Below are 115,343 nucleotides of genomic sequence, written 5' to 3'. Positions count from 1 at the left end.
TACTCCAATTAAAATTTTTAATTAAATTCATTAAATATATTTAATTTACTAAATTGTATAACAATAATAAACTCAAGGCTAGATAGTTCATTTTAAAACAAAGGGGAGAATCAGAATGTTAGCTATGATAAGCAAGCAGTTCCGCACGTTTGCAAAAAATGAATGTAAAAACTCAAGCCCACTTTATGAACATTTAGCCTATCAAATTGCTGATGATGAAGAATTATTGCTGATTGCAAAGGATGGTGCTAACGGACAGCCTGTACCTAATTTATTGTTTGCTGCTGTACACTATTTGCTATTGACATATATGGATGACGACTTAGCGGATTTTTATCCTTCGCTCACAACTACACCGAAGCCGCTAGACAGTGTTTATCCGTTTTTCAAAAAGTTTGTTTTGTTCCATGCACATGAAGTAAAGACAATTCTTCAAGAAAGACTCGTACAAACAAACGAAATTCGACGTTGTGCTTATCTTTACCCGATGATGACTGAAATTTATCAAAACCATAGGATGCCATTAGCTTTTATTGAAATTGGAACAAGTGCAGGACTACAACTTGCAATGGATCAATATAATTACTGCTATAACCAAACGTTGTCAGTTTACAATTCCGCTACTAAACTCGTTTTAACATCGGAAAATATAGGGGATGCTCTTCCCCCTTCTCTTAGCCAACCGTTGATAGTGTCACAGCGGATTGGTATTGATTTAAATCCAATGGATGTTACGAATGAACAGGATGTTGCATGGCTTCAAGCGTTAATTTGGCCTGAACACCATGAACGACGTACACTTTTAAATACAGCCATTCCGATTTTACAACAAGTCAAAATAGCACTCGTTAGAGGGGATGCAATCGAAGGTTTAAAAGATATTAGTAGCCAAATCGATCCACAGTCGATGTTAGTAGTTTATCATACGCATGTTGCCAATCAGATTCCTCTTACATTACGGCATGCATTAATCGACCGTCTAAAAGACATTAGTTTGGAGAGGCCACTATATCATTGTTATAATAATTTATTTGATTTGAAGTTACATCAGGATTTTCTGCATGAAGGAGAAATAAAATCCATTCGGACAATCGATCAACCAGACGGTCATGCAAGATGGTTTAAGTGGGTGAATGAATAGGGTGGACTACTGCCGTTGATTTCCGCTAGGGCAGCGGAGGGTGCATGGCACTTAAATAATTTACCAGGATAGTCATATCTTGACTCACGGAGGAAAAATCCACGAAGACTCCTGGCAATGTACGACGCAACAAACACGCGACTGCGAGGATTGCAGCTTGTGTGTATGCCTGTTGAAAGCGTAGTGGATTTTGACGATATTAGGTGGCGTTATATTATGCGAGGTGTCCATGAAAAAGTGCCAGGCACTCAAACAATTAGAACACGATACTAGTTGATTGGAGTGGAGGGCGGCGACTCCTGCGGGAACAACACAGCATGTAAGACGCAACAATCCGCACGTTAGCGAGGGTTGCGGCTTACACTGTGCCCGCGGAAAGCGCCGGCCGCAGCGGAAATCATCGGCATTACCCTTCCTTATTTATAAAAGAAACACTGCATACATACTATGCAGTGTTTCCTATTATCATCTTAAATTAGCAGCTTTTTACTTGTTTGCGCTAAAAATCATACTCCGCATCTTTTTTAGCAAGGATTTCAGCGAAGGCATCTGCTACCATAACTGTATCTTCTGCTAAACGCTCTAAGCGGAAAAGAACATCGTCATTAACAATTTCTTTGCGTAAGAAATCCTTTTCTTCTATAAAAACGTAGGTCGGTACAATATGAGCTTTCATATAAGCAAGAATTGGCTTTAATTGTTGCTCTACCATTAAGTAATGTTTAGATGACCCCGCTGTTACTATTACGCTGACCGTTTTATCACGAAAAGCATTAACAGGAAGTAAATCGAAAATATTTTTTAATGTTGCCGGAATCGAAGCTTGAAATGTTGGTGTCCCAATCACTAATGCATCAGCCGCCATGATTGTTTCTGCCACATACTTCGTATCACCCTCGTAATCTACGTAATGACGGCCATCACTAAATGCAAGATTGTACTGAGCTAGGTCAAGTACTGTTACCTCATGCTCTGGGTATTTTGCATGTAGGATATCCACAATTTTATGAATGGCTATTTTTGTTTTAGAGCCGACGATTGAACCTGCTAGTGCGACGATTTTCATGCTGCTCGCTCCTTATTTCGCTGTATATTTTTTAATTGCTGGTAAGATGTCATTGCCAATAATTTCGATATTCTTCATCAATTTATCGAAAGGCACCCCACCAAAATCAATTTGTGCCATAAAACGTTGCATGCCATAAAGTTCATATTGATACAGTAACTTTTCAATAATTTGTTCTTTACTTCCGACCATTAAAGCATCACGTGTATCAACTGCTTGGGCAAATTGTTGTTTTGGATAACCGCCACCACGAATTGCTTGGAAGCCCCCATTTAGATGAGGATACATATTTTGCAAAGCTTCTTTTGATGTATCTGCCACATAAAATAAACTTGTTGTGGCAATTGGTAACTGCTCTGCATCAAAACCACTTCTTTCAGCAGCCTCACGATATGCATCGACTGAAGGTTTAAAGTTTATGGCTGGACCACCTAATGTTGTTAACATCATCGGAATGCCCATATACCCTGCTTTTATGGCACTTGCAGGCGGCCCACCAACAGCGCGCCAAATTGGCAGCGAAACATTTTTAGGCTGTGGCAAAATTTGTGCATTGTGAAGTGGTGCTCTATACTGCCCTTCCCATGTCACAAGCTGTTCTTCATTAATTTTTTTTAACAGCTCTAATTTTTCCTCAAAAATTTCTTCGTAATCTTGTAAATTAACGCCAAGTAAATGATATGCTCCCACTCGTGAACCTCGACCGGCTACAATTTCAGCACGCCCATCAGAAATTAAATCAATAGTCGCAAAATCCTCATATACTCTTACTGGATCTGAAACACTTAAAACAGTGGCAGAACTTGTTATTTTAATTTTTTTCGTAGCTTGTGCAATGGCGCCTAAAACGACTGTATGAGCCTGTGTTGTAAAATACGATTGATGACTTTCTCCTACGCCAAATACATCTATGCCTGCTTGCTCCGCTAATTGGCTCATTTCTATGAGCTCCTGTATACGTTGCTGGGCAGATATCCGCTCACCTGTTAATGGATTTGGAATATGATCTCCCAATGAATATAGTCCAAATTCTAAGCCTGCTGATTGATCAATACGATATTTTTCCATTGTGCTCTCTCCTTTAATCAAGTGGTTCTAAAATAGCTTCAATTTCTGCGCGTTTTGCTTCTAAAAATGGTGGCAGATCAAGATCATTTCCCAAATCCTCTATAGCGGAATCTACTGTAAATCCAGGTCCATCTGTCGCCATCTCAAAGAGAATGCCGTTACGATCTCTAAAATAGAGGCTTTGGAAGTAGTAGCGATCCACAACGCCTGAGCTGTCTAAACCACGCGCTTTAATCAATTCATCCCATTTTTGAAGTTCTTCCACTGTTGCAACACGCAAAGCAAGGTGATGAATACTGCCTCGCCCCGGCTTTTCACTCGGTCCCTCTAATTCCTTTACGATGATTTCACCAAATGTTTCTCCAGCAATCGATTGAAGTCGAACTTCTTTGTCATCTTCAGTGACAATTGTATAGGCAAAAAGTTCTTGTAATAAATTCACTGTACGCTGTAAATATCGGACAGTAATTTCAACCGTGCCCATACCTAAAATAAGATGCTCTGGTGCGATTTCGGTTTCATCCCACGCTTGCCACCCAGCTGGCGTCGACTGTCCATCATGATTTATCAGCACCATACGCAAGCCTTCATGGTCCTCAAAAAATAGTGCATCTTTGCCCGCATATGTTGTGATGTCACTATGTTCTACTTGTAAAAGTTCAAAACGCTTTTTCCAAAATAATAGACTGTCATAACTTGGAACTAATAATCCTATGCGTGTAATAGCATTCGTTCCACGTACTGTTCGTCCAGCTACAGGCATTTCAAAAAATGTTAATTCTGTTCCAGCTGCACCTGTACGATCACCATAAAATAAATGGTACATGGACGGTGAATCTTGGTTGACTGTTTTTTTCACCCGACGTAAACCAAGGATTTTCGTGTAAAATTCGTTATTACGTTTACCATTTTTCGTTAACATGGAAATATGATGATGTCCGCTTAATTTGTTCATTTTGAGTCCTCCTGAATTTCACTTGACTAAGCAAGTGATGGTGTAAAAAAAATCACGCCTAAGGTAATTTTTTTTCTCGGCTATGTTTTTCTAGTTTTGACATAAGTGTATATAATAATTTCATTTCTTCTTCTGATAGCACTTCTTCAAAAAACGAGGATTGAAAGTGAAGCTGACTTGGCGTCGCTGTATCTATCAAATGGTCCCCTTTTACGGTTAGTGAGATTGTTTTTGTTTTCCAGTTTTGTTTGCGCTCAATTAGACCTTCTTTTTCAAGACGTGCAAGCATCCGAGACATACCACCTTGCGTTACTGTCACTTTTTCTGCTAGCTGTGATTGCGTTAACGGTTCGTATGTTTTAATTTGAATGAGAACATCAAACTGTGCAGTTGTTAAATTAAAACGCTTTAAAAATTCATTCGATAGCTGATTACTTTGATTGGTAAAGCGCATCATTCGCAGCCATGTTAGTGAGCCTAGTGTATGTTTTTCCATCACTTTGCCCTCCCTTCCTCGAACTGTATCATCACTTTACCACGCAAGTGATGAAGTTGCAAGGAAAATATCTCGAATTTGAGATATTATATATAGAGTCTATTTTTCACTCTATAATGCCCTGTGAAGTAATGGGATGTAAGCTTCCATTAAAAGCAAAAGAAATTCTCCCTGTTTCTTCTGATATAACCATAATTAATGCATCACTGAGCTCACTTAAGCCTATCGCAGCTCGATGTCTCGTTCCAAGTTTTTTATCACCTGTATAGATGTCTGACAGAGGTAGAACATTTGCCGCTGAGATTATTCGATTACTCTTAACCAAAACAGCTCCATCATGGAGTGGATTGCCTGGGTAAAAAATCGATTCTAACAGGGAGTGTGTTAATTCTGCGCCAATATGAATACCTGGCTTTATGAGATGTTCAATGGAATTCTCTCTTTCAAATACAATTAGCCCACCATGGCGTCTTTTCGACATATTTTGAACGCAAATGGACAGCTCTGGGTATTTTTCAGTAAAGGGCGACAAATAGCAATTTAAATAAAATGTAGCTGCTTGCATTTCAATCGTTAAAAATTTTTCTTTTATTTTTTCCAAATCTGCAAGTAGACAATCTTCTAAAGAATCCATTGCTGTTAAACTTTGCTGTAAAGACAAAATAACTTGACTAAGTTCTTCTTTAATTGTTTGTTTTAATGGAGCGGAATCACAATTTGGTTGATCCATGAACGGCACCTCAGTTCTTTATAATAACGATTTACACTTTGTATTTTTAGTTTTCCTATATGAAATTTTTTTATTCTCTTTCCATGCAATTCAACAATTTTCCGTACTAAGTTTTACTTTTTTTCTATTAAAAAACACGTTGCATCTTCTAAAAGATGTAACGTGTTCCTTTGTACGCTATGATGTCTGTTACATATGACCAGCGCGAATTTTTTTTACAATACTAAAGGTTGTAAAGGCTGCTGCTGGTGCAAGGACCGCAATGAAAATTAGCCATACCTTCAAGCTTTCTGTTGACTTTAACAATTCATAATTTGAAGTAACATAAATAATAAGTCCGCCTAATAGTAAATAGCTTAACACGTTTGGAAAGATAACGAGTAAACGTAAAACAGCTGGTGGCATCTTTTGTTGCTCCATACAACCACTCCCCTTTTACTTAATTATACGGAAATCATCTACTAAGCGCACTATATTTCTACAAATACCCTAGGTTTTAACAGATTAGTGACTATACTTTATACTTGCCAGCAGTTTGCTGTAGCTTTTTTGCTGTCCCATTTAGCAAATCAACAATGGACGTCATTTCATGCATACTTGTTGCTTGATTTTTTGCTTTTTGTGCAACAGCGTCTACATTTGTTGATGTCTGCTTTGCTAATAATGAAACATCCTCCATTGTAGCAGTCACTTCTTCTGTACTGGCTGCAATTTCTTCTGACGAACTTGACACTAAATCTATTTGCTCAGCTAAAATTTGCACATCATTTTGAATACCTTCAAAGGATTGCCCTGCTTTACTTGCAATTGAACGACCTATATTTAAAACTTCTGCTGTGGAATTAATCGCAGAAACAATTTTCGTTGTTTCACCTTCGACAGTTGAGACGAGGTGTGATATTCGCACAGCCGCAACTTTTGATTCTTCAGCTAATTTACGTACTTCCTCTGCAACAACCGCAAAGCCTTTACCTGCTTCACCTGCCCGTGCTGCCTCTAAAGATGCGTTAAGTGCAAGCAAATTCGTTTGCTCTGAAATGTCGGTAATAACACTTGTAAACTCACCAATCATCACTGATAGTTTTTCTAATTCTTGCATACTTGCAACGGAATGATTCGTTTTTTTATGAACTTCAACTAATTGATTTTGTAGACTCTTCATAATGTGCAGACCACTATTGGCATTTTCCTCTGTGTTCCGAGAAATCGTTGAAATTTCATTTATGGATTCTGAAATAGATTGAATACTACGAGCTAACTCTTCCATAGATTGTGCACTATCTTCCGTATTTTTCAACTGTGCAAACGATGCTTTTGCAACTTGATGAGATTCTTCTTGAATATTTTGCGCAGATTCTAATGTATTGTGCGCATTTCCATGAATAACATTTGTTGCAGCCTTTAATTGAGTAGCATCTTGTTGTAAATCACACATAATTTGCTGAAAATTATCCATCATTCCATTAAAAGAACTGACCAATTGCCCAATCTCATCTTTTGCCTTAACATCTATACGTTTCGTTAAATCTGCCTCACCTTTACTAATTTCTTCTAAGGAATTACGTACATGTAAAATACGAGAAACTTGTCTAGTAATCGTGACTCCTGTTATAAGAAAAATGACACATACCACTATAATTGATGCAATAATAGTTCCCATCAGTATATTAGATAGCACGTCATTTGACACGATTATAGCTAAAGAAGTGCCATTTGATAACGGCTTTACATATTGTGTTACGCGCTTTCCGTCATAGTGCCCAGAGATTTCAATATTTTTTCCTGAAGTAAATAGTTCTTTTGAAAAACCTATTTCTGCTAAATTTTTTTCTGTTGTCGCAACAATGGATTCTCCTTGTCCATTTACAACGGCTGCATATAACACCGTATTAGATAAATATTTGTTTAGTTCACTTATGTAATAGTCACTGCCGATACTTTTTTCTAAATCTAATAGCTGTTGACCATGTCTTGCTACTTGAACAATTTGTGGCGTAGCAGGATTCCAACTACTAACACCTACAAATTTATAAAACTCACTATCCACATCACGAATTTGTGCTTTCTGAACAATTTCTGTAGCCCGTCCATCTAATAATTGCATATATTCAGCCGCTTGTCCGTGTGGATCTGAGCCAAAATTAAAATTTATTGATGGGGCCACCGATGTGACGGTCGTGTTTCCCTTTTCATCGGTACTCCAAATTTCATCTATCCCACCTCTTTCAGCGATTGCTTTTAAATCCGCATATGTTGCACCTTTGTCAATAATATATGAAGCCATGACAGATTCAGCAATCATTTCCTTTTCCATAATTTCTTCTGCTTTTGCCCTTGATTGAATAGCCCCTTCCATGCCCATTACTATTGAGCTTGCAAGTGCATCACCATTATTCTTGACGGTTTTATATGTCGCCTGAAAAATATAAAAAGAAAATGCACTAATGATTAATACTACAATCACCATAATTTCCAGCATCATTTTCCACTTCATTGATTTTCCCATTGACTATCCCCCCGAAAATAGTTTTTTTTCCATTCAATAATACAATATCATCCCTTTATATTTAATTGATTTAGGATAATAAATTTTCACATACCATTAAAATGTCATTAAATTGTAATAAAAAAAACTCCACGTTGAAAATTAACAGTAAATTACTATTAATACATTATTTTATCTAGTTTCATTGATTAAAAAGTATATTTTTATGAAATATTTTTCTTACATAGTTCTTTTTACAGCATTATAAGCCAAAGAAAAAAGCACCTTTTTAATGAACAGTCATAAAAAAGGTGTTTTTTTATTGGCTTTATACAACATAATTTTATACTAGAATAATTTATCGTTACCCCAATCATATACCGATTGGTCGGCTGTGAGGCTCGTTTGCGGAAAGATTGCTTGTGCCTCTGCTAAAAATACAGGTAAATCATGTGGTAAAAAACGTGCACTTAAATGATTTAGGAGTAAATACTTTGCTCCAGCTCTCCTTGCTACCATTGCTGCTTCCACATTTGTTGAGTGACCATAGCTAGCAGCTAAGTCGGTTGTACTACCATCAAATGTTGCCTCATGGACTACGACATCGGCTTTTTCAGCCAACGCAATGGCTTCTTCACAATATTTTGTGTCACCTAAAATAGCAAGTGTAAAGCCTTTTTTGGGAGGAGCAACTACATCTGCTGCTTTAACGACAGTGCCATTTTCAAGTTCAATATCTTGTCCTCGTTTTAACTGGCCAAGTAATGGTCCTTTGGGTACGCCGAAAGTTTGTACTTTCTCCATCAGTAACTCGCCAGGTAAATCCTTTTGCTCTATACGGTAGCCAAAACATGGGACAACATGACGTAATTCACTAGCATGCACTGTAAACTTATCATCTTCGTAAATAATCCCTTCGCATACTTCTACAAATTGTAATGGATACGTTAAATGTGTTTTTGATAGTGCAAAGGTTTGCTCTACCCATTGCTGTAAACCTGCTGGACCAAAAATTGTCAGCGGCTCATCGCCACCTTGAAATGAACGCGAGCTCAAAAATCCTGGTAAACCAAAAATATGATCGCCATGTAAATGCGTGATAAATATTTTCGACACTTTACGTGGCTTTAATGATGTATGCAAAATTTGGTGTTGTGTCGCCTCTCCACAATCAAATAGCCACATTTCACCGTTTTCATCCAATAGCTTTACCATTAATGCGCTCGTATTGCGTTCTTTTGAAGGCATGCCTGCGCCTGTTCCTAAAAAATGTAGTTGCACAACTGCCACCTCGATTCTTTTTCTGTCGTTCTATTGTACCTTATTGCTAAACAGAAGAAAAACCTTTGGTGAAAGCAATCTCCAAAGGTTTTTTCATTATTTTGGTTCCCATGAGATGAGTGCTGCATGGAAGTCATGACGATAGTAATAACGACCATTCTTTTCCTCAATATACGGTGCAAGCGATTCCTCAACATGTGATCGATTATAATCAGCACTCAATATTTTTTTGCTTTGTGTTGTTACAAGCTGATCATACGATTCATATTCATATGTTCGCTTTAATGGAATAATGTCACACGCTGCATAGATATCCATTTCATAAAGTAAATTCAAAAATTCAATATAATCTCTTCGTGGATATTTTATATCATAACCGTATTTTTCATGTAATACTTCGTAATGTGGCTGAATCGGACCTGTTGTCATGCCGATAATCGCACGTTTTTTAGCAAGCCGATTCATGTGAGCAAGGGCAGCTTTAATTTCGTACATACGATAAAAACAATTGACGCCAATTACAATATCATGTGCTTTTAACTCATTTTCATCAAGTTTCTCCCACTTCGCATGGACATAAGATACATTGCTCTTTTCTTGCAAACAATGTTGTAAATAAGAGAGCATGCTGTCAGAGCTATCTACACACGTTAGTTCACGCACATAGTCCGCAAACGGAAACGTATAATTACCCCATCCTGGACCAATTTCAACTACAGAATGATGTGGTTGTATATGTTTTTTTATTTCTTGAAAAATACGAGCTGCATAAGGATCGGTTTGGCCAATTTTTTTGCGCGCTATCGATTTAGACCAAAACTGTTCCTCTAATTGATCATTGACCATGCGCTCTGGCATTTGACCTTGCCAATCCTTCATTCCTTCTTGCCATAATGCTTCATAGTTAATAGCTAACGGTCCTTTTCTTGTCATCCATGTACCTCAATTTTTAGCATCTCATATATTTTTTCCATATTTAAATTAGCACGCACATGGGATGCCAGCATATTGTAGGCATCTTCCCTACGCTCAGCATCGCTTTTAACATCTGTCGGCAATGTTGCCAGCCCTTTTGATATGCGAATATCATTGACAAGCTGACGTGTAAAGTTACGATTATGGAATAAACCATGGAAGTATGTACCAATTACTTGTTCGTCAGTACTTACTGCTCCATCTACACGACCATCTGTTAAATGTAAAAATGGTGATACTTCATCTCGTAAAATTTTTGTACGACCAAGATGAATTTCATAGCCTGTCAATGTATCATTTCCGCGCGTCCCGGACATTTGTACGGTTTTTTTATCTCCTACAAATACGGTTTCCATCGGTAATAAGCCGAGACCCTGTGCCGAGTCGCCATTTCCTTCAACTGCATCTGGATCGAGTAACACTTCACCGAGCATTTGAAAACCGCCACATATGCCAATGATTTTAGTGCCATGTGCACGTAAGTTTGAAATCGCCTGAGCAAAGCCTTGTGCCTTAAGCCATGCTAAATCATCCATTGTGCTTTTAGTGCCCGGTAGTATGAGCAAATCCGGTGTGCCAAGCTCTGCCACATTGCCGATTAAACGTACACCGACCTCTGGCTCATCAAAAAATGGATCGATATCTGTGAAATTCGAAATGCGAGGTAAACGAACCATCGCCACATCAACAGAAAACTCACCAGGCTTTGGTTTTTTAAATCGCAGTGCAGACAGCGCTAATGAATCTTCCGCTTCAATATTCACATCTACATATGGCACAACGCCTAAAACAGGGATGCCTGTCTCACGCTCTACCCATTCAATTCCATCGTCTAAAAGCTCGCGCATACCGCGGAATTTATTAATAATGAGTCCCTTTACACGTGCACGCTCTGTATCATCAAGCAAAGCTAGCGTCCCAATAATGGATGCAAACACACCACCTCGGTCAATATCTGCTACTAACACAACTGCAGCATCTGCTAAATGTGCCATGCGCATATTGGCGATATCGCGATCCTTTAAATTAATTTCAGCCGGGCTTCCCGCACCCTCAAGCACAATAACATCATATGTATTTTGTAAAGTACGTACAGACTTCTCAACAATCGGCATTGCTTGTTGTACAAATTGATTGCGATAGCTCTTAGCATCCATATTTAAAAAATGCTTGCCATGTACAATAACCTCAGATACCATATCCTGCTTTGGCTTTAATAAAATCGGATTCATATCTGTTGTCGCTACAACACGGGCTGCTTCAGCCTGTACCCCTTGCGCACGGCCAATTTCCCCGCCATCCTCGGTTACGAATGAATTAAGCGCCATATTTTGCGACTTAAAAGGTACCACTTTTAGTCCATCGTCTGAAAAAATGCGACATAATGCCGTACATATCATGCTTTTACCAACGTCAGAGGCTGTTCCTTGAATCATAATTGACTTTGCTGACATTCTGATTTCCCTCCCTGATAGTTAGGAGGGTAGCTTATATTCAGTGACTTTAAATCATTCCTGAATATCCCCCCATTGAATGTAAAATCGAAAATTGGACAGATGGATTTAGAATTCAAGTCCTTTGACAGCAGGAATTCCCTCTTCGTAATAATGTTTCGTTGCATCAATTGTTGAAACTAAATCTGCCATGGCAACAAGGGCTGGATTGGCACTACGTCCTGTTACGACAAGATGCATTGTAGAAGGACGTTGCGCAATGGCTTCGAGCACTTCAGCCAATGGGAGAACGTCATCGATTGGGAATTTTGTAATTGCCAATGCATTGTTAAGCTCATCTAAAACGAGTAAATCAATGCTGTCATCTTGTAAGGCTTCCTTTGTTTTTTGCCAAGCTTTTGCTAATGCAACACGATGCTCCTCTGGTGTTTTTGTCCATGTAAACCCTATGCCCATTTGCTCCATTTCTACCCCAAGTTTCGATAGGGCAATTTTTTCACCGTACGTTCGCTCGGGTGATTTTATAAACTGCATATAACGCACATTTAAACCACGTCCTACTGCACGCAATGTCACGCCAAGGGAAGCAGTCGTTTTCCCTTTGCCATCACCTGTGTATACTAAAAACAAGCCTTTTCTAGCCATTTTTCCCTGCCTCCTTAAAGCCAAGTTGTTTTCTCTTCAAATGAAGTTCGTTTTTTGTCTTTAAGCTCTTGCTCTTCTGGGTAACCAATGAAAATAGTACCGACAACCTTTTGATTTTCACTTGCACCGATAAATGTATGCATGCGTGCATCATGGACAAGTCCAACGCCTCGCGTACGCCATACAAATCCAAGCCCTAGCTCATCTGCAGCTAGCCACATGGACATAATCGCACTGCATACAGCAAAAATATTATCTTCAGTTGCATCTTCATCATCTTCCACAATATCCGCTGTCACAACAATTGCAACAGGTGTTGTTTGAACAACCTTTAATGAACTTTCAACTAAATTTGGCTTCGTTGGAAAACGTTCTTGCAAATATGTACTAGCCATTGCTTCATAACGTTTCATCGCATCACCTTGGATTACATAAAAATGCCAAGGCTCACGCATCCGATCGTTTGGTGCATACGTTGCGGCTTGCAAAATTTGCTCTATTTTTTCCTTTTCAATAGGCTGGGTTGTATAGTTGCGAATTGCGCGACGATTTTTTAATGCTTCAATTACTGTCATGAAGTTATCCTCCTTTAAGTACATCTCTTTTGTCATTTGCCCATCTATCTATTTATATAAGAGAATAGCAAGGTGCCATAGCAACATTAGCTAAAAGCGAGCCCTTGCTCTTCAAACCATTGAATTTTTTCACGTACATTGACAACATCCCCTACGACTATCATTGAAGGATTATGATAACCCTCACGTTCAATAATACTAGCAATGTCGTTTAGTGGCCCTGTTATCGTACGCTGTTGCTCAGTTGTACCCCATTCAATTACCGCAACGGGCGTAGTCGCGGGACGACCATTGTCAATGAGCTTTTTTGCGATATATGCAATATTGCCTACACTCATGTAAAATGCGACAGTATCGATACCAGTTGCAAGTGCTGGCCAATTCAAAAAATCTTGTCCTTTTTCCTCGCGACCGTGACCAGTAACTAGTGCAAAACTTGTGGCAAAATCTCTATGTGTAACAGGAATACCTGCATAGGCAGGAGCTGCAATTCCGGCTGTTATACCTGGTATCACTTCATAGAGTATGCCGTGATTTTTTAATATTTCTGCCTCTTCAGCACCACGACCAAAAACAAAAGGATCACCACCCTTTAAACGTGTTACAACTTTGCCTTCTTGCGCTCTCTCGACAAGCAATGCATTAATTTCGTCTTGAATAAGATGATGCTTACCTGGCAATTTACCACAGTACACAAGCTCTGCATCTTTCTTTGCAAAATCTAATAATTTCGGATTCACTAGACGATCGTATGCAATGACATCGGCCTTTTGAATACATTCTAGCCCATACACTGTAATGAGCTTTGGATCTCCCGGGCCAGCCCCTACTAAATATACAATTCCCTCTTTCATCGCGTTTCTCCCGTCAATAGTTGTTGTAAATAGGCCTCACGTCGGTCAATCTCTCCACTGCGTGTCCATGCTAATAAGTTTGGCTCAAGTAGTGCTTGTAACGCGGCACGTCTTTGATCACCCTTATCAAATTTAGCAGTAACCATTAGACGTGCTTGCTGTAAAAAGCATACGTAATCTTCATATACAGCATCAAATTGCTCAGCTAAATCTTCTTTTAGTTTGCGTGCAAGTGCTGGGCTTGCACCAGATGTGGAAACCGTCAACACTAAAGGACCGCGACGAACTGTTGCAGGTGTTATAAAGTCGCTCTCACCTTGTGCATCTGCTCGATTTAAGAGCTGCCAATGTTGCGCTGCTTCTTGTACCGCATTGTTGACGTTTGTATCATTCGTCGCTGCAATAATAAGTGTTGCATCATCTAAATCTCGTGGCTCAAATTCTTTTTCACGCCATGTTATTTGCCCTGATTCTGCAAGTGGCGCTAATGTGTCGTGTAACGTTGGGCTAACTACTACAATGTTTGCTTTAGCCGGTAGCAATGACGTAACTTTTTGCGTCGCTACATGACCTCCGCCAACAATAACAACAGTTTTATATTCGATATTTAAATGGATAGGAAAGTAATTAGTCATTTGTTTTCACCTTCTTACATGCTGTTAACCAGTTATCAACAAGCTTAGGATTAGAAACAAAATGAAAATGCGTATAGCCAGCTACCAAATTCCCTGTTTGGTAACCTTCTTCTTTATTGCCAAAACGCCCTTTTGTTTCGTAAGCAGGAGCGTCATGGGTACCACTATATGATGAATAATGGAATTCATGGCCCTTTGCTTGTTCGTCCTTACCGATTAAAAAGTTAGACGCTGTCCCAAAGATTTCACGATAGCCAAGTGCGGCAAGCTTTGTTTGCATCGCTACTTCACCAGGAATAACACCCAGCATTTCATGGCGCTCACCTTGACTATTCGTAATCGCCTCAGTCAAATACATAAAGCCTCCACACTCAGCTAATGTTGGTAAACCTTTCGCGATTGCTTCACGAATGGATGTTTTCACGACAGTATTTTTTGCTAGCGTATCGGCAAATTCCTCCGGGAAGCCTCCACCGATATATAAACCATCTGCTTCTGCTGGAACAGGTTCATTTGCAAGTGGTGAGAAAAATTGCAATGTTGCTCCTTTTGCTCGTAAAAGTGCTAAATTTTCCTCGTAATAAAAGTTGAATGCAGCATCTTTTGCTACCGCAATACAAATATTTTTTGCAGGTTGCTCAGCAAATAGTTGACCTGTCTCCTGAAGAACTGGCGCCTTTGTTAATGACAGTAATAAATCCAAATCAATCGTCTCTGCCATTAAAGCACCTAGCTTGTCAAAAAATGAATCAAGCTCACCTCGTTCAATAGCAGGAATAAGCCCTAAATGGCGACTTGGAATATCAATGCCTGTTTCACGCTTTAGATAACCTATAACCGGAATATCACATTCCTGCTCAATCGCAGCTTTAGCAATTTCATAATGCCCTACACTACCAACTTGGTTCGCAATAACGCCGACAATGTTTGGCTGATCAGATAGTAGCTGAAAGCCCTTTACAACTGCCGCTACGCTGCGAGCCATACTTGCACAATTGACGATTAAAATAACCGGACTTTCTGTAACAACACTAATGTCAGCTGCCGAGCCTTCATCAGATAACGGACTTTTGCCATCATAAAAGCCCATAACGCCTTCGATAATCGAAATATCTGCATCCATGCTCGCACGTGCGACAATATCACGTACCGCATCATGCGAAAACATCCAGCTATCAATATTGCGCGACACACGTCCTGTTACCGCAGTATGGTAGCTAGGGTCAATATAATCAGGACCACATTTAAAGCCTTGCACGACTTTACCTTTTTCCTGCAATGCTTTCATAAGGCCAATTGTGAATGTTGTCTTGCCAACACCACTTCCTGTCCCTGCAAGTACAAAGCGATTTGTTTGCATAGGCTCCCTCCTTAAAATACTAATCTTGCTACAGAAATCGTAGCATTGCCTGACTTTTTCTTTGGTAATACGAGTGAATCTACCTGTGCATAGCGCATTGCAGCTGGTTCACTTACCCCATATGCCCCTGTATATTTAAAAACGGTTTCAGATGGTGATGGGAAATTGATTTCATTTAACTGTTCTGGGGTATACGTTACAAACTCCCAATCATATCTTTTTGTTATTTCAATAAAACAAGGTTCGTCTTTTTTCAAATCAATTGTACAAAGTGCTTTTACGCTTTTTTTCGAAAGCTTCAGCTCAGCTAACGTTTCATCAATGACTTGTTCAATTTCTTCAACAGCCGTCCCGCGATTACACCCCATGCCAAGGACAACTGATTTTGGTCGATAAATAACACCATTCTCCAGCAACACTTCTTCCTCAGGTTCAATTATACGGTCTGTGATAAACAGCGTAGCATGAGGTTTTGCTTCAATCGCGTCGTGTACCGATGGGTAAATTTTTATTTGCTCAGGCATTGGTGTATCACGCATCCACCAATCACGTTCCCCAGCTTCCTGTACAATCGCAACGTGTTCCTCATTGACCACAGAGGCACTAACAGGTGTTAGCTTATCTGCACTGTCCCAAACCCAGCCAAAACGTGCACCAAATAAATCAACAGGAATTGTTTTTTGAACGTCAGAAGCTGTTGTAATAATAGGGTTAGCTCCTAGTGCCGCTGCAACCTCATGTGTTAGCTCATTCGCTCCGCCTAAATGGCCTGAAAGCACACTTATCACATTTTCACCACGGTCATCAATAACAACCACACCGGGATCAGTCTTCTTATCCTTTAAAATTGGTGCAATCATGCGAACAACCGCACCAAGTGAAATAATTAAGATTAATCCTTTATACTGCTTAAAAAGCGTTGGTAGTAATAAGCGCACCGTACCTGTAAAAAGTTGAATATGCTTTTCATCTTCGTCGCCATGTTCAAATTTACTCATATAATATAAATCACTTGCTGCAAATGTTTGCTGAAGTTTGCGTCCTATTTGAACACCATGCTTCGTAATGGCTACAACTGCATAAGGATTACGCTGATTAACTTCAGGAAGTACACCTTCTTGTAATTCAATCACTTGTCTTCACACCTTTTCGGAAGCCATGTGTAAAGGTCGCATCATATAATTTTGAACGGTACTCATCTTTATCATGAATATTCGGGTCTAATGCCCAACCAGCTAAAATCATTGCATGCTTACGTATACCATTGACACGCATCGCCTCATCAAGCTCTACTAATGTCGTACGAACAATTTTTTGATCGGGCCAAGTTGCACGCTGGATTACTGCAATTGGCGTATCATCAGACCATCCCGCACTTTGCAATTCTTTGACGATCTTCTTTGTTAATGTTGCACTCAAGAACAGCGCAATCGTACAATGATGGCTAGCAAGATCACGTAGCTTTTCAAACTCAGGCACAGGTGTACGCCCTTCTGCACGAGTTAAAATAAGCGTTTGTGTTAAATCGGGAATTGTTAACTCCGCACCGATTGCTGCCGCTGAAGCAAAAACCGAGCTAACGCCAGGAATGACCTCGTAGCCAATCCCTTCCTTCTTCAATAAAGCAATTTGTTCCATGATTGCACCATACATCGCAGGGTCGCCTGTATGCATACGTGCCACTACTTTACCCTCATTGACACGCTCTACCATAACCGCAACCATTTCTTCTAAATGCATGCCAGCCGTACGAATTACTTCCGCGTCTGGCTTTGCCTTTGCAATAAGATCTTCATTGACTAACGAATCTGTATACATGACAACATCCGCTGTTTGTAGCATATGTAAACCTTTGACAGTAATTAAATCTGGGTCTCCTGGGCCTGCACCAACAATATAAATTTTCTTCATTATTTTCGCACCACCATTAACGTTAAATATTCTAAATCTACACCGTCTAGTTCACGCACATCCCATATAATTTCCTCATCAGATGTAACCTTTGTTACAACGGAAGCTTTATCAAGTAAGTCTAAATCACGCAGAACTTCTAGCATTAAATCAATAACCTTTGCTACTTTTATAAATACGACTGCATCATGACTTTCAATTGCCTCACGCATTGCATCGTAATTATCATGTGCTGGAATAATTGCGACACGATCATCTCCATCAGCAAGGGCAATACCTAGACGTGATGCAGAACCATTGAACGAAGAAATGCCAGGTACTGTACGAATTTCTACGTCTGGGTGCATGTCCTGCATTAGCTTCATCATATGGATAAAAGTACTGTATAAAAGAGGATCACCTTCTGTCACAAATGCAACATCCTTGCCTTCTTTCAATTTACCATAAACAAGTTCAACAGATTTCGTCCATTCACGTTCTAAAACTGCTTCATCCTTCGTCATTGGGAAAACAAGACCAAGCATATCTTTTTCCTCTGGATTAATGTAAACGTCTACGATGCGATGTGCATAGCTTTTGCTACCCTTTAATTTTTTAGGGTAGGCAATAACTGGTGACTCCTGGATAACACGGAATGCTTTTACTGTAATTAATTCTGGATCGCCAGGGCCTACGCCTAAGCCATATAAAATACCAAGATTACTCATGATTTTCTTCCTTTCGATATGCCGAAATAATATATATCGGGTTTAATGGGACAAAGCGAGTCATATCTAATATTGGTTTACTACGTGCAAGTTGTGCTTGTAGAATTTCCACTGCAAAGTCACAAGCTTTAAACGCCTCAACTGCCTTATATAAATTTTCTATTGTAGCAGCATTTAAGACAATGCGACCATTGGGCTTTAATCGCGCACAGCACAGCTGTAATAACTCCACCATTTCCCCACCTGTTCCGCCGATAAAAATCGCATCTGGGTCTGGAAAATGCTCTAGTCCTGCAGGCGCTTTACAATGAATAGCTGTAACATCGACACGGAATTTCTGCTGATTTTGTAGACAATTTTCTAAATCAGGTGCATTTTTTTCCACAGCATACACTTGACCTTCAGGGGCAAGTTTCCCAGCTTCAATTGCCATCGATCCTGTGCATGTGCCAACATCCCAAATCGTGCTATCCTTTTGAAGCTGCATTGCTTGCAAACTTAACACACGAATTTCCTTTTTCGTAATCAGTCCTTTGTCTGGCTTACGTTGCGAAAACTCTTCATCATCTATACCAAGTGCATAGCGCTTCGGTACTGATGTTTGCTGTAGAATGACGACATTTAAAGATGAAAATTCTGCCACTTCCATTTCATCAAGAGAATACCAGCCATATTTTTCTTCACTACCTTGTAAATTTTCTGCAACAAAAGAACGGTATTCCGTCATACCAAAATGCTTTAAATAACGTGCCAGCGCATTTGGATTATTGTCCGCATCTGTAAGTAATGCTACTTTCTTTTTGCCATCAATACGTTGCGCTAAGCCTTTCATTGGTCGCCCGTGAATACTAGTTACATAGGCATCCTGCCAGCTTTCGCCCATTTTTGAAAACGCGAGTTGTACCGAGCTTATATACGGATATACTTCGATATTTAGCTTCTTTGCTAAATAGCCCCCGATGCCATAAAATAGTGGATCACCAGATGCTAAAATAACTGTTCTACGCGTTTCTTCGACTAGTTTTTCAACAAGCGTCGAAAGCCCACCTTTAATCACTATTTTTTCTCCTGTAAAGCTTGGGAAAAAATCAAGGACACGCTCACCACCTACGAGCACCTCGCAGTCTTCAATCCACTGTCTATACTGTGGTAGTAAACTTTCCTGTCCGTTATCCCCGATCCCAATCAATTTCATCGATCGATGCAATGTCATCAGCCCTTCCTAATAATTGTCCCTGCATCGAATAAATCGATGTGGAGAGCGTCAAGCCCCCTCTAACATGGTGTAAAGATGAATAACAGCACGCCTCGCATAGGTGATGAAAGAAAGCATCATAGCCTTTTTCAGCCATTATTTCACCAACTTGTGATGCGGTATTTGCTTCTCTTACTTGCGCTACCGTTTCTTTATCTGCCCCAATATCAATGGCTAACTGCGCTAAAAAATTAAAATCAATGGCTGCGCTTTTGGAGTGCACCATCATTACTCCTTGAGCCACCTTTGAAAATTTCCCCATCATCCCAACGAGCGATACTTGCTTAATGCCAAGTCGTTTACAATGCTTTAATGTAAAGCCGACAAAATCACCCATTTCAATAAACGCTTCCTCAGGTAATGTAGGATATTGGGCCATCCCAAACTTTTCACTACGCCCACCTGTTGTTACAACTACATGTTCACAGCCAGCTGCCCTTGCGACACTAATAGCTTGAACAATACTTGCCATATAAGCAGAACTCGAAAAAGGCACGACGGTTCCCCTTGTGCCTAAAATGGAAATACCGCCAATAATGCCAAGCCGTCCATTTAATGTTTTTTTTGCAATTTCCTCGCCCTCTGGTACAGAAATAACAACATTAACGCCGCGATTAATTTGAAACTCTTCTAGCACATCTTGCACGGTACTATGTATCATTTTACGTGGTACAGGGTTAATCGCTGCTTCTCCAACAGCAACAGGTAAGCCGGGCTTTGTTACTCGCCCGACGCCGATACCACCATCTAAATGTATCCCCGGGGTATCAGCCCAACTTACCGTGCCAATAATAAGGGCTTTGTGTGTCGCATCTGGATCATCACCAGCATCCTTAATCGTCTCACAACTTACTACGTTGCTTCCAAACGTACATTTTTCAATCGTAAATGTTGCATCTCGCCCAATTGGCAAATGAATTGTACTTGTTTCTTGTTCTTCATTTGTTATGAGTGCTAGTAATGCCGCTTTCGTAACTGCAGTTGCACAGGCTCCTGTTGTATAACCGTGACGCATGTCTTTAGGATCCTTTTTTGGCTTCCGCTCCATTATTTTTTCGCCTGTTCGTCCGCTAATAATGAAACCGCATTTAAAGCAGCAACCGTCACTGTACTACCGCCTTTACGCCCAACATTTGTAATATAAGGAATCCCCTCTAGCTTTAAAAGCTCTTCTTTCGACTCTGCTGCTGACACAAATCCTACTGGCATACCAATAATTAAGTCTGGTTTTGCTAAACCTTCTTTAATTAAACGTATTAACTCTAGTAAGGCTGTCGGTGCATTTCCGATAGCATAAATGCCACCTTCGTGTAATTTTGATGCCTTTTGCATCGAAATAATGGCACGCGTTGTATTTTGTTTTTTCGCTTCAATAGAAACGTCTTCATCTGCGATATAGCAGTGTAAATCCCCACCATGCTTTTGGAAACGTTTTTTCCCTGAACCACTTTCAATCATTTGTACATCAGCAATGACATGACGACCTGCAAGGATCGACTTAATGCCTGCTTCAATTGCTCCTGGTGTAATAATGACGCTACGTCCTAATTCGAAGTCAGCAGAAGCATGAATAATACGACGTACAATTTTCCACTCATCTTCTGTAAAATCATGTTCGCCCATTTCCTCTGCAATTATCGAGAAACTATAATCATAAATTTTGTCTGGGTCTACTGTTAATGGTTTAAAATCTGTTTTGAAATCCATATGGATTGCCTCCTAAAGTATGTGTTGTACAGCTTGTAGTACTTCCTCAAATGAGGAGTATTGTTGGCCATATTGAATATTTGGTCGTGCAATTAAAATCGTTTCAATGCCACAAGCAAGTGCTGCGTCTAGTTTTTCATCGACAGAGCCGACCTTGCCACTTTCTTTTGTAATCATCAATGTGACATTGTACTGTCGAAATAATGCTTCATTTAATTCTTGTGAAAAGGGACCTTGGATGGCAACGATATCTCGTTGCGCCACACCAAGCGCTTCACATTTTTCCATATTATCAAGACGAGGAAGCATACGTGCGATAACACGTGTATTTTCTAAGCCATGTAATACTTTGGTAAACGTTGCAAGTGTTTTACTGCCAGTTGTTAGCATAATGATGCCTCGTTTTACTGCGGCTAACTGTGCTGCTTCCTCATAGTCTTTTACAACTGTAATAAGTGGATGTTCGTAATGCTCATTTGCGCGTTCATAACGAACATATGGAACATCTGCACTCTTAGCTGCTGCCATCGCATTTTTAGAAGCTTCCTCCGCAAATGGATGCGAGGCATCAACAACTATACGGTAACCACGTTCTTTAATAATCGCTGCCATTTCCTCAGCTGTTAGACGCCCTACTAAATGTGGCAGACCTACCTCGGCAAGACTTGAAGCGGCTGAATCTGTAACGACGGTTGCCGTAACAGCATAGCCTACTGACTGTAATTCAAGTGCAAGATTCCTTGCATCGCTCGTACCAGCTAACATGAAAATCATTTTACTAGCTCCTCGTCATGGTGATGATCATGATGATGGTCGTGATGGTGATGGTCATGCCCGTGATCGTCATCGTGATGGTGATGATGGTGCGCATGTCCATGTACCGCCGCGTAAGCACGATAGTTTTCTAAATCCTGCATCCCTGTTGATGTACCATTTACAGCTTGCTCAATACGGTTTAATAACACATTTTGCAAACGCTCATGGTAGCCAAAATAGTTGGCAATTTGAATATCACAGTCAGGATATTGCTCATTGAATTGCTTGCACATGCCATTCATACGTTCCATTAAAATACCAGTGAACAAAAAGTACGGCAGCATAATAATTTTTTTAGCACCTAGTTTGACACAGCGTTCAATGCCTTCTTCAACACGTGGATCAGTCACACCCATAAATGCGCTTTCCACATACTGAACGTTTAATTTTTCCCATAACAAACGTGTAATTTTATAAAAATCCCCATTAGCTGCTGGGTCACTGCCACCTCGTGCAATTAATAAAATAGCAGTATCCTTTTGCACTTCCTCAGTATTAAAGCCGATTTCTGCTAAGCGGTCTTCTAAAATCGCAAAAATTTCATCATGAATACCGATTGTTTGCCCATACGTGAATGTAACATTTGGATAATGCTCACGTGCATGTTCGATTTCTGCTGGAATGTGCAGTTTTGAATGTCCAGCATGAAGTAAAATAATTGGGATTACATGGACCTCAGTAGCACCCTTCTTCACACAGTTCGTTATACCATCTTCAATGTTTGGAGAGGCAAACTCTAAAAAACATGTTTCTACTAAAAAGCTTTCATCGATACGTGGTGTCATTTGCTCTATAAACGTTCGTACCTCGCCATTTCCTGCTGCTAAACGGCTACCATGGCCAACAAATAAAATTGCTTTCATCTTTTATCTCCTCACTAGTCGCCGCACGGAGCTGGCTCTACTTTTATTTTTGACGACATATCTTGATACGTAAAATGCAATATTTTTTTCACCCGTTTGAAGTACTTAAATAAGCGTTCATTTGGATGTGCATTTGCCTTATATTCCTCAATAATGTCTGTAATAAGCGGAATAAGCTGTTCTGGCTCTAGTCCCTCTACGACCGGCTGTGCCGCATGTGCTGTACGACCTACTGGTTTCGCACCGATAAAAACATCAAATTTACTTTTCCGGTAGACGATGCCGATATCGTCAAATACTGCACGATAACACGCCATGCCACAGCCATTAAAGCCAATATTCAGTGTTTTTGGCAACGACAACCCACCTAGCTTTGCTTGAATTTCCTCTGCATATGGAATTGAATCTGCCTTCTCCCCATAACAGAAATCACAAGCCTTTAATGACAGCACATCTCCAATCGGTGCAAGTAAAAAGCCTACTGCACTCAATTTTTCTGTAATTGTATCTGGGTCTGTAGTTGGGATTTTCAAATGAATTTGATGGTCAGGTGTATATTCCATCGTACCTTCTTCTCCTACAACTTCAGCTAGCGTCATCATTTGCTGAGGAGTGAAAAATTTATTTGCTACCCCAGGACTAACAGCTAGTTCAAAAATCGACTCCATTTTTTGCTGAACTATCTTTGTTCTTGCCTTTGTGACAGTTGTTCCTTTAACCATGGCTAGTGCAGTTGCTGCCATTTCTAAAGATGATTTTTCTGGTACCAATACAGGCGCAGGTGCTATCGCTATACTACTTTTCAGACGTCCTGCGTTTGGATCTGCAGCAAAGTCATGGCGTGCAGTACCTGTTTCTTGGTTCATTGCCCACGGTTCATTTTCTTCTCTTAAACGCTGATGTGGACGTAAAGGCTGTTTTTCTTCTCCAAGTGTATATTTGCGCTGATAGCCACGCGGTGTAATCATTTTATTGTCATAGAAAAATGTCGATGAATTTCCAATTATAACTGTAGTTAACATGCCGATATCATGCTCGAGCATCTCTGCTAAAGTTGTCATCGTTATCTCCTGACGATCTCGGTAGGCACTTTTCACTAGTCCTACAGGTGTATCCGGTGATCGATATTCTAGTAAAATCCGTTGTGCTTCTACAATCTGACGTGTACGGCGACCACTTTTTGGGTTATATAAAGCAATTACAAAATCAGCCATCGCCGCAGCTTCAACACGCTTTGCTATTAAATTCCAAGGTGTTAAATGATCACTTAAACTAATCGTGCAAGAATCATGCATAATCGGTGCGCCTAGCAAACTTGCACACGAATTAATAGCAGAGATCCCTGGTACAATTTCGACTTCAACCCCAGTCGCTTCCGTCCAACCAAGCTCAATTAGTACTTCATATACAAGTCCAGCCATCCCGTATACGCCTGAGTCACCACTCGAAATAACAGAAACGATATTTCCGGCCTCCGCTTGACGTACCGCTTCTTGTGCTCGTGACACTTCTTCAGTCATACCAGTACTAACAATCGACTTCGCACTTACTAAATCTTGAATGAGCTCCACATACGTTTTATAACCGATAATAAATTCACTTTGTTGCAATGCCTCTACAGCACGTGTCGTAATATGTTTGAAATCCCCAGGTCCAAAGCCTACAACAAAAATCTTTCCTTTTTGCGCCATTTTTTACCCCTCTTTCACCTTGTCGATGCCTTTAATGGCTGTTGTTTGCGGGGTACGTTGCAACGTACCTTCTGTCAGTGTAAAAACATGCTCACTATGTAAAGAATCATGGTTTAAATCTTGTACAAGTGTTCTACCATGCTCAACTGTTGGTACACGATACCAATTTCCCTGTGGATACGCGATCACAACACAAGCATCTTTACATCTGCCATTACAACGCGTTCTTGTCGTATGTATTTCCTTATCGAGTGCTAATTTCTCTATTTCGTCTCGAATTGCGAGCGTAATTTCCTCAGCCTCTTTTTTCATGCAACTACTACCATTACAAATAAAAAGATGGGTTTTCATGCCCTCTAAATTCCAAGTTGTCATTGTTTTTCTCCCCTCATTCTTCTTTTAGGAAAAAGAAAAAACCTTTACTCGATATCGAAGAGTAAAGGTTTTATAGAAGCCAAAATAAAAACGAATATATACGTATCCGCTCTCGCTTCACTTCTCCCTCCGAAAAGTTTGCATGTCATCAACTAAGCAGGTTTCCTGACTTAAGCTTCTTCTTACTTTCGCGCCTTCCCAAGTCTTCAGTGGCATTGCGATTTCATCAGCTATTACAGTAGCGGGGGCTGTACCGGGTTTACACCGATTTCCCTATTATCTCGAAGTATTTCGAGCACTTAATGATGGATTTATATTTAAATTTTGAAATGAAATGTTAATAAAACGAATATAAAACTGTTTCTATCATAGCCTATTATTTTTATACTTTTCAACATTTCTTTTTTATTTATTAGATTTTTAATAAAATTTCAACAAATATTTCATTGAAATTGATCGATTTTTCCTTACATTTATCTGAATTTTCTAGATTGTTATTCTTTTTAAAAAAACTTTTTACAAAAAAAGGATAGCTTCTGATTGGAAAAACATGTTACACTTCTTCGTGAAAACTCACAACTTCATCTTTTTTCGGTGCGAAGTGTATACATTTCGCTTAAAAGGGAAGCCGGTTCAAGTCCGGCGCGGTCCCGCCACTGTACTAGGGAATTTTATAGAAAATGTCACTGTCCATAGGACGGGAAGGCCTATAAAATGTTGAACTAAAGCCAGGAGACCTGCCGAGAAAATCGTGATCGTTTCAACCTACGAGGATAGGTGTGCGGCTTGGCAAATGACAATTCTATTTGCTTTTTCAGCTATGCACTTTTTCCGAAACGGAGAAGTGCTTTTTTATTGCGCACGCTACATTCGAAATTTACTGTTGAGGAGGAAAGGTATTGAAATTTTCTTTTTGGAAACTTAGTTATTTCTTAGTGGCTTTTTTACTAGTACCAAAACGAGCGTTTGCTATGCATATCATGGAAGGATTTTTGCCGATTGAATGGGCAATTTTTTGGTGGGTCATTTCGATTCCATTTATTATTTTAGGATTACGTTCTATTCGGAAAACAATTGATGAAAATCCTGAAACGAAAATGATATTAGGCTTATCGGGTGCATTTGCATTTGTCCTATCGGCACTGAAAATTCCATCAGTAACAGGAAGTTGCTCACATCCTACTGGCGTTGGTCTTGGTACAGTTCTTTTCGGACCATTAGCCATGAGTGTGATTGGAACAATCGTTTTATTATTCCAATCATTACTTTTAGCGCATGGTGGTATTACCACTTTAGGTGCGAATGCTTTCTCTATGGCAATTGTAGGACCAATTATTGCGTATTTTGTTTTTAAAGGTTCTCAAAAAATCGGTCTATCATTCTCTATTGCTGTCTTTTTTGCAGCGATGCTTGGGGACTTAGGTACATATGTTGTCACTTCAGTTCAATTAGCACTGGCTTTCCCTTCTGAAGTAGGAGGCTTTATGGCTTCATTCACAAAATTTGCAGGTATTTTTGCTTTAACGCAAATCCCTCTAGCAATTAGTGAAGGGATTTTAACAGTTATCGTTATGAATTTCTTAAAAAAATACAATGTGAGCGAATTAAAGGCACTACGTGTTTTCTCAGCAAAGGAGGCACATTAGGATGAAAAAGAATTTACTGCTACTAGCTGTCGTTGTACTTCTAGCAATCATCCCTCTTTTCGTACAAAAAGGTGCAGAATTCGGTGGTGCAGACGGAGAAGCTGAAGCTGCAATCGGTGAAATTAATGCAGAATATGAACCATGGTTTGAAAGCTTATGGGAGCCACCAAGTGGTGAAATCGAAAGCTTATTATTCGTATTACAAGCCGCGATTGGTGCTGGCTTTATTGGCTATTTCGTAGGTTATATGCGAGGCAAGCATAAGGAAGGTTAAGCGATGTTACTCATTGATAAGTATGCTTATATGAATAAACTAGCGTCCGTTCATCCGTTAGAAAAAATGACGTTTTCCTTGGGGTTACTGCTATTGTCGCTTATCGTGAGAGATGAACTTATTTCACTCATTACATTTATTGTAATGAGTGCTTTTATCATTTTAGGCGCTAAAATCCCTTTCCAATATTATGCGAAATTACTGCTGTTACCAGGATTTTTTCTGCTATCCAGTTTGCTATCTATTTTGATTTCAATTGCGCCAAATTCAAGTAACCTCCCAGCACATTTCTGGGCATTTTCTCTTAGTAATTGGACAGTTTTCATCGGAAATGAAAGCGTAATTACAGCACAGCAGCTATTGTTCTCTGTATTAGGCAGTATTAGCTGTTTATACTTTTTAATTTTAACGACTTCGGTCCAATCTATTTGTCACGTCTTACGTCAATGGCATCTGCCTGCTTTATTTGTAGAATTAGTAGAGTTAACGTATCGATTTATTTTCATCTTTTTAAATAGCATGCATAAAATTCATCTTGCTCAACAATCACGTCTTGGCTATCAATCACCTATACAATGGCTACGGTCGATTTCCATGCTTATTGCAGCATTGTTTGCAGAAATGTTTCAACGTAGTCGTGAACTAAATAATGCGATGCAGGCACGTGGTGGCGAATCTGTCTATTGGCAAGACAGTGTATGCTATAGCAAGAAAAACTGGTTTGGAATTGTTCTTATTTTTTTATTCCTCGTATTATATGGAGGTTTTTTCTCATGACAGAGCTTTATTTTGATCTTAAACATTTATCATATGCCTATGCAGACGGTACCGAGGCCCTTACAGATATTTCATTGCAAATACCTAAGGGAAAAAAAATCGCCCTACTAGGTCATAATGGTGCTGGGAAATCAACACTATTTCAGCATCTAAATGGAATTTTAAAACCGACCGATGGCAGCATTACGTTTTGCAACGAAGCGCTTAGCTATTCTAGAAAAGCATTATCAGCATTACGTCAGCAGGTCGGCATCGTATTTCAAGATGCTGACAATCAACTTTTTTCAGGCACAGTAAAGCAAGATATCGCTTTCGGGCCATTAAATCTTGGCTGGACTCAAGAAAAAATCGAGGAAAAAATCGCCTGGGCTGTAGCACAAACAGAGGTTGAGTCATTACTTGATAAGCCCATACATTTTTTAAGTGTCGGACAGAAAAAACGTGTTGCCATGGCAGGTGTGCTGGCAATGGAACCTTCTGTATTACTATTAGATGAACCGACTGCTGGACTAGACAATTATTATGCTACACAACTTTTACATTACTTAGCTAAATTAGAAAATGGTCACCGAACTTTTTTATTGGCGACCCATGATATCGCTTTGGCTTATGAATGGGCGGATCAAATAATTGTAATGGAGGCTGGGAAAGTCATTTACGATGGAGATCCGGTCGAATTGTTCTATCAAGAGAAGTTACTGGAACTAGCCCACCTTGAACGTCCTTGGGTTTTTGAAATAACACTCGCCTTACAAAACAAAAAGCTATTTGACGATGGCATGCCGATGCCTCGTTCAAAGAAAGACTTACAAAGACTTATCGAACAGCTCTAAATTGTTTAGGTGCCTGTTCGGGTGCCAGGCACTCAAACAATTTTCAAACAATCTTAAAAAAATTTATTGTAGTATGAAACCTTTCCATTCTCCATCCGTTATAAATAGTGAAATACCATTATTTACTCAAGGAGGAAAAACAATTGAAAAACTGGGTGATGAAATCAATCGCTGTCGTAGCATGTTCTGCACTAATGGTTCCTGCTGCTTCTGCCTTTGCTGAAGCACCACAGAACCCAGAATTGGTGACAAGTATGCTCGCTAGCAACAAAAAGCAAGCATTAAAGCAGTTCAACTATCAAACAGGAGGAAACGAATGGATTAGTGCTGATACTATTATCGTCAAACATTCGGGTCTTGCTAAGACCGTACATAGTAAAATTGGTTCAAAAGTAATTCGATCGATTCCTTCATTAGGTTACGAAGTAGTCCAACTAAAAAAAGGCGTAACATTAACAGAGGCTGTTTCTTATTATGCCAAGCAAACTGGAGTCAAAAGTGTATCTCCAAGCTACAAGTACCAATCCTTTAGTAATGTAGTAGATCCAAAGAAAAAGGATATGTATCATTTAAACCTACTGCAAATTGATAGGGCTTTATCATTAGCAGGAAATCATGAGGTCAAAGTAGCAGTTATCGATTCTGGTGTCGATTATAAACATCCAGAATTGAAGTCTCAAGTGCTTCCACCATATAATGCAGCAACACCTGCCAATACATCCTTTTCTGATCCACATGGGACGCATGTAGCAGGCATTATTGCAGCTACTAAAGATAATGGGCTTGGTGGACATGGTATTTTTCCAACAGCAAAAATTCTTCCAATAGATGTCTTTAACGGCAAACAAACCGCAAATGATTTTGTTATTGCACAAGGTATACTTTATGCTATTGAACAAAACGCTGACGTTATTAATATGAGTCTCGGTGGCTATGGAGAATCTCCACTAATACAGGAAGCCGTTAAAAAAGCAATCGATAAAGGCATTACGATTGTAGCTGCCGCAGGCAATGAATCAACAGATCAATACTCCTTCCCCGCTTCTTTCGAAGGTGTCATTAGCGTTGGTTCTACAAATGAACGCAATAAGCTATCAAGTTATTCTAACTATGGACCATCAGTGGACTTAGTTGCGCCAGGAGAAGATATTTATAGTACCGTTTATGATCAAAAAAAGGGATCCTCCTTCACAGCATTTAGTGGGACTTCAATGGCATCTCCTGTAGTTGCGGGTGTAGCAGCCCTACTAAAATCAAAATATCCCACTTTAAAGCCTCATGAAATAGAGGCTATACTCGAAATGACCGCAAAGGATTTAGGTGAAAGAGGCTACGATCTAACCTATGGCCATGGCCTCGTCGACCCATTAAAAGCAATGCGCTTCGATTTAAACAACCTACCAAAGCGCTATTCTGAAACAAAAGAAGAGCGCCTAAATAATGCCACAGTGCTTAATAAAAATAGTATGAATACCGAAAAAGGTGAATTCAAGCTACCTGATGAAAAGAAATGGTATAAAATTGAATTGGATGCAGGTGAATATGCTCAACTGTCATTAAAAGGAGCTAGCAACTATGACTATGCATTTGACTTATACTTCTACCCTACAGGTCAAAAAGATGAGTCTGAAACGATAAATGTCAATGATGTCCGCGCAGGTAAACAAGAAGGCTACCTTTATAAAGCAGAGCAAGCAGGAACGCTTCTTATTGGCGTCAAAGATCATAATGGTGGCTATAGCTTAAAAGGTGCTTCAAACTATATTTTCACAGCGCAAACGACAAATGAAATACCAATCGATTCATTAGCAATGGATAGCGCACATAAAATTCAACAGTTCCCATTTAGTACAGCAGGGGAAAATTATACGTTACTGTCAGATGATCAACAAAGTGATCAAGATTACTTTACATTTTCAGTAACGCAACCATCTACACTGAAATTTGATTTATCTGGTATACCAGGTGTTACAGCATCCATGGAAATCTACTTAAAAAGCGATTTGGATAACATCTCAACAGAACAAGTAGATGAAGAAGATTGGAATGAAAATGCACCCTACCCAATACAAGCATCTTCAGGCTCAGCAAAAGGTGAAAGTGTAAGTATCGTTTTCGATGCAATCCCTGATGAAGAATATGTACTAAGTGTATCCAATGACAACAGTGGCGCATTGACGTTCGATATGCTCTTTAATGGCGGTATTGATAATGAGGAAAAAGCGAACATAAATGAATCGATTATTCCTTACACGTTAAAAGGAGAAGTTGTTCATCTTCCTGAAGATGAAGACGGACTTCCTTTGAATGAGCCAATGCTTGAAGAAGATGTTCAAAATAACAATGACGTACCAGCTCAAAATAAAGCAAAAAAACGTGAACGAGTAAATAATATTTTAAATCTTCTTTCAGGTTCCGATTTTGAGGAAAATGGTTTAGATGCGGATCTCATTATGCCGAATGCAATTCCTTTTGATATCGGTGAAGATCAAAAAGCATACTTCCAAACTGAATATGATGAAGATTATTTCGTATTTGCCGTTCCAGAAGATGCGATTTATGGTTTCCATATTAAAAAAGGATATAATCAAGGACCAACTGGCACTATATTTGAATATGATGAGGAAACGAATGAATTGCTACCACTTTCTTCATTAACGAATGATTCGGGGCTAATTGGTCTACTTTACGGAGTAACAATTGGTGAAAACGATCCAAAAACAATTGCTCTGAAAAAAGATAAAGCTTATGTTATGAAAATTGTCAATGTTGGTGGACGTTCCATCGAACCATATTTACTTACATCAAGGAAACTGGCAGCTGTACCTGAAGACAAAAACAATGAAATTAATACAGACATCAATGCTCAAATGATTGAACCTGGTATCGATTATCAAAATCATCTCATCTATAATGATGATAAAGATTACTACTACTATAAACATCGGGGCGAGGATACAGTCTTGAGTCTTCTGTTATCCTCCGTTCCATATACAAATGTACAACTCAATCAAATACCAAAGGAACTACAATTTGACTTGAAATTTTCTGGTTCAATTATTGAGGATACAAACGGCAATATGCAAATCGATGACGATGAACTAGCGACAGAAATACCGTTGGGACAAGGTGAAAACATATTTGAAATCCTTCTTGGTCTCTCAGGTACTTCAGAGGTCAACACATCTTTCCTAGCGAAAAGAAATCACGGTTATTTTATTACTCTTAACGGCTCGGACATTGGGCTCGTATCGCTTCAACCATACACATTATCTTTATTTAATCATAAAAATGTGGATGAAGATGCGGATTCCACTTTAGTGCATGGTTTGCCAACAAAACCAACTAAGCTAACGAAAAATGGCGATAAATATGTGGCTAATCAATATTTAAATGCTAGTGTGCCATTTGGCGATAAAGACTATTTCGAATTCTACAATGACCGCAAACGCGATGTGTTCTTCTCCTTACAAACTGAAAAAGGTTTAGATGGTGTAATTCGTATTATTGATGCAAATGGAAAAACGGTTGAAACATTAGATCTTTACGGTGCCAAAGATACTGAAGTAGGTTCCGTTGAACTAGATAAAGGAACGTATTATATAGAAGTTAGTGAAGCAAACGGCAAAGCTAGTACACAACCATATACGCTCGAAGTACAGTAACTAGCGACTGCTAAAGTAAAAAAAGGACGAAAGGCATCGAGTTGAACTTCTCGATGCCTTTTGTCTTTATGCCCAATAACTTTATTCAAAAATAGCTTTCATCTCAATCAAATAATGTTTCCTTCTCTGGAGTCCGCAAAAATTCAAAGAGAAGATCAATTTGTGACGTAGTATTTCTATTAGTAGAAAGTGGAGGTAAAAGGTGTTGCGAAAAAAATTGAACATTATTCGTCTCAATACCTATAGTAGCTTCCCCACCAATAATCTCACACAAAATAAATATCTTATAGTAATGATATGGTTCAGGAGGGTGCGGGTGTTTATTTTTGTCCAATAACGCAAGTAACCTGACTGGCATGACATTATAACCAGACTCCTCTTTAATTTCCTTTACTACATTCTCTGAAGGAGATAATCCAATATCACAAAACCCTCCGGGTAATGCCCATTTATTATCAATATTCTCTTTTACCATTAATATTTGACTATTTTTAAAAACAACACCACGAACATCAACTTTCGGCGTTTGGTAACCCGTTTCATTCGTAAATAAATCTTTAATTTTGGTCATTTCAAGTTCAGTGTGTTGTGACATAATCTCTGCACTAATGTGACGTAATTCCTCATAACGCTCGATATCATAAATATCCTTAGAAAAAGTTAAGCCCGCCTGAGATAATGCTTGTATTTTTTTTTGCCCATTCCAGCCATTGGTAACTCATAAAATTCCAACTTTTAAGAAACGCTTAAATTCTGTGATACTTTTTATGATTGAATTTGGTTGTGCATTAAATTCCTCTGTTTGGTATTCGGGTAACCATTGTACGCCAATCGTATAGACATTTGCCTGCAAACCTGCAACGATATCAGCATCACTATCTCCAATATAAATCGCCTCATAATTTTCTACGCCTAAAAGAGATAATGCTTTTAATAACCCCTCTGGATCTGGTTTAGGTTTTAATACATCATCACCAGTTATGATGACATCAAATAATTCTTCCATATCTAATGCTTTTAGAGAGAGATTCAAGCTTCTTTTTGCCTTTCCCGTGAAAATTCCTATTTTTATATTTGCCTCTTTCAAAGTTTTCAATAATCCATGAATTTCAGGATTTACTTCTACCAAACTTCTATGTAATTCGGAATATTGAGCATAGTAATATTCGATAGCTTCTTCCTTATTAGGATTAGAGAGATTATTTCTAATAATACCTGTTTCAGAAGGACCAAACATTTCCTTAATTTCATTTGCAGTAAGATCCTTATTATCATAATCTTTAAATACTTTTTGAAAAGCATAGTAACAAATTGGTAAAGTATTCGCCAATGTTCCATCAAAATCAAATACGATAGCTTTCATTATTTGCTCCTTTAGTTTTATATAAGTTAGTAACTACCACGCACATTGTATAAATTGTTTGATTCCTCTAGTTCTTATTATGATTGTCTGCCCTCCTTTAAAGTATTAATATATATATATTTTACAAATGTTTCTAAAACCCTTTTAATTATAATTGCAAACTACCACGCAATTGTAAATAAAACACAAAAAAGCATCTTCATCCAAAATGGACGAGATGCTTATTCTTAATTAAAGTACTTAACATAATTACAATATTGATCTTGTTTCATATTAAGATTTTCATATAACTTTCGTGCATGAACATTATCTGTAGCGGTTTGAAGCGTAACATACCGTGCATATTGTTGCTCACAATATTGAAACACCTTCTCCATCAATGCTTTGCCTACCCCTTGGCCTCTAGCATCGTCCGTAACATATATATCATTTAATATATATGCACGTTGTAAAGCGATAGATGAAAAAGTTGGATATAATTGTGCGAAGCCAATCGTTTTCCTATTTACTACAGCAATAAAAATAATGGATTCTTTTAAAGCCATTCGTAATTGGATAAATGCTTTAGCACTACTTCTATCTGATTCAAGTCCATAAAACTGGCGATATTCATCAAATAGCACTGTTACTTCTTCTAATTCATCCATAGTCGCGTGAAGTATTTCCATTAATTCTCTCCCCTTATGTCTACCCATGATTGTTAAAAATATGTAGCTAGTGTTAATTATAAAGGAAATGCTGTTATAAAGATATTATGAATAGTACTTCAGAAATGAACTTCGCAGCTTCGTATGGAATTTAAAAGGCGCCGCTCTGAAGCCCCTTTAGACTTCAAAAACAGCACCCTTTGCCATATTTAGTGGAAATAATGATCTACACGCTGTATTACTTCATCAGCAGAAAGCCCAGCCGCATCGATAACTGGTCCTGCCATTATAGGGTCGCTAATTCCCATAACATCTCTGTCTTGCCCTGTAATTACACATGCATCGCATTTTTTTGCATCCTCTTCATTACGAAGCTGTATCACTTCATAACCTTTTGCTTTTAAAGCATCTTCAACATTTGATAATGATTGTTCGACACCGATAATTTTAGACATTTTTCTTCCACCTCCTATATGTTAATGTGCCATATAGGATTGCTAATTATTCACTTATTTTATTTTTTGTTATGAACAAAAAAGTGAATTGTTCTAACATTCATTTTCAAGTGAAACACAAAATTTAATTACCTAAAATATACAAAATAACCATTATACGTGTTACACTACTTTTTCATAGCATTAAATAATTGGAAGAATAGGAGGAATAACATGATTTATAGTAAAACCGAAAAAACACTAGAAACAGATCGTCTACTGCTACGTCTTTTTAAAGAAACGGATGCTCCAGAAGTGAGTATATATTGTAACAATTACAATATATACAAAAGTACGTTGAATTTACCTTATCCATACTCATTAGATAGTGCTCTTACATGGATTGCAAATCATGAAAAGCATTATGACTTAGATAAAATGTATGAATTTGCGATTACAGATAAACAAAGTGGTCAGTTATATGGGGCTATCGGTATTTCAAATCATCAACAATATAAAAATGGCGAAATCGCTTATTGGATTGGTGAAGAGCATTGGGGCAAAGGTTATGCAACGGAAGCAGCCAAGGCACTAATTGACTTTGTCTTTACAGAGAAAAACTATCATCGTGTTTACGCTCGCTATTTTAAATCAAATCCCGCTTCTGGTAAGATTATGGAAAAGTGCGGTATGCAATATGAAGGTACTTTAAAAGACCACGTTTATAAAAATGACTCATTTGAAGATATAGTTTTTTATGGAATTATTAATCCGATGAGATAAAAGACGCAGGTGGGGCTTACGTTGAACGCAACGCCCCTTTTGGTCTTAGGCCAACTCCTATTCGTGATCGTCTAAAAAATCTTTGCTAAAGCTTGTTTGTGATTGATAAGATGATCGTTTACCTATATCAACACCTCGTTTAATGATACCTTTCCCAAAGCGCCCTTCAATCTCATCCACTACCTTTAAAATAGGCTCGTCTTTTACATGCTCTTCAAAATTAAAAATAGACAGCTGTTGGCTATAATCTTTTCGATCAACTACATTCGAAACAGTTACACCGAGCAACCGAACAGGCGACTCATCCCAATGTTTATCAAAGAGCGCACAAGCAATATCAAAAATATCTTCAAAGCGATAAATTACATTAGTCATCGATTTTGAGCGAGTATGGTTGTGCCAATCTGCATCACGAATTTGTATACTGACTGTGGAACCTGCGAGACGTTTCGCATCGAGTCGTTCTGCTACTTTTTTGCACAGCCCATCAATTGTTTTATGAAGGAGCCGAATATCTGTTACATCTTGCGGTAATGTCGTCGAATTGCCGACACTTTTTGTATCATAAATGGCATTGGGGTCTACTTCTCTTATATCGATTCCATTTGCTCTTGCACGAAGTCTAACCCCATTCTTACCTAAAATATGCTTGATTTTATGTTCCTCAACCATAGCCAAATTGCCGATTGTAAAAATACCCTGGTCATTTAACTTTTTGGCTGTACTTTCCCCAATACCATGCATTTTGACTACTTCAAGTGGCCAAAGCACTTGTTCAATATCTCTTAGTCTTAACACTGTGATACCCATCGGTTTTTTCATATCTGATGCTGTTTTGGCTAAAAACTTGTTAGGGGCAACACCAATCGAGCATGGTAAATCCAACTCTGTTAATAATCGAGTTTGTATTTCCTGGGCAATTTGAAGCGCATGGCGCTCCTTACTTAACAGCGTAACATCCATATAGCCTTCATCAATTGATACTGGCTCCACCAGTTCCGTATAGCTTCGTAAGATAGCAAACATTGCTTTGGAAGCCTCACGATATTTTTGAAAATCTGGTGGTAGCAACAACAGATCCGGACATTTTCGTTTAGCTTCATGTACCGTCATTGTCGTATAAACGCCAAGCGCCCTCGCCTCATATGAACATGTCACTAATATTCCCCGACGCTCCTTTGGGTTGCCTGCAATTGCGATCGGTTTTCCTTTTAAACTAGGGTCATGCGCCTGCTCAACAGATGCATAAAAACTATTCATATCAACATGAAAAATAATCCGTCCTTTATGTTCCATCATTTCACCACACATACCATTATTATGTACTTTCTATTTTAATCTATAAAAGTATAGTCACCATCACTTTCGAGCAATTCCTTTAACACCGCTAAGGCTCGCTCTAGCTGCATGCTATTTTCAGGTGCAGTAATCGCCAATCGTACTGCATTTACAGGTTTTGCATTGCCCACCGCAAAATGCTCTGCAGCATACACTTGTACGCCCGCTTTCGATGCAAGTAATTCAAACTGCACACCAGTAAATTTTTCAGGCAATATAAGCCATCTAAAAATGCATTCATCATTGCCTAAAATGTTGTATTCACCTAAATATTGATTAACTAGGGCATTTTGCTGTTTAGCATATAATCGGTGTTTCTCTAAAATCGTTTGTGCAACACCATCATGAATCAATCTTGCAGTAAGCTCCACCATGACTGGTGATACAGATATATTAATATTATATAATGTTTCAATAATTTTCTTTCTTAAAGCACTAGGCGTCACAACAAAAGATAGCCTTAACCCAGGTGAGATCGTTTTGGACACGCTTGCAATATAAACTACCTTTTCGGGTGCATAAAATGCAATGGGCTTAAGTGGCTGTTCTTGTAAAAAACTATAAATCGCATCCTCAATCACGATTAAATCTTTTTGTCTTGCCACTTCTGCAATCATTTTCCTAGTCTCAATTGACATTGTATGGGTAGTTGGATTATGAAAATCAGGAATAACATAAAGTCCTTTGATATGTTCATTTTTGCAAGCATATAAGAGCCCTTCTTTTGTCATCTCTCCATCTTTTTGCTGAATAGCCACTAGCTGTATACCAAGCATATTAGCCGCCGTTTTTATCCCAGCATAAGTAATCGGGTCTGTTCCGATACGATCTCCTGCATGAAATAATGCTGCTAGTGTACCGACAATTGCATTTTGTCCCCCCGTCCCAAGCAATATCGGCTGATCTGTTTGAAAGCCGACTTTCTCCAAAAGCTTTGCTGCAGCTTCTGTTTGCCAGGCATTCGCCTCGGGTCGCCCATATTGAAATAACTTACTAAAATTAGAATCATTCAGCATTTTTTTCATGTAGCGCGTTATTTCCTCATTGGCATAGGTAGCAGGCAATACTGAGCCCAACTCAATCATATGAGCAGAATGACTTGTAGGTAATAAAATTTTATTCGTGGCGGCATCAGAAGAAACAAATGTACCGCTCCCTATTGAAGCATAAATTAGACCCTGCTGTCCGCAAAGCTTAAACGCACGAGTAATGGTGCTTAAATTAACATCTAAAAAATCAGCAAGCTCTCGTTGTGGAGGCAATTTTGTACCTGGCAATAAAATGCCTTCTTTAATATCCTGTTCAAGCTGCTCAGCAATTGCAATATATATTGGCCCTGAAATATTGCGGATATTTGGCTTCCAGCTCATTGGGTATTCCTCAAATGAATTGAATGGCATTTTTCAAGCCCTCTTTCCTTCGTATTTGCATACAATATTTTAATTGTCTTGCATACAATCATAATATTGTATGCAAATGATTACAATGATATAATTTTTAAAAAATCAGAAAAAGGGACCGATAAAATTATGCAATATTCTGAAAGAATCTTAAACACACCTTCTTCATTCATCCGTAATATTTTGAAAGTAACGGATGCAGAGGATGTCATTTCCTTTGCAGGCGGGCTACCAAACCCAATCTCATTCCCAATCGATGCATTAAAAGCATCTGTAGATCATGCCATTAACGAAAATGGCAGTCGATTATTCCAATATTCATCTACACAAGGATATGCGCCTCTACGTGAATACATCGCTGCAAAATACCGTCGTGTTCATGGGCTAGATATCCATGCGGATGATATATTGATAACAACAGGCTCACAGCAAGCACTTGAACTGATTGGGAAAGTACTTATTAATAAAGGTGATGGCATTGTGATTGAGGAGCCAGGCTATTTAGGTGCTATTCAAGCCTTCACATTAAGTGAACCTACTTTTTATGGTGTAACGCTTGAAAACGATGGTCTTAATTTAGAAGAGTTAGAGAAAGCTTTACAGCAACCTAACGTTAAATTCATTTATACTGTTCCTAACTTCCAAAATCCAACGGGACTAACGTATTCAAAGGAAAAACGTCAACAAATTTATGACATCATTTCTAAATATGACGTAGCACTAATTGAAGATGATCCTTACGGAGAATTACGCTTCCAAGGTGAGCCATTGCCTTATATCGGTGCCGGAAAACTCGAAAATAGTATTTTACTAGGTTCTTTCTCTAAAACAGTTACACCAGGTATGCGCCTTGGCTTTGTCATTACAAAAAACAAAGCGTTAATGAAACATATTGAAACAGCAAAGCAAGCAACTGATTTACACACAAACATTTTCTCTCAATATGTCATTTATGATTATTTAGCGAATAATGACTATACAGAGCACGTGAAAAAAATTGTTTCATTATATAAAAATCAATCAGATGCAATGCTAGACGCAATGCAAGAATTCTTCCCTGCACATGTTGAATACACAAGACCAGATGGTGGGATGTTCATCTGGGCTACGATGAATAACGGAGCTTCCGCATTGGACGTTTTCAATAAAGCAATGGAACAAAAAGTCGCTTTCGTTCCTGGTGACCCATTCTATACATCAAAAACAGGCGTAAACACAATGCGTCTAAACTATACAAATGCAACACCTGAAATTATCCGTGAAGGAATTAAACGATTAGGCAGCATTTTATAAAAACAAAAAGAACCGTATAAGCGCTCTCGATAAGCGCTTATACGGCTTTTTATTTTTCATAAGGATAATAGATGGTCATCCCTAACTTTGTTAATATATCACCGTTATTACTATAGAAGTGAGGTCGGTCAGCTCTAAATCGGATAGAATCGCCATTTTTTAATATATACTCGTTGTCATTAACCCTAATCAATAATTCACCTTCAAAAACGGTAATAAACTCTTCTGTCCCTTCTTTATGAGCCTCAGCGCTTAATTTCCCATCTTTATCAATTTCAATCGTATAAATTTCAAATCGACTATCTTCTTGAAATGGAAAATTCGGATATACTCTATATTTGCCATCATCCTCTGACAATACTTGAATATCCTTTTTTAAAATGACTTCAGTATCCGTCTGTGGTTGATGGATTAGTGAAGTAAAAGATACTTTGAGCCCGTTTGCGATTTTCCATATAGTTGTAAGCGTCGGGCTGGATTCTCCTCTTTCGATTTGTCCAATCATTGTTTTACTTACGCCGCATAGCTGAGAAACTTTTTCTAAGCTTAATTTTTCTTTTTCTCGAATCGCTTTTAAATTTTTTGCAAAAATAAGATGAATTTCCTCCATTACAATCACCTCTTACAATATGTACAATATAACGTACGTTATGTATAATAAAAAGAACGACGTTATATTGTTTATTTCAGACATTATAACATACAAAATATAAGGAGGACTAAAATGCCTTACATATCTTTTTTAGTATTCGTAGTTATTACAAGTTTTACACCAGGTCCGAACAACATTATGGCAATGGCATTTGCCAATCAATACGGTCTGGGAAAAACCATTCAATTTTGTCTAGGTGTTGGAATTGGATTTTGCACAATAACTGCATTAAGTTGTTTTTTTAATATTGCCCTCATCAGCGTCATGCCCATAATTACCCTCCCATTAACCATTTTGGGGGTGGGCTATATGTTATATTTAGCTATTAAAATATTAACCTCTAAAGAGCATGTTGAAAATAGTCACCATTCTGAGGAAAATAGACGGAGCTTTTTGATACTCGGAGCCTTCCTGCAATTTGTAAATCCAAAAGGTATTCTATTTGGTATTACAGTCGTTGCAACCTATATTCTTCCATATTACGCATCGTTACCAAGCTACATTTTTTTCGCCCTATTTTTAGGATTCGTTGGCATTACAAGTACATTTTGCTGGGCACTATTCGGTTCAGCTTTTCGCAAAGTACTTAATAAATATCGTCAACCATTTAATATTTTAATGGCACTTTTATTAGTTTATAGTGCCTATTCAATACTCATACACTAATAAAAACAAAGAAACCACATTGTACGTTATTGCGTACAATGTGGTTTCTTTAAACTAATTAAAGTATTATTTTGTATATGTTAAAACGGCATTTTTCTTATATTTCGCTAAAGCTGCTGTTGCCTCATTTTTGTTTGTATATTCGAAAATACGAATATTTTTATTCTCAAATACTGTTACAACCCACATCCTAACCGCTCCTTTCAATTTCATTTTTGTAATATAACAATCATCAAATATGTGATACAAAGAACTAACTGTCTTATAACAACTTCTTGCTGATTCTTATTTTACGCTCTTTTTTTAAAAAATAAAGCTTTATGTGAAGCCCTTCACAAACTGTTCAATTTCAAAACGCTTTCATTGAACAATTTGTGAAAATCTTCATTTTTTAGGTATAAATGACGAACTGTTTACTTGCCTACGATAACTTTAGTCCACGCATAACTGGCTACTAGAAAAACCGTCTGTACGCTTTTCCACGACATACAAACGGTCTTCCAATTTCAATCATCATTTAGTAGTAGTAGATTTTATTTTATAAGGATGATGAATTTAACAAAACACTTCTTCTTGCTTTTGTGTAAGTTCAATTTCAAATCCTAAATCTTCGAGCATGCGAAAATCGCTATTCACTTCCTGCCCTGCAGTCGTTAAGTAATCCCCGACAAAGATACTATTTGCTGCATACATTCCGAATGGCTGGAGAGAACCTAAATTCACTTCGCGTCCACCAGAAATACGAATTTCCTTCGTTGGATTTATATAACGGAATAACGCTAAAACTTTTAAACAATAGCGAGGATTTAACTCATGTGTTCCTTCTAGCTTCGTCCCATCGATCGCATGTAGGAAGTTAACCGGAATCGAATCTGCATCTAATTGGTGCAGAGCACGTGCAATCTCCACGACATCCTCTTTTGTTTCCTTCATCCCAATAATGGCCCCTGAGCATGGAGAAATACCATGTTTTTTCACAACTTCAACCGTATTCACACGATCTTCATATGTGTGTGTAGTCGTAATATAGGAATGATGACGCGCAGATGTATTTAAATTATGATTGTAGCGATCGACACCCGCTTCTTTTAATTGTTGTGCCTGCTCTTCTTTCAGTAAACCAAGACAAGCACAAACTTTTAAACCATATTGTGCTTTAATTTCTTCAACTGCTTCACTCACTACATTGACATCTTTTCGAGTCGGCCCACGTCCGCTTGCTACGATGCAATAGGTACCTATTTTATTTTCAAACGCTCGTTTTGCCCCTGCTAATATTTCTTCTTTCGTTATAAATGGATATTTTTCAATAGGCGCTGTCGACTTAAATGACTGTGAACAATAACCACAATCCTCTGGACAATAGCCACTCTTAGCATTGATGATCATATTTAACTTTACTTTTTTGCCGTAATAATGCTTACGAATGGCAAAGGCACCGTCCATTAGCTTTAAAATATCATCGTCATCACTGTTTAAAATGGCAAGCGCCTCGTCATTACTAATAATCTTGCCTGCTATCACTTCATCTGCTAACTGTAACCAATTCACTGAACATTCTCCTTTTCAACTCGCACAAGTTTTAAAGCTCTAGCGGAACGAAATACTTTATATAATCGTTCAGCTAAAAGGGCACAGGCAATTGCTAGGCAAAAGTCTGCAACAATACTATTAAGAAAACCTACTAAGAAAACATGAGACCAGCTTGATTTCATATTTAACCATACATTCAATGCCACATATAAATACGGCACAGCTACTGCATAAATAATGATAAGCCCTACAAGATTTGCACCAATGAAGTGTTTTTTCGTCGGTGCCTCTACTCGATTAATTAGAAAACCAATCACTAATGCTGCAAGTGCGAAGCCTATTAAGTAACCAAAAGTCGGTTGCAATACATATGTAATGCCTCCTCCTTGTGTAAAAACTGGCATGCCTGCTAAACCAATTCCTATGTAAACGAGCTGACTTAGAAAGCCATTGCGACCACCAAGTAAGCAACCTGCCAAAAAAACAAAAACAATTTGTAATGTAAACGGCACTACAGGAAGTGGTATTTTAATAAATGCACCCACAGCTGTTAAAGCAGCAAACATCGCTATCATTACAAGTGAGAGCGTTGATTGTCGTTGAAACATGCATTATTCCCCCCGTTCTTCAAAAAATTGAACAATTGTTTCTTTTGTTGTTTGAATCATAAATTGCATTTCCTCGTCCGTTATTATATAGGGTGGCATAAAGTACAAAATATTCCCTAGTGGACGAATAAGTAATCCCTTTTTTAATGCTCTTTTATATATTTGATAGCCAATACGCTCTTCACTCGGTAATGGCTCTTTCCTATCGCGATTCGCCACAAGCTCTATTGCCCCGACAAAGCCAACTTGCCGGTATTCGCCAACAAAAGGCAATTCACTGAAAGCCTGTACTGCTAACTTACGCATGCGTTCACCTTTGTCTTGCACAATGTCTATGTAATGCTCTTCTTCAAATATCGACAATACTTCTAGGGCAACACGGCAAGCAAGTGTATTTCCCGTATAACTATGCGAATGTAAAAATGCCTTCATCGTCGCATAATCATCATAAAATGCTTGATATACTTCATTAGTTGTTAACACGACAGAAAGCGGTAAATAACCACCTGTTAAGCCCTTGGACAAGCACATAAAATCTGGCGAAATTTCAGCTTGTTCGCAGGCAAAGAGAGTACCTGTTCGACCGAAGCCAACCGCGATTTCGTCTGCTATTAGATGGACATCGTATGTTGTACATAGTTCCCGTAAACGCCGTAAGTAAATAACTGGATACATTTTCATGCCTGCCGCTGCTTGAATAAGTGGCTCAATTATGACCGCTGTAATTTCCTTATGATGCATAATCAGCTCTTCTTCAACAAATTGAATACATTGAGCATCACAACTTTGCGGGTTTTTATTGAAAGGGCAACGAAAACAATCTGGCCCCTGTGCTCGCACTGTATCCAATAAAAGTGGTTGATACACCTCATTATAAAGATCAACACCACCGACTGATAAAGCACCAAGTGTTTCGCCGTGGTATGCATCCGTTAATGCTAGAAATCGCTTTTTCGTCGTTTTTCCTATTTGCATGTGATACTGAAAACTCATTTTTAATGCGATTTCTATAGCGGATGAGCCATTATCTGCAAAAAATACTTTTTGCAAACTATGTGGACTTAAAGCTACTAATTTTTGTGCGAGCTTAATAGCTGGGACATGTGAGAAATTTGCAAAGATTACATGCTCCAACGTAAATGCTTGCTCACTTAAAGCTTGACTAATACGTGGATTGGCATGTCCAAATAAATTCACCCACCAGGAGGATACAGCATCTAAATAGCGATGATTCTTTTCATCGTATAACCATACCCCTTGTCCTTTTTTAATAACAATTGGCGGGAAGTCCTCATAGTCCTTCATTTGTGAGCATGGATGCCATACATGTTGCAAATCGGTTTCTTGTAACTCAGTTAATACTTGTTTCATGTTTTGACAGCCTTTCAAACAATGATGAGTCCGTAATAGTAAAGTCAATAATGTGTGATATATCTTTCAGCTTCGGTATAGTCGCAAACGGTAATGCGTGATGCCGTAAAATCGTTTTAATATTGTCTTGCTCCATCCCACTACCCGTGTCACCGTTAAATACAATGCCAAGAACTTCAATTTTACGTTTACTTAATGCTTCTAACGTTAAAAGCGTGTGGTTAATCGTACCGAGCGTTGTGCGAGTAACAACGACAACTGGTAGTTTACTTTGAACAATAACATCTAAAAGTGTCGTTTCGCCATATGAATCTAATGGTACAAAAAGCCCTCCTACCCCTTCACAAATAACAACATCCCATTTTTGCTGTAATTGCTGCATTTGGCTTAACAATCTCTGTGTATTGATTTGTTGCCCCTCCAGCTGAGCTGCAAAATGTGGTGATGCCGCTTCTTTCAACGAATAGCCATTTAAATTTTCTCGGTCGAGCAATTGTAAAGAATATTTTTCATACATAGCCGTATCGTAGTAATAAGATTGCTTACCATCATGTACTTCACCAGTTTGTACCGGCTTATAAGGCGTCACGTGTAAGTCCTGTTTTTGCAAATCTCGCATTAATAATGTGGTAACAAATGTTTTACCAACATCCGTATCTGTGCCAACAACCCAAAAATGTTGCATCTTAACCTCCCTTTCTTTTGTGTTAACCAATTACAAATATTAAGTTAACACAAATATTTTCATTTTGTAAATGCTCTTTTTTGTTTTTTTATGAAAAATCATGCCTTGTTTATTAGTTAAGGAGTGTTCTACTAGCGATTTGATTGGGTTTATCAGCGATTCGTCAATTACTCAAAAATTTAAAAGGATTTTAATACTATTCTGTAGTATTAAACAAGACAGGGGGTGGCATAATGTTTGGCTTATTTAAAGAATCTGAGAAAAGCATTGAACCATATGAACAAGTGAGCAGTATTTTAAATTCATTACTTACTTATGAAATAAGGGATTTACCGTTGCGTTATGAATTTTGGTACCGCTTGGCCATACGTCAGGAAGAATATCGCACATTACAAGCTGAGCATCGTGCAAGAATCTCGATGCAAACAGCAGTAGGTCGTTTTCATCAAATCCAATATGAGGCAACAAAACAAAAGTGTGCTAAGCTCGAACGACTAGCGGATATCTATAAGATTTTTTGTATCGAAGAAGAACGACAAGCATTAAATCATCGCCTACATTTTCACAAGGAAACAATTGCTGAGATTTATGGACACGTACAAAATAAAGAGCTATATACATATAATGATTTAGTACAGCAACAATTTTGGGAGGCTGTTAGCGAGGACATACTAAAAGCAATTGCTCATCTAGATTAATACTAGATGGGCAATTTACATGTGTATTATATTGAAACATATGGTAAATTTAATTAAATACAATTGTATCAAATAAGGAGAATATTTTATGATTGCTTGGATTATTACTGCAGAAATAGCCTTTTGGATTGTCATCTTAATAGGTCTGATTTGTAGATACCGTTTTAAAAAGCCTAAACTTAGCATAATCTTTTTTGCTCTTACACCTGTTATTGACCTACTTTTAGTATTGCTAACTGCCATGGATTTGCGAGCAGGGACACCAGCATCCATTTCTCACGGTATCGCCGCTGTTTATATAGGTGTCTCAATAGCATATGGTAAAACGATGATTACTTGGGCAGACGAAAAGTTTCAACAGTGGTTTTTAAAACTGCCAGTTGAAAAGAAACAATTAACAGGACTAGCAAAAGGTATTCATGAAATAAAAATGCTTGGTCTACATGTCATTGCCTACGTAATTAGTGCTAGTTTATTATATGCAATGATCGTATTTATCGGTCAACTTACTGATACATCTTCCCTTTTACAAGTAATGAAAGTTTGGGGCATCATTTTAATAATTGATGCTATTATTAGCTTTTCGTATATAATTTTCCCGAAGAAAAAGTAATAGCATAATTAACATTTATGAAACTTTTCATGCTCCTTCGTATGCATAGCAAAGGAGCTGACCAGATGGCAATTGATATTACAATACATAAAGGTGGCTATCTAGAAAACGATCAATTTTTCAGACATACAATTTCCCATAAGCGTATTCAAATAAAAAAGCCTCGCACAAGTGTGTGCGAGGCGCTTGCTTGTCAACATCATCCTTCATTATTTTCCATTCCCTGCTGTAGTATTTCCTTTAATTGATGTACTTGATCGGCTTTAATCGCCACGTTGTTATAACTTTTTTTAAAGCCTAACATAAACGTTACTTCAATTGGTTCTTTCATTTTCAGCATGATTTGTGGATATGCTTCTCCAAAATCACGTGCGATAAATTCAATAGTATCCTTCGATAATTTTTCTTTTAACCGTTCTGGGTCTTCTTCGATTTTTTCGATATTAGCAAAGCGAATAGTCGCTCGCTTCATTAAACCTAAAGATAAATAAAGTGAATCATTTGTTGCATAGATAGGATTAAGACGAACTGCCTGCATATCGGCAATGAAAAATAGGACCGAGTATACATTAAGTATTAACAATAGGATAGATAATATCATTGATTTGTCATGAAGCCACCAATGTATCCCAATTGTTTCTATGACTATTGCATGAATCATCATCATTTGAAAGGCGATATAGCTGGAGCTTTTATGCAAAGTTAATCCGGCGGGTTCTCTCCTCTTCCAACTTGCAAACCCGTAATAAAGAACGAGTAAATCTGTACAGAGCAATTGAATAATAGGATACTTAGGTGCATGTTTTTCAACAGCTTGCGGAAAAGAGAAAATATCTGGCAGTGCACTTGCCCGTACATCTCTTAAAATTTTAGGCATATAGTAGACAAGCGTTGTAACAAATAAAACCTCAATAACGATGAGTGCCCCTTCAACCGCAAATCCAGCCCATGTTACTGCAACAAATGGCTGCAAATGATCTATTGGAATAATAAACCGTGCAGCAATACAGCCTGAAGCGGCTAAAACAATCGCTTGCTTAACAGAAAACTTTCGTTTATAAAGCATAAATAACACCGGTATAACGATAATAAAATCGATTAATGAACCGAGTACAACGCCTGCTGTTTCGGTTGGTAAAATCGACAAACCCAGTCCGGTGTGATAAAGCGAGTAGTTGCTAATTAACACAACCAATAAAAACACAAGCCAAATGTTTTGCTTCTTTTTTAAGGCTATCATGTCGTATCTCTCCTTTTAGATTACCAACGCTTCTAATTCTACTTTTAACTATATAAATAACTTTAAAATATTTGGTATTATTTGCAAACCCTTTCACTAATCAAACTGCATATAATTTTCAAACTTGTCATTGATTGTTCACTGATTTGTCCTGTTATTCCATATTACGTTGTTGTGCTAGAAATTTTTTACGATACACATGCGGTGAATAGCCCGTATACTCCTTAAACCGTTCAATATAGTAGCTAACTGTACTAAAGCCTGTTAGCGAAGCAATAAAAGTGATGGAATGCTCACTATCTCGCAACAGTTCTATACTTTTTCGTAAACGATAATGTAAAAGATACGTAAAAGGTGTAATGCCAACAATTTTTTTAAAGAAACGACTACATTCTTCCCTGCTTATAAAAACATGTGCAGCTAACATTTCAAGCGTTATTTTTTCTTGATAATGGCAATGGATAAAATCGAGCATTTCTTTTGCACGCTCGTGTTGAACAATTATAGATGACTGCATCGTTTCCACTGTTAGCTTTGATTGCACTAATATCGATTCCCATATCAATAATAATGTTCTCCACACCTGAATTTCAAAATAAGCTTTTCGTTCTTTTAATAGTTGAGCCGTTCTTTCAACAGCTTGCGCTAGCTCTCCAGAAAGCTTTACAAATGGCAGTCTATTATTTTCTACATATGGACTCACATATTTAGCTGTCAATATACTCCCTTCATGTCCTCCCAATAATTTAGGGTCCACATTAATACAAAATAGCTTCGACTGTTCAACGTTATATGGTTTCGCTTCATGCAAACATGCTGCGTTGACAAATAAGCCATCGCCCTCCTCAAGTACTAATACATCAGCACCTACACGATAGTTGACAGGTCCACTTACCACAAAAACAAATTGAATTTCCTTATGCCAATGTAATGGTAAAAAATCACGCCGATCTAACCGCAAATACGTTTCATATAATGCGACTGGAAATGCATTCGAGCCATGTAACGTTAATTCCTGTAAATCCTTTGCTACTTTAATGTGCGTTAGTGCCATTGTAACCACCTCAATATATTGATATTTTTAACCATATAATTCGATATTTCGCCTTGTATTAAGTGTTTATAATAACTTTATATTGATAGTTTAGGAGATGCTATAGTGATGAATCAACAAAATAAAAAACATATCTTTGGTTTTATACTTGTCATTCTAGGTGCAAGCTTCTGGGGAATTGGTGGAACAGTCGCGCAAAAACTATTCCAACAAGAACAAATTGAGGTTGGTTGGCTCGTTTCGAGTAGACTTCTGTTAGCAGGTATCCTGTTAATTGCCATCTACAAGATTACACACCGCCAACAATCCATCTTTGTCATGTGGCGAACAAAGAAAGATGCTTTTAGACAAATTCTGTTTAGTATACTCGGCATGCTAGCTGTACAATACACATACATGATGTCGATTGCTATTGGCAATTCTGCTGTAGCCACTTTACTGCAATATTTAGCCCCTCTTTTCATCATCGCTTTTTATATCATCCAAAGACATAGCAAAATAACGAAACAGGATGGAATTGCAGTAATACTTACACTTACAGGTACTACTTTATTGCTGACGAATGGCTCTTTTTCCACACTTTCCGTTCCAATGATGAGCGTAATTTGGGGTGTGTTATCGGGGCTTTCGGTCGCTTTTTATACATTGTATGCTGTGCCACTTTTACAGCAATTTCATTCTTTACTTGTGGTCGGTTGGGCAATGTTAATTGGGGGTTCAGTGATGAGCATTTTTTATCAGCCTTGGCATATTGATTTATCTACATGGACCATTGCAACGAGCGCTTACTTTTTCTTTATCATTATATTTGGGACAATGCTTGCATTCTGGTTCTATATTGCAAGTTTGCATTATTTATCACCAAAAGAAACAAGCTTACTTGGTAGCCTGGAACCATTAACCGCTGTTTTAACAAGTGTACTTTGGCTACAAATTCCCTTTGGGGGCTTCCAAATGCTTGGTACTTTACTTATTCTATGCATGATTTTATATCTTACTGTATTTCAGAAAAAACAGCTTAAGTTGGAATAAAAACCTAACTAATGAGTGGATTGCTTTAAAATTAGATAATTCCAAAAATTATTAGTTATAAACTACTAGAATGAAAATTCCAACTATGAATTTATATATAAAATTTACATATTTCATATATCTTTTCTCCTTGTTTGTCCAGTATACTAAAAAATATCATGAAAATAAGGAGGTAAGTATATGAATAGAAAAGTAATTTTCTTCGAAGTACATGGAGGCACTGATAAGGGAACCGATGGCTTCAGACAGGATACGATGCCGATGGTAAATGCACTTAAACAACGTGGACATGATGCGGAAGTAGTGTTCTTTGATATCACAAAGAAAGACGAAATTTTTGAATACGTCAAAGAACATGGTATTGCCTATGTATCTCGCATTAACCCTGGTAATCTAGAACACGAGGAAGAATATTTTGAGATGCTTCGTGATTTATGTGCAACTGGTGTCATTGGCATGCCACATCCTGATGCAATGATTGGCTACGGTTCGAAAGATGTATTATCGAAATTAGTCTCTACAAATTTAGTACCTGATGATACATTTGCTTATTACACAATTGACGCATTTAAAGCACAATTCCCTACCTCCCTTGCGATTACTGAGCGTGTATTAAAGCAAAACAGAGGCTCTACTGGCGAAGGTATATGGCGAGTAAAGTTAGTTGAACCGCTTGCTGATGGTACTACTGAAGTACCTCTTGATGCCGAGATTAAATGTACTGAGGCAAAAGATAATCATGTAGAGTATTGGAAGCTTGGCGAGTTCATGACATTTTGCGAGCAGTACATCACTGGCACAAACGGTATGCTAATTGATATGCGTTTCCTTCCACGTATTACTGAAGGCGAAATCCGCTTATTTATGTTGCGTGACAAACCAGTTCACGTGGTACATAAAAAACCAGCCGATAGTGAAGATGCCTTTAGTGCAACACTTTTCTCTGGTGCTCAATATCGCTACGACAAACCAGAGGATTGGGAAGAACTTGTACAAAACTTTTTAACACAGCTACCTCTGGTAACTAACTTATTAGGCAATTACGACCTACCACTTATTTGGACAGCTGATTTCATGCTTGATACAAATGAAACAGGCGAAGATTGTTACATTTTAGGGGAAATGAACTGTTCGTGTGTAGGGTTTACTTCTGAACTAACTTTGGCTCATCAAGTGGCAGAAGAAATTTTAGCCTGTATTCATGAACATCATGAAATTACTGCATAACCATTGCATATGACAGTTTCAAAGACTATAGACGAATCGTTTATAGTCTTTTTTAAGCTTAAGATAGTGTTTTGTTGCAACATAAAAGGCATTGAGAAGCCCCCTTCTCAATGCCTTTTGTCGATGCTTATCTTTTATCTATACATTTTAATTCCTTGAATAAACTCATAAATGAAATAACCTGCGAAACCAATTAATAAGACTCCTGATATCATTGTAAGTGTTTTAATCATCTTACGACTCATCGCCTTACGTGTAACCGAAACAATTGTCATTAAACCTATGTCGTGCAGTAAAATACCACTCAGTATTCCAGCAGCGATTACTAGGAAGCTTGCCGATTCACCTTGATCATACGATTTTGCTAGAACTACACCAAATACATTTACCCAAAAAACGAGGTTTCCTGGCGAAATGGCCACTAGCAGCCCATTTCGATACGATGCGAAAAATGATTTTGTCACCTTTTCACCCGCAAGCGTAATATCCTTGTCGGCGTTTTTAATAGAATCTAGCCCAAGTAAAAATAAAAAACCGGCTCCAATAATCCACATTGGTAGTTGAATTATCGGCATGGCTAATATAGTAGCTAATCCCATATAAAGGGCAAAAACTAATACTACATCAACCGTCATACCACCAAGCCCTACTGCCCATCCATGTATAAAGCCATTTTTTAAACCCTGCTTTGTCATTTCAACAGTAATGGCTCCTACAGGCATTGCAATAGCAAGTCCAACTAATACATACGCAACATATAAACTCAAACAAACACTTCTTTCATGCTATAAAATAAGCTTCTTACGTCCGTTTATATAAATATTCTAGCATAAAAATACAGAAATAGTTTATTTTTTTATATTTATTCATTACTAAGTGCCAGTCACCCAAACAATTTATAAATATGCATAGAAATTGAGGTGTCGCTTATGATATAGAATTATTTCCTACTTACAACATCTGTTTCTTCCATTGAGTTAGTAGATCCTCAGACTTAGCAATTTCCACCTTTAACTCAACTTGCTTAGCAGAGCAACGTTTTTTCGCCTTTTGCCAAGCTTCCTCCAATGCAGGTATGTAACTTAAATTTTTTGTAGATGCCACTAGCTGGAAGAAGATATTCCCTTGTATATAGTACCAACGAGGATTCATACTATCTAGCTGAATCGCCTCTTCAATGAGACGAAGTGCCAAATATGGGCTCGCTTCTAGACGGTTAATAAATTGTGCAAATGCTCCCCAGTAAAGTGCTAGATTAGGCTGTAGTTTAATAGCCTCCGCATATTGCACCATTGCTTTATCAGGATCTTCTGCGAGTACATAAAATTCAGCCATTGTATAGTATGCATTCGCCTGTGCTTCAATAGACCCGGCTAATAGTTCATCAACTACTTTGCCAAATTGCTCATCGTCCTGACTTCCTATATATGCGGCGAGTACATCACGCTCAGGATACGATCCATCTACGCGTTCGACACTTTGCTTCACTTTATCAGCATTTGGGATTGGCATATTGGCATATCCGTTTGCCTCTAAAAGTGCCACATGCTGTTGAATAGTTGGAAACGAAGCATCTGCTTCAAATGATTCATCCACTAATAATGCTTTAGCCAAATTATAGCTTTCTTTTACTTGACCACTTACAAATAATTCATTTACTTGTTGTAACTGTTCATTAAATTGTTTTATCACTATATAATCCTCACCTTCACCAAAAGAAAAGTCTTATAGGTAGTTTACCATCTTTAGAGAGAAAAACAGTAATTATCATGAAAACCCATGCATGAATAACTCATTTTTTTAATATACATAATGTCACCCTATTGTTACTTCTCGAAAACATTCAGTTTACGACAGTCTAATGATTGAAGCAAAAATTTAGAAAATTGGCTAGTTTGGGAGTAAATACGATAGTCTTAATTTTAATTTCTAGTTTTTCATCATAATAATAGTTATTATTTGGATATTTTTCTGAATTATGAGATAATTGAAGTAAAATTTCTTCATCTTTGGGGCTAGTAAATTTCATTTTAGGAGGGCTTGCTATGAATCGACGTTTTCATCTGTTATTACTAATAATGGGCAATTTACTTATACTAGGAGCTATTTTCATTTATGCATTGCAAAGTCAAGTACAAGTGGCCTTCAGCACCTATGGCCTCGTGATGGGATTATTAAGTACGCTACTGATTATTATTTTTTATTTATGGGGGGACGTAGAGCGTCAAGTTTAAGTGCCAGTCACTCACACAATTCTCAAACAATTTATAAATATCCAAGTAATAATCCACTAAGACCTTGCGAGAACCCACATAACGTAAGATGTATCAAGCCATGCGTAGTGAGCGTTTTGGCTTAAAACTTTCTTGGGGAAAGCGCTGTGAACTTCAGTGCCAGTCACTCACACAATTTTAGGTATTCCCCCCTGAGTGTGCCTAATAAATGTAGAAAAAAAAATTTTTTTGTAGAAATTTAAAAACAATGATTGAGTAGTATATCAATTTTCTGTATAATCAGCTTGTTTGACAATACTTTATATGAACTTGGGGGTAGACAATTGGGTAAAGCATTGATTATAGGAGCTGGCGGAGTAGCCAGTGTTGTGGTACACAAGTGTGTTCAGAATTCGGACGTATTTGAGGAAATTTGTATCGCAAGCAGAACTGTTTCAAAATGTGACGCTCTAAAAGAAAAACTAGACGGCGGAAAAACAAAGATTCATACTGCACAGGTAGACGCTGACAATACTGAGGAATTAATCGAGCTTATTAAAAGCTTCGGACCAGATGTTGTTATTAACGTAGCGTTACCTTATCAAGACATAACGATTATGGATGCTTGCTTAGCGACAGGTGTGCACTATGTGGATACTGCAAACTACGAGCCACCTGAAACGGCAAAATTTGAATATAAATGGCAATGGGCTTATAAAGAAAAGTTTGAAAAAGCTGGCTTAACTGCGCTTCTTGGTAGTGGATTTGATCCAGGCGTAACAGGCGTTTTCACTGCGCATGCTCAAAAACATGAATTCGACGAAATCCACTATATCGATATCGTAGATGCCAACGCTGGTGACCACGGTTATCATTTCGCAACAAACTTTAATCCAGAAATCAACATTCGTGAAATTACAGCGAATGGTCGTTACTGGAAAGATGGCGAGTGGATTGAAACAGCACCACTTGAGAAAAAAGAAGTATACAACTTACCTGAAATTGGACCAAAAGATATTTACCTGCTGTATCATGAAGAATTAGAATCAATTGCAAAAAACATTAAAGGTCTAAAGCAAATTCGATTCTGGATGACATTCTCTGAAAAATACTTAACACACTTAAAAGTATTAGAAAATGTAGGCATGACATCAATTGAACCAATCGAATTCGAAGGACAAATGATTCAGCCAATCCACTTCCTTAAAGCAGTATTACCAGACCCAGCATCACTAGGGCCACGTACAAAAGGTAAAACAAATATCGGCTGTATTATCCGTGGTTTAAAAGATGGCAAGGAAAAAACTTACTACGTGTATAACGTATGTGATCACGAAGAATGCTATAACGAAGTTGGTTCACAAGCGATTTCTTACACTACAGGCGTACCTGCAATGATCGGTGCAATGCTTGTAATGAACGGACAATGGCAAAAGCCTGGCGTTTGGAACGTAGAAGAATTCGATCCAGATCCATACATGGATGCTTTAAATAAATGGGGTCTTCCATGGCAAGAAAGCCATAATCCTGAATTACTTGACCTTGAGATAGATGCGAAGGAACATAGCCGATGAAACCAATTGATTTCACAAAAGTTCCATCACCTTCATATGTAGTGGATGAACGACTATTAACAAAAAATCTTGAGCTTTTAAAGTCGATACAAGATCGTACTGGCTGCCGTATTTTACTTGCACTGAAAGGGTTTTCGATGCATTCAACATTCCCTTTAGTTGGTGAATACTTAGCTGGTATTACATCAAGCTCTCTATTTGAAGCGCGTCTTGGTTATGAAAAAATGGGGAAAGAAGTTCACGTTTATGCACCTGCTTACGTAGAGCATGAAATGGACGAGCTTCTTGGCTATGTGGATCACATCGTCTTTAACTCTTTCAACCAATGGGCTCAGTACAAAGACAAGGTAAAAGCTGCTGGTAAAACAATTGAATGTGGTATTCGCGTAAATCCTGAATACTCTGAAATTGAAACAGCACTTTACGATCCTTGCTATACTAACTCTCGTCTTGGTACAACATTAGCTAACTTCGACAAATCTCAACTTGACGGTATTGATGGCTTACACTTCCATGCGATGTGTGAGCAAAACTCTGATACATTAGAGCGCATCATTGAAGTTGTCGAAGAAAAATTTGGTGATGTTTTACACCAAATGAAATGGCTAAACTTCGGCGGTGGTCACCATATCACTCGTGAAGATTATGATGTTGAAAAACTAGTGAATATCATTAATTATATTCAAGATAAATACAATCTCCTTGTTTATTTAGAGCCTGGTGAAGCTGTGGCACTAAATACAGGTTATCTAGTAGCAACGGTTCTAGATATTCAGAAAAACGGGATGGACTTAGCTATTTTGGACACTTCTGCAACTTGTCATATGCCAGACGTGCTTGAAATGCCCTACCGTCCAATGATTATCGGTTCAGGACAAGCAAATGAGCTAGCACACACGTATCGCTTAGGCGGGCTTACATGCCTTGCTGGTGATGTTATCGGTGATTACTCATTTGAGGAACCCTTAAAACCAGGAGATCGCCTTGTTTTCACTGATATGGCTCATTACTCAATGGTAAAAAATCATATGTTTAACGGTGTAAACCTGCCATCTATCGTTTCTTATAACGATGAAGAAGGCATTAAAGTAATTCGTGAATTTAAGTTTGAAGACTACAGTGGTCGACTTTCTTAATCCAAATGAAAACCCCCTCCAACATTGTTAGTTGGAGGGGGTTTTTTAAAGAAATCTTACTGCCTTTCGTCGTATATTACTTAGGCTTGTACGTTCTCTTTTTCATTTTCAAGCATTTTGTGTAAATAATTGATAATTTCTCGAATGCCCTCTAAGGAATTTACGAGTATTTTTGGGTCTACATAAGTAATCATACGATTTTCTAAATTCGCCACAGCTGTAAAATAACGTGTTTTTGAATAATTAACAAGACCCATTTGCTTTAAAACAGATTCATCTAAATCGAGAATTTCTCTAGCTTCTGTCACGAGCAACCCGTAGTTCACTACATCTGTATTTAGCACAATAACACGTGCTGTCGGTGCATTTGACGTACGGTTATAGAGAATACGTTCAAAATCTAATACTGGAATAAGTTCTCCTCGATTTCTAGTAAAACCTAGTAAATAGTTTGGTAAATGCGGAATCGGGGTTACTTGCTCTAATTTTTCAATGGATATTGCTTGCTCCACCGGTACAGCATATTCCTCTGTACCACATGCAAATACTACTGCCTTTACACTTTCCATGAGGTCACTTCCTTCAATTTTAGCGCTCGTGTTTAGTTGTTTCTTTAACGATTTCAACTAGCAAATCTGCCAGTTTTTCTAATTCTTCTACAGGAATCTTTTCATTTGTTGTATGAATATCTTCATACCCTACTGATAGGTTAACCGTAGGGATACCAAAACCTGCAATAATATTAGCATCAGACCCACCACCAGAGATACCTAATTGAGGTGTTCTGTCAATATTACGCGCTGCCGCCATAGCTACCTGCACGACTTTATCTGACTCTGTTACACGGAAGCCTGGATACATGAGTTTTACTTCTACTTCAGCACGTGCACCCATTGAAGCTGCAACTTGCTCAAACGTATCCTGCATATGCTTTGTTTGGGCATCTAGCTTCGTCTTATCAATTGAACGTGCTTCTGCTAAAATATTCACTTCATCGCACACGATGTTTGTAGCTTGCCCACCTTCAAAGCGGCCAATATTCGCTGTTGTTTCTTCATCCAATCGCCCAAGCTTCATTTGTGCAATACATTTTGAAGCAACAGTAATAGCGGATACCCCTTTCTCAGGAGCAACACCTGCATGCGCAGTTTTACCGATAATTTTCGTAAAAATTTTCGCTTGGAATGGCGCTGCTGTCACGATTCCACCAACTTTGCCATCACTGTCAACTGCAAAGCCGTATTTTGCGATAATAGCAGTAGGATCCAATTCTTTCGCTCCTACTAGACCACTCTCTTCGCCTGCTGTAATGATGAACTGGATATCACCATGTTCAATTTGTTGCTCGTTTAAACGTTTTGCCATTTCAAACATAGCTGCTAGACCCGCTTTATCGTCAGCACCTAAAATCGTTGTGCCGTCTGAAACGATATAGCCATCCTCACGAAGAGAAGGTTTAATACCTTTTCCTGGTACAACCGTATCCATATGGGAAGTGAAATAGATTGGCTCTATATCTAAAGAACCTTTTAATGTCGCGATAATATTTCCAGCACCGTGACCATTACGAGTATGTGCATCATCTTGCACTACAGAAAAACCAAGTGCTGATAATTTTTCAATTAGAACTGGTGCAATAAGCTGTTCGTGTTTTGTCTCTGAATCGATTTGTACGAGCTCAAAAAACTCTTCTACTAAACGACTTGTCATGTTGTAAAACTCCCTTGATTTACGTGTTTTTCCACGTCATAATATATGTATTAGTGTAGCACATTGACTGAAGAGTTGGAATAATGCGCTAGTAGTAACTTCTTTAATTTGTATTAAAAATCACTAAAAGCCTGTGAAAAGAGTATGAGTAACTCTTTCCACAGGCTTTTTATAATTGTAAAATTACTTTCTTTTCAGTTTGTAATACTTCCAAATATTCAAGTGCTCTATTATGTTTTTCCTGCAAACGTCTAATTGTATTATGTACATCATCCTGTACACGTGATACTTGTTCTCTTGCTGTAGAAATTTTTGAATGGACTGACCAAGCCGAAAAAATATCATCAAAGAAATAATCTGCAAATTTTACGAAGCCATCTGTTTCAACTTGCAAAGATTTAGTAGACATATCCTGTACATCAAGTAATTCATTATGAAATCGTTGCAAAGCAATTTGTGCATTATGAAGGTAGCTTTCGGTTTTATCAAGCGCATCATGCTTTAAATGTGTGGCGATAAGACCACCACCAAAAAACGTATCCCATGTCGAATATCCACTCGCTGAGTGCAGAGATGCAGCTGCCTGCCCAAGTTTAGTCAGCGCAATGTCACCCGCATCCTCCGCTTCTTTTATTTCAGAAATCAACTGTTTCGTTATAAGCTCTTCATTTGCAAGTTGTTCTATTTTCTGCGCAACTTCGGGTTCATGTATTTGGAGATAGCTTTTCTTTTTTATATGTAGTATGTCTAATGCTTCTTGCAGTTGCTTTTCATTAATTTGCTTAAGCTTTTGATTAACCTGCTCAAAATCAGTTGTTAAATCTGTCAGCATTTTTTTTGCTTCCTTGATTTTCAATTCCAGAATGGCTGCTTTATCGACTTTCTCTGCACGTAGCTCATCTTGTTGCCCTGTCCATGTACGTATCATATTCATAAACGAAAAGCCCTCTAGTTTATCAAGTTTCATACGAATTTGATTGTGTTCCGTAGAATGCTTGTTAATTTCCTGCTGTGCATGCTCGATTTGCCCTTCAATTAAAAACCTTTGTTCTCTTAATCGCTTAGCATTTCTCAGCTGTCCTTGAAGTTTTTCCTGCTCAGTCTGTAATTGTTGCCATTCCATTCATCTCAACTCCCCTTTTATATTTGTACGGTTGAGCGAAAGAAATGTTTCAATTATCTGCCATTTTATAAATTTCTTTTTTTGACTAGCATTGTGTCTTGCATAATAAAACCCAGCAACCAAATGGCTACTGGGTTTGTCCATTATTATAGCGGAATGTTTCCGTGTTTTTTCTCTGGACGCGTTTCGTGTTTGTTTGACAGCATATCTAAAGCTTGGATAAGTTTAATACGTGTATCGCGTGGATCGATAACATCATCCACCATACCACGAGATGCTGCCACGTAAGGATTGGCAAACTTCTCTTTGTACTCTTCAATTTTCGCAGCACGCGTTGCTTCTGGATCTTCTGACTTCGCAATTTCACGTGCGAAGATGATATTAGCAGCACCCGCTGCACCCATTACAGCAATCTCAGCATTTGGCCAAGAGAATACTAGGTCAGCGCCAATTGATTTAGAATTAAGTGCAACGTAGGCACCACCATATGCTTTACGTAAAATTACTGTGATTTTTGGTACAGTTGCTTCTGAATATGCATAAAGGATTTTCGCACCATGACGAATAATTCCACCGTGCTCTTGTTTTACGCCTGGGAAGAATCCAGAAACATCTTCGAATGTGATAATTGGTACATTGTACGCATCACAAGTACGGATGAAGCGGGCTGCCTTATCAGAAGAATCGATATCAAGTCCACCAGCTAATACTTTAGGTTGGTTACATACAAGCCCTACTGATTCACCTGCAATACGCGCAAAACCTACTACTACATTTTTCGCAAATTCAGAGTGAACTTCCATGAACGAACCTTCGTCTACTACTTGTTCCACTACTTTACGCACATCGTATGGGCGAGTTGTTTCGATTGGAACAGTATCCACGATTTCTGGACGGTAATCATCACCTTCAGGACGTGACTGACGAGGTGCTTTTTCTTTATTGTTTTGTGGTAAGTAACTTAATAATTGTTTAATTTGATCAATGGCTGCTTCTTCTGATGGCGCACGGAAGTGAGCGTTACCACTTACTGCATTATTCACTTTAGAGCCACCAAGGTCTTCAGCAGAGATTTTTTCGCCTGTTACTGTTTCAATAACTTTTGGTCCAGTAATGAACATTTGAGATGTTTTATCAACCATTAGAATAAAGTCTGTGATAGCTGGAGAATAAACTGCTCCACCTGCACAAGGTCCCATAATTACTGAGATTTGTGGAATAACACCAGAGTAAATCGCATTACGGTAGAAGATATGTCCGTAACCATCTAGAGAAAGTACACCCTCTTGAATACGTGCACCGCCTGAATCGTTAATGCCGATGAACGGTGTGCCATTTTTAGCAGCAAGATCCATTACTGTCGCCATTTTTTTAGCGTGCATTTCACCAAGTGCTCCACCAAATACAGTGAAATCTTGAGAGAATAAGTAAACTGGACGTCCGTTAATTTTACCAAAACCCGTTACTACGCCGTCGCCAGGGCCTTCCATTTTGTCCATACCGAAATCTACTGTACGGTGTGTAATGAATGGGTTAATTTCGAAAAACGTACCTTCGTCTAGTAATAATTCAATACGCTCACGAGCAGTTAGCTTACCTTTTTCATGTTGCTTTTCGATGCGTTCATAGCCACCGCCAAGCTCAATAACCGTCTTACGATCATATAAGTCATTAATTTTATCGAACATATCCATACTAATCACTTTTCCCCTTTTCCACTTTTATCACATAATTCATATAGCACACCGAAAGATGATTTAGGATGCAAGAAAGCAACCTCTGCACCACCAGCACCTGGTCCTGGCTCTTCTGATAAAAGGCGCACACCTTTTTCACGAAGTTCTGCCATACGCTCACGAATTCCTGTTACACCGAAAGCAACATGGTGAATACCTTCGCCACGCTTTTCGATGAATCCGTGAATAGTACTTTTTTCGCTCATCGGTTCTAGTAATTCAAGTTTCACGTTACCAGCGTCGATAAATGCAACACGAACTTGCTGAGATTCAACCTCTTCCACTTTCAGTAACTTTAAACCTAAAGTTTCTGTATAATATGTAATGCGTTCATCAAGATCGCGCACTGCAATCCCAATATGGTCTACTTTCTCCATGGTGACATCTCCTTCTGTTATGGTACATACCCTATTTTACAGATTTTTTTGTCAAAACTCTACTACTTGAGAAATTTTTCAGATTTGCTAAACTATTTATAAGAAAAGAAGGAGCGAACGAGCATATGAGTAATAAAAAATTTCAGAAAATCGTTGTTTATACTATGATTGCAATTATGATAATCTCATCTCTTGCATTTGGTTTATCAATGCTAGTTTAAGAAAGTGCGAAGCGTCCACACTACTGTGGGCGCTTTCCTTTTACCTTTAAACCCTTGAATGATTGCTTTATCTCTAAATAACGATCCATTTCTTCAATGAATTGATAGAGCGCAGCCTGAGCAATAAACTCTTGATGATTTGTCGGTAACGGTAATTCGGCAAAATCTCTCTTTGCTAGCTCTAATTTCTCCCTAAAATGACCTGCAGTATTTCCTGAATGGACATGCTCTCCAAGATCTTGTAGGAAGTCCGCAACGATTTCAGCCTCTTGTACTATAACAGGTAGTGCAGTTATTTTTGGGAGTACTCGTTCAATTATTTCAAGCTGTTGTTCACGCATATCAAAATATACATAGTAATCATTTTGTCTTCGGGTAAAATGATTTTCAACATCTTTAAAAGCTAATGATTTGGCATCATTCAACGTTTTGATAGCTTGAATAATTTCCTGCCCATCCCATAATGTATCGCCTTGTCTTAAATAGCTGGCTATTTCTAAAAAAATCTTTCTGTATAGTTCCTCTATTTTAACTCTATAGTAATTTAATTCCTTTTGAATGTCCGGCATATACATATTTATCGCTATTCCAGTACCATAACCGATAGCCATCAAAGCAAACTCATTATAAACAAGTGCTAACGAAAAGCCCTTAGCAGCGTATATATGCATAATAATGACCGCACTTGATACAAAGCCATCTGCTACCTTTAACGACACAATAGTCGGTATAAACAATACAAGCATTCCTGCCAAAGTGAGCGGATGATAAGAAAATAGCTCAAAGCTCAAAAATGCATACAGCATACCAACTATGCTTGCGACAAAGCGGGTATAAGCAGCATGAAGTGATTTTTTCTTTGTTGGCTGCACACATAGGATCGTTAGAATACCAGCTGAAGCATAAGAAGCCAATTCAAAATACTGCGCAATCGCAATGGCAATAGCTGCCCCGATTGCTGTTTTTAATGTACGATAGCCGATTGAAAATTTCTTCAAGTCGACTGCCTCCCATCCTGCAACTTTCAAAACGAATAATTATTCATTTGAAGCTTATCTTATCTAGTAAAAATTTTTAGTCAGCAAGACATTCATTTAGCCAATATTACAAAAATTCCAAAAGGATTTGACTAAAGTGCACATGTCACTCTAGCCAAATGAATAAAAGCTAAACCCTATTATTAATCTCACCATGCATAGGTATGGAGATTATTGAAAAATATTAAAGCTCTTCACAATATTCTTCAAAATTTGCTTGTAAGTTTGTCACTACTGACATTGGATCATGGCCTTCAATTTCATAACGACCAACTTCAGCTACTACTTGTCCATCTTTTAAAAGTACAAATGATGGAGAAGATGGTAAGTGGTCTTCACCGAAGTGATAACGAGCAGCTGCTGTTGCTTCTTTATCTTGACCTGCAAATACAGTAACTAAATGATCTGGTCGTTTATCATAATGCACACATTGGGCTGCTGCTGGTCGAGCAATGCCTCCCGCACAGCCACATACTGAATTTACCATCACTAATGTTATACCTGGACGAGCAAACGCCTCTTCAACAGCTTCTGGTGTGCGTAATTGCTCATAGCCTGCAGCCTCAATTTCTGCACGTGCTGTTTTTAAAATTTCTTGCATAAATAAATCGTAATCCATATTCATAAAGCGATAGCTCCTTTCAATTTCGCGCTTGTCTTTATGCTTTAGATAGCGCTCATACATCTCCTATCATAGCAGTAAGTGAGAGTTTTGTGCACCTACATGCTCATATAAAAGTGTACATTATTTTTGTTCTTGCTCATCGCTAAATAAACGATCTACACCTTGCGTTACCGTCAATTGCCCATTAAGAATTTGACGCTCTAGTAACTGCACCTGTTCTTTACGGTTTGGATCCCCATAAAATGCATCAATTAGATGATCTGTAATCATTGATTGGAACCAATCTTTCGTTTGATTTTGACGGCGGATGGACCAGTAATTATTCGCTTCCACAGTTCGTCTAAAGTCACCGATCGTATTCCATACTTTGTCTAGTCCCTTTTTTTCCCACGAACTAACTGGCATAGCAGTAGACATCCATCCTGGTGTTGCAGGTTGAAGGAAATGCAAAATTTGCTTGTATTCGGATACTGTTTTTTTCGCTAGTCGCACATTATCACCATCAGCCTTATGCACAACAATTGCATCTGCTAATTCCATAATGCCCTTTTTCATGCCTTGAAGTTCATCACCTGCACCTGTTAACACTAGCAATAAGAAGAAATCAACCATACCTCGGACATACGTTTCACTTTGCCCAACACCAACAGTCTCAATTAAAATCACATCATACCCTGCTGCTTCACAGACAAGCATCGTTTCACGCGTCTTTTTATGAACACCCCCCAGGGTACCAGCAGACGGTGATGGGCGAACGAACGCATTAGGCTTTTTCACTAGTTCTTCCATGCGTGTTTTATCACCTAAAATGCTACCCCCTGATAAAGAAGAACTCGGGTCTATTGCAAGGACTGCTACTTTTTTACCCATCTCACATAACATCGTTCCGAAAGCTTCAATGAAAGAGCTTTTCCCTGCCCCTGGTACTCCCGTAATACCAATACGGACGCTGTTGCCTGTATGCGGTAAAAGCTCCTGTAATAGCTCTTGAGCCTGTACTTTATGTGTCATATTTGAGCTTTCAATGAGCGTAATTGCTTTTGACAGTTGTACACGTGAGCCCGCACGGACATTTCGTGCAAGCTCCTGTATATCAAGTTTGTCAGCTTTTTTCTTTCGGAATTTTTTTGGTACGCCATATTGCATACCATCGTGAGATGCCTCCACGCCGTCCATGACAAATAGAGCACTTTCCTGCATCTCTTTGTTTTTGTCCATTATTTAGACACTTCCTCGTAACCTAAACGTTTATAAATTTCCTCAATAATCTTAATTGCTGAAACAGGTATAACTGTCCCAGGACCAAAGATTGCTACTGCCCCTGCTTCATAAAGGAATTCATAATCTTGTGCCGGAATAACGCCGCCAACAATAATGATAATATCTTCACGACCTAACTTTGTCAGTTCAGAAACTAACGCTGGCACTAATGTTTTGTGCCCTGCTGCTAGTGACGATACGCCGATACAATGTACGTCATTTTCAACTGCCATTTGCGCTGTTTCTTCTGGTGTCATGAATAGTGGAGAAATATCTACATCGAAGCCTAAGTCAGCGTAACCTGTTGCAATTACTTTAGCACCACGATCATGCCCGTCTTGCCCCATTTTCGCTACTAAAATACGTGGGCGACGACCTTCATTTTCAAGAAACTCGTCTGTCATATTTTTTACTTCTGTAATTTGCTCTTCATCAGAGAAGTTTGCAGAATAGACACCTGAGATTGAGCGAATGATTGCTTTATGACGACCTGATACTACCTCGATTGCATCAGAGATTTCGCCAAGTGATGCACGAGCACGAGCAGCATCTACCGCTACTGCAAGTAAGTTTTCTTCTCCATCTTGTGCGGCTTTCGTTAAGCGAGCAAGATGTTTTTGAACTTCTGCCTCGTCACGAGACGCTTTCATCGCATCTAAACGTTCAATTTGTTTTTGACGAACAAGTGTGTTGTCAATGTCAAGAATGTCGATAGGTTCTTCTTTTTCTAGACGGTATTTGTTCACGCCTACAATAGTTTCAGTTTTAGAGTCGATTTTCGCTTGACGTTTAGCCGCAGCTTCTTCAACCTTCATTTTTGGAAGACCCGTTTCAATTGCTTTTGCCATACCACCAAGCTCTTCAATTTCTTCGATTAACGCCCATGCAGATTTTGTGATTTCATCTGTTAATTTCTCAACATAATACGAGCCACCCCAAGGGTCAATCACTTTTGTCATAGCCGTTTCTTCTTGTAGGAATAGTTGCGTATTACGTGCAATACGTGCAGAGAAGTCTGTTGGTAATGCAATTGCTTCGTCCAGTGCGTTCGTATGAAGTGATTGCGTATGACCCATAGATGAAGCATTCGCCTCGATTAATGTACGCGTCACATTATTGAATGGATCTTGCTCTGTTAAAGACCATCCAGATGTTTGAGAGTGTGTACGTAATGCCAATGTCTTTGGGTTTTTCGGATTGAACGTAGACATCATTTGTGCCCAAATACGACGAGCAGCACGCATTTTCGCAACTTCCATATAATAGTTCATACCGATAGCCCAGAAGAATGATAAGCGTGGTGCAAAGGCATCGATATCAATACCAGCTTTTAAACCAGTACGAACATATTCAAGACCGTCTGCTAATGTATAAGCAAGCTCAATGTCATTTGTAGCACCCGCTTCTTGAATATGGTAGCCCGAGATAGAAATAGAGTTAAATTTCGGCATGAATTTAGCCGTAAATTCAAAGATGTCTGCAATAATTTTCATCGACATTGCGGGTGGATAAATATAAGTGTTACGTACCATGTATTCTTTTAAAATATCATTTTGGATTGTCCCAGCAAGCTGTTCTGGTGTTACTCCTTGTTCTTCAGCGGCAACGATATAGAACGCAAGTACCGGTAGTACGGCACCATTCATCGTCATTGACACAGACATTTGATCTAAAGGAATTTGATCAAATAAAATTTTCATATCTTCTACTGAGTCAATTGCTACCCCTGCTTTACCAACATCACCTGTTACGCGTGGGTGATCAGAATCATAGCCACGGTGCGTTGCTAAGTCAAATGCTACTGAAAGACCTTTTTGACCCATTGCAAGGTTACGTTTGTAAAACGCATTAGATTCTTCAGCAGTGGAGAATCCTGCATACTGACGAACTGTCCAAGGACGAGCTACATACATAGTAGGGTATGGTCCACGTGTATTTGGTGCAATACCGGCAACATCATCTAAGTGTTTTACATCTTTAATATCATCTTTTGTATATATATCTTTAATTTCAATACCTTCATTTGTCAGGAATTTTTCATCTGAAGCAGCAGGAGCTTCAGAAGTTAATACTTTTTCGATTTCAATCGCACTAAAATTTGGCTTGCTCATCGTTGGACCTCCTTCATGCTAGCGAACACCGAATTTAATTTTTCAATGATGTTCTGTCCTGCGAAAATAAAGCCGTTTAAGCCATTTGCTAACCAAGCTTCTTCTTCGTCTTTAAATTTACCTGCAACGTCGACAATAACGTGTGCTGGTTTCTCAGCTAAAATCGCTGGAATCATTTCTTTTGTAGCATCATCATTACCGGCGATGACAACATATTTTGCGTCTGTTGCTTTTAACCAAGCAAGCGCTTCCTCAGCTGATACAGCTGGTTCGCTTTTTTCTGGTACAAGACCAACAGTGTTTAAGAAACCAGATACAAAATCAGCCCGAGGTTTTGAGCTTTTTAGTGAACCTAATGCTAGGATGCCAGTTCTCACATTGGCTGCAGTCATTTGTGAGCGCAGTTGCTCGAAAGGTATAGTAATTCGCTTAATATTTGCAAATAGTGGGTTTGTTTCGCTATCAAGTACATCTGCAGGATTTGCATAAATGTTTGTACCAATAACCGATTGTTTGCGTGTTTGTGCAGCTTTAATGCGCGCTTGGTAAGATACTTCTAACTCTTCAGCTAATTTACCTGATGCAGTATAAGCGTCAAAACCACCAGCAGCCTCAATTTCTAAAAACAATGCCCAAGCTTCTTTTACGAAATCTGCTGTTAATGATTCAATAAAGTATGAACCACCAGCGGGATCTGTTATTTTTAACACATTTGTTTCTTCTTTTAACACTAAAGATACATTGCGAGCAATACGAACAGATTGCTCTGTCGGTTTCGTTAATGCATCATGTGGGTGAACTGTAAAGACATCCGCTCCGCCAATTAATCCAGAAAGCGCTTCATTTGCAGCGCGAAGTAAATTTACGTAAACGTCCAATTTAGAGAAGCTTCGAAGTGAAGTTTCGGCAAGCGTTGGAATTTTCACATTTTCTTTCACACCATAAGCTGATGAGAACGCTTTCCAAAGTACTTTAAAAGCACGCAGTTTAGCGATTTCTGTGAAGAATTGCGTATCAATGGCAAATGAAACATAAAATTTTTGTGCAAAAGCTTCAAAGCTTTCTTCTTGTTCTGCATATTTTGCTGCAATAGCAAGTGCGTATGCTAATTCTTGCACAGCATTGGCACCTTCATTATGGAAAACGACTGTGTCTGCACTTAAAGTGCGTACATTTGGCAATCCTACAAGCTTGATTGGTTTGTTAGAAAGAATGAAGCCGTTTACATCTTCACGCTGTTCAGTCGGGATGTTGTCGAATACTGCCAATAATGGGTCATTCTCATTTTTTACCGTCATTTTAAACGAATATTCAGAGAAATAAGTAGCTAATTGTGCCAATATTTCTTCAGTCCATTCAAAGTTTATACGACCATCAACTGTTACTACCTCATTACCACGGGCTAAGCTATCATCAAGCTGTGCGAAGAATGCTTCACTTGTATCTGCATACACTTGCTGTGCCACACGAAATACTTCGCTATTTTGTAGGGAACGGATTGTGGCAACTTGTTTATCTAGCTCATCTCCTAGTTTTGCTACTAAACTTTCTTGCGTGTAAAGAGGTTCTAACGTAACACCCTCATTTGTTTTCGTTAAAAGAGACTCGAATGGTTTTCCCTTTAAAGCTTTGATTGCTGCATCTTGCCATTCTGAATAGGACGGCTTTTCAAATTCAATATTTTTCATGTTGTTTGACATGCGGACGCTTAATCAGCTTCCCCCCTTAGTAGTTTCTATTTGTTATTCTACATGACAATTTGCTACTCGAAAAGCAAAAAAAAATCGGAAACCGTTATACAACAGGTTTCCGACAAGTCATCAGTAGACTGACGTCGAAGATTTATTTGTATTTTCGAGTATTTCTTTTACTCTATTTAGGAATTTACCACAAACTAATCCATCTAGTACGCGATGATCTAAAGATAAACATAAATTTACGATATCGCGTGCCGCAAACATACCGCCAGGTAAAACGACTGGTTTTTTTACAATACTTTCCACTTGAAGAATAGCAGCTTGCGGGTAATTAATAATACCCATTGACTGCATAGAGCCGAAAGCACCCGTATTATTAACCGTAAACGTACCACCTTTAATATTGTCCATTGTCAATTTGCCTGCGCGAACTTTTTGAGCAAGCTCATGAATCTCTTTAGCTATCCCTTTAATTGATTTTTCATCAGCGTGTTTTATAACAGGGACAAAAAGTGCATCATCTGTTGCTACTGCAATAGAAATATTTATGTCATGCTTTTGGATAATTTTGTCTCCCGCCCACATAGAATTCATCATTGGGAACTCTTTAAGTGCTTGTGCAACAGCCTTTACAAAGAACGCAAAGTAGGTAATATTAAACCCTTCTTTTTGTTTAAATTCCGTCTTAATGCTATCTCGGTAAGCAACTAATTCCGTTACATCAACTTCCATCATCATCCAAGCATGTGGCACTTCTTGTGCACTACGCACCATGTTATTAGCAATGGCACGACGCACATTTGTAACCGGTATTTCAATATCCCCCGCTTGTGTCTCTTGCACAGATACTGCTGGTTTTGCAGCTGGTTCTGATGTAGTGACCTGTTCGTTACTAACAGCGGCAACTGGCCCAGAAGATGGTGCATCCTTTGCAGTCGGTACATTGCCAGCATCAATTAATTGTTGAAGGTCTTTTCGTGTAATACGTCCACCCTCTCCTGTACCAACAACTTGCTCGAGTGCTATATCATGTTCTTGTGCTAGTCTAAGTACGGCTGGTGAGTAGCGCGCTTTTTGCTGTCTTACTGGTTTTTCTGATGAAATTGCAACAGGAGTTTCCTTTGGTGTCTCTTGTTTTTTCTGAATACCAGCATTGAGAATCGCTGAACTTACTGTTGATTTTTTCGCAGGTGGAGCTTCAGGTAACTCACTGTCACCGGCTATTTCGATTGAACAAACAACCGCTCCAACAGGTAACGTCTGCCCTTCCTCAGCAAGTAGCTCTGTAATTACCCCTTCAAAAGAGGATGGGATTTCTGCATTTACTTTATCTGTCACAACTTCTGCTAATGGATCATATTTTTTTACTGTATCACCTGGTTGCACGAGCCATTTTTCGATTGTACCTTCTGTTACGCTTTCACCGAGCTGTGGCATCGTAATGTTTTGAATCGCCATTATCTATTCCTCCCATCAATTACGCCTCGGTAGTAACCTTAGCCAAGATTTTGCGTTTACAAAGCAAGCTAGTTTCAAATCTGTGACTACCGCCGGAGGCTTTAGCTTTTTTTGAGTAAGCGCCCCTAACGCTTACTCAAAAAGAGATTACAATTAAGTATTTATCTCCAAAGATATAGGAGATTCATCTGTCTAAGTTAAAAAGCAGCTAAATCTCGCAAAGCACGTTCTACTTTTTCAGGATTTATCATGAAAAACTTTTCCATCGTCGGAGCATATGGCATTGCAGGTACATCTGGACCAGCTAATCGTTGAATAGGCGCATCAAGATCAAATAAGCAATTCTCTGCAATTATGGCTGCTACCTCACTAATAATGCTACCTTCTTTATTATCTTCTGTAACTAGTAATACTTTGCCTGTTTTACTTGCCGCTTCAATGATTGCATCTTTATCTAACGGATACACTGTACGCAAATCTAAAATATGGGTTGAAATACCATCTGCTGCTAAACGCTCTGCTGCTTGTAAAGCGAAATGAACTGCTAAACCATACGTTATCACTGTAACGTCTTCACCTTCGCGTTTAACATCTGCTTTGCCTATTGGTAATGTATAATCGTCTAATGGGACTTCACCCTTAATTAGTCGATATGCACGCTTATGTTCAAAAAATAATACAGGATCTTCATCTCGAATCGCTGCTTTTAGCAAGCCTTTTGCATCATATGGTGTAGAAGGAATGACAATTTTCAAACCTGGCGTTCCAGCAAAAAGTGCTTCAACCGATTGTGAATGATAAAGTGCGCCGTGAATTCCACCACCGAAAGGAGCACGCACTACAATTGGACAAGTCCAGTCATTATTAGAACGATAGCGGATTTTCGCAGCCTCGGATACGATTTGGTTCACAGCCGGCATAATAAAGTCTGCAAACTGCATTTCAGCAATTGGGCGCATCCCATACATTGCAGCACCAATACCGACCCCTGCAATAGCACTTTCAGCAAGTGGTGTATCTAACACACGATACTCACCAAATTGCTCGTAAAGACCAGTAGTTGCTTTAAAAACGCCACCTTTACGACCAACATCCTCTCCTAAGATGAAAACGCGGTCATCTCGTTCCATTTCTTCCTTCATCGCTAATGTAATCGCATCAATATAAGACATAACTGCCATTACATGTCACCTCCGTCCACTGGTGCATATACGTATTTCAAGGCTTCCTCTGGTTGGGCATACGGAGCTGCTTCTGCATAATCCGTTGCTTCATTCACCTCAGCCATGACACGCTCTTCTATCTCTTTTCGAAGAGATTCAGTCATAATTCCAGCATCTTGTAAATACTTCTCGAATGATACAATCGGATCCTTCGCTTTGCCTTCTGCAATATCTTCAGCAGTTCGATATTGACGATCATCATCATCAGAAGAATGGGCAGTTAAACGGAATGTCACCGTTTCTATTAGACTTGGACCAGCACCGCTACGAGCACGTTCTGCTGCCTCTTTAACAACTTTATAAACCTGTAATGGACATTTACCATCAACTGTTACTCCTGGCATACCATAGCCAATACCACGATCGGATACTTTTGCACAACCTAACTGGCGTTCTACTGGCACTGAAATGGCATATTGATTATTTTCTACCATTATGATTACTGGTAACTTATGCACACCTGCAAAATTCGCCCCTTCATGAAAATCACCTTGGTTAGAAGAGCCTTCTCCTAATGTGACAAAGGTAATAAAATCCTCTTTTTGCAAACGTCCTGCAAGCGCCACACCTACAGCATGTGGAACTTGTGTTGTCACTGGCGAAGAACCAGTCAAAATTCGATTTTTCTTTTGCCCGAAGTGCCCAGGCATTTGGCGACCGCCCGAATTCGGGTCTTCAGCCTTTGCAAAAGCTGATAACATTAACTCTTTTGGCGTCATTCCAAAATGCAATACAACACCCATATCTCGGTAATACGGTGCAATATAATCTATATCCTTATTTAATGCAAAGGCTGCTCCAACTTGAGCTGCCTCCTGTCCTTGACAAGAAATAACAAATGGAATTTTACCTGAACGGTTTAATAGCCACATGCGCTCATCTAGTCTTCTTGCCATTAACATCGTTTCGAACATAGCAAGGACATCTTCAGTCGATAAACCTAAATCTTCATGTTTTATTTGAACGTCTTGCATATGAACACCCCTTTCGCATTAGAAAAAATGCTAAAGCACCTGCAATACTTGCACAAGCTACTCTAGTATTTAATTTATGACAGTATTTTCACGCCTCGGCATCATTGTGTCCGATTTTTTTCGAGCCTACTCGAAAAGCGACTGTTAACTTGGATCAACAGGGATTTGAACCCCTATTGTATTCAAGTAGGTTTGCATGCATCGCCCACTACTAGAAGTGGATGACTGCTGCTATATCTAAGTTAAAAATGAATAGCCCGCTTATCAACAGCTAGGGCAGATTCTACTAATACTTCATTTAGTGATGGGTGTGGATGGATTGCCTGACTAATTTCCCAAGGAGTTGCGTCTAATAATTTTGCTAATGATGCTTCTCCAATTAAATCCGTCACATGCGGTCCTACCATATGAATACCCAAAATATCATCTGTTTCTTCATCTGCTATTATTTTTACAAAGCCATCAGAATCTCCATTGACAAGCGCTTTACCTATAGCTTTAAATGGGAACTTGCCTACCTTTAATGTGTATCCTTGCTCACGGGCAGCACTTTCCGTTAAACCAATACTAGCTACTTCTGGGAAGGAATAAACACATTTCGGTACCTTCAAAACATCTAGCGGTGCTATTTTTCCAGTCGCAATATGTTCAATAGCACACAAACCTTCATGAGATGCAACATGTGCTAATTGTAAACCACCTATAACATCTCCAATAGCATACATATGTGATTCCTTCGTTTGATAAGAATCGCCTACTTTGATAAAGCCGTTGTCTATTTCAATATCTGTGTTTTCTAAACCGATACCATGGATGTTTGCTTCGCGTCCTACACATAGCAACAATTTATCTGCCATAAAACTTTCTTCCTTATCCTGAAGCTTAGCAGAAATGAAAACGTTATCATTTTCTATTTTGAATGTATCTGTATCTAGTCGTGCATTCGTTACAATGCGTACGCCACGACTTTCAAGCTGCTTCGTAACTTCTTTTACGACATCAGCATCTTCTGCTGGTAAAATTGATGGGCCATATTCAACTACTGTTACAGACACCCCAAAATCACAAAGCATCGATGCCCACTCAATACCTATTACACCGCCACCGACAATTAGTAATGACGTTGGCAATTCCTCCATTTGCAAAGCGTGATCAGAATTCATGACGTATTTGCCATCCACTGTTAACCCTGCCATTCCTCTAGGTTTCGAACCTGTTGCAATGACAACATTGGTCGGAACAAGCATTTCATTTTCTTCTCCATTAAGCATCTCGACAGAAATCGTTCCTGGCATTGGTGAGAAAATAGATGGACCTAAAATTCTTCCCGTTCCTTCATATACATCAATCTTGCCTTTTTTCATCAGTGTATTCACACCTTGGCTTAATTGCTCTACAATTGCTTGCTTGCGTGCTTGCACTTTATTGAATTGCAATGTAACCCCTGAAACGTCTACACCAAATTCACTTGCAGTTTTATTGGCCATACGATACACTTCTGCACTGCGAAGTAACGCCTTACTAGGAATACAGCCTTTATGTAGACAGGTACCACCAAGTCGTTCACGTTCCACAATAGCTGTTTTCAAGCCTAATTGTGCTGCACGAATTGCTGCTACGTAGCCTCCTGTCCCTCCCCCTAAAATAACAACATCATAATTTTGAGCCATATTTTATTCCTCCTTATGAGAAAAGTGCTAAAGCCCTTCTATCCAACATGTGTGACAGTGAAATCCATCGAGGAAATAGCTGTATCGCCACAGTCAAATATTTCTATACATAGAAATATTGAAATGAAAGGTGCACCTTATTACGTTCACTTGAAGTTACTGCGTTATCTTTTCTTGTGACTATTTATATATAGTAATATTCTTTATTTACCATTATTTAAAGAGAAGAAGTCGACTAGGCGACTTCTTTTAACGAATAGACGTTGTTAACGACCGTTCAAAATATTTTTTTCATTTTTTAAAAACTGGCTACGTGATTTCGATACACGAGCAATGCGTTCTTCTGCTAAACGATTAGCTGCTACATAAGTAGGAATGCCATCTCGTTTTGAAATTTCAAAGATTTTTTCAATGCTATCGTATATCCCATCTACACGTTTCATCGCACGTTCACGATTATAGCCGTATAATTCATCAGCAACATTTATAACGCCACCCGCATTAATAACATAATCAGGAGCATAGACAATACCTAGCTCATGTAAATAATCTCCATGTCGTGAATCCTGTAATTGGTTATTAGCAGAACCAGCGATAACTTTTGCTTTTAATTGCGGAATTGTCTCGTCATTTAAAATAGCGCCTAATGCACAAGGTGAGAAAATATCAACTTCTTGTGAATAGATTTCTTCTGGCGCTACAGCTCTAGCACCAAAATCATTGACAACACGATCAATCGCAGCTTGATTAATATCAGTTACTACAAGTTTTGCACCTTCGTTATGTAAGTACTCGCAAAGCTTGTATGCAACGTTCCCCAGCCCTTGAACCGAAATTGTGCGACCTTCTAGCGACTCCGTACCAAATGCTTCTTTTGCAGCTGCTTTCATACCACGATAAACACCGTAAGCAGTTACTGGTGACGGATTACCTGATGAACCGAACGCTGGTGAGATTCCTGTAACATAATTCGTTTCTTCATGGATTAAATCCATATCTGTTACTGTTGTACCAACATCCTCAGCTGTAATATAGCGACCGTTAAGCCCTTGGATGAAACGCCCTAAAGCTCTGAACATTTCTTCATTTTTATCTTTAAATGGGTCCCCAATAATGACCGTTTTTCCACCGCCAAGGTTTAAACCAGCAGCCGCGTTTTTATATGTCATCCCACGTGCTAGTCTCAATGCATCCTCTATCGCATTCTCTTCTGTCGCGTAGGTCCACATACGAGCACCACCTAATGCTGGTCCAAGTGTTGTGTCATGGATAGCGATAATCGCTTTTAACCCAGATGCTTCGTCTTGGCAAAATACCAATTGTTCATAATCATACTTTTCCATATACTTGAAGATTTCCATGAAAACTCGCCCCTTTGCTTTGGAAAGTGCAACCCCTAATGCCCATCCCAATCAAATTTAAAAACAATGATAAACATGTTTTGTAATGGATATTATCGCTCCATTTAATTTTACAATACTGACAAATTCACAATTTCGCAACTATTATTACACTTTTCCTACTAAGTAAGAATTTTCTAAAAATTCAGTTACAGTTAATAGTTTTTGAACTTCTTCCTTCTCTCTTCCCAGACTTCTAAGATTCATAGGGTTTCTTGACATTCCCATATCCACAGGTACAATTATATTTAGGTATGAGGAGGGACATGCATGGCTCGATTTGCTGCGTTTATTGTAATGCTTATTCCAGGTCTAATGGCTGCAGGTGGCATTAAATTTATGCGTGATACATTATTCGGTAAGCTCATCTCACCTTTTCCATTTTTATGGCTGCAATTTGTTGTTGGCATCATTTTCTTTGTTGTCGGCTTTGGCTTTTTCGCAGGCTTTTTATTACACCGCGATCGAAAAAACGGAAAAGTGGCTCCGCGCTTCCAAAAAAAATAAAAATAGCTATCCAAATAAGTCACTCCATCTTGACTTACTGGATAGCTATTTTTATTGACGTTGCTGAACGGTGATCACTTTATCAGGAAAATCTGTAATCCACCCAATTACTGATGAATGTGGATTCGTCAAAAAGTTTTCACTACCGTCAATCGCATAAAAGCGACATGTCTTAGAACTAGTTACGCAAGCCTCTAAATAACGGGGCTTATAATATCTTTTATGCATATGGACACAATCAATTGCCTTATAATCACATAGCAAATCCCATTTCAATTTTTTAGTAGCGATTAGAGCTGTTTCAAACTGTGGCGCATGACGTTTCACAACCTCTAAAAGCTCATAATGGAATGAAGAAAAATGACTGCCTTTAGGTAATATAAGTCCGTGAAGCATTTGAACGAGCGCATCCTTATTGTCAAGAATGGTCGATTTTAATTCGATATTAAGAGGTAGCTGTTGTTTATGTGCCCATGCTAAAACTGCATCAAATGTTGGAATTCGATACGCTGAAAAAAATCTTCTTAAAGGCTTTCCTAATTTAAAACTTTGTAGTTCCGCTACCGTGCATTCATTTACCAGTTTATTAGAGCCTACTAATCTTGATAACTGCGGATCGTGGTAGACAACTGGAGTTCCTTCTTTTGATAGCTGAATATCTAATTCAATCCCATCTGCGCCTAGCTCTAACGCTTTCTCAAAAGCCTTGAAACTGTTTTCGAGAGCATAAGCTGACGCCCCTCGATGCGCAAACACAGGGATGAAAGAATCCTTATACATTTAACTCACCGAACTCAAGCAGAAATTTTCCCTTCGTCATGTTATTTAATAACGAGGATTTCTTACCAATTTGAATATACGTACCTGGGTAGGCTTCTTTTGTTACGATGATTTCTTCCTTTCCAGCGTGACGCATTTCGTCCATCATTAACTTAATTTCACGATCCATTGTAACCGCTTCTGCCTTCAATTTTGACAATCGTTGTTTTGTTTCTTCAAATGAGGCAATTTGCTGTGTAGACATTTGCTTAAGAAGTGGTAATAAACTCGTAATCTTCGCTTCAAGTTCTGAAATTTCAGATTGCTGTTGCTTTAGCTGTGTTGCTTTGCCTTGCATCAATGCATAACTTTCTTGTTTGTTGACACTTTCAATGATTAAATCTGTTCTACGCTCTAGTCGGTTTCCGGAGATGGCTGTGACGATAGTATTTTTAGCAACAGCACGCCCGCCGATAATTTTACCTTTTCGCTCATCTACATATATAGAATGCGCCGTAAGTTGGGATCCAAGCGAGTAAAAGCCGATATGAATACTATCGTCTGCTACTAAATTAGCTTCATTTACGTGCTTAACGAAAATATTACCACCCGCTTCTACAAGTGTTGAGCCCAAACCAAAAATACCTCCTCGAATGTAAACATCACCTTCGATCGATTTAATCAGTTTAGCGCCACTTACACCTTCTGCTCCTTCGATTGATATATCTCCAGTCGCAATAACTGTATAGCCTGTTGTAACGGTTCCTTTAATACTTAAAGAGCCATTGAATTCTAAATTGCCTGTCTCAACGCCCACATCTCCATGTATTGGTAAATGTCGGTTAACACCAATCATACCTTTGACGTCGTCTAACACGCCAGCAATTTTGGAACGAATGACAATTTTATCGTCTTCTTCTACTTCATAGGCAGACTTTTTATCGTATCGAATTGGAAAATCACGACCTGGTGTTGCCTCGATAATTTCACCAAGTACATTTTGACCAGGCTTGCCCAACGTTGCAGGAATTTTCTCCCCAAGCCAAGAACCTTCAGAAATTTCTGAAATAAAATTCATGTCATAGTAATCAGCTTTCCCATCTTCACGAATGACAGGTTTTCTCTCTGGTTTTGGTAAGTATGTAATTTGTGCATCTATGCCTGCGATAGGTGGCGTTCCTTGGGCAATTAAAAATGCTTTTCCTGGCTCAATTTTTAAAATATCAAACTCTAAAATGCCATAGATTATCCCTTGGCTCGCTAGTGTGTCTGTAATTTGTTCTGTTAATTTCTCTTTATTCTTTTGAATATAATCATGTGTTTCATATATAAATATAGAGGCAGACATTTTATCTCGTGCAATTTCAGCTTCAATATTTGGAAGCCAGCGTCCAATTTCAACAGGACTTGTGCTTTCTGTTGCTAGTACAGTTTTTAATATAGAAAAATTTGATAACTTTAGTCGTGGATGACTACGTAAGATACCATCAAATTCTTTTAATGGAAATCCCGCACTGTATGTAAGCATAAATACCTTTCCGTTTTCTTCAGATATTTCGAAGTTATCATTTCGAACTAGAATCACGCTACCTCCTCCTTCCCTCTATATGTAAGTATATACAATCTATTTACATTTGTTTAGAGACAATTGTCACTACTCATAAAGAAAATACCCCTACTTTATCAGTAAGTCCTACATATAGCTCATACGTTTTTCCTCTAAAAAATAGACGATATATCCTATAAAAAAACACCTTTTCCTTCATTTCAAAAGTGCAAATGCCATTAATGTATATAATCACAGTAGCATTTTAGGTCATCCGCAATAAAAGCAAATAAAAAAGTAAATGGCTATATCCACTTAGCTCCAATTTACTGTTTTAGGTCTTGCCTACTAAAAAACGCCCCTACTTAAAGAGGCGTTAGACTGGCAGAGCTATAAATGCAATGTTCATGTTAATTAGGTTAGATTGATTTATTATCCGGAAAAAAGTCACTAACTAATCGTTTTTGCATGGTTTCAATTCGGTCATCAGAGCCCAGTTGATCGCGCGTCATATAATAAATACTAATACGGCCATTCATTTCAAGTCGTACCTCAAATAACTGATCATCTATTTGTGTTAATTCTAATGAATTATGATGGTCAAGTTGAAAGTTTACACTTTTCATTTCTATCACCCCGTTAGATTATATCGCATCAATTACATCTCCGCGTAATTACGTCCAGACAAGTTAATGCAAATAAAAACGATTAACAGCTTAAATACTGTTAACCGTCAAAATTGCATACTATCCTAACACGTATTCTGCTAATACACTTTGAACTTTGTAGATGTTAGTGGATTTATTGAAATTTTTCTGAATTGGTAGCTGACTACCTGAAACCCAAATTTTCAGCTCTGCATCTAAATCAAATGTCCCTGCCGTTTCAACTGAAAAATGTAGAATATTCTTATATGGAATAGAATGATATTCCGTTTTCTTACCAGTTACGCCTTGTTTATCAATTAAAATCAGTCGCTTATTCGTAAAGATAAATGTATCTCTAATAATTTTATAAGCATTTTGAATTGTCTCATTCGGTATTAAAATCTCTTTCATTTCTTCCTGTAATTTATCTAAATTCACTTCGCTTGCATTCCCCATCAATCCATCAAAAAGCCCCATTTATGTTCCCCTCCATTTATTCAACCTTTATATAGTATATCTTACATTTTACTACAATATTAAAGACTAAAGTATTAATAGAATCGATTACAACGCAACTAACTACATAGCCAATTATTGAATAGTTAGGACTTTCCATAAACTTCGAGCATAACTCCATTTTCTTTACAACTTATCCATTTACGACCGTTTTATCTATAAATATACATTAACACATAAAAAATACGCCCCCTCAAACAGTCGACGCAAACTGTCTAAAAAAGGCGTTACGATTCGCTATATAAGCGTTATCTATAATAGATGGAAGGTCCAATTCCCCATTAAGCCAAATGCCCTTAAAACAGTTAGCTCGCCATCATATCAATACGAATCTTGTCCGCAATCATGGCAATGAATTCGCTATTTGTTGGTTTAGACTTTAAATGATGTACTGTGTAGCCAAACATCGACGAAATAGACTCATAATTGCCACGATTCCATGCGACTTCAATGGCATGACGAATGGCACGTTCTACACGTGATGGTGTTGTATTGAATTTTTTTGCAATTTCAGGATAAAGAATTTTCGTCACAGATCCTAATAACTCGATATCTTCAAACACCATTTGTATAGCTTCACGTAAATAAGAGTAACCTTTAATATGTGCTGGAACTCCGATTTCTTTAATAATAGCTGTAATGGTGCTATCAAGTTGATGCTGATTTAATTTTTGAGGAGTTGTCGGCTGTAGTACACTAGACTTTTTAGGTATAGCTGCCTTTTGTCCAGCACAATGTAATATTTTTTGAACGAGCTGGTCGAATTCAAACGGCTTTAGCATAAAATAAGAAGCCCCTAAATCCACCGCTTGTTTCATCACATCTTCTTGACCAAATGCAGTTAGCATGATGACTTGTATTGAAGACATTCGATCATTTTGATACATCGCCTCTAAAACAGCTAACCCATCTAAATGAGGCATAATAATATCCAGCAATAAAATATCAGGAGAAAACTCTTCAAGCATTTGAAGACATACTTTCCCGTTTGAGGCAGTTGCAATTATTTCAATTTCGGGATGACCTTGAAAATACTGCTCCATTGTTTTTAATAATTCACGATTATCATCTGCTATCGCCACTTTTACCTTTGTCATTTCAATTCCTCCTTCTGGACTTTGCTTTGACTGTTCAAAGCACAAAACCTTTTACCCCTAATGTCTATTTTGACACACTGTGGAATTTTCGACATTTTTGCTTTAAAAACCTTTTCTATTTCCAAAAATGAGTATGTAGTCCGATACTTTCTTTTTTTATCGACAAGTTACGATACTTAACAGCAAATTGTCGAATGCTCTTACCACTTATTTTAGTGAAAAAACTGAGATAAAACTACACTTTTTTTTAAGTATCGCTAAAGTGTTCAGTAATAAGCATGAAATACTTAGGGAAAGAGCTAGTTTAACCTATTTTTTTCAAGAAAGAACGAACGGAGCTACCAGAGGCAGCCCCATTCCATTCATGATGATTTTCTTAACATTTCAGCCACTGTAATAGCTGCCCCTTTTTTGGGCTCTTCTACAAACATATGTGTGACAGCACCAACGAAACGCCCGTCCTGTATGATTGGACTACCACTCATGCCTTGTAAAATTCCACCTGTTTTTTCAATGAGCTTTTCGTCAGAGACAATAAATTCAAGCCGTTCATTTTCTACTTTTGTAATTTCAATGGAAAATGTTTCGACTTTACTGCCTTCAATAGCTGTGTAAATTTCAGCATGTCCCAATTTTATATCTTTTGCATGCATAATTTCGATGGCTTTTGGCAATCTTTGTTGATAACTATCTTCCCAACGGCCAAAAATTCCATATACCGTATTTTTATCAATACTACCTAATCGTTCCTGATGTTTTTCAATTGAGGATATTTTATAGCCTGGTTGACCAGGTAGGCTTTTACGGATTTGCTGGATGGATGCTAAGAAAATGGAGCCTGCTCTGAAGACAGGTGCTTCTTGAAGAGTTGAATCAACAATTTGATGGCCTAACGCTCCGTAATTTTGTGTCTCTGGATCAATGTATGTCAATGTCCCTACTCCATCTGTTTCATCCTTTAAAAAAGAGATGACATGTTCTGCTTCTTGTTCTTGTAAGTCAACTGTTACTTCTTTTCCTTCACTTTTTATCGTCCATTTTTGTTGCCCTTGTCGAGCAATTGCTTGCTTGGCCTCAGCGAGTGTTTTTACTGTTGTATCATTTATTTTTTCAATAACAGCGCCTCCTTTCATCCATTGATTGGAAGCTAACAACACATCATGAGCAACAAAGACATGTGATAACTGAAGCTGAATTCCAATTGCTTCGCCCATCGGTATTAATTTTTTGGCCGCAAAAGCCTGTATGGGCATAAATAACAAAACGATGAGCATAGGCAAAATGACAAATTGACGCCAACGACGATTCATACGACACCTCCTTTTGAATTTTGTCTTTATACTATGTGTTGTTGTACCGTTCTTATAAGCGGTAAATATTTGCGCAAAATGAAAAAAACCCAGAAACAGTTGACCTGCCTCTGGATTCCTCAAAAAATTAACGCATTTGTTTTTTTCGTTCGTTAGCCATTTTTAACAATTCTGTCGCATGCTGTAAAGTTAATTCGGTAATTTCTGCACCTGACATCATTCTGCTCACTTCCTCAATACGTGCATGGGTATCGATTTCAGCTAATGATGTATATGTGCGATCATGTTCAACCTCTTTTTTAATAAAGTAATGATGGTCGGCCATTGCTGCCACTTGTGGAAGATGCGAAATACACAACACTTGTGAATTAACAGAAATGGCTGCAATTTTTTCTGCAATTGCTTGCGCCACACGACCACTTACTCCGGTATCCACTTCATCAAAAATAATGGAGGTAACACCATTTGAAGAAGAAAAAATCGTTTTTAATGCTAACATCATACGTGATAGTTCTCCACCAGAAGCAATTTTCGGTAAAGATTTTGGTGGTTCACCAACGTTCGTTGAAATATAAAAAACAACTTGATCTTTACCATTTACATCAAAATAAGGTAAAACATCAAAATTTACGATAAATTTTGCTTTTTCCATATGTAATTCACGGAGCTCTGCCATGATGGCTTCACTTAAGTCATTTGCCGCTTTTTTTCGAACATGTGAAAGTTCTTCAGCAAGCTCACCTAATATGACTTCCATCTCATGTACTTTACGTTCTTTTACTTGTAAAATTTCATCGCGATTTAAAAGCTCGCTTAGCTCTGTTTTAATTTTTTCGTAATAGGCAATCATTTCCTCGACTGTTGAGCCATATTTACGCTTTAAGTTTTGGAACAGCGCCAGACGTTGCTCTACTTCATTTAAACGTGCTGGATCAAATTCTAGCTCATCTAAAACATTTTTTACTTGATATGCTGCATCCTGCAATGCGTAAAAGGCTGTTGTTACCGACTCTGAAGCCTCTTTAAACTGCTCGTCAATCAGCGCAGCATCATCTAGTGCTCCCATGGCTGTGCCTATCCAATCAAGACCCTTTGTTTCACCCTGAATCGCTTCATAAGCCGCACTGGAACGTTCAAAAATTTTATTAAAATTCATAAGACGGCGACGTTCATCAAGAAGCTCATCTTCTTCACCTAGCTTTAAATTTGCATCCTCTAGTTCTTTCATTTGGAACTGATACAAATCAATGCGCTGGGCCATTAACTGCTCATCTATAGAAATTGTAGCTAATTCTTTTTTCAATGCACGATATTCGTTATATTGTTTACTGTATTGTTCAAGAATTGGTGATAGTTGCTCTTCTGCGAATTGATCGAGTAAATGAATATGTTGCTTTTCATCCATAAGTTCTTGGTTTTCATGTTGTCCATGAATATCTATAAGACTTGCTCCAATGTCACGTAAAACCGATAAAGGCACTAATTTGCCATTAACCCGACATACACTTTTGCCAGAATCATTTAGGTCCCGACGCAAAATAATGGAATCCTCTTCTATTTCAATGCCTGCTTCCTCTAGCTTCTTATATACAGGATGTGCAGTACTTGAAATTTGAAATAGCCCACCTAACTCAGCTTTTTTAGCACCATGACGAATAAATTCCGAATTGCCTCTACCACCAGCAAGTAAATGTACCGCATCAATAATTATGGATTTCCCAGCACCGGTTTCTCCTGTTAGCACAGTTAGACCATCTGAAAAACTAACCGTTAAATCCTCAATGATGGCAAAATTTCGAATACTAAGCTCTCTTAACACAAAATGTCACCTCTGAATTAAATTCAACTGCTATTGAAATTCGCACTAACAGATGCAAAAATACCCATCTCGACAACAATAACGGGAAAAACCAAGCATCTGGTAGCAATCAAATTCGTTCGATTATAGTTACAGTTTTATAACATGTCTAATAAGCGATTTTTTGTATTTTCTCGTTCACCTTCATCGCGACAAATAATTAAAATTGTATCATCTCCAGAAATTGTACCTAAAATTTCTGGCCAATCCAAATGATCAAGTAATGAAGCAATTGCATTTGCATTACCCGGAAGTGCTTTCATGACTAAAAAATGCGATGCACCATCAATGCTTACAAAAGCATCAGCTAGCGCACGATGTAATTTTTGAACTGGATTGAAACGTTGGTCTGCGGGTAAGCTATATTTATAGCGTCCATCCTGCAAAGGCACTTTAACTAAGTGCAGTTCTTTAATATCTCGCGAAACGGTTGCTTGTGTCACATTATAGCCCGCATCCTTTAAAAAATCGACTAAATCATCTTGCGTTTCGATTTCGTGATTCGCAATAATATCTCGAATACGTATATGTCTTTGTCCTTTATTCATATCATTCACCTCTTATAAATAGTTAAATATTTGTATAATTACACTACCATCTCCAGCATAAAAGCACAAGAAAAAACACGGCTCTACTTACTGAGCACGTGTTATTTTAGTGCACTATGCGCTTCTTCGACGAGTGCATTAAAAGCTGTATATGGCGGGATCACTTCATCAGCAATTGGATTCACTAGATGGAATAAAAATTCAATATTTCCTTCCCCACCTGTAATCGGAGAATAAGAAGCATCTTTCACCACAAAGCCAACTTTCGTTGCCATAGCAGCTGTTTTTTCTAAAACATCGAGATGTACCTTTTTATCACGGACAATGCCTTTTTTACCTACATTTTCTTTACCTGCTTCAAACTGAGGTTTAACAAGTGCCATTACATCGCCACCTGGCATTAATACCGTTTTTAGTACTGGTAAAATCAATGATAAAGAGATAAAACTAACATCAATTGTTGCAAACTCTGGTAAGCCTTTTGTTAAATCAGCAGCTGTTGTGTAACGAAAATTTGTTTTTTCCATAACCGTTACACGATCATCAGAACGAATTTTCCATGCTAACTGATTCGAACCTACATCGAGGGCATAACAATGTTTAGCCCCATTTTGTAAGGCGCAGTCTGTAAACCCACCTGTAGAAGAGCCGATGTCAAGCATCAGCTTCCCTTCTACAGACATATCAAAAATTTGTAAAGCTTTTTCTAACTTCAAGCCACCACGGCTCACATATTTTAAATCAGAACCTTTTACTTGTAGCGGAGCATCGATTGCGATCTTCTCTCCTGCTTTGTCAATACGTATCTCGTTGGAAAAGACAAGACCTGCCATAATGGATCTTTTTGCCTTCTCACGTGTTTCACATAGTCCACGCTCAACAAGTAAAATGTCTACACGTTCTTTCGGTTGTTTTGTCATTATTTGTTTAAACCTACTTGCTGTTTTTGTTGTAGTAACACTTGCATGCGTGCCACTGTATCTTCTGCTGTCATATGAATTTCCTCAAGCAGTTGGTCTACATTTCCATGCTCGATAAATTGATCAGGTATGCCCATTCGATCGATTATTGCATTTAAATAACTATGGTCATGTGCAAATTCTAATACACCACTACCAAAGCCACCTTGTAATACTGCCTCTTCAATCGTTAGCACTGGCTTATTGCTAGTAAATATGCGATGAAGCATATCCTCATCCATTGGCTTAATAAAACGTGCATTCACTACTTCGATTTCTATGCCTTTTTGAGCTAGCATTTGTGCTGCTTCCATTGCCATAGGAATCGTTGTACCGAATGTTAAAATGGTAGCTTCTTTCCCCTCACGTAATACTTCCCAGCTTCCAATTGGTAAAGCCATAAGCTCATCATCCAACGGGACACCTATCCCATTTCCTCGTGGATAGCGAAGAGCAATTGGACCTCCATTATAATCAATGGCTGTTTTCACCATATGCTGACCTTCATTTTCATCCTTTGGCATCATAATCGTCATGTTTGGAATATGACGAAGGAATGCAATATCAAAGACGCCTTGATGTGTTTCGCCATCTGCACCAACTAAGCCAGCACGGTCAATCCCGATAAAAACATTCAAATTTGGACGCGCAATGTCATGAAGTACTTGGTCATAAGCACGTTGTAAAAATGTTGAGTAAATTGCTAAAAACGGCTTCATTTTTTGAGTAGCAAGACCTGCAGCCATTGTTGCAGCATGTTGTTCAGCTATGCCCACATCAAAAAAGCGTTTAGGAAAATCTTTTTGAATGCCCTGTAATTTTGAGCCAACAGGCATTGCAGGTGTGATTGTAACAACTCGTTCATCTTCATGCGCAATTTTACGCACTGTTTCAGCGATTAAACTGCTCCAAGCAGGACCTTTTGTCTCTGATTTTACAAATGCACCAGTCTCCATTTTATATGGACCTGTTCCGTGCCAGTTGCCGATTGTATCGTCTTCAGCTGGTTTGTAGCCTTTACCTTTTTTCGTAATGACATGAACAAGAACTGGACCTTTTACTTTTTTAGCATATGATAATGTTGTTTCAAGCGCTTCAAAGTCGTGCCCATCAATAGGACCTAAATATTTAAAACCTAATTCCTCAAAAAAGACACCAGAAACCACTAGGTATTTCAAACTGTCCTTTAATCTCTCTGCAGTAGAAGCAAGCTTGCCACCTAGAACAGGAATTTTATTGATTAACGATTCTAGTTCTTCTTTTGCTTTTGAATATTCTTTAGCAGTACGCAAGCGTCCTAAGATGCTGTGTAATGCTCCAACGTTCGGAGCAATGGACATTTCATTATCATTTAAAATGACAATCATGTTTGTTTTTGCATGCCCAATATGATTTAAAGCTTCAAGCGCCATACCGCCTGTTAAAGCACCGTCCCCAATAATCGGTACGACGAAGTTTTTTTCGTTTTTTATATCACGTGCTGCTGCCATACCCATGGCTGCTGACAACGATGTCGAGCTATGACCTGTTTCCCATTCATCATGTTCGCTCTCCACAAGCTTTGGAAAACCACAAAGCCCTTTGAACTGACGTAATGTGTCAAATTGACTCGCACGACCTGTCAAAATTTTATGCACGTAAGCTTGGTGGCCAACATCCCATAAAAACTTATCTTTTGGACTGTCAAACATTTTATGAAGCATAAGTGTAAGCTCCACAACACCTAGGTTCGGTCCGATATGACCACCTGTGACAGAACATTTTTCAATTAAGAAAGTTCGAATCTCTTTTGCAAGCTGTTCAAGCCCTCTCTTATCTAAGTTTTTTAAAAAGGATGGACTAGAAATGTTGTTTAAATCCACCTTTCTCACACACCTTTTCAATAAATTATTCACCGCAATCGTGTTTCCACCATTATAACAGTGTTATCCATATGCTAACAGTACGAACACTTTTTTGTTTGCCTATTGGCAAACGTCCCAACCTATTCTAGCATATTCTTGACCTGTAAAGCCCATTTTTTCTCTTAGTTTTTACGATGAACAATATAGGACGCAAACTCACGCAGTAAGCTTACATCTACTTGTAACTTATCAAGCGCTGCTATTGCGAGCTGATAATGGTCAGCAAGTTTTTCTTTAGCTCCCGTTAAGGTTAATAATGCAGGGTATGTGCTTTTATCACTAGCAACATCCTTACCTGCAGTTTTGCCTAATTCCTCCGTAGTTCCTTCTATATCTAAAATATCGTCTTGAATTTGGAAGGCAAGGCCGATGTGATGCGCATATTCCTTTAAAGTAGCTCGATCTTCTTGTGATACATTGGCTAGAACTGCACCTGATTCAATACTAAATCTTAATAGTGCACCCGTCTTATTGACATGAACATGCTCTAGTTCAGTTAGGTTAAGCTGACGTTGCTCACCTTCCATATCCAATACTTGACCGCCAACCATCCCTTCAGCACCAGCCGCGACGCTTAGAAGATTTACAAGTTCAATTCGTTGCTCTGCAGAAAGCTCCATGCGTGCTAAAATGCCAAAGGCAAGTGTATTTAATGCATCACCTGCAAGTGTTGCTAGTGCCTCTCCAAATACTTTATGATTGGTCGGCTTACCACGACGGAAATCATCGTTGTCCATGCTTGGTAGGTCATCGTGGATTAAAGAATACGTATGAATCATTTCAATAACGGCACCGACTGTAAGCCCTGCTTTTATGTCTTTACCGTATAGTTCTAAAACTGCTAATACAAACAGTGGGCGAATACGCTTGCCTCCTGCTTTTAATGAATATAGCATCGACTCCTTTAAATTGGTCGGTGCGTCAATTTTTTCAACAAGTGCAAACATTTCAGCTTCTACTTGTGGTGTGTTGCTTTGAATAAAATGTTTTAATTGTTCGTTCATTTTAACTAGTTCTCTCCCTTTAGCGGATCAAATGCTGTTGTTTCACCTGTCTCTTGGACAATTGAAATTAATTGTTCTTCGGCATGCTGTAGTTTACTATGGCAAAATTGCGAAAGCTCCATGCCTTGTTTATATAAATCAATCGCATTTTCTAATGGTACATCACCTTGTTCTAATTGGCGGACTATTTCTTCAAGTGCCGTCATTGCTTCTGCGAAGGTTTGTTGCTTTTTCGCCATTTCTATTCCTCCTTATTATTTGGCAAGACATTTGTCACTTCGGCAATTACTTTCCCATCGTGGAAGGACAGTGTTAGTTGATCCTGCCGCTTTAAGTCAGTAGACGATTTCAACACTTTGTCATCTTTGTAGGCTACTGTAAATCCTCTAGTTAAAATAGCAAGTGGATTTAAAGCTTCAAGTGTTCGCACAGACGCCTCAAATTGTTGTTTTTGCTTGGTCACATACTGTGAAGCCGAACGTGTTAACTGCTGAACACGTTGTTCCAGCTCTCTTTGATGAAAAACAAGTGCTTTTTTCGGTGATTGCTGCTCCACAGCGCTATGCAATTTTTGAAGCTTAGCTTCTTTTTTCATTAGATCAACTTGCATTGCTTTTTGTAACGTCGTCTCAAGCTGTGCTAATCGTTCTGTAAATGGACGATACAATCTATCTGGCATCGATAAAGGGTAAGACTGCTGTAGCTTATTTAGACGTTGTCGTTCTGATATTAGTTGCGCCCTCACAATTTGGTGAAGCTGTGATTTTTGCGTCAGTACGCGTTGATATAACTCCTGTTGATCAGGAACAGCCATTTCTGCTGCTGCAGTAGGAGTTGGAGCACGCAAATCTGCCACAAAATCTGCAATCGTTGTATCCGTTTCATGCCCCACTGCGCTAATAATTGGAATCCGACTTTCAAATATGGCACGTGCAACAACTTCTTCATTAAACGCCCATAAATCTTCAATTGATCCTCCACCCCGTCCAACTAACAATACATCACAAAAAGCATCTTGATTAGCACGTTCAATATTTTGTACTATGCTCGGTGCAGCTTGTGCTCCTTGTACAAGGGTTGGATAAATAATGATTTCCGCTAGTGGATAACGGCGTTTTAATGTTGTACAAATATCACGAATGGCAGCGCCAGTAGTGGATGTTAAGACACCTATTTTTTCAGGAAACTTTGGAATTGGTTGCTTCCATTCAGGTTTAAAAAGCCCTTCTTTTTGAAGCTGTTCTTTCAGCTGGTTAAAGGCAACAAACAAGCTACCGATACCATCCGGCTGCATTTCCTGCACATATAATTGATATGTACCATAGCCTTCGTAAACGTTTACATCCCCTCGGATAAATACCTGCATGCCATCTTTTGGCTCGAACGCTAATTTTGTTGCTGCGGTTTTAAACATCGTTGCAGCAATACGTGCCCCATCATCTTTTAAAGTAAAGTAAATATGCCCAGATTGGTGGATTTTAACATTTGATAATTCACCTTTGACATAAACTTCACGTAGATGTGGATCTGCATCAAATTTTCGTTTAATATATTTCGTTAACGCTTTTACAGTTAAATAAGAAGCTGATGACATAATTTTCGGCTCCTTTACTAAAATCAAGTTTTTCACAAAACTACACTTATCATAACATTTTTTATTGCGCATGACGTGAGAAAATACAGTTTCACTAGAAAAAACGACTATCTTTCAGACTACTTGAAAACTATACTGTAACATATTTATTCCCATCTTGGCGCGTATTAAAGTCGCTACTATGTGTCTGTTTTTCAGCAATTGACTTTGGTTAATCAGCGGTTTGAATCGTTCTATCGGCGATTAGCTTTATTTTACCGACGATTCAATTTGCTCTGTCGAAATTTCTCTTATTGAAACACGCCAACTATGTACTTTGCAAAAAGAGAGCCACCTCAAAAGTACTGAGATGGCTCTCTAAGCAAACGAAAGATTCTATTCAATTTATTACTTCATTTTATTTGCAAGTTTTATTTCTGCCGCTTGCACTGTGTTGAAGAGTAACATTGTGATTGTCATCGGTCCTACACCGCCTGGAACCGGTGTAATGTGAGATGCAATACCATCAACCTCTGTAAAGTTTACATCTCCGCATAGTTTGTTGTTTTCATCACGGTTAATACCGACATCAATAACAACAGCCCCTTCTTTAACATGCTCTTTTGTAATAAAATTAGCACGACCAACCGCTGCAATTAAAATATCCGCTTGTTTTGTGAATGAAGGTAAATCCGGTGTTTTTGAATGTGTATATGTCACTGTTGCATCTTTTTGTAATAATAGTTGGCCCATTGGTTTGCCAACGATATGACTTCTACCAACAATTACTGCATGCTTACCTGCGATTTCAATTCCTGAATATTCAAGAAGCTTCATCACGCCAAATGGTGTACATGGTAAAAATGTTTCCTGGCCAAGCATCATCTTCCCAACGCTTACAGGCGAGAAGCCATCAACGTCTTTTTCAACAGCGATTGTAGCTATAACAATATTCTCATCAATATGTTTTGGCAGTGGTAATTGTACTAAAATCCCATGAATATCTTCACGATTATTTAATAATTCAATTTGCACTAAAAGCTCTTCTTGTGTAGTTTCCTCAGGTAGCTTAATTAGCTCTGAAAACATCCCGATTGCTTCACAAGATTTTTGCTTATTTCTCACATATGTAGCCGAAGCTTGGTTGTCCCCAACTAGAACAACTGCTAAGCCTGGTGTTAATCCTTGCTCTTTTAATCGAGCAACGCGCTCTGCTACTGAATTACGAATTTCTTGACCAATCTCTTTACCATTAATAATTGCACTTGACATAAACCTTAGTTACTCCTTCCAATTCAACACGTTTTTATTGTTCTGTAAATTTAGAAAGTACGCCATTGACAAATTTTGACGATCCATCGTCTCCAAATGTTTTGCATAACTCGATTGCTTCATTAAGTACTACTCTTTTTGGTGTTTCTTGCATGTATAAAAGTTCGTATACAGCTAGTCTTAAAACTGTTCTCTCAATTTTTGGTAGACGGGCAAGTGACCACTTTTCTAGATGCTGCGATAATACCGCATCAATTTCCTCTAAATGTTCAGCTGTTCCATTTACAATCTTTTCGTAGAAAGCATTTGTTGGTTGACCTTTAATATGTTCTTTTGCTTCTTCGACTGTAAGATCAGTATTGTCTAGCTGAAACAAAACTTGCAACGCTTTTTCACGTGCTTCATGTCGTTTCATGTAAAGCTCTCCTTCTTAAGTGGCATTAAGGTTTATAATAGCATAAATTCATACGAGAAACACGAATTCAAGCAAGTTTTCAATAATCTGAAACCTTTTTCAAGCAACTTTCTACTTATTTTTACTTTCAACTTTCTTGATATTTTAAAAAAGAAATGCTACCTTTATTTTTCCTTTGATAAATCTATCAATTAGTTATACGGAAAAACACCTTTTAAAGTTCCCCAAAATCGTAGTCAATCTTAGATTTCCCGAAATTTCTTTTACACGGTGAAAGCAATCGTTGAAACTTTGAAACATTGTACCACGTGACTAAACCATTTTAATTTTCAGCCGAAAATACTTAAAACTGTGTCTACATTATCCATCATAATTATTGACTTCCTTCTTATTAGATCCTACATAAAATTATATAATTGATACAGGTCAAAAAGATCTATAATATATCCAACATAACTTTTGTCATCTTCGTAAATCAATAAACTAAAGCAAATGCAACATTATTCTCTAGTGGAGGCTAACTATGAAAGAACATTATTATACTATTGGTGAGGTCGCAAAATTAGCAAATCACTCTGTGCAGACACTCCGATATTATGACCAAATAGATTTGTTTAAACCTGCTTATACGGATTCCGCTAGCAATTACCGCTACTATAAAGATAGTCAGATTTTTTATTTGGATATAATTAAATCGCTAAAATATATCGGCACTTCGCTTGAAGACATTAAAAAGGCACTTATGCTGACATCTGAAGAGCTACTTGCCTTTTTAGAACAACAAGAACAACGTTTAGAAGAAAAAATTTCACGACTCAACGAAGTGAAATATACCCTTTTGAAAACGAAAAAACAGATGCAAGAGCAAATTGAAATTCCTATCTTCGGAGAGGTATATACGCGATTTGAGGAAGAAATGCCAATTTTACAGGTCACTACGACTGAACTTACACCAACATCTAGCACCAATACGTACTATGGAACATTAACAAAAATTATTGAAAATGAAGGAAGTGTTTTAAACAGTCGTTATGGATGTATCTATCCGCTCGCTCAGTACACAGATGTAAACGATATTATTTATGATGCAATATTTACACCACTATTAACTGAACGAACTTTTTCTAAACTTTCTTCTAATGTCAAACAAACGATTGTACAGGAAGGCAAATATGCTTGCATCGCTTTTATTTATCACCCTGATACGTATTTCTCTTTTTATGAAAAGCTTAAAAAATATGTAGATTCACAACAAGCATCATTTGAATCAACTGTTTATGAATTATATATGCCTGCAACAATCTCTTCTGAGCGTGAAAAGAAATTTATTGTCGAATTAAAAATTAGACAAAATGCTTTAGAATAGTTTTTTATTTAGCAATCTTTCTAGCGCTCAAACCCCTCTTTTAACAGGAATTTAATTGATGTACGCGGTATAACTATTTCGTTTTACTTCCACACTAATAGCGCATTGAATATAAATACAAAAATAAAAACAAATCTTTTGACCCTATAGTTACTATAGGGTTTATTGTATTAGATGGAAATCATCTAGTAGATTATCAATCTCATGTATTGTGAACTGTTGAAGGAGAGAAAAATGAACAAGAAACAAGCTTTAACCTTAACTATTTTGTTATCCAATTTATTCATTGCCTTTTTAGGGATAGGATTGGTTATTCCCGTATTGCCAACTATCATGAATGAACTGAATATAACAGGCTCTGTCGTTGGCTATATGGTTGCAGCATTTGCCATTACCCAACTTATTGTATCGCCTATCGCCGGTAGACTAGTCGATCGAGTTGGTCGAAAAATTATGATTGTTGTAGGTCTAATTATTTTTGGTCTTTCAGAACTATTATTCGGTATGGGTCGTTCAATTGAAATTTTATTTATATCACGCATGCTTGGTGGTGTTAGTGCTGCTTTTATCATGCCTGCAGTAACTGCTTTTATCGCTGATATCACCACAATGGCACAGCGTCCAAAGGCACTTGGCTATATGAGTGCAGCCATTAGCACTGGCTTTATTATCGGTCCAGGTCTCGGTGGATTTTTAGCGGAATACGGCACACGTGTACCCTTTTACGCAGCAGGTGTACTCGGTTTTATAGCAGCACTATTGTCGTTTACACTATTAAAAGAACCCACGCGTGCAATGGATGATACAGAAGCTGCACCTTCTATTTTAAGCAGTGCTAAGCGTATTTTTAGCCCTTTGTATTTCATTGCATTTGTGCTTATATTTGTCCTTTCATTTGGTCTCGCAGCATTCGAATCACTATTTAGTTTATTCGTCGATCATAAATTTGCATTTACCCCATCAGATATTGCCATAATCATTACCGGAAGTGGTATTATTGGCGCGCTTGCTCAGTTATTATTATTTGATTGGCTTACTAAGAAAATGGGTGAAATCAACGTTATCCGATACTCACTCATTCTTTCTGCCGCTTTGACCTTTGCGATGACAATGGTTAATCATTATTTCGCTATATTGTTTGTTACATTCTTTATTTTTGTCGGCTTCGATTTAATCCGACCTGCTGTTACCTCCTATTTATCAAAAATTGCAGGGAATGAGCAGGGCTTTGTTGGAGGCATGAACTCAATGTTCACAAGTCTCGGAAATATATTTGGACCAATCATTGGCGGCATGTTATTCGACATTGATTTAAACTATCCATATTATTTTGCTACGATCGTCTTAGTTTTCGGTATTATCCTCGCATTTTTCTGGAAGAAACCAAAAGATATCGCTTTTTAAACTGTTTGCGTGGTTATACAAAATAAAAAAGGAGTTGCCCGCTATGGTGAAATGTTCACCACGCTGGCAACTCCTCTTTTTTATTAATGTATTACGACTTCCTCTTTTTCGAAGTGAATACCTGTAATATGTACATTCACCTCTGCTGTTTCAAGTGCAGTCATATTTAAAATCGCTTGGCGAATTTGCGTTTGTACATCCTTTGCCACTTTCGGAATGGAAAAGCCATATTTTACAGAACAAAATACATCAATAGCGATTTCACCATGTTCTGTGACACCTGATTTAATGCCTTTATTGTGTACTTTTTTGCCGAAGCGTTCAACGACACCTGTTGCAATATTGCCACGAGTTGCTGCGATACCCTCTACCTCGTTAACCGCGATTCCAGCTACAATTTCGATTACTTCTGCAGCTACTTCAATTTTCCCAAGCTCTTCTTTACCAGAAGGTGTTGGTTGTACGAAAGATTGTCCTACTTTCTCTGCCATACAATATCATCCTTTCCACTACGCATCGCAAGCAAATGCTGTTGTTACGCTTATTATACTATAAAAAGGAAGGTTTGGCTTAGGAAAGACGCTTTTCATTTTTTGTGTACAACTGGACCATTGCTTCTTTTCCTCTTTTAAAAATGAACAAGTAAATTGATACCATTACTATTTCTGTGTAGAAATACTGTTTTCCATTCTAATTAACAAAGGTTTTTTCTTCAATTGGTTTTTTCGACAATCCAACGATGGTTGCTGTTACCACTGCGCCAACTACTAACGACACTAAGTACATAAGTGGGTTATGCACGGCCCAAATGACAAAGATGCCACCATGTGGAGCTTGTAACATACAGCCGAAATACAAAGCTAATCCACCAGCAATTGCTGCACCAATAACAGAACTTACAATTACACGTATCGGATCTGCTGCTGCAAATGGAATGGCTCCTTCTGTTATGAAGGAAAGCCCCATTACATAGTTTGTTTTCCCTGCATCACGTTGGGCTAACGTAAATTTATTTTTAAAGAATGTTGTAGCAAGAGCTAATCCAAGAGGCGGAATCATACCACCAATCATGACCGCTGCTTGAGGTGCATAATGACCGGCATCAATCATTGCAATTCCGAATGTGAAGGCCGCTTTATTAATAGGGCCACCCATATCAACTGCCATCATCCCCGCAAGGAGGATACCTAAAAATATGGTATTTGTGCCACTTAAACTATTTAACCAGACAGTTAATCCATTCATAAATAATTTTACTGGTGTATTGATAACAAAAATCATCATTAGGCCAACAATCAGCATACTGAAAAATGGATATAACAATACGGGCTTGATCCCCTCAAATGACTGAGGTAAACGAGAGAATAGCTTTTTTAAACCGATTACAACATAACCTGCCATAAACCCTGCGACTAATCCCCCTAAAAATCCTGCACCACCTGAAGCTGCCAAGAAACCACCAACCATTCCTGGTGCTAAACCGGGACGGTCTGCAATCCCTTTCGCAATAAATCCAGCTAATACAGGTATTAGTAATGCAAAGGCATTTTCACCACCTATCGTATTTAGGGCTTCAGCAAAAGGACCTTCTGCATTAATACCACCGATTAAGAAAGATAAGGCAATTAATAAACCGCCACCAACAACAAACGGTAACATATTAGAAACACCATTCATCAGTGGTTTATAAAAGTATTCCTTAAACCTACCTTCAACGATGGCTTCTTTACTATTGCCACCAGATTCACCTGTGACATTAAAAATTGGTGCATCTTGATTTAAAGCACGGTCAAGCAACTCATCTGGTTTGCGTATACCCGCTGCAACAGGCACTTTAATGATATGCTTACCAGCAAAACGGTTCATTTCAACTTGCTTATCCGCCGCAATGATAATCGCTGTGGCTTTGTCAATTTCTTCTGCTGTTAAAGTGTCTTTAACACCTGTAGAACCATTTGTTTCCACCTTTATTGTTATTCCTCTTTCTTTTGCTTTTGCCTTCAATGCATCAGCTGCCATATATGTATGGGCAATACCTGTAGGACATGCAGTCACAGCTAGTATGAGGGAATCGCTGTCTTTTTTCTTTGCATTTACCTCTTCATTGCCATCATCGTCTTGTTCTTTCGCTTCAATAATTCGAATCACATCTTCTGGAGATTGAGCTGCGAGTAAATTCTCGCGCAACGTTGCATCCATCAATAAGGAAGAAAGACGAGATAATGTTTCAAGGTGTTCATTATTAGCACTAGCACTTGCCGCAATCATGAAAAAAAGATGTGCTGGTTGTCCATCTAATGCCTCATAATCTACACCTTCCTCAGATTTTGCAAATAAAATAGATGGTGTTTTTACTGCCTCTGTTTTCGCGTGGGGAATCGCAATCCCTTCTCCAATACCTGTAGTACTCTGAGATTCTCTCTTTATAATTGCTTCTTTAAATCCATCAAAATTGTTTAAACGACCAGCTATATCTAACTTTTTAGCCATTTCCTCTATAGCTGTATCTTTGCTAGTAGCAGCCAAATCGATAATAACGGTATCTTTTTTTAATAAATCCGTAATTTTCACAGTCGACTACACCACCTATATTAAATTTTTTTGATTATGATTTGATTTAATAAAAAATCAATTTTTTCTTTTGAAGCTAAGTCTTCACTAAAAGCAGTAGCACTTCCTGTTGCAACTGCAACTTGGAACGCTTTACTATAGTTTTGTTCTTTCGCATAAGTCCCAATAAAGCCTGCTACTAGCGAGTCTCCAGCTCCTACAGAATTCACCACTTCTCCTTTCGGAACAGAAGCCTTGTAAACTTCACCATTAGTAAAAAGCAGTGCACCATCACCAGCCATTGACACAATCACATTTTCCGCTCCCATTTCTACAACCTTTTTGCCGTATGATATGATTTCATCCATCGTTTTAATCGGTACCCCAAATAAATCGCTTAACTCATAATGATTTGGTTTTACTAAAAAGGGCTTATTTTGTAATACTTCAGCAAGCACCTTACCACCCGCATCCACTACTACTTTCACGCCACGTATACGATATTTTTCCGTTAAATCGCAATAAAAGGTTGTAGGTAGTGAAGGAGGAATGCTGCCTGCCAATATTAAAAAATCGCCTGATTGTAAGCGCTCTAACTTTTTATATAAATCCTGCAAATTTTGCTCAGTTAAAGCAGGACCTTGACCGTTAATTTCAGTCTCGTCTCCTGTTTTCAGCTTTATATTGATTCGGGTATCTTCCTGTACTTTTACAAAATCTGTTTGAATTCCTTCACTTTCCAAAGTGTTTTGAATGAATATTCCTGTAAAACCCCCAATAAAACCTAATGCAACAGATGGGACCCCAATCGTATTTAAAACACGAGATACATTAATTCCTTTTCCTCCTGGAAATTTGCTCTCACGCTCTATACGATTTAAATGATTAATTTGAAAATCCGCAACCTCAACAATCAAGTCAATCGAAGGATTCAACGTTACTGTATAAATCATGGTGTCACAACCTTCAAGTTTGTTTTTTCTAAATATTTTTTTACAGTTTCATTATTCATATTCGTCGTTATAATACTTGCCTTTTCTATCTCTGCAACTTTTGCGAAGTAAATTTCAGAAATCTTACTCTTATCTGCCAAAACAATCGTTTCTACAGCTAATTCCATGGCAGTTTTCTTGAGTGCAGCTTCTTCCGGATCAGGTGTTGTAAATCCATACTTTACATCTACACCGTTCATACCTAAAAAACATTTATCAAATCGATACTGTTTTAAATTTTCTTGCGCAACAGAGCCCACTACTGCTTTCGTATTCATTTTTATTCTACCACCTAAGAAGTAAGTCGGAATATCGGCTGACGTTAATGCATCAACATGCATCAATCCATTTGTAACCACGACAATTTTTTTATTGACGACAAACGGAATCATCTCAGAAACAGTCGATCCCGCATCAAAATAAACACAATCTCCCTCACGAATCATGCTCGCTGCAGCTTTCGCAATAATTTGCTTATCATGAAGATTGATGGATGATTTATCTTGCATTGTTGGCTCTTCAATTTTTGAATATGGATGAGTTGCACCTCCATGAATTCGCTTCAAAAGTCCGCGCTCTTCTAAAAGTGCTAAATCTCTCCTAATTGTTGACTCAGATGACTTCGTTCTTTGCACTAAATTCTGCAACTCAACTACACCTTTAAGAGTTAATAAATCTAAAATCATATGATGTCGTTCCGCTGTAATAATAATCCTACACCCTCTTATTCATTCATTTTCTTATTTGCTTTTTTATACAAAATCAATATTTTAATATATTATAAAAACTGCAGATAAATTCAAAAAGCTTTGATTTTAACTACAGCCTAATTTATCGTTCTATTATGTTGCTATGATTTTAACAAATACTTTTTAACGTAAGCTTCTACTTCAATAGCTGTTGAAAGTGTAAATAATTGTTCAAGATGTTCTGCTAGTTCCTTTTTAGAAAGTTTAGCAATTTGGGCACGTGTATTTAAAATAGATGGGGCACTCATTGAAAATTCATCTAATCCAAGTGCCAACAAAATTGGAATGGCTATACTATCGCCAGCCATTTCACCACACATCCCTACCCATTTACCGTTTTTATGTGCAGCCTCAATGACTGTTTTTACAAGTCTTAAAATGGCTGGATGATATGGCTGATATAAATATGAAACCTTTTCATTCATACGGTCTGCTGCTAATGTATATTGTATTAAATCATTCGTTCCAATCGATAGAAAGTCCGCCTCTTGCGCGAATACATCCGCAATAACAGCTGCAGATGGGATTTCAACCATCATCCCTACTTCAATCGTTTTAGATACAGCAATGTCTTTATCTAATAGTTTTTGTTTTTCCTCTAACAAAATAGCTTTTGCCTCTCTAAACTCGTCTAGTGTGGCAATCATCGGGAACATAACTTTCAAATTGCCGTAAATACTTGCTCTTAAAAGGGCACGTAATTGTGTACGGAAAATGTCCTGCTTCGCTAAGCAAAGGCGCAAAGCACGAAAACCTAAAAAAGGATTCATCTCATGTTGTAGTTTTAAATAAGAAAGGTTTTTATCGCCACCAATATCTAGAGTGCGAACAACGGTTGGTTTGCCTTGCATTTTTTCAAGAACCGTTTTATATGCTATAAACTGCTCTTCTTCATTCGGCAATTCATGGCGATCCATATATAAAAACTCTGTACGAAATAGTCCGATTCCATCCCCACCATTTTCAAGTACTACATCTACATCCTCTGGCTTCCCGATGTTCCCTGCGATCTCCACATGATAACCATCAGCACTCACACTATCAACAAAACGGTACTGCTTCAGTAATTGTCTCTCCTCATAGAAAGCTTTCTGTCTCTCTAAGTATTCATCGAGTACGTCTTTCGTCGCATTCACAATAACTTTACCACACGTACTATCAATTATAACTGGAGCCCCTTGTACGATATCTTGGGTAGCAGTTTTAGTCCCTACGACTGCAGGAATTTCCATCATTCTCGCTAAAATAGCTGAATGTGAAGTTTTACCTCCTATATCAGTAATAAAGCCCTTTACATAGGATGTATCAAATTGAGCCGTTATAGATGGGGTTAAATCTTCTGCAACAATAATGACATCAGAAGTTATATGGCTATAATCCGGTATTTCTACCCCTAGCAAATGAGCGAGTAAGCGCGCTGAAACATCGCGAATATCTGCTGCTCGTTCTTGCATGTATTCATTATCCATTGATTCAAACAGTTCAATATATGTATTGGCGGTTTCTTGGACAGCAAATTCTGCATTCCAACCATCACTAATTTTTGTTTCAATTGTTGCATTGATTTCCGGATCAGCTAACAGCAGTAAATGCGCTGAAAAAATAGCAGCCTTTTCTGCGCCAAATTTTTTATCGGCCATAGTGCGAATGTCTTCTAATTCTAATTTAGCTTTTAATAATGCCCTTTTTAGTCTAGCCTTTTCTGCATCAATATCCGTAATCTTTTCTTTTTCAAACGACAAATCTGGCTCTACTAAACAATAAGCATTTGCTACGACGATACCATCAGAAACAGCAATTCCGTTTATTTCTAGCATTCTTCACCAATCCCTTGAGAGATGATTACTTTGGTTACTTTATCCATTAATTGTTGTGCGTCTGAACCTTCAGCTGCAATTTCTATAACGGCACCTGACGAAATCGCCAGTGACATAACACCCATAATTGATTTTAAATTTGCAGATTTTTCTTTATATGTAATGGTTATTTCAGATTCAAACGATGACACAGCTGCTACTAATAATGTTGTTGGCCTTGCATGTAAACCTTCTAGCACTGTAATTTTGAATGTTTTTTTCATTTTGATATCCCCCTAGCATTAATTTCTATGATTTATCATGAGTTTATGTGCAATTTCGTAAATGCTTTTAAATGAATACTGTTGCATATTTCGTTATTGCTACGAATAATCCACCTACTTTAATTGCACTCATTTTTACGATTTTAGTATAGTACATCAAAAAGTCACATTCAATCATTTCCATCCAAAAACGTCCAAATCTAAAATTTATTTCTTCAACTATTACCCTACTGCAAATAACTTCTTGCGAGGTATTGCATCATGCACAGCCCTTAACGGCTGTTGTGACAATCCATGTCATTGTTTGCACAATCAACATCTTATTTAGCTCCTTGCTATGTTAAAAATTATATATAAAGAAGCTTCAATATTGAGATAACAGCTACAGAAAGGATGGAATGGATGACAAAATTTATTGATGACTTTTCAGCAAAGGACCTGGATGTTTTTAAATTAATACTATATTTCATTACAGGTGACGTTTTAGTCGGTAGCCCTTTGTATGTAATTGCGAAGGTTTTTGAATGGTTGTTTTAATTGTAGAAAAGATTGTTTCATGTTAACGATGCCATTTAAACTATTCTATTTTTTCTACTAATTACTCCCCCTACATGCTACAATTGATTTAATAGTAATATATTCCAGACAGCTAAAAACGGGGGATTGAAGATGGATAGTAAAACTATTGAAAATGAAAAAAACGAACTTTACGGTTATAAAACCTACAATATTTTTGCCTATATTATCGGTTTATTATTATCTCCGTTATTAGGGGCCATTATGGGCATCGTTGGCGTCAGACAACGTAAGAAATATGCGTGGAGTATTATTATCGTTTCAGTAATTAGTTGGATACTAAATGCTTTCGTCTTTAAAAATTTCCTATAATTAAACGATGAGGTACTTGCGAAGATGGATTCATTCATATACGTAAGTCCTTTATCAGCTCCTTTTATAGCACCTTTAACTTCTACTTATGTAAATAATCCCTTGAAATAAAAAACCTTCTAACCGGAAAAAATCAGAAGGTTAAATCGTAAGTATACAAATATATCGTAATTAAATTTTAGATTGTAAATCACTTTTTAATTCAACAAAAAATCCAGATAAATAATCTAACCGCTAGTTCATTTTATGACAAAAAAACTCCTGACTATTTAAAGTCAGAAGGGAGAAAAAAACAATTATTTATTTGTTCCTAATAAGTCGTTTTTTTCCAAGAATTTCGTGTTAAATTGCGCGGATTTGTTTTCAAAACAAACTAGACTTGACTTAGCTTAAACTAAAAACCAAATATTATAGTCCCTTTTTGTCCCCTGTTTTTTAGGGGACATTTTCGTTTTGAAAACAAATTTAATTCGTGTACTTGTAATAAGTAGGATTACTAACTTAAAATAATATTGTTAAATCGTTTAATTTTATATTTGTTATCGTTGTATTCTTCTATATTTGATAAATTGAATACTGGTATTCAAACAAATTGAAACAAAGGCAATGCAGAAGAATAATCTACAGCTATTTGCGTTCTTGCACTAGCTACTGTATATTTTTCTACAAATTTATTTTTATTTTGATGAGCTGGTAATCTTTCTAATACATACTCAAATAATTTTAAAAAATCTGCATCTAAACCATGATTCGTTGATTTAAAAATCTCGCCATCGACCTTGTTTGCGTCAATTAATTCAAATTGGGTAAACTTTAATCTTGAAATAGACATTTTTTTATCTTGAACATCTACCAAATTATCGGTAGTACCTAATAAAGAATATATATAGGCTCCATTTTTAAATGTTGCATAGTGTTTGTGTAAAGAAAGCGCTTTTTTATCTTTTAAATAAGATTTAGCCATATAATCAAATTCAATTGACAATACAGCATTTCCAACACCTTTAAATAAATATCTATTACTGTATAAGTATGCTGGGTCTACCCAAGATGAGTTATCAATAATATACGTAAACAAATGAGGTGCTAGTTTATTTGCCAGATGCAAAATATATGCACCTTGAGAATGACCATATCCAATAATCTTATTTTCATTAAATTGCAAATTGTTTTCCTTTAAAATTAGTTTTATCGCTTCAAGAGCTGTAATATTATCAATTGCTTGCATATAACTCATATCTACAAATTCATTTTTCGTTTCATTAATGGTTGCAACACAATCAATTTGAGTTGAATAAGCTCTGACAATCTCAAATAATTTACTTTGGTCGTCTTTTAATAGTTCAAAATCTTCTTTTGAAAGTATCTTCTCTAAAGTACTCAGTGAATAGGAAAAACTATCACTGCCTTGCATAAATTTACTACCAAAATAATCACATTGAACTGTAACTAAATTATATGTATCTGCGAACACTTCTCGCATTTTTTTATACACTTTAGAATCAATGTTACCTCCAAAACCTGAAACGAATATTACTATGCCAGTATCTTCATTTGTTCCGTTTTGTGGAATTGAATATTCAATTCTATATGTTCTTTCATTATTACCATTGTAAATAGTTGGATGTGCTGGAATTGATAATTCTTGGTTGTATGCCACTGGTATTACCTCCTAAATATTCTTATATTACAATTATACACAATACTTACGCTATAAAAAATAGTGAGAATAAAAACACTCAAAAGTCGTTAAAAAGTTTGTGCAACTTTTCATTTCTTTGCTTCACGTTTGAGTGTACTCATGCTAATACTTGTTATGTCTTCAACCTGAGAAAATGAATATGTTTCTTTCTACTTCATTGCATGATCTAGCTGTGCTTTAGTGTATGTAGGTTTACGATTTTCTCTATAGCTTGGATTTTGTTTTGCAATTGCCTTACCTTTCAGTGTACGCTTAATAATCCAATTACACTCCATTTCAGTAACAGCGAGTAAAGTTATTAAGAAGAACCGCCCCATACTCGTATTTTCTAGTAAACCTACATTCAATCCATGACCTTTTCTAGCCAAGAAAAAATCCCTCTAACAATTATTCGTTAGAGGGTAAAACATATAGGATATTCCGTTTTGTTTTATATTTTATTCTACAATCAAATACATATCGGTAAGTGAATTGTACATACTTCACCGCTTAAAGAACAGTTAGAATTGCTCTTATCAAGCTACAATTATTTGTTTGTCCCTAATACATCGTTCTCTTCCAAGAATTTCGTGTTGAATTGCGCAGATTTGAATACGTCGTTGTTCATTAATGCTTGGTGGAATGGAATTGTTGTATTGATACCAGGACCAGCAACTTCAAATTCACTAAGCGCACGATTCATTTTTGCAATTGCTTCTTCACGAGTATCTGCATGAACGATAAGTTTTGCTACCATTGAATCGTAGTATGGAGGAATTGTATAACCTGCATAAACAGCAGAATCGATACGTACACCATAGCCACCTGGTGTAATATAAGTGTCTACAGTACCAGCTGATGGCATGAAGTTTTTGTATGCATTTTCTGCGTTAATACGGCATTCAATTGCCCAACCATTTATTTTAATGTCATCTTGTGTGAATGGAAGTTTCTCACCTGATGCAATTTTTAATTGTTGTTGAACAAGATCGACACCAGAAATCATTTCTGTTACTGGGTGTTCTACTTGAATACGAGTATTCATTTCCATGAAGTAGAACTTGTCCTCTTGATAGTCGTAGATGAACTCGATTGTACCAGCGCCTTCATAGTTACATGCTTCTGCTGCTTTCACCGCTGCTGCACCCATTTCTGCACGACGTTCAGATGATAGTGCAGGAGATGGAGCTTCCTCTACTAACTTCTGCATACGACGTTGAACTGTACAGTCACGCTCGCCTAAATGTACGACATTACCTAAACTATCAGCTAACACTTGAATTTCACAGTGACGGAAGTATTCGATGAATTTTTCTAAATATACGCCAGGGTTACCGAACGCTGCAGCAGCCTCTTTTTGCGTAATATCAATCCCTTTTACAAGATCTTCTTCTGTACGAGCTACACGGATACCTTTACCGCCACCCCCAGCAGTTGCTTTAATGATAACAGGGTAACCGATTTTCGCAGCCCACTCTTTACCTGTTTCGATATCTGGTACAATACCAGTACCTGGAACAAGTGGAACACCTGCTGCTTCCATTGTTGTACGAGCAACGTCTTTAATCCCCATGATTTTAATTGAATCAGATGAAGGACCAATAAATTTAATACCCGCATTTTCACATGCTTCAGCAAAATCAGCATTTTCAGAAACGAAACCGTAACCTGGGTGGATACCGTCTGCTCCTGTTTTTTCTGCTACGCTTAATAATGCAGGGAAGCTTAAATAAGAATCTTTTGATAGCTTCGGACCGATACAATAAGCTTCGTCTGCTAACTTCACATGTAATGCATCTGCATCTGCTTCAGAAAATACGGCAACTGATTTGATGCCTAACTCTTTACAGGCACGAATAATACGAACAGCGATTTCGCCGCGGTTTGCAATTAAAACTTTTTTCATGGTTAGCACTCCTTACTCAGCTTTTACAAGGAATAATGGTTGACCGTATTCTACTAAATCGCCATCTTTAGCAAGTACTTCAACGATTTCGCCTTTAACTTCTGCTTCGATTTCGTTGAATAACTTCATTGCTTCTACGATACAAACGATTGTTTCGTCGCCTACTTTGTCGCCCACTTTTACGTATGCTGGTGAATCTGGGTTTGGAGCTGCATAGAAAGTACCTACCATTGGTGATACAATTTTATGTAACGATGGATCGTTACTTGCAGGTGTTGCGGGTGCTGGTGCTTCTTCAACTTTGGCTGGAGCTGCTACAGGTGCTGCTGGTGCAGATTGTTGTACAACAGGGGCAGTTTCTTCTTTTTTAGGTGCCACAGTTTCAGTAACAACAACACCATTCTTTTTTAATTTAACTTTTGCGCCATCTACTTCATAAACGAACTCGTCGATTGAAGAAGAATCTACTAATTTGATAATTTCACGAATTTCTTGAATTTTGAACATTTCTAACTCTCCTTATGAAATAAAATCTACTACAATCACTATTCTATATTTTTTTGACACAATTTGAAACACTTAAATGAAAATTAAGTAAATATAAACATAATAAAAGGCTTTCTTTTACTAAACGAAAGCCTTTTCATTATGCTGATATATAACAACTACAAGTTAATAAACGGAATATTCCTTTTTTTCTTTAAATTTTTTAATAGTTGTTTGCGCTGAATTTAACTTGGACGTCATTTGCGCCTTCCCACTCTGTTTTCACTAAATAAATAATCTCATTGGCTTGTGATTTTGATAACTCTTCTGCCATAACTGTAACAGAAACTTTCTCACCTTCCGCTCTAACAAAAGCATCGGAATAGCCTAAAGATTTAATGAGCATTTCAAGCATTGCCTCTGCCGATTCCTGTTTAATCAAACCATCTATTTCATTATATGCCTCATTTTTTTCTTCAGCAGTATATTCTTCTGAACCAATTTTTTGTGTTAGTTGTTGACGTAATTGACTTCTTTCATCACTAACTTGCATACGCATTTCTTCAAATAAGTGACTTGGAGACAATACTTCTTGTGTTACATCTTTATTAGTTGCCTCCTGATCTGTAACACCCGTAATTGCTGTTTGCTGTAATGTATCATCTGTAAAAATCGTTAAGCCATTAAATTGTTTTGCAGGATCAACCAAATAATAAACTGAAATTACTGCTACAAGACTTAATAATGTCATAAACCAAACTGTTCTTCTACGTACGCGCATTTACTTTTCCTCCTTATTTTCCATTGGAACGATAATAATTCGATGAATAGGTAATTGCATCACTTGACTGACGACAGCACGTATTTCATTTTTGACAAAAATATCTGATGCACCTTCTGAAACAATTAGCATTCCTGTTACATCTTTCGTACTTTCGTCAGTCCCTCGAAAATACTGGCTAAATAGTTTATTTTCATCCTTCGCCTCTGTCATCTCTCCGTAATAAAAATATACTTTTACCTCCCCAACGCCTTGCATGGCCTTAAGCGTTTGCTCAAGTTTTTCTTCATTCGTATTCGGTGTTACTCGTTCAGTTGTTGAATTCGTTTGATACATTGGAAACACGATGAAAATTCCTACGGAGGCAGCAATAAGCATTAAGACGATAAATGACGTTGTTTTTTTTCGTACCTTTTCCACATCACTTCTACATTGCCTCCTTTCATCTTCTCTTTTTCAAGTGTATGTACGCTTGTTTCCTCCTATGAATTGATAAATGGAATCTTTAATAGCATTTGCAAAAATACTAACGTAATGACGAGTTTTGTTAGTGAAATTATTTGTTGGTCATCAGTTAGAAATACGAATAATTGACAAATAAAGAGCAACGCCAATAAAAGAATCAATCTATCTCCCCCCAACCATCACTTGCACGAAAACGATAAGGAAAAAACAAGAAAACATAAATGAAAAAGCAATTAGAAATGATACTGCACATAAAGTGAATAGAGATTTACTAACATGATCGAGTAATTTACAAATATCATCAAAAGCAATCGGTTCTAAAATAGCTGCTAATAGTTTCAACGAATACGCACTAACTACTAGCTGGACAGTTGGTATAAACGATACCGTGATAACCGCGATAAAGGCACTAATACTACTAATCGAAGTAGAAAATTGTGTCATATGCTGAAACATCGAAAAACTATCAACGATAAAGGAACCGACTACTGGAATATTTTCTTCTATTAATTTTTTTACTGGCTCTGCAACAGCCTTATTTACACTAAATGCAGCCACTCCACTTGCCGACATTAAAATGATATAGCAAATGACGGACGCTGAAACAATACTCATAATGGTAAAACGAATCAACTCTGCAATTCTTGTAAAAGATATTTCTTTGACAATGACACTACATACATCGAATACAATGGCAAAAAGCACACCTGGGATAAGCCATTTACTACTAATAATCGTTAGGACTTGTACAAAAAAAAGTAAAAAAGGCTGCCAAGAAGCAATGGCTGTTATGCTACTAGATAACAAAAAACTAGAAGTAAGAATTGGGTAAAATGCCGTGAATATATGTGAAAGTCCTTTTGCAATCTCATCAATTAGTTGAAATGAATTGACGACTACTGGCCCAATAGTTGCTAATACAATGAGAAAAAAAAGTATTCTTGTCCCTTTTTCAAATTCTGGTAATATCATGTTGACAATCAAAAAAATGATGACGTAGCCGCACAATTTAAGTGTCATTTTGAGCAATAGGAAAAATGGATCGATGAAAAACGAAATGAGTTGCTCCTGCACCGGCCTCGCCCCTTAGTTTAACCTTTGTAAAATAGCTGACACCCCCTGTAAAACATCCAAAAATTCTTTAAACCAATACAACAAAATAACAAGTTTTACAGCATCGAAAACAACGCTGCCGAGAACTTTATAGCTATTCTCCACTAGTAACATAGACACCCATTGCCCTACATAAAAAAGGCTCGCACTTATTACAATGGCTTTTGCATAAGGCAAAAATGTAAGCATTCCGAGTAATTGTTTGACGAATGGCAACAGGAGTGTCGTAAACAAAAGACTGAACAGCAAAAACGAGAACATAACACTAATTAGCGCGTGGAGTGGCTGTATGACTTCTTTTATAAGCAACAATAAAAGCAGCATGACAACAGCAACAATGACAATTTCCATTTACTTACCCAGATGAGGTCAACCACTGAAAGAATGTTAATATTTCAGTGAAAAACAGACGCAAAAATCGGAGTAATTCTGCTGTCATATATAAGTAGGCAATGAAAAATAAGAAAAATGAAAATTCTTTCTTCCCTGTTTGATCAAAAAAAACATGAAGAAGCGCTACTACTAGTCCCACTCCAGCGACTCTTAATACGTCTTGTAATTCCATTCATACGCCCCCTCGTGTACAGCAATATATGTTGCTCCCCAATAAAAAAGACCTCTATACAATATGTATAGAGATCTCTTCTTCTCGACAAAAGTTGGTAATTGTCAATATAGCAAGATTGTTTGCGTGCCAGGCACCTTGTATATGACACTTAGCAAAAATTCCTAACAGATTATTAGGCTTCTAAAACGCAAAAATCCACTTCGCTTTCCGAGGAACAATTCAGAATTGTTTGAGTGCCTGACACCTAGACTGCACTTAGACTAATTTTTCAATGATGCTTTTTACAGTGCCTGGTTGCACTAGATGACTATTTTCACCCATCCACATCGATAAATATTGTGCATTTCCTTGCAATGTACTTTCTTTACGAATAGTAGACGTTAAATAATGTTGTAATGGATAAGGTGCTACGACAGCATCCTTCATATGTTCTGTAAAATGATTAGCTAAGCCACGTGCCGCTTTGCCAGTAAAAGCATACGTAATTGTCGTCTGTTGTGCCTTCGACTGTAATATAGCATTTTTGTATAGCGATGATATTTCACACTCATCTGCTACTAACAAAGCTGTACCAATTTGTACCGCCTGTGCACCACCAGAAAGAGCATGCTTCACATCCTCTTTTGAGACAATTCCACCAGCTGCAATGATAGGAATTGAAATTTTGCCCGCTACTTGCTGTAATAAATCTTCTCGAGCAATTAATTGCAGTGGTTCAATAAAAGAACCGCGATGACCACCAGCCTCGCCACCTTGTAATACAACTGCATCCATACCTGATTGTTCAACATGAATAGCTTCTTCTAACGTAGTAGCTGTGCCAATGACATAAACATCGTTGTCCTTTAAACGTTGAATAACCTGTGAAGAAGGTATGCCAAATGTGAACGAGCAAACGGCTACCTGCTCTTCAAGTACTGCCTGTAATTGCCCTTCAAACACTTCATTAGACGTCACACTTTGTACAGGCGATAATCCTAACTCATCATAGTAAGGCTGCAACGCCATACGCGCTTGTTGGAGGACATCTATATCAATACGCGGCTCTTCCTGCACAAATAAATTGACCGCAAATGGTTTGTCAGTAAGCTTTTTCACTTCTTTTATAAAGCTTCTAGTTTGCTCTCCATCTAAATAGCCCGCTCCTATTGATCCTAGAATACCTACCTCCGCGCAGGCTGCAACAAATTTTGGTGTAGTAACTCCAGCCATCGGTGCTTGAATTATTGGATATTGCATCTCTAATTTTTGTAACATTGCATTCACCCCTTACTTGTATTGTAAACGTTATTGCGCCATTCTACCTGCAAAATTTTTACATATTTTTGTACTTTGCGATATATGTATGAAAAAAGAGAAAAAGTGTTAGATTGACTGCAATCAATCTAACACTTTTTCTGTTATGCAGTTGATTCACGCAGGAGTCCGCCTCCGCTACCATCAACTAGTACTATCTGCTATATTTTTATTCCCAAAGAGTCGCAGCCTCTTTTCGTCATTGCTTATGCGCGTGATACGTATGAAGCTTCTGAAGTGTTGATAATTAACACATCACCTTGGTTAACGAAGAATGGAACTTGAACGATAAGACCAGTTTGAAGTGTTGCAGGTTTTGTACCACCTGAAGCTGTATCACCTTTAATACCTGGTTCTGTTTCTGTTACTTCTAATTCAACAGTGTTTGGTAATTCTACACCTAGCATTTCGCCTTGGTAAGATTGGATGTGTACTTCCATGTTTTCTTTTAGGAATTTTAATTCATATTCAATAGCTGCTGAAGCTAGTTCAGTTTGCTCATAAGATTCTAAATCCATAAATACATGCTCATCACCTTGAGCATATAAATATTGCATTTTACGATTATCAATTTGTGCTTTTTCTACTTTTTCACCAGCACGGAATGTTTTTTCATTCACAGAACCGTTACGTAGGTTACGTAATTTAGAACGTACGAATGCAGCACCTTTACCTGGTTTAACGTGTTGGAAATCTAACACGCGATATAATTGGCCATCAACAATAATTGTTAGACCTGTACGGAAATCGTTTACTGAAATCATTTGTGTTCCTCCATTGTTTATAAGATGATGAGTTCTTTAGTCGAATGTGTTAGCAGTTCATTACCTGACTCAGTGATTAAAATATCGTCTTCGATACGCACACCACCGACTCCTGGCACATAAACACCTGGTTCAATCGTAACGGCCATACCCGGTTCTAATACCGTTTCAGATCGCTTCGATAAACCAGGGCCTTCATGTACTTCAAGACCAATACCATGTCCTAAAGAATGCCCAAATGCCTCACCATAGCCTTTTTCTGTTAAATAGTCACGTGCAATTGCATCGGCCTGAATACCCGTTAAACCAGGACCAACTTTTTCAAGTGATAAAAGTTGTGATGCAAGTACTGTATTATACATTTCTACTAATTTTTCAGATGGCTCACCCACTGCCACTGTACGTGTTATATCCGAAATGTAGCCATTGTATAGTGCTCCAAAATCTAGTGTGACAAAGTCGCCTTTTTCAATAACCTTATTCGTAGCAACACCATGTGGTAGTGCTGAGCGAAGACCAGACGCGACAATCGTATCAAATGAGGACTGTGTTGCCCCTTGTTGTCGCATGAAAAACTCTAATTCATTCGAAACTTCAAGCTCTGTTTTACCTGGCTTGATGAAGTCTAAAATATGTGTAAATGCGTGATCGGCAATTTCACACGCAACCTTAATAATATTAATCTCTTGTTCAGTCTTAATCAAGCGAATTTTTTCAATTAATCCAGAAACGGGCATTAAATCAGCTTGAATCACACTTTTATATAACTCATATGTGCCAAAGCTTACAGTATCTTTCTCAAATCCCAATGATTTAATACCCATCGCTTTGACTTGTGTCGCAATTTCTTCTAGGAGCGTTACTTCGTGCTGTACAATTCGGAAATCCTTAATTTGCGCAGCTGCTTGCTCTGTATATCGGAAGTCAGTAATGAATACAGCATCATTTTGTGACACGATTGCCACACCCGCTGTACCTGTAAACCCTGTCATATATCGACGGTTGTACCCATTTGTAATTAAAATGCCATCGATGTTTTGTTCTTGAAATGTTTTACGAAGCTTTTGTAATTTCAACATAATTATTTCTCCCCCTCAATAAAAGTGCGTAGTGCTAGTTCATAGCCTTTCGTACCAAGTCCACTAATTTGGCCAAGGCAGGCTGGTGCAAGATAGGAATGATGGCGAAAAGCCTCACGTTTGTGAATATTGGAAATATGTACTTCAATAACTGGTACAGAAACTCCTGCAATTGCATCATGTAATGCTACGCTTGTATGGGTATATGCACCTGGATTAAAGATAATACCATCATACTTTTCATCTTCTGCTTCATGTACCCAATCAACAAGGACACCCTCATGGTTTGATTGACGAAACTCGACTGTAGCACCAAGAGAAGCCGCGAGATTTTGAACATTATTCTTTACATCTTCTAGTGTTTCATGGCCGTATATATGGGGCTCCCGTTTCCCTAGTCGATTTAAGTTTGGTCCATTCAAACATAATAACTTCACGCAGTATTCGCCTCTTTCTATGTACTTGCTTTTTATTTTATCATACCAATTGCATACAGCAACTAATTTCCTTTTTGTGCTGTATGCTCTTTCTGATGAAAATTTGCTGTTTCAAGTAAAAAACGCAATAGGCAAATAACGACAACGATAAAAGGAATTGATAGTTTTTTAAACGATGTCGATTGTAATGGCAAGTCCAACACGAACCATTCTAATGTGATCGTTACAATTAGACCTATCAAAAAAGAAGTCAACACTGCCGGTATAATATGCGTATATCGCAAAGTCATATATAAAAAGAAACCTACTATAAATAGCGCTAATGTTAGAAAACTCCAATGAAATAATTTGGAGCTATCCTCGAACAAGTCCCACTTTTTATAAAAGCCAATCGGATTCCAAGAAATTAAATGAAAATAATGAAGTCCTTTTAAACAAAATGCTAAACCAATCGCATAAACGACTGCAGTAATTAAGCCTACCTTCATATTTATCCCTCCTATTCTGAGCGTTATGCATGCAAGCATTGCAGCATTCTCCGTATCACAACGGCTCAAAGTCTTACTACACTGGTTAATCGCAATGCGCACTTTCTGAAAATACAAAATTACACAATAAGTGTAACCATATAGAAAATTTACTATGCGTACCTCTAGAGGTTTTTCGCTAAATTTAGTACAATGGTACAGTTGAAATATATAAAGAGAGTGGTGTTAGCCTTGAGCAATTCACCTGTTTACGGGGGACAAGCACAATTAGAAGGTGTGATGTTCGGAGGAAAGGAACATACGATTACTGCCATTCGCCGTAACGATGATTCCATTGATTATTATCATTTTAAAAAGGTACAAAAACCAATCCTGCAGAAGCTCAAAAAAATTCCATTCGTTCGTGGCGTTATTGCCCTTATTGAATCAGCAGGTTTAGGTTCACGTCATATGCAATTTTCAGGAGATCGTTATGACGTTACACCAGGCGAAGAAGCAGAAAATATAGAAGAAGGCGGCTCGAAGCTACAAATGATTTTAGGAGTAGCTGTTGTCGGAATCCTTTCCTTTTTATTCGGAAAATTCGCCTTTACATTAATCCCTGTATTTATTGCAGATTTCTTCTCGAGATGGATAGATGGTAAAGTAGGTCAAGTCCTTCTTGAAAGTGGCATTAAGCTTCTTTTACTGCTTACCTATTTATATTTTATTTCTTTAACACCGATTATTAAACGCGTTTTCCAATATCACGGCGCCGAGCATAAAGTGATCAATTGCTATGAAGCTGGTCTGGATATTACTGTAGAAAATGTACAAGCGCAATCTCGTTTACATTATCGATGTGGGAGTAGCTTTATGTTATTCACTGTGTTCGTTGGTATGTTTTTGTATTTCTTCGTGCCAACAGATCCACTATGGTTACGAATTGTAGACCGTATATTATTAATTCCTGTTGTACTAGGGGTATCATTTGAAGTATTACAGGCAACAAATGCATGCCGTAACATCCCTCTGTTACGCTACTTAGGCTATCCTGGTCTATGGCTACAATTATTAACAACAAGAGAGCCTCTGGACGAACAAGTAGAAGTAGCGATTGCATCATTCAATATGTTACTTCAAGTCGAACAGCAGCCAGAAATTGCTGCTACATTAAATCACGACTAAAAATTTTTCAATATAAAAACGCACAATGTGTTGATTGAACCGCATTGTGCGTTTTACTTTCTTTCATAATATACTTGCCCTATAAAGACTGTACAGCATTCAGTTGCTGCTTTGCACTTTCATATTCCTCATGTAATGTTGTGATTATTTCAAGGACTGACTCACGTTTTTCAATATTTGTGACACCATGCCCTGCCGACCAAATATCACGCCAAGCTTTTACATTCACAAGGTGCGTTAAATCAATGTCTTCTCTTGGCTTCAATGACGATGGATCAATGCCTTCCTTTAGTAAAGATGGAATTAGCACATTAACATGGACCCCACTGAAGGCATCCGTATACAAAACATCATCCGTTTTACTATCGATGACCATTTTTTTATAATCGTCTGGTGCATTTCCTTCATGACAAGCGATAAAACGTGTTCCTAAATAAGCATAGTCCGCCCCAATAATTTGCGCTGCTAAGACGTCTGCACCACTTGAAATAGCGCCCGATAAAATAATCGTTCCATTAAAGAATTTTTTAACGGCAGATACAAAGCCAAATGGATTTAGTTGTCCTCCATGTCCCCCTGCCCCTGCACAAACAAGAATCAAGCCGTCTACACCCGTTGCGGCTGATTTCTCAGCATGCTTAACGTTTGCTACATCCGCATAGACTTTACCGCCATAGCTATGAACAATGTCGATGACCCGCTTCGGGTTGCCTAGTGATGTAATAACGATTGGTGGCTCATATTCCTCAATTAGCTGTAAATCTTCCTCAAAACGTGCATTTGCTACAGGATGACAAATGAAATTGACAGCCCACGGCTCTGTTGGTAATGCTTCTTTTATTTCTTGTAGCCATTCGGCACAAGTTGACGCCGGTCTTGCATTTAATAATGGAAACGAGCCAATAGCCCCCGCTCGACTAGCCTCAATAACCATCGCTGGATTAGATATTAAAAACATCGGCGCTACAATGATTGGTAAACGTGACATATTCTCTCCCCCTTTTTATTAAAGATTCTAGCAAGATTACAAAATCCCTACTTTATGAAATAATTTATTTTATCTCCAAATGGATTCGCGACGACTGGTCGGTTTACATAAAAAAGTGTCTATCCGCTTATTTGCGATATAGACACTAGTTGCTTTAATTATCAGGGACGCTTCATTTTTAATTTTACTTATTCCATTACACCCCTGTATATTGATTGTTGATTTTGTTCCAAATTTTCAACGCTATTGGATAACAATTATTAATCGAGTATACTTCATCTACCGAAAACATTTTGACAAATACCTCATGTATGACAACCGCTAATTTTTCAACAGAATTTGCTGATGGTAAAAGGTCTACAATCATCCTTATTTCCGGGTCATATTCATCGTCAGGTGTAAAATGTAAAAATCGCTTCGGATCCCGATCATCGATAATATCTTTTACAATATAATAGTGTTTCATATTATCCCCTCTTTTAAGCTAACTTTAACAATCCTGTTCCGTTGTACAGTAAGCAATCAATCTTCAATCACATGGATTGTTGAACATCCCCTTTTAACTTGTGATGTAGTAACCACATCTCTATTGACAGCAAATGAAAAATTAACACACATTTATATTTTCTCTTAGTATAAAGTTATAACCTTAAATATTCCAACATGACCAATTTTCACTTAGTTAAAAGTAGTTAACTCTTCTGAAACAGATTTTAAATAATCTTTCTCAAACATAACGAAGTATTTCCCATCTTTCATATCATCTCTAATTCCATCACTTAAAGATAATGATTTTATCGAATTAACGTCTATGTTTTTCACTAACAATTGTTCAAGTGATATATTTGTTTCAATTTGAGACATAAGTTCTTTTAATTGTGTTTGTGGCATTTCGTTTTCTGTTTTATGAATAACTGCAAGAATGAGGTTTAATAGATTTTCTTCACTTAAATTTCTGCCATCTGTTGCCGCCATCATTAATGCCAACACCTCTTCCCCATTTAAATGATTCGTCCCTTTTTTGAAATCAAATCCCACTCTCGTTATAGCTCTGACTCGAGTATCTTCTTGCAAGTCATAATCTATACCATTCACAGCATCAATCAATGCGGAAAAGGTTTTTAAATCTATAACTGCATAATAGTCAATTGGTAAATCAAATAGTTTTGAAACGGTTGCCCTAACATTTTCAGCTCCACCCGAACCGAAGGCATAAGCAAATAACAATTTATCGTACGTGGTCGTTCCATCACTATTATCTATCGGTGTATAAGTTTCACGCGGGATAGATACAACTTTCATCATCTTTTTATTTTTACTATATGTAAGTAAAAGGTTAAAAGGTATTCTATTATCCTCCTCTTCCGCCTTCACAGTAATTAGCGTAGTTAAAAGTTCATCTTCCTGCACAACTGTTCCACTTGCATCACTTCTGTTCAGTTCTTTATTAATGTTTCCAGGAAAAAGCGATGGCATAAACAAAAACAGACACAAGCCTAACGCTAATAAAGAAACTGTAAGTGGCACGAATTTTTTTGAGGAAGAAATAAGAGAGCTCTTTGCTTTATTATTGTTCTTCTCCAATTTACGAATTTGTTCAAATACTTCATGACGATCTTCTTGCGTAAATCTTAGCTCTTGTTCAGATGTCTTATGAAATTTTTCACTCCACCGTTTATCTTCCATTTAGTTCTGCCTCCTTTATTATCAACTCTAATCTTTGTTTTGCTCTTCTTAATCTCGTTTTCACAGTATTCA

At 37.9% G+C, this 115,343-nt stretch carries 118 protein-coding genes, 1 pseudogene and 2 riboswitches (1 of these 121 running past the window's edge); of the genes and pseudogenes, 23 read left to right on the top strand and 96 right to left on the bottom strand.

All coding sequences use genetic code 11. From position 1 onward, the window contains the following. Positions 1-115 precede the first annotated feature (115 nt). A complete protein-coding gene (locus ACIQXJ_RS05270) occupies positions 116-1,141 on the top strand; it encodes a DUF2332 domain-containing protein (RefSeq protein ID WP_403050462.1) in 1,026 nt (341 codons plus the stop codon). Positions 1,142-1,640: 499 nt separating this feature from the next. On the opposite strand, the gene ACIQXJ_RS05265 is transcribed toward ACIQXJ_RS05270, so the two are convergent. The 25 genes from ACIQXJ_RS05265 to ACIQXJ_RS05145 all read right to left on the bottom strand — a co-directional run bounded on the left by ACIQXJ_RS05265 (position 1,641) and on the right by ACIQXJ_RS05145 (position 25,045). Beyond that, entirely contained in the window at positions 1,641-2,207 is a 567-nt protein-coding gene (locus ACIQXJ_RS05265) for an NADPH-dependent FMN reductase (RefSeq protein WP_403050459.1), read from the bottom strand. A 12-nt stretch (positions 2,208-2,219) separates the two neighbouring features. After that, positions 2,220-3,275, bottom strand: coding sequence for an LLM class flavin-dependent oxidoreductase (locus ACIQXJ_RS05260; RefSeq protein ID WP_403050456.1), 1,056 nt, complete (start codon positions 3,273-3,275; stop codon positions 2,220-2,222). Positions 3,276-3,288: 13 nt separating this feature from the next. Next, on the bottom strand, positions 3,289-4,230 hold the full coding sequence (locus ACIQXJ_RS05255) for a ring-cleaving dioxygenase (RefSeq protein WP_403050453.1): 942 nt from the start codon (positions 4,228-4,230) through the stop codon (positions 3,289-3,291). Positions 4,231-4,288: 58 nt separating this feature from the next. After that, positions 4,289-4,726 carry a MarR family winged helix-turn-helix transcriptional regulator gene (locus ACIQXJ_RS05250; protein WP_403050450.1) on the bottom strand — a complete coding sequence of 146 codons (438 nt, stop codon included), beginning with the start codon at positions 4,724-4,726 and terminating at the stop codon, positions 4,289-4,291. A gap of 106 nt (positions 4,727-4,832) precedes the next feature. Further along, positions 4,833-5,456, bottom strand: a complete 624-nt coding sequence (gene cdaS / locus ACIQXJ_RS05245; RefSeq protein WP_403050447.1) for a sporulation-specific diadenylate cyclase CdaS — start codon at positions 5,454-5,456, stop codon at positions 4,833-4,835. A gap of 189 nt (positions 5,457-5,645) precedes the next feature. Next, entirely contained in the window at positions 5,646-5,876 is a 231-nt protein-coding gene (locus ACIQXJ_RS05240; protein ID WP_403050444.1) for an acyl-phosphate glycerol 3-phosphate acyltransferase, read from the bottom strand. A 91-nt stretch (positions 5,877-5,967) separates the two neighbouring features. Further along, on the bottom strand, positions 5,968-7,962 hold the full coding sequence (locus tag ACIQXJ_RS05235; protein WP_403050441.1) for a methyl-accepting chemotaxis protein: 1,995 nt from the start codon (positions 7,960-7,962) through the stop codon (positions 5,968-5,970). Positions 7,963-8,289: 327 nt separating this feature from the next. Further along, positions 8,290-9,222: a ribonuclease Z gene (rnz, locus tag ACIQXJ_RS05230; protein ID WP_403050438.1), complete on the bottom strand. Its 933-nt coding sequence runs from the start codon at positions 9,220-9,222 to the stop codon at positions 8,290-8,292. A gap of 96 nt (positions 9,223-9,318) precedes the next feature. Next, a complete protein-coding gene (locus ACIQXJ_RS05225) occupies positions 9,319-10,155 on the bottom strand; it encodes a class I SAM-dependent methyltransferase (protein ID WP_403050435.1) in 837 nt (278 codons plus the stop codon). Continuing rightward, on the bottom strand, positions 10,152-11,651 hold the full coding sequence (locus ACIQXJ_RS05220; protein WP_403050432.1) for a cobyric acid synthase: 1,500 nt from the start codon (positions 11,649-11,651) through the stop codon (positions 10,152-10,154). Before ACIQXJ_RS05220 ends, ACIQXJ_RS05225 begins: the two co-directional genes overlap by 4 nt. A 108-nt stretch (positions 11,652-11,759) precedes the next feature. Next, positions 11,760-12,296 carry a cob(I)yrinic acid a,c-diamide adenosyltransferase gene (locus ACIQXJ_RS05215; protein WP_403050429.1) on the bottom strand — a complete coding sequence of 179 codons (537 nt, stop codon included), beginning with the start codon at positions 12,294-12,296 and terminating at the stop codon, positions 11,760-11,762. Positions 12,297-12,310: 14 nt separating this feature from the next. Further along, positions 12,311-12,871 (bottom strand): nitroreductase family protein, encoded by a 561-nt coding sequence (locus tag ACIQXJ_RS05210; protein WP_401010156.1) that lies wholly within the window; start codon positions 12,869-12,871, stop codon positions 12,311-12,313. A gap of 86 nt (positions 12,872-12,957) precedes the next feature. Next, a complete protein-coding gene (gene cobA / locus ACIQXJ_RS05205; protein ID WP_403050426.1) occupies positions 12,958-13,725 on the bottom strand; it encodes a uroporphyrinogen-III C-methyltransferase in 768 nt (255 codons plus the stop codon). Then, positions 13,722-14,360, bottom strand: a complete 639-nt coding sequence (locus ACIQXJ_RS05200) for a precorrin-2 dehydrogenase/sirohydrochlorin ferrochelatase family protein (protein ID WP_403050423.1) — start codon at positions 14,358-14,360, stop codon at positions 13,722-13,724. Before ACIQXJ_RS05200 ends, cobA begins: the two co-directional genes overlap by 4 nt. Next, positions 14,353-15,720 carry a cobyrinic acid a,c-diamide synthase CobB gene (locus tag ACIQXJ_RS05195; RefSeq protein ID WP_403050420.1) on the bottom strand — a complete coding sequence of 456 codons (1,368 nt, stop codon included), beginning with the start codon at positions 15,718-15,720 and terminating at the stop codon, positions 14,353-14,355. The genes ACIQXJ_RS05200 and ACIQXJ_RS05195 overlap by 8 nt, the downstream gene beginning before the upstream one ends. Before the next feature lie 11 nt (positions 15,721-15,731). After that, the gene (locus ACIQXJ_RS05190; RefSeq protein WP_403050417.1) at positions 15,732-16,853 is read right to left on the bottom strand and encodes a cobalt-precorrin 5A hydrolase; all 1,122 of its coding nucleotides are present in this window, start codon (positions 16,851-16,853) and stop codon (positions 15,732-15,734) included. Continuing rightward, positions 16,846-17,631: a precorrin-4 C(11)-methyltransferase gene (gene cobM, locus ACIQXJ_RS05185; RefSeq protein WP_403050414.1), complete on the bottom strand. Its 786-nt coding sequence runs from the start codon at positions 17,629-17,631 to the stop codon at positions 16,846-16,848. The genes ACIQXJ_RS05190 and cobM overlap by 8 nt, the downstream gene beginning before the upstream one ends. After that, on the bottom strand, positions 17,631-18,338 hold the full coding sequence (gene cobI / locus ACIQXJ_RS05180; protein WP_401017400.1) for a precorrin-2 C(20)-methyltransferase: 708 nt from the start codon (positions 18,336-18,338) through the stop codon (positions 17,631-17,633). Before cobI ends, cobM begins: the two co-directional genes overlap by 1 nt. Next, positions 18,331-19,551, bottom strand: coding sequence for a precorrin-6y C5,15-methyltransferase (decarboxylating) subunit CbiE (cbiE, locus tag ACIQXJ_RS05175; protein WP_403050411.1), 1,221 nt, complete (start codon positions 19,549-19,551; stop codon positions 18,331-18,333). The genes cobI and cbiE overlap by 8 nt, the downstream gene beginning before the upstream one ends. Then, positions 19,508-20,641, bottom strand: coding sequence for a cobalt-precorrin-5B (C(1))-methyltransferase (locus tag ACIQXJ_RS05170; RefSeq protein ID WP_403050408.1), 1,134 nt, complete (start codon positions 20,639-20,641; stop codon positions 19,508-19,510). The genes cbiE and ACIQXJ_RS05170 overlap by 44 nt, the downstream gene beginning before the upstream one ends. After that, entirely contained in the window at positions 20,641-21,300 is a 660-nt protein-coding gene (locus ACIQXJ_RS05165; protein ID WP_173478976.1) for a precorrin-8X methylmutase, read from the bottom strand. Before ACIQXJ_RS05165 ends, ACIQXJ_RS05170 begins: the two co-directional genes overlap by 1 nt. A 12-nt stretch (positions 21,301-21,312) precedes the next feature. Further along, the gene (gene cobK, locus ACIQXJ_RS05160) at positions 21,313-22,074 is read right to left on the bottom strand and encodes a precorrin-6A reductase (protein WP_403050405.1); all 762 of its coding nucleotides are present in this window, start codon (positions 22,072-22,074) and stop codon (positions 21,313-21,315) included. Beyond that, positions 22,071-22,979: a sirohydrochlorin chelatase gene (locus ACIQXJ_RS05155; protein ID WP_403050402.1), complete on the bottom strand. Its 909-nt coding sequence runs from the start codon at positions 22,977-22,979 to the stop codon at positions 22,071-22,073. Before ACIQXJ_RS05155 ends, cobK begins: the two co-directional genes overlap by 4 nt. A gap of 14 nt (positions 22,980-22,993) precedes the next feature. Then, positions 22,994-24,670, bottom strand: coding sequence for a precorrin-3B C(17)-methyltransferase (gene cobJ / locus ACIQXJ_RS05150; RefSeq protein WP_403050399.1), 1,677 nt, complete (start codon positions 24,668-24,670; stop codon positions 22,994-22,996). Positions 24,671-24,673: 3 nt separating this feature from the next. Next, positions 24,674-25,045, bottom strand: a complete 372-nt coding sequence (locus ACIQXJ_RS05145) for a (2Fe-2S) ferredoxin domain-containing protein (RefSeq protein WP_401010180.1) — start codon at positions 25,043-25,045, stop codon at positions 24,674-24,676. 138 nt (positions 25,046-25,183) lie between these two features. After that, positions 25,184-25,363: riboswitch (cobalamin riboswitch) on the bottom strand. Between the two features lie 257 nt (positions 25,364-25,620). Continuing rightward, a riboswitch (cobalamin riboswitch) is annotated at positions 25,621-25,804 on the top strand. Positions 25,805-25,944: 140 nt separating this feature from the next. On the opposite strand from ACIQXJ_RS05145, the gene ACIQXJ_RS05140 reads away from it, so the two are divergent. From ACIQXJ_RS05140 to ACIQXJ_RS05120, 5 genes are all read left to right on the top strand, one after another. Then, positions 25,945-26,691, top strand: coding sequence for an energy-coupling factor ABC transporter permease (locus ACIQXJ_RS05140; RefSeq protein ID WP_403050396.1), 747 nt, complete (start codon positions 25,945-25,947; stop codon positions 26,689-26,691). A 1-nt stretch (position 26,692) separates the two neighbouring features. Next, the gene (locus ACIQXJ_RS05135; RefSeq protein WP_173478982.1) at positions 26,693-26,965 is read left to right on the top strand and encodes an energy-coupling factor ABC transporter substrate-binding protein; all 273 of its coding nucleotides are present in this window, start codon (positions 26,693-26,695) and stop codon (positions 26,963-26,965) included. A gap of 3 nt (positions 26,966-26,968) precedes the next feature. Further along, positions 26,969-27,742, top strand: coding sequence for a cobalt ECF transporter T component CbiQ (cbiQ, locus tag ACIQXJ_RS05130; protein ID WP_403050393.1), 774 nt, complete (start codon positions 26,969-26,971; stop codon positions 27,740-27,742). Further along, positions 27,739-28,575, top strand: a complete 837-nt coding sequence (locus tag ACIQXJ_RS05125; RefSeq protein ID WP_403050390.1) for an energy-coupling factor ABC transporter ATP-binding protein — start codon at positions 27,739-27,741, stop codon at positions 28,573-28,575. The genes cbiQ and ACIQXJ_RS05125 overlap by 4 nt, the downstream gene beginning before the upstream one ends. Before the next feature lie 143 nt (positions 28,576-28,718). Beyond that, on the top strand, positions 28,719-32,240 hold the full coding sequence (locus tag ACIQXJ_RS05120) for a S8 family peptidase (RefSeq protein WP_403050387.1): 3,522 nt from the start codon (positions 28,719-28,721) through the stop codon (positions 32,238-32,240). A 103-nt stretch (positions 32,241-32,343) separates the two neighbouring features. Here ACIQXJ_RS05120 and ACIQXJ_RS05115 read toward each other — a convergent pair. The 4 genes and pseudogenes from ACIQXJ_RS05115 to ACIQXJ_RS05100 all read right to left on the bottom strand — a co-directional run bounded on the left by ACIQXJ_RS05115 (position 32,344) and on the right by ACIQXJ_RS05100 (position 34,705). Then, positions 32,344-32,962 (bottom strand): annotated as a pseudogene (locus tag ACIQXJ_RS05115) (NUDIX hydrolase). Next, on the bottom strand, positions 32,959-33,606 hold the full coding sequence (locus ACIQXJ_RS05110) for an HAD family hydrolase (protein WP_403054839.1): 648 nt from the start codon (positions 33,604-33,606) through the stop codon (positions 32,959-32,961). Before ACIQXJ_RS05110 ends, ACIQXJ_RS05115 begins: the two are co-directional and overlap by 4 nt. Before the next feature lie 224 nt (positions 33,607-33,830). Next, positions 33,831-34,271 carry a GNAT family N-acetyltransferase gene (locus ACIQXJ_RS05105; protein WP_403050384.1) on the bottom strand — a complete coding sequence of 147 codons (441 nt, stop codon included), beginning with the start codon at positions 34,269-34,271 and terminating at the stop codon, positions 33,831-33,833. A gap of 188 nt (positions 34,272-34,459) precedes the next feature. Next, positions 34,460-34,705: a YkuS family protein gene (locus tag ACIQXJ_RS05100; protein WP_173478988.1), complete on the bottom strand. Its 246-nt coding sequence runs from the start codon at positions 34,703-34,705 to the stop codon at positions 34,460-34,462. A 213-nt stretch (positions 34,706-34,918) separates the two neighbouring features. Here ACIQXJ_RS05100 and ACIQXJ_RS05095 point away from each other — a divergent pair, with 213 nt between their 5' ends. Next, positions 34,919-35,467 carry a GNAT family N-acetyltransferase gene (locus ACIQXJ_RS05095; RefSeq protein ID WP_403050381.1) on the top strand — a complete coding sequence of 183 codons (549 nt, stop codon included), beginning with the start codon at positions 34,919-34,921 and terminating at the stop codon, positions 35,465-35,467. Between the two features lie 57 nt (positions 35,468-35,524). On the opposite strand, the gene ACIQXJ_RS05090 is transcribed toward ACIQXJ_RS05095, so the two are convergent. Both ACIQXJ_RS05090 and ACIQXJ_RS05085 read right to left on the bottom strand, forming a co-directional pair. Further along, entirely contained in the window at positions 35,525-36,763 is a 1,239-nt protein-coding gene (locus tag ACIQXJ_RS05090) for a DNA polymerase IV (protein WP_403054837.1), read from the bottom strand. A gap of 38 nt (positions 36,764-36,801) precedes the next feature. Next, a complete protein-coding gene (locus ACIQXJ_RS05085; RefSeq protein ID WP_403050378.1) occupies positions 36,802-38,205 on the bottom strand; it encodes an aminotransferase-like domain-containing protein in 1,404 nt (467 codons plus the stop codon). Positions 38,206-38,334: 129 nt separating this feature from the next. Here ACIQXJ_RS05085 and ACIQXJ_RS05080 point away from each other — a divergent pair, with 129 nt between their 5' ends. Further along, positions 38,335-39,498 carry an aminotransferase-like domain-containing protein gene (locus tag ACIQXJ_RS05080; RefSeq protein WP_403050375.1) on the top strand — a complete coding sequence of 388 codons (1,164 nt, stop codon included), beginning with the start codon at positions 38,335-38,337 and terminating at the stop codon, positions 39,496-39,498. A 49-nt stretch (positions 39,499-39,547) separates the two neighbouring features. Here ACIQXJ_RS05080 and ACIQXJ_RS05075 read toward each other — a convergent pair whose 3' ends face one another. Then, positions 39,548-40,108 (bottom strand): helix-turn-helix domain-containing protein, encoded by a 561-nt coding sequence (locus tag ACIQXJ_RS05075; protein WP_403050373.1) that lies wholly within the window; start codon positions 40,106-40,108, stop codon positions 39,548-39,550. A 114-nt stretch (positions 40,109-40,222) separates the two neighbouring features. Here ACIQXJ_RS05075 and ACIQXJ_RS05070 point away from each other — a divergent pair, with 114 nt between their 5' ends. Then, positions 40,223-40,816 carry a LysE family translocator gene (locus ACIQXJ_RS05070; RefSeq protein WP_403050371.1) on the top strand — a complete coding sequence of 198 codons (594 nt, stop codon included), beginning with the start codon at positions 40,223-40,225 and terminating at the stop codon, positions 40,814-40,816. A 66-nt stretch (positions 40,817-40,882) separates the two neighbouring features. On the opposite strand, the gene ACIQXJ_RS05065 is transcribed toward ACIQXJ_RS05070, so the two are convergent. The 5 genes from ACIQXJ_RS05065 to bioD form a co-directional block, all read right to left on the bottom strand. Continuing rightward, the gene (locus ACIQXJ_RS05065) at positions 40,883-41,005 is read right to left on the bottom strand and encodes a hypothetical protein (RefSeq protein WP_403050368.1); all 123 of its coding nucleotides are present in this window, start codon (positions 41,003-41,005) and stop codon (positions 40,883-40,885) included. A 366-nt stretch (positions 41,006-41,371) separates the two neighbouring features. Continuing rightward, positions 41,372-42,367, bottom strand: coding sequence for a biotin synthase BioB (gene bioB, locus ACIQXJ_RS05060; RefSeq protein ID WP_403050365.1), 996 nt, complete (start codon positions 42,365-42,367; stop codon positions 41,372-41,374). Next, positions 42,364-42,957, bottom strand: coding sequence for a biotin transporter BioY (locus ACIQXJ_RS05055; RefSeq protein WP_401010209.1), 594 nt, complete (start codon positions 42,955-42,957; stop codon positions 42,364-42,366). The genes bioB and ACIQXJ_RS05055 overlap by 4 nt, the downstream gene beginning before the upstream one ends. A gap of 3 nt (positions 42,958-42,960) precedes the next feature. Beyond that, a complete protein-coding gene (gene bioA / locus ACIQXJ_RS05050; RefSeq protein ID WP_403050361.1) occupies positions 42,961-44,328 on the bottom strand; it encodes an adenosylmethionine--8-amino-7-oxononanoate transaminase in 1,368 nt (455 codons plus the stop codon). Next, positions 44,309-45,013 carry a dethiobiotin synthase gene (bioD, locus tag ACIQXJ_RS05045; protein ID WP_403050358.1) on the bottom strand — a complete coding sequence of 235 codons (705 nt, stop codon included), beginning with the start codon at positions 45,011-45,013 and terminating at the stop codon, positions 44,309-44,311. Before bioD ends, bioA begins: the two co-directional genes overlap by 20 nt. 233 nt (positions 45,014-45,246) lie before the next feature. On the opposite strand from bioD, the gene ACIQXJ_RS05040 reads away from it, so the two are divergent. Then, positions 45,247-45,711: a hypothetical protein gene (locus ACIQXJ_RS05040; protein ID WP_403050355.1), complete on the top strand. Its 465-nt coding sequence runs from the start codon at positions 45,247-45,249 to the stop codon at positions 45,709-45,711. An 88-nt stretch (positions 45,712-45,799) separates the two neighbouring features. Further along, positions 45,800-46,324, top strand: a complete 525-nt coding sequence (locus ACIQXJ_RS05035; RefSeq protein ID WP_403050352.1) for a hypothetical protein — start codon at positions 45,800-45,802, stop codon at positions 46,322-46,324. 199 nt (positions 46,325-46,523) lie between these two features. On the opposite strand, the gene ACIQXJ_RS05030 is transcribed toward ACIQXJ_RS05035, so the two are convergent. Both ACIQXJ_RS05030 and ACIQXJ_RS05025 read right to left on the bottom strand, forming a co-directional pair. Further along, positions 46,524-47,564 (bottom strand): beta-carotene 15,15'-monooxygenase, encoded by a 1,041-nt coding sequence (locus ACIQXJ_RS05030; RefSeq protein WP_403050349.1) that lies wholly within the window; start codon positions 47,562-47,564, stop codon positions 46,524-46,526. 154 nt (positions 47,565-47,718) lie between these two features. Beyond that, positions 47,719-48,618 carry an AraC family transcriptional regulator gene (locus ACIQXJ_RS05025; protein ID WP_403050346.1) on the bottom strand — a complete coding sequence of 300 codons (900 nt, stop codon included), beginning with the start codon at positions 48,616-48,618 and terminating at the stop codon, positions 47,719-47,721. A gap of 108 nt (positions 48,619-48,726) precedes the next feature. Here ACIQXJ_RS05025 and ACIQXJ_RS05020 point away from each other — a divergent pair, with 108 nt between their 5' ends. Further along, a complete protein-coding gene (locus ACIQXJ_RS05020; RefSeq protein ID WP_403054835.1) occupies positions 48,727-49,650 on the top strand; it encodes a DMT family transporter in 924 nt (307 codons plus the stop codon). A gap of 180 nt (positions 49,651-49,830) precedes the next feature. Continuing rightward, positions 49,831-50,877 carry a Cj0069 family protein gene (locus tag ACIQXJ_RS05015; RefSeq protein WP_403050343.1) on the top strand — a complete coding sequence of 349 codons (1,047 nt, stop codon included), beginning with the start codon at positions 49,831-49,833 and terminating at the stop codon, positions 50,875-50,877. Positions 50,878-51,011: 134 nt separating this feature from the next. Here ACIQXJ_RS05015 and ACIQXJ_RS05010 read toward each other — a convergent pair whose 3' ends face one another. Both ACIQXJ_RS05010 and ACIQXJ_RS05005 read right to left on the bottom strand, forming a co-directional pair. Next, positions 51,012-51,644, bottom strand: a complete 633-nt coding sequence (locus ACIQXJ_RS05010) for a LysE family transporter (RefSeq protein ID WP_403050340.1) — start codon at positions 51,642-51,644, stop codon at positions 51,012-51,014. A 184-nt stretch (positions 51,645-51,828) separates the two neighbouring features. Further along, positions 51,829-52,569, bottom strand: a complete 741-nt coding sequence (locus ACIQXJ_RS05005) for a tetratricopeptide repeat protein (protein ID WP_403050337.1) — start codon at positions 52,567-52,569, stop codon at positions 51,829-51,831. A 353-nt stretch (positions 52,570-52,922) separates the two neighbouring features. Between ACIQXJ_RS05005 and ACIQXJ_RS05000 the strand changes: the two genes are divergently transcribed. The 3 genes from ACIQXJ_RS05000 to nspC all read left to right on the top strand — a co-directional run bounded on the left by ACIQXJ_RS05000 (position 52,923) and on the right by nspC (position 55,800). After that, positions 52,923-53,111 (top strand): hypothetical protein, encoded by a 189-nt coding sequence (locus ACIQXJ_RS05000; protein ID WP_401010229.1) that lies wholly within the window; start codon positions 52,923-52,925, stop codon positions 53,109-53,111. Between the two features lie 323 nt (positions 53,112-53,434). Then, entirely contained in the window at positions 53,435-54,664 is a 1,230-nt protein-coding gene (locus ACIQXJ_RS04995; protein WP_403050334.1) for a saccharopine dehydrogenase family protein, read from the top strand. Further along, entirely contained in the window at positions 54,661-55,800 is a 1,140-nt protein-coding gene (gene nspC / locus ACIQXJ_RS04990; protein ID WP_401010233.1) for a carboxynorspermidine decarboxylase, read from the top strand. The genes ACIQXJ_RS04995 and nspC overlap by 4 nt, the downstream gene beginning before the upstream one ends. Positions 55,801-55,880: 80 nt before the next feature. Here the strand turns inward: nspC and ACIQXJ_RS04985 are convergent, their stop codons facing one another. From ACIQXJ_RS04985 to mce, 5 genes are all read right to left on the bottom strand, one after another. Continuing rightward, a complete protein-coding gene (locus ACIQXJ_RS04985) occupies positions 55,881-56,369 on the bottom strand; it encodes a chemotaxis protein CheW (protein WP_403050331.1) in 489 nt (162 codons plus the stop codon). Between the two features lie 19 nt (positions 56,370-56,388). Further along, the gene (locus ACIQXJ_RS04980; protein WP_403050328.1) at positions 56,389-57,510 is read right to left on the bottom strand and encodes a M20/M25/M40 family metallo-hydrolase; all 1,122 of its coding nucleotides are present in this window, start codon (positions 57,508-57,510) and stop codon (positions 56,389-56,391) included. Between the two features lie 169 nt (positions 57,511-57,679). Beyond that, entirely contained in the window at positions 57,680-58,633 is a 954-nt protein-coding gene (locus ACIQXJ_RS04975) for a hypothetical protein (RefSeq protein WP_403050325.1), read from the bottom strand. 146 nt (positions 58,634-58,779) lie between these two features. Then, entirely contained in the window at positions 58,780-60,327 is a 1,548-nt protein-coding gene (locus ACIQXJ_RS04970) for an acyl-CoA carboxylase subunit beta (protein WP_401010241.1), read from the bottom strand. Positions 60,328-60,332: 5 nt separating this feature from the next. Beyond that, positions 60,333-60,746, bottom strand: a complete 414-nt coding sequence (mce, locus tag ACIQXJ_RS04965) for a methylmalonyl-CoA epimerase (RefSeq protein ID WP_340823896.1) — start codon at positions 60,744-60,746, stop codon at positions 60,333-60,335. A 125-nt stretch (positions 60,747-60,871) separates the two neighbouring features. Between mce and prli42 the strand changes: the two genes are divergently transcribed. Beyond that, positions 60,872-60,967, top strand: coding sequence for a stressosome-associated protein Prli42 (gene prli42, locus ACIQXJ_RS04960; protein ID WP_340823895.1), 96 nt, complete (start codon positions 60,872-60,874; stop codon positions 60,965-60,967). A gap of 20 nt (positions 60,968-60,987) precedes the next feature. On the opposite strand, the gene ACIQXJ_RS04955 is transcribed toward prli42, so the two are convergent. The 10 genes from ACIQXJ_RS04955 to ACIQXJ_RS04910 form a co-directional block, all read right to left on the bottom strand. Next, positions 60,988-61,965, bottom strand: coding sequence for an aromatic acid exporter family protein (locus tag ACIQXJ_RS04955; RefSeq protein ID WP_403050322.1), 978 nt, complete (start codon positions 61,963-61,965; stop codon positions 60,988-60,990). 223 nt (positions 61,966-62,188) lie between these two features. Next, complete coding sequence (locus tag ACIQXJ_RS04950; protein WP_340823892.1) at positions 62,189-62,629, bottom strand: BrxA/BrxB family bacilliredoxin; 441 nt, start codon at positions 62,627-62,629, stop codon at positions 62,189-62,191. Positions 62,630-62,749: 120 nt separating this feature from the next. Then, a complete protein-coding gene (gene meaB, locus ACIQXJ_RS04945) occupies positions 62,750-63,847 on the bottom strand; it encodes a methylmalonyl Co-A mutase-associated GTPase MeaB (RefSeq protein WP_403050319.1) in 1,098 nt (365 codons plus the stop codon). Continuing rightward, positions 63,847-66,000: a methylmalonyl-CoA mutase gene (gene scpA, locus ACIQXJ_RS04940; RefSeq protein WP_403050316.1), complete on the bottom strand. Its 2,154-nt coding sequence runs from the start codon at positions 65,998-66,000 to the stop codon at positions 63,847-63,849. The genes meaB and scpA overlap by 1 nt, the downstream gene beginning before the upstream one ends. After that, on the bottom strand, positions 65,997-67,700 hold the full coding sequence (locus ACIQXJ_RS04935) for a methylmalonyl-CoA mutase family protein (RefSeq protein WP_483869682.1): 1,704 nt from the start codon (positions 67,698-67,700) through the stop codon (positions 65,997-65,999). The genes scpA and ACIQXJ_RS04935 overlap by 4 nt, the downstream gene beginning before the upstream one ends. A gap of 120 nt (positions 67,701-67,820) precedes the next feature. Further along, a complete protein-coding gene (locus tag ACIQXJ_RS04930) occupies positions 67,821-69,155 on the bottom strand; it encodes a dihydrolipoamide acetyltransferase family protein (protein WP_403050310.1) in 1,335 nt (444 codons plus the stop codon). Positions 69,156-69,352: 197 nt separating this feature from the next. Further along, positions 69,353-70,336, bottom strand: a complete 984-nt coding sequence (locus ACIQXJ_RS04925) for an alpha-ketoacid dehydrogenase subunit beta (RefSeq protein WP_401010254.1) — start codon at positions 70,334-70,336, stop codon at positions 69,353-69,355. Beyond that, complete coding sequence (locus ACIQXJ_RS04920) at positions 70,336-71,352, bottom strand: thiamine pyrophosphate-dependent dehydrogenase E1 component subunit alpha (protein ID WP_403050307.1); 1,017 nt, start codon at positions 71,350-71,352, stop codon at positions 70,336-70,338. Before ACIQXJ_RS04920 ends, ACIQXJ_RS04925 begins: the two co-directional genes overlap by 1 nt. Positions 71,353-71,594: 242 nt before the next feature. Then, positions 71,595-73,022, bottom strand: coding sequence for a dihydrolipoyl dehydrogenase (lpdA, locus tag ACIQXJ_RS04915; protein ID WP_403050304.1), 1,428 nt, complete (start codon positions 73,020-73,022; stop codon positions 71,595-71,597). Positions 73,023-73,288: 266 nt separating this feature from the next. Next, positions 73,289-74,383: a Leu/Phe/Val dehydrogenase gene (locus ACIQXJ_RS04910; protein WP_340823879.1), complete on the bottom strand. Its 1,095-nt coding sequence runs from the start codon at positions 74,381-74,383 to the stop codon at positions 73,289-73,291. A gap of 309 nt (positions 74,384-74,692) precedes the next feature. On the opposite strand from ACIQXJ_RS04910, the gene ACIQXJ_RS04905 reads away from it, so the two are divergent. Continuing rightward, positions 74,693-74,929 carry a DUF2627 domain-containing protein gene (locus ACIQXJ_RS04905; RefSeq protein ID WP_340823878.1) on the top strand — a complete coding sequence of 79 codons (237 nt, stop codon included), beginning with the start codon at positions 74,693-74,695 and terminating at the stop codon, positions 74,927-74,929. Positions 74,930-74,980: 51 nt separating this feature from the next. Here the strand turns inward: ACIQXJ_RS04905 and ACIQXJ_RS04900 are convergent, their stop codons facing one another. The 15 genes from ACIQXJ_RS04900 to nusB form a co-directional block, all read right to left on the bottom strand. Then, on the bottom strand, positions 74,981-75,709 hold the full coding sequence (locus ACIQXJ_RS04900; protein WP_403050301.1) for a glycerophosphodiester phosphodiesterase: 729 nt from the start codon (positions 75,707-75,709) through the stop codon (positions 74,981-74,983). Continuing rightward, positions 75,702-77,273 carry a flagellar assembly protein A gene (locus ACIQXJ_RS04895; protein ID WP_403050298.1) on the bottom strand — a complete coding sequence of 524 codons (1,572 nt, stop codon included), beginning with the start codon at positions 77,271-77,273 and terminating at the stop codon, positions 75,702-75,704. Before ACIQXJ_RS04895 ends, ACIQXJ_RS04900 begins: the two co-directional genes overlap by 8 nt. A 380-nt stretch (positions 77,274-77,653) precedes the next feature. Beyond that, on the bottom strand, positions 77,654-77,860 hold the full coding sequence (locus tag ACIQXJ_RS04890) for a hypothetical protein (protein ID WP_403050295.1): 207 nt from the start codon (positions 77,858-77,860) through the stop codon (positions 77,654-77,656). Between the two features lie 120 nt (positions 77,861-77,980). After that, positions 77,981-78,358: a PH domain-containing protein gene (locus ACIQXJ_RS04885; RefSeq protein WP_024361163.1), complete on the bottom strand. Its 378-nt coding sequence runs from the start codon at positions 78,356-78,358 to the stop codon at positions 77,981-77,983. Positions 78,359-78,702: 344 nt separating this feature from the next. Next, entirely contained in the window at positions 78,703-79,494 is a 792-nt protein-coding gene (gene spo0A / locus ACIQXJ_RS04880) for a sporulation transcription factor Spo0A (protein WP_173479023.1), read from the bottom strand. Positions 79,495-79,856: 362 nt separating this feature from the next. Next, a complete protein-coding gene (locus ACIQXJ_RS04875) occupies positions 79,857-80,804 on the bottom strand; it encodes a SpoIVB peptidase S55 domain-containing protein (RefSeq protein ID WP_401010268.1) in 948 nt (315 codons plus the stop codon). 127 nt (positions 80,805-80,931) lie between these two features. Next, on the bottom strand, positions 80,932-82,623 hold the full coding sequence (recN, locus tag ACIQXJ_RS04870; RefSeq protein WP_403050292.1) for a DNA repair protein RecN: 1,692 nt from the start codon (positions 82,621-82,623) through the stop codon (positions 80,932-80,934). A 137-nt stretch (positions 82,624-82,760) separates the two neighbouring features. After that, complete coding sequence (ahrC, locus tag ACIQXJ_RS04865) at positions 82,761-83,210, bottom strand: transcriptional regulator AhrC/ArgR (RefSeq protein ID WP_173479026.1); 450 nt, start codon at positions 83,208-83,210, stop codon at positions 82,761-82,763. A 101-nt stretch (positions 83,211-83,311) separates the two neighbouring features. Next, positions 83,312-84,130: a TlyA family RNA methyltransferase gene (locus ACIQXJ_RS04860; RefSeq protein WP_403050289.1), complete on the bottom strand. Its 819-nt coding sequence runs from the start codon at positions 84,128-84,130 to the stop codon at positions 83,312-83,314. Beyond that, positions 84,130-86,031 carry a 1-deoxy-D-xylulose-5-phosphate synthase gene (gene dxs, locus ACIQXJ_RS04855; protein WP_401010273.1) on the bottom strand — a complete coding sequence of 634 codons (1,902 nt, stop codon included), beginning with the start codon at positions 86,029-86,031 and terminating at the stop codon, positions 84,130-84,132. The genes ACIQXJ_RS04860 and dxs overlap by 1 nt, the downstream gene beginning before the upstream one ends. A gap of 164 nt (positions 86,032-86,195) precedes the next feature. Further along, positions 86,196-87,077, bottom strand: a complete 882-nt coding sequence (locus tag ACIQXJ_RS04850) for a polyprenyl synthetase family protein (protein WP_403050286.1) — start codon at positions 87,075-87,077, stop codon at positions 86,196-86,198. Between the two features lie 5 nt (positions 87,078-87,082). Continuing rightward, entirely contained in the window at positions 87,083-87,316 is a 234-nt protein-coding gene (gene xseB / locus ACIQXJ_RS04845; protein WP_173479030.1) for an exodeoxyribonuclease VII small subunit, read from the bottom strand. A 2-nt stretch (positions 87,317-87,318) separates the two neighbouring features. Then, a complete protein-coding gene (gene xseA, locus ACIQXJ_RS04840) occupies positions 87,319-88,671 on the bottom strand; it encodes an exodeoxyribonuclease VII large subunit (protein WP_403050283.1) in 1,353 nt (450 codons plus the stop codon). 387 nt (positions 88,672-89,058) lie between these two features. Further along, on the bottom strand, positions 89,059-89,922 hold the full coding sequence (gene folD, locus ACIQXJ_RS04835) for a bifunctional methylenetetrahydrofolate dehydrogenase/methenyltetrahydrofolate cyclohydrolase FolD (RefSeq protein ID WP_340823865.1): 864 nt from the start codon (positions 89,920-89,922) through the stop codon (positions 89,059-89,061). A 34-nt stretch (positions 89,923-89,956) separates the two neighbouring features. Then, complete coding sequence (nusB, locus tag ACIQXJ_RS04830; protein WP_401010280.1) at positions 89,957-90,337, bottom strand: transcription antitermination factor NusB; 381 nt, start codon at positions 90,335-90,337, stop codon at positions 89,957-89,959. Positions 90,338-90,860: 523 nt separating this feature from the next. Between nusB and ACIQXJ_RS04825 the strand changes: the two genes are divergently transcribed. Together ACIQXJ_RS04825 and ACIQXJ_RS04820 are read left to right on the top strand one after the other, a co-directional pair. Beyond that, positions 90,861-91,703, top strand: coding sequence for a MerR family transcriptional regulator (locus tag ACIQXJ_RS04825; protein WP_403050280.1), 843 nt, complete (start codon positions 90,861-90,863; stop codon positions 91,701-91,703). Between the two features lie 234 nt (positions 91,704-91,937). Then, the gene (locus ACIQXJ_RS04820; protein WP_403050277.1) at positions 91,938-93,107 is read left to right on the top strand and encodes an MFS transporter; all 1,170 of its coding nucleotides are present in this window, start codon (positions 91,938-91,940) and stop codon (positions 93,105-93,107) included. Positions 93,108-93,190: 83 nt separating this feature from the next. On the opposite strand, the gene ACIQXJ_RS04815 is transcribed toward ACIQXJ_RS04820, so the two are convergent. From ACIQXJ_RS04815 to ACIQXJ_RS04790, 6 genes are all read right to left on the bottom strand, one after another. Continuing rightward, a complete protein-coding gene (locus tag ACIQXJ_RS04815) occupies positions 93,191-93,598 on the bottom strand; it encodes an Asp23/Gls24 family envelope stress response protein (RefSeq protein ID WP_401010286.1) in 408 nt (135 codons plus the stop codon). A 199-nt stretch (positions 93,599-93,797) separates the two neighbouring features. Next, a complete protein-coding gene (locus ACIQXJ_RS04810; protein ID WP_403050274.1) occupies positions 93,798-95,678 on the bottom strand; it encodes a PTS fructose transporter subunit IIABC in 1,881 nt (626 codons plus the stop codon). Positions 95,679-95,698: 20 nt separating this feature from the next. Continuing rightward, a complete protein-coding gene (gene pfkB, locus ACIQXJ_RS04805) occupies positions 95,699-96,610 on the bottom strand; it encodes a 1-phosphofructokinase (RefSeq protein ID WP_403050271.1) in 912 nt (303 codons plus the stop codon). Next, on the bottom strand, positions 96,607-97,359 hold the full coding sequence (locus ACIQXJ_RS04800; protein ID WP_403054833.1) for a DeoR/GlpR family DNA-binding transcription regulator: 753 nt from the start codon (positions 97,357-97,359) through the stop codon (positions 96,607-96,609). Before ACIQXJ_RS04800 ends, pfkB begins: the two co-directional genes overlap by 4 nt. Before the next feature lie 140 nt (positions 97,360-97,499). Further along, positions 97,500-99,215, bottom strand: coding sequence for a phosphoenolpyruvate--protein phosphotransferase (ptsP, locus tag ACIQXJ_RS04795; RefSeq protein ID WP_403050268.1), 1,716 nt, complete (start codon positions 99,213-99,215; stop codon positions 97,500-97,502). Next, positions 99,209-99,478, bottom strand: a complete 270-nt coding sequence (locus tag ACIQXJ_RS04790; protein ID WP_403050265.1) for an HPr family phosphocarrier protein — start codon at positions 99,476-99,478, stop codon at positions 99,209-99,211. Before ACIQXJ_RS04790 ends, ptsP begins: the two co-directional genes overlap by 7 nt. 402 nt (positions 99,479-99,880) lie before the next feature. Here ACIQXJ_RS04790 and ACIQXJ_RS04785 point away from each other — a divergent pair, with 402 nt between their 5' ends. Next, complete coding sequence (locus ACIQXJ_RS04785) at positions 99,881-100,015, top strand: hypothetical protein (RefSeq protein WP_403050262.1); 135 nt, start codon at positions 99,881-99,883, stop codon at positions 100,013-100,015. Between the two features lie 132 nt (positions 100,016-100,147). Beyond that, the gene (locus ACIQXJ_RS04780; protein ID WP_403050259.1) at positions 100,148-100,366 is read left to right on the top strand and encodes a hypothetical protein; all 219 of its coding nucleotides are present in this window, start codon (positions 100,148-100,150) and stop codon (positions 100,364-100,366) included. A 583-nt stretch (positions 100,367-100,949) separates the two neighbouring features. Here the strand turns inward: ACIQXJ_RS04780 and ACIQXJ_RS04775 are convergent. The 15 genes from ACIQXJ_RS04775 to ACIQXJ_RS04705 all read right to left on the bottom strand — a co-directional run bounded on the left by ACIQXJ_RS04775 (position 100,950) and on the right by ACIQXJ_RS04705 (position 111,430). Continuing rightward, positions 100,950-102,026, bottom strand: a complete 1,077-nt coding sequence (locus ACIQXJ_RS04775; RefSeq protein ID WP_403050256.1) for a DUF2920 family protein — start codon at positions 102,024-102,026, stop codon at positions 100,950-100,952. A gap of 191 nt (positions 102,027-102,217) precedes the next feature. Further along, positions 102,218-102,436: a hypothetical protein gene (locus ACIQXJ_RS04770; protein WP_403050254.1), complete on the bottom strand. Its 219-nt coding sequence runs from the start codon at positions 102,434-102,436 to the stop codon at positions 102,218-102,220. A gap of 158 nt (positions 102,437-102,594) precedes the next feature. After that, the gene (gene accC, locus ACIQXJ_RS04765) at positions 102,595-103,953 is read right to left on the bottom strand and encodes an acetyl-CoA carboxylase biotin carboxylase subunit (RefSeq protein WP_403050251.1); all 1,359 of its coding nucleotides are present in this window, start codon (positions 103,951-103,953) and stop codon (positions 102,595-102,597) included. Between the two features lie 12 nt (positions 103,954-103,965). After that, positions 103,966-104,460, bottom strand: coding sequence for an acetyl-CoA carboxylase biotin carboxyl carrier protein (gene accB / locus ACIQXJ_RS04760; RefSeq protein WP_340823855.1), 495 nt, complete (start codon positions 104,458-104,460; stop codon positions 103,966-103,968). Positions 104,461-104,662: 202 nt separating this feature from the next. After that, the gene (locus ACIQXJ_RS04755; protein ID WP_401010301.1) at positions 104,663-105,220 is read right to left on the bottom strand and encodes a SpoIIIAH-like family protein; all 558 of its coding nucleotides are present in this window, start codon (positions 105,218-105,220) and stop codon (positions 104,663-104,665) included. After that, positions 105,221-105,640 (bottom strand): hypothetical protein, encoded by a 420-nt coding sequence (locus tag ACIQXJ_RS04750; protein WP_403050247.1) that lies wholly within the window; start codon positions 105,638-105,640, stop codon positions 105,221-105,223. A gap of 62 nt (positions 105,641-105,702) precedes the next feature. Continuing rightward, the gene (locus ACIQXJ_RS04745) at positions 105,703-105,846 is read right to left on the bottom strand and encodes a hypothetical protein (RefSeq protein WP_173479065.1); all 144 of its coding nucleotides are present in this window, start codon (positions 105,844-105,846) and stop codon (positions 105,703-105,705) included. Between the two features lies 1 nt (position 105,847). Next, positions 105,848-106,759 (bottom strand): stage III sporulation protein AE, encoded by a 912-nt coding sequence (locus ACIQXJ_RS04740; protein WP_403050244.1) that lies wholly within the window; start codon positions 106,757-106,759, stop codon positions 105,848-105,850. Between the two features lie 12 nt (positions 106,760-106,771). Beyond that, positions 106,772-107,149, bottom strand: a complete 378-nt coding sequence (locus ACIQXJ_RS04735) for a hypothetical protein (protein WP_403050241.1) — start codon at positions 107,147-107,149, stop codon at positions 106,772-106,774. A gap of 4 nt (positions 107,150-107,153) precedes the next feature. Further along, positions 107,154-107,363 (bottom strand): hypothetical protein, encoded by a 210-nt coding sequence (locus ACIQXJ_RS04730; RefSeq protein WP_008179863.1) that lies wholly within the window; start codon positions 107,361-107,363, stop codon positions 107,154-107,156. A 258-nt stretch (positions 107,364-107,621) separates the two neighbouring features. Next, positions 107,622-108,623 carry an NAD(P)H-dependent flavin oxidoreductase gene (locus ACIQXJ_RS04725; protein WP_403050238.1) on the bottom strand — a complete coding sequence of 334 codons (1,002 nt, stop codon included), beginning with the start codon at positions 108,621-108,623 and terminating at the stop codon, positions 107,622-107,624. Positions 108,624-108,868: 245 nt separating this feature from the next. Continuing rightward, on the bottom strand, positions 108,869-109,426 hold the full coding sequence (efp, locus tag ACIQXJ_RS04720) for an elongation factor P (protein ID WP_401010310.1): 558 nt from the start codon (positions 109,424-109,426) through the stop codon (positions 108,869-108,871). 17 nt (positions 109,427-109,443) lie between these two features. Next, positions 109,444-110,505 carry a M24 family metallopeptidase gene (locus ACIQXJ_RS04715; protein ID WP_403050235.1) on the bottom strand — a complete coding sequence of 354 codons (1,062 nt, stop codon included), beginning with the start codon at positions 110,503-110,505 and terminating at the stop codon, positions 109,444-109,446. Between the two features lie 2 nt (positions 110,506-110,507). After that, positions 110,508-110,942, bottom strand: coding sequence for a type II 3-dehydroquinate dehydratase (gene aroQ, locus ACIQXJ_RS04710; protein WP_403050233.1), 435 nt, complete (start codon positions 110,940-110,942; stop codon positions 110,508-110,510). Positions 110,943-111,004: 62 nt separating this feature from the next. Further along, positions 111,005-111,430: a hypothetical protein gene (locus tag ACIQXJ_RS04705; RefSeq protein ID WP_403050231.1), complete on the bottom strand. Its 426-nt coding sequence runs from the start codon at positions 111,428-111,430 to the stop codon at positions 111,005-111,007. 192 nt (positions 111,431-111,622) lie between these two features. On the opposite strand from ACIQXJ_RS04705, the gene ACIQXJ_RS04700 reads away from it, so the two are divergent. Continuing rightward, complete coding sequence (locus ACIQXJ_RS04700) at positions 111,623-112,597, top strand: DUF1385 domain-containing protein (protein WP_340823843.1); 975 nt, start codon at positions 111,623-111,625, stop codon at positions 112,595-112,597. 79 nt (positions 112,598-112,676) lie between these two features. Here ACIQXJ_RS04700 and ACIQXJ_RS04695 read toward each other — a convergent pair whose 3' ends face one another. The 4 genes from ACIQXJ_RS04695 to ACIQXJ_RS04680 form a co-directional block, all read right to left on the bottom strand. Then, the gene (locus ACIQXJ_RS04695) at positions 112,677-113,585 is read right to left on the bottom strand and encodes an NAD(P)H-dependent flavin oxidoreductase (protein WP_403050228.1); all 909 of its coding nucleotides are present in this window, start codon (positions 113,583-113,585) and stop codon (positions 112,677-112,679) included. 196 nt (positions 113,586-113,781) lie between these two features. Next, complete coding sequence (locus ACIQXJ_RS04690; RefSeq protein ID WP_403050226.1) at positions 113,782-114,051, bottom strand: DUF1871 family protein; 270 nt, start codon at positions 114,049-114,051, stop codon at positions 113,782-113,784. Positions 114,052-114,263: 212 nt separating this feature from the next. Beyond that, positions 114,264-115,271 (bottom strand): LCP family protein, encoded by a 1,008-nt coding sequence (locus ACIQXJ_RS04685; protein WP_403050223.1) that lies wholly within the window; start codon positions 115,269-115,271, stop codon positions 114,264-114,266. Continuing rightward, a protein-coding gene (locus ACIQXJ_RS04680) for a sigma-70 family RNA polymerase sigma factor (RefSeq protein ID WP_403050220.1) crosses the window boundary here: on the bottom strand, positions 115,261-115,343 show its 3' end. It continues 445 nt past the right edge of the window; only the last 83 of its 528 coding nucleotides appear in the window; its start codon lies beyond the right edge, outside the window — the gene reads right to left on this strand; the stop codon is at positions 115,261-115,263. The genes ACIQXJ_RS04685 and ACIQXJ_RS04680 overlap by 11 nt, the downstream gene beginning before the upstream one ends.

Origin of the sequence: Lysinibacillus sp. NPDC097868, assembly GCF_044761135.1 — a bacterium.
Taxonomy (GTDB): domain Bacteria; phylum Bacillota; class Bacilli; order Bacillales_A; family Planococcaceae; genus Lysinibacillus.
Note: the sequence above shows the minus strand (reverse complement) of the source record. Positions and strands in the feature narration are given on the sequence as shown.

Bases quoted from the DNA above. Each gene is read 5' to 3' on its own strand.
- ACIQXJ_RS04935 (WP_483869682.1), bottom strand. From the start codon at position 67,700: ATGTCAAACAACATGAAAAATATTGAATTTGAAAAGCCGTCCTATTCA.
- meaB (WP_403050319.1), bottom strand. From the start codon at position 63,847: ATGGACAAAAACAAAGAGATGCAGGAAAGTGCTCTATTTGTCATGGAC.
- ACIQXJ_RS04735 (WP_403050241.1), bottom strand. From the start codon at position 107,149: ATGGAAATTGTCATTGTTGCTGTTGTCATGCTGCTTTTATTGTTGCTT.
- accB (WP_340823855.1), bottom strand. From the start codon at position 104,460: ATGTTCAAAATTCAAGAAATTCGTGAAATTATCAAATTAGTAGATTCT.
- ACIQXJ_RS04780 (WP_403050259.1), top strand. From the start codon at position 100,148: ATGGATAGTAAAACTATTGAAAATGAAAAAAACGAACTTTACGGTTAT.
- ACIQXJ_RS04715 (WP_403050235.1), bottom strand. From the start codon at position 110,505: ATGTTGAAATTACAAAAGCTTCGTAAAACATTTCAAGAACAAAACATC.
- ACIQXJ_RS05070 (WP_403050371.1), top strand. From the start codon at position 40,223: ATGCCTTACATATCTTTTTTAGTATTCGTAGTTATTACAAGTTTTACA.
- ACIQXJ_RS04890 (WP_403050295.1), bottom strand. From the start codon at position 77,860: ATGAAAAGTGTAAACTTTCAACTTGACCATCATAATTCATTAGAATTA.
- ACIQXJ_RS05135 (WP_173478982.1), top strand. From the start codon at position 26,693: ATGAAAAAGAATTTACTGCTACTAGCTGTCGTTGTACTTCTAGCAATC.
- ACIQXJ_RS04700 (WP_340823843.1), top strand. From the start codon at position 111,623: ATGGTACAGTTGAAATATATAAAGAGAGTGGTGTTAGCCTTGAGCAAT.
- cobA (WP_403050426.1), bottom strand. From the start codon at position 13,725: ATGAAAGAGGGAATTGTATATTTAGTAGGGGCTGGCCCGGGAGATCCA.
- ACIQXJ_RS05165 (WP_173478976.1), bottom strand. From the start codon at position 21,300: ATGGATTTCAAAACAGATTTTAAACCATTAACAGTAGACCCAGACAAA.
- ACIQXJ_RS05075 (WP_403050373.1), bottom strand. From the start codon at position 40,108: ATGGAGGAAATTCATCTTATTTTTGCAAAAAATTTAAAAGCGATTCGA.
- efp (WP_401010310.1), bottom strand. From the start codon at position 109,426: ATGATTTCAGTAAACGATTTCCGTACAGGTCTAACAATTATTGTTGAT.
- ACIQXJ_RS04920 (WP_403050307.1), bottom strand. From the start codon at position 71,352: ATGCAAGACGTTCAAATAAAACATGAAGATTTAGGTTTATCGACTGAA.
- ACIQXJ_RS04815 (WP_401010286.1), bottom strand. From the start codon at position 93,598: ATGGCAGAGAAAGTAGGACAATCTTTCGTACAACCAACACCTTCTGGT.
- ACIQXJ_RS04970 (WP_401010241.1), bottom strand. From the start codon at position 60,327: ATGGATATGTTCGATAAAATTAATGACTTATATGATCGTAAGACGGTT.
- ACIQXJ_RS05145 (WP_401010180.1), bottom strand. From the start codon at position 25,045: ATGACAACTTGGAATTTAGAGGGCATGAAAACCCATCTTTTTATTTGT.
- ACIQXJ_RS04860 (WP_403050289.1), bottom strand. From the start codon at position 84,130: ATGACAAAACAACCGAAAGAACGTGTAGACATTTTACTTGTTGAGCGT.
- bioD (WP_403050358.1), bottom strand. From the start codon at position 45,013: ATGCAACATTTTTGGGTTGTTGGCACAGATACGGATGTTGGTAAAACA.
- ACIQXJ_RS05090 (WP_403054837.1), bottom strand. From the start codon at position 36,763: ATGGAACATAAAGGACGGATTATTTTTCATGTTGATATGAATAGTTTT.
- ACIQXJ_RS05015 (WP_403050343.1), top strand. From the start codon at position 49,831: ATGAATAGAAAAGTAATTTTCTTCGAAGTACATGGAGGCACTGATAAG.
- ACIQXJ_RS04825 (WP_403050280.1), top strand. From the start codon at position 90,861: ATGAAAGAACATTATTATACTATTGGTGAGGTCGCAAAATTAGCAAAT.
- ACIQXJ_RS05155 (WP_403050402.1), bottom strand. From the start codon at position 22,979: ATGAAAGCAATTTTATTTGTTGGCCATGGTAGCCGTTTAGCAGCAGGA.
- ACIQXJ_RS05065 (WP_403050368.1), bottom strand. From the start codon at position 41,005: ATGTGGGTTGTAACAGTATTTGAGAATAAAAATATTCGTATTTTCGAA.
- ACIQXJ_RS05235 (WP_403050441.1), bottom strand. From the start codon at position 7,962: ATGGGAAAATCAATGAAGTGGAAAATGATGCTGGAAATTATGGTGATT.
- accC (WP_403050251.1), bottom strand. From the start codon at position 103,953: ATGAAAAAAGTTTTAATTGCAAACCGCGGCGAAATCGCTGTTCGTATT.
- ACIQXJ_RS05255 (WP_403050453.1), bottom strand. From the start codon at position 4,230: ATGAACAAATTAAGCGGACATCATCATATTTCCATGTTAACGAAAAAT.
- ACIQXJ_RS05020 (WP_403054835.1), top strand. From the start codon at position 48,727: ATGAATCAACAAAATAAAAAACATATCTTTGGTTTTATACTTGTCATT.
- cobK (WP_403050405.1), bottom strand. From the start codon at position 22,074: ATGATTTTCATGTTAGCTGGTACGAGCGATGCAAGGAATCTTGCACTT.
- ACIQXJ_RS04900 (WP_403050301.1), bottom strand. From the start codon at position 75,709: ATGTATAAGGATTCTTTCATCCCTGTGTTTGCGCATCGAGGGGCGTCA.
- ptsP (WP_403050268.1), bottom strand. From the start codon at position 99,215: ATGCTAGAAATAAACGGAATTGCTGTTTCTGATGGTATCGTCGTAGCA.
- cbiE (WP_403050411.1), bottom strand. From the start codon at position 19,551: ATGACATTGCATCGATCGATGAAATTGATTGGGATCGGGGATAACGGA.
- nspC (WP_401010233.1), top strand. From the start codon at position 54,661: ATGAAACCAATTGATTTCACAAAAGTTCCATCACCTTCATATGTAGTG.
- cobM (WP_403050414.1), bottom strand. From the start codon at position 17,631: ATGAAGAAAATTTATATTGTTGGTGCAGGCCCAGGAGACCCAGATTTA.
- lpdA (WP_403050304.1), bottom strand. From the start codon at position 73,022: ATGGCTCAAAATTATGATGTTGTTATTTTAGGGGGAGGGACAGGAGGC.
- xseB (WP_173479030.1), bottom strand. From the start codon at position 87,316: ATGGCGAAAAAGCAACAAACCTTCGCAGAAGCAATGACGGCACTTGAA.
- prli42 (WP_340823895.1), top strand. From the start codon at position 60,872: ATGAGTAATAAAAAATTTCAGAAAATCGTTGTTTATACTATGATTGCA.
- ACIQXJ_RS05260 (WP_403050456.1), bottom strand. From the start codon at position 3,275: ATGGAAAAATATCGTATTGATCAATCAGCAGGCTTAGAATTTGGACTA.
- ACIQXJ_RS04980 (WP_403050328.1), bottom strand. From the start codon at position 57,510: ATGACAAGTCGTTTAGTAGAAGAGTTTTTTGAGCTCGTACAAATCGAT.
- ACIQXJ_RS05055 (WP_401010209.1), bottom strand. From the start codon at position 42,957: ATGTTTCAACGACAATCAACGCTCTCACTTGTAATGATAGCGATGTTT.
- ACIQXJ_RS05125 (WP_403050390.1), top strand. From the start codon at position 27,739: ATGACAGAGCTTTATTTTGATCTTAAACATTTATCATATGCCTATGCA.
- pfkB (WP_403050271.1), bottom strand. From the start codon at position 96,610: ATGATTTATACAGTAACGTTGAATCCTTCGATTGACTTGATTGTTGAG.
- ACIQXJ_RS04910 (WP_340823879.1), bottom strand. From the start codon at position 74,383: ATGGAAATCTTCAAGTATATGGAAAAGTATGATTATGAACAATTGGTA.
- ACIQXJ_RS04755 (WP_401010301.1), bottom strand. From the start codon at position 105,220: ATGCGCGTACGTAGAAGAACAGTTTGGTTTATGACATTATTAAGTCTT.
- scpA (WP_403050316.1), bottom strand. From the start codon at position 66,000: ATGAGCAAGCCAAATTTTAGTGCGATTGAAATCGAAAAAGTATTAACT.
- ACIQXJ_RS05000 (WP_401010229.1), top strand. From the start codon at position 52,923: ATGAATCGACGTTTTCATCTGTTATTACTAATAATGGGCAATTTACTT.
- ACIQXJ_RS04695 (WP_403050228.1), bottom strand. From the start codon at position 113,585: ATGTCACGTTTACCAATCATTGTAGCGCCGATGTTTTTAATATCTAAT.
- ACIQXJ_RS05035 (WP_403050352.1), top strand. From the start codon at position 45,800: ATGATTGCTTGGATTATTACTGCAGAAATAGCCTTTTGGATTGTCATC.
- ACIQXJ_RS04730 (WP_008179863.1), bottom strand. From the start codon at position 107,363: ATGGAATTACAAGACGTATTAAGAGTCGCTGGAGTGGGACTAGTAGTA.
- ACIQXJ_RS05270 (WP_403050462.1), top strand. From the start codon at position 116: ATGTTAGCTATGATAAGCAAGCAGTTCCGCACGTTTGCAAAAAATGAA.
- ACIQXJ_RS05170 (WP_403050408.1), bottom strand. From the start codon at position 20,641: ATGGAGCGGAAGCCAAAAAAGGATCCTAAAGACATGCGTCACGGTTAT.
- ACIQXJ_RS05030 (WP_403050349.1), bottom strand. From the start codon at position 47,564: ATGATAGCCTTAAAAAAGAAGCAAAACATTTGGCTTGTGTTTTTATTG.
- ACIQXJ_RS04930 (WP_403050310.1), bottom strand. From the start codon at position 69,155: ATGGCGATTCAAAACATTACGATGCCACAGCTCGGTGAAAGCGTAACA.
- ACIQXJ_RS05220 (WP_403050432.1), bottom strand. From the start codon at position 11,651: ATGTCAGCAAAGTCAATTATGATTCAAGGAACAGCCTCTGACGTTGGT.
- ACIQXJ_RS04820 (WP_403050277.1), top strand. From the start codon at position 91,938: ATGAACAAGAAACAAGCTTTAACCTTAACTATTTTGTTATCCAATTTA.
- ACIQXJ_RS05215 (WP_403050429.1), bottom strand. From the start codon at position 12,296: ATGGCTAGAAAAGGCTTGTTTTTAGTATACACAGGTGATGGCAAAGGG.
- ACIQXJ_RS05105 (WP_403050384.1), bottom strand. From the start codon at position 34,271: ATGGAAATACTTCACGCGACTATGGATGAATTAGAAGAAGTAACAGTG.
- ACIQXJ_RS05085 (WP_403050378.1), bottom strand. From the start codon at position 38,205: ATGCCATTCAATTCATTTGAGGAATACCCAATGAGCTGGAAGCCAAAT.
- ACIQXJ_RS04950 (WP_340823892.1), bottom strand. From the start codon at position 62,629: ATGAATATGGATTACGATTTATTTATGCAAGAAATTTTAAAAACAGCA.
- ACIQXJ_RS05250 (WP_403050450.1), bottom strand. From the start codon at position 4,726: ATGGAAAAACATACACTAGGCTCACTAACATGGCTGCGAATGATGCGC.
- cobI (WP_401017400.1), bottom strand. From the start codon at position 18,338: ATGAGTAATCTTGGTATTTTATATGGCTTAGGCGTAGGCCCTGGCGAT.
- ACIQXJ_RS04850 (WP_403050286.1), bottom strand. From the start codon at position 87,077: ATGAACGAACAATTAAAACATTTTATTCAAAGCAACACACCACAAGTA.
- nusB (WP_401010280.1), bottom strand. From the start codon at position 90,337: ATGAAACGACATGAAGCACGTGAAAAAGCGTTGCAAGTTTTGTTTCAG.
- ACIQXJ_RS04875 (WP_401010268.1), bottom strand. From the start codon at position 80,804: ATGAATCGTCGTTGGCGTCAATTTGTCATTTTGCCTATGCTCATCGTT.
- ACIQXJ_RS05080 (WP_403050375.1), top strand. From the start codon at position 38,335: ATGCAATATTCTGAAAGAATCTTAAACACACCTTCTTCATTCATCCGT.
- ACIQXJ_RS04705 (WP_403050231.1), bottom strand. From the start codon at position 111,430: ATGAAGGTAGGCTTAATTACTGCAGTCGTTTATGCGATTGGTTTAGCA.
- ACIQXJ_RS05095 (WP_403050381.1), top strand. From the start codon at position 34,919: ATGATTTATAGTAAAACCGAAAAAACACTAGAAACAGATCGTCTACTG.
- folD (WP_340823865.1), bottom strand. From the start codon at position 89,922: ATGTCAAGTGCAATTATTAATGGTAAAGAGATTGGTCAAGAAATTCGT.
- ACIQXJ_RS04885 (WP_024361163.1), bottom strand. From the start codon at position 78,358: ATGGGGCTTTTTGATGGATTGATGGGGAATGCAAGCGAAGTGAATTTA.
- cobJ (WP_403050399.1), bottom strand. From the start codon at position 24,670: ATGGCGCAAAAAGGAAAGATTTTTGTTGTAGGCTTTGGACCTGGGGAT.
- ACIQXJ_RS05025 (WP_403050346.1), bottom strand. From the start codon at position 48,618: ATGGCACTAACGCACATTAAAGTAGCAAAGGATTTACAGGAATTAACG.
- ACIQXJ_RS05200 (WP_403050423.1), bottom strand. From the start codon at position 14,360: ATGACTAATTACTTTCCTATCCATTTAAATATCGAATATAAAACTGTT.
- cbiQ (WP_403050393.1), top strand. From the start codon at position 26,969: ATGTTACTCATTGATAAGTATGCTTATATGAATAAACTAGCGTCCGTT.
- ACIQXJ_RS04690 (WP_403050226.1), bottom strand. From the start codon at position 114,051: ATGAAACACTATTATATTGTAAAAGATATTATCGATGATCGGGATCCG.
- ACIQXJ_RS05100 (WP_173478988.1), bottom strand. From the start codon at position 34,705: ATGTCTAAAATTATCGGTGTCGAACAATCATTATCAAATGTTGAAGAT.
- ACIQXJ_RS04785 (WP_403050262.1), top strand. From the start codon at position 99,881: ATGACAAAATTTATTGATGACTTTTCAGCAAAGGACCTGGATGTTTTT.
- cdaS (WP_403050447.1), bottom strand. From the start codon at position 5,456: ATGGATCAACCAAATTGTGATTCCGCTCCATTAAAACAAACAATTAAA.
- ACIQXJ_RS04790 (WP_403050265.1), bottom strand. From the start codon at position 99,478: ATGAAAAAAACATTCAAAATTACAGTGCTAGAAGGTTTACATGCAAGG.
- bioA (WP_403050361.1), bottom strand. From the start codon at position 44,328: ATGAAACAAGTATTAACTGAGTTACAAGAAACCGATTTGCAACATGTA.
- mce (WP_340823896.1), bottom strand. From the start codon at position 60,746: ATGGAGAAAGTAGACCATATTGGGATTGCAGTGCGCGATCTTGATGAA.
- ACIQXJ_RS04685 (WP_403050223.1), bottom strand. From the start codon at position 115,271: ATGGAAGATAAACGGTGGAGTGAAAAATTTCATAAGACATCTGAACAA.
- ACIQXJ_RS04905 (WP_340823878.1), top strand. From the start codon at position 74,693: ATGGCTCGATTTGCTGCGTTTATTGTAATGCTTATTCCAGGTCTAATG.
- ACIQXJ_RS05210 (WP_401010156.1), bottom strand. From the start codon at position 12,871: ATGACAGTAATTGAAGCATTAAAAAATCGTCGCGCAATTCGCAACTAT.
- ACIQXJ_RS04725 (WP_403050238.1), bottom strand. From the start codon at position 108,623: ATGTTACAAAAATTAGAGATGCAATATCCAATAATTCAAGCACCGATG.
- ACIQXJ_RS04925 (WP_401010254.1), bottom strand. From the start codon at position 70,336: ATGGCAGTTATGTCTTATATTGATGCGATTACATTAGCGATGAAGGAA.
- ACIQXJ_RS05040 (WP_403050355.1), top strand. From the start codon at position 45,247: ATGTTTGGCTTATTTAAAGAATCTGAGAAAAGCATTGAACCATATGAA.
- ACIQXJ_RS05265 (WP_403050459.1), bottom strand. From the start codon at position 2,207: ATGAAAATCGTCGCACTAGCAGGTTCAATCGTCGGCTCTAAAACAAAA.
- ACIQXJ_RS05225 (WP_403050435.1), bottom strand. From the start codon at position 10,155: ATGACAAGAAAAGGACCGTTAGCTATTAACTATGAAGCATTATGGCAA.
- ACIQXJ_RS04975 (WP_403050325.1), bottom strand. From the start codon at position 58,633: ATGGAATGGCAACAATTACAGACTGAGCAGGAAAAACTTCAAGGACAG.
- ACIQXJ_RS05195 (WP_403050420.1), bottom strand. From the start codon at position 15,720: ATGCAAACAAATCGCTTTGTACTTGCAGGGACAGGAAGTGGTGTTGGC.
- spo0A (WP_173479023.1), bottom strand. From the start codon at position 79,494: ATGACAAAGGTAAAAGTGGCGATAGCAGATGATAATCGTGAATTATTA.
- ahrC (WP_173479026.1), bottom strand. From the start codon at position 83,210: ATGAATAAAGGACAAAGACATATACGTATTCGAGATATTATTGCGAAT.
- ACIQXJ_RS05240 (WP_403050444.1), bottom strand. From the start codon at position 5,876: ATGGAGCAACAAAAGATGCCACCAGCTGTTTTACGTTTACTCGTTATC.
- ACIQXJ_RS04985 (WP_403050331.1), bottom strand. From the start codon at position 56,369: ATGGAAAGTGTAAAGGCAGTAGTATTTGCATGTGGTACAGAGGAATAT.
- xseA (WP_403050283.1), bottom strand. From the start codon at position 88,671: ATGTCATCAGCTTCTTATTTAACTGTAAAAGCGTTAACGAAATATATT.